At 66.0% G+C, this 113,331-nt stretch carries 95 protein-coding genes and 3 pseudogenes (2 of these 98 only partly in view); 51 read left to right on the top strand and 47 right to left on the bottom strand.

From position 1 onward, the window contains the following. Nucleotides 1-253, bottom strand: the 5' portion of a protein-coding gene (locus PSTAB_RS14960) for an undecaprenyl-diphosphate phosphatase (RefSeq protein WP_011914076.1). The gene continues 560 nt to the left of window position 1, outside the view; only the first 253 of its 813 coding nucleotides appear in the window; it begins with the start codon at nt 251-253; its stop codon lies off the left edge, out of view. 261 nt (nt 254-514) lie between these two features. Here PSTAB_RS14960 and PSTAB_RS14955 point away from each other — a divergent pair, with 261 nt between their 5' ends. The 6 genes and pseudogenes from PSTAB_RS14955 to PSTAB_RS14930 all read left to right on the top strand — a co-directional run bounded on the left by PSTAB_RS14955 (nt 515) and on the right by PSTAB_RS14930 (nt 7,412). After that, entirely contained in the window at nt 515-1,402 is an 888-nt protein-coding gene (locus tag PSTAB_RS14955) for an NAD(P)-dependent oxidoreductase (RefSeq protein ID WP_013983590.1), read from the top strand. Beyond that, nucleotides 1,399-2,180: pseudogene (locus PSTAB_RS14950) on the top strand (hydroxypyruvate isomerase family protein). Before PSTAB_RS14955 ends, PSTAB_RS14950 begins: the two are co-directional and overlap by 4 nt. 120 nt (nt 2,181-2,300) lie before the next feature. Beyond that, nucleotides 2,301-3,647, top strand: coding sequence for a spinster family MFS transporter (locus PSTAB_RS14945; RefSeq protein ID WP_013983588.1), 1,347 nt, complete (start codon nt 2,301-2,303; stop codon nt 3,645-3,647). Nucleotides 3,648-3,803: 156 nt separating this feature from the next. Next, nucleotides 3,804-5,006, top strand: coding sequence for an ISL3 family transposase (locus PSTAB_RS14940; protein WP_013982218.1), 1,203 nt, complete (start codon nt 3,804-3,806; stop codon nt 5,004-5,006). Nucleotides 5,007-5,118: 112 nt separating this feature from the next. After that, nucleotides 5,119-6,384 (top strand): Hsp70 family protein, encoded by a 1,266-nt coding sequence (locus PSTAB_RS14935; protein ID WP_013983587.1) that lies wholly within the window; start codon nt 5,119-5,121, stop codon nt 6,382-6,384. Nucleotides 6,385-6,488: 104 nt separating this feature from the next. Beyond that, entirely contained in the window at nt 6,489-7,412 is a 924-nt protein-coding gene (locus PSTAB_RS14930) for a CHAD domain-containing protein (RefSeq protein WP_011914071.1), read from the top strand. 60 nt (nt 7,413-7,472) lie between these two features. Here the strand turns inward: PSTAB_RS14930 and rapA are convergent, their stop codons facing one another. Continuing rightward, nucleotides 7,473-10,322: an RNA polymerase-associated protein RapA gene (gene rapA / locus PSTAB_RS14925; RefSeq protein ID WP_013983586.1), complete on the bottom strand. Its 2,850-nt coding sequence runs from the start codon at nt 10,320-10,322 to the stop codon at nt 7,473-7,475. A 149-nt stretch (nt 10,323-10,471) separates the two neighbouring features. On the opposite strand from rapA, the gene PSTAB_RS14920 reads away from it, so the two are divergent. The 4 genes from PSTAB_RS14920 to ccoM all read left to right on the top strand — a co-directional run bounded on the left by PSTAB_RS14920 (nt 10,472) and on the right by ccoM (nt 11,913). Next, nucleotides 10,472-10,768, top strand: a complete 297-nt coding sequence (locus PSTAB_RS14920) for a hypothetical protein (protein ID WP_013983585.1) — start codon at nt 10,472-10,474, stop codon at nt 10,766-10,768. Between the two features lies 1 nt (nt 10,769). Continuing rightward, nucleotides 10,770-11,393 carry an alpha-ketoglutarate-dependent dioxygenase AlkB family protein gene (locus PSTAB_RS14915; protein ID WP_013983584.1) on the top strand — a complete coding sequence of 208 codons (624 nt, stop codon included), beginning with the start codon at nt 10,770-10,772 and terminating at the stop codon, nt 11,391-11,393. Beyond that, nucleotides 11,383-11,544 carry a hypothetical protein gene (locus PSTAB_RS21810; protein ID WP_011914067.1) on the top strand — a complete coding sequence of 54 codons (162 nt, stop codon included), beginning with the start codon at nt 11,383-11,385 and terminating at the stop codon, nt 11,542-11,544. The genes PSTAB_RS14915 and PSTAB_RS21810 overlap by 11 nt, the downstream gene beginning before the upstream one ends. Nucleotides 11,545-11,802: 258 nt before the next feature. After that, a complete protein-coding gene (ccoM, locus tag PSTAB_RS22110; protein ID WP_011914065.1) occupies nt 11,803-11,913 on the top strand; it encodes a cytochrome c oxidase subunit CcoM in 111 nt (36 codons plus the stop codon). 68 nt (nt 11,914-11,981) lie between these two features. Here the strand turns inward: ccoM and pulA are convergent, their stop codons facing one another. Together pulA and PSTAB_RS14900 are read right to left on the bottom strand one after the other, a co-directional pair. Beyond that, entirely contained in the window at nt 11,982-15,101 is a 3,120-nt protein-coding gene (pulA, locus tag PSTAB_RS14905; protein WP_013983583.1) for a pullulanase-type alpha-1,6-glucosidase, read from the bottom strand. 238 nt (nt 15,102-15,339) lie between these two features. Continuing rightward, complete coding sequence (locus PSTAB_RS14900) at nt 15,340-15,810, bottom strand: MaoC family dehydratase (protein WP_011914063.1); 471 nt, start codon at nt 15,808-15,810, stop codon at nt 15,340-15,342. Nucleotides 15,811-16,083: 273 nt separating this feature from the next. On the opposite strand from PSTAB_RS14900, the gene fadD2 reads away from it, so the two are divergent. The 6 genes from fadD2 (at nt 16,084) to rarD (ending at nt 28,503) form a co-directional block, all read left to right on the top strand. Further along, nucleotides 16,084-17,772 carry a long-chain-fatty-acid--CoA ligase FadD2 gene (gene fadD2, locus PSTAB_RS14895; protein ID WP_013983581.1) on the top strand — a complete coding sequence of 563 codons (1,689 nt, stop codon included), beginning with the start codon at nt 16,084-16,086 and terminating at the stop codon, nt 17,770-17,772. A 223-nt stretch (nt 17,773-17,995) separates the two neighbouring features. Then, complete coding sequence (fadD1, locus tag PSTAB_RS14890; RefSeq protein WP_013983580.1) at nt 17,996-19,687, top strand: long-chain-fatty-acid--CoA ligase FadD1; 1,692 nt, start codon at nt 17,996-17,998, stop codon at nt 19,685-19,687. 176 nt (nt 19,688-19,863) lie between these two features. Continuing rightward, a complete protein-coding gene (locus PSTAB_RS14885; protein ID WP_013983579.1) occupies nt 19,864-21,549 on the top strand; it encodes a methyl-accepting chemotaxis protein in 1,686 nt (561 codons plus the stop codon). A 241-nt stretch (nt 21,550-21,790) separates the two neighbouring features. Beyond that, nucleotides 21,791-23,395: a M28 family metallopeptidase gene (locus PSTAB_RS14880; protein ID WP_013983578.1), complete on the top strand. Its 1,605-nt coding sequence runs from the start codon at nt 21,791-21,793 to the stop codon at nt 23,393-23,395. 106 nt (nt 23,396-23,501) lie between these two features. After that, a complete protein-coding gene (hrpA, locus tag PSTAB_RS14875; protein WP_013983577.1) occupies nt 23,502-27,578 on the top strand; it encodes an ATP-dependent RNA helicase HrpA in 4,077 nt (1,358 codons plus the stop codon). 31 nt (nt 27,579-27,609) lie between these two features. Continuing rightward, the gene (rarD, locus tag PSTAB_RS14870; protein ID WP_013983576.1) at nt 27,610-28,503 is read left to right on the top strand and encodes an EamA family transporter RarD; all 894 of its coding nucleotides are present in this window, start codon (nt 27,610-27,612) and stop codon (nt 28,501-28,503) included. Between the two features lie 105 nt (nt 28,504-28,608). Here the strand turns inward: rarD and PSTAB_RS14865 are convergent, their stop codons facing one another. The 5 genes from PSTAB_RS14865 to PSTAB_RS14845 form a co-directional block, all read right to left on the bottom strand. Beyond that, nucleotides 28,609-29,448, bottom strand: a complete 840-nt coding sequence (locus PSTAB_RS14865; RefSeq protein WP_011914054.1) for an FHA domain-containing protein — start codon at nt 29,446-29,448, stop codon at nt 28,609-28,611. Nucleotides 29,449-29,505: 57 nt separating this feature from the next. Further along, on the bottom strand, nt 29,506-31,062 hold the full coding sequence (locus PSTAB_RS14860) for a serine/threonine-protein kinase (protein WP_041771802.1): 1,557 nt from the start codon (nt 31,060-31,062) through the stop codon (nt 29,506-29,508). 18 nt (nt 31,063-31,080) lie between these two features. Continuing rightward, complete coding sequence (locus tag PSTAB_RS14855) at nt 31,081-31,857, bottom strand: PP2C family protein-serine/threonine phosphatase (RefSeq protein WP_013983574.1); 777 nt, start codon at nt 31,855-31,857, stop codon at nt 31,081-31,083. 205 nt (nt 31,858-32,062) lie between these two features. Continuing rightward, the gene (locus PSTAB_RS14850) at nt 32,063-32,788 is read right to left on the bottom strand and encodes a TrmH family RNA methyltransferase (protein ID WP_013983573.1); all 726 of its coding nucleotides are present in this window, start codon (nt 32,786-32,788) and stop codon (nt 32,063-32,065) included. An 11-nt stretch (nt 32,789-32,799) separates the two neighbouring features. Then, complete coding sequence (locus PSTAB_RS14845; RefSeq protein ID WP_013983572.1) at nt 32,800-34,437, bottom strand: NAD(P)/FAD-dependent oxidoreductase; 1,638 nt, start codon at nt 34,435-34,437, stop codon at nt 32,800-32,802. 245 nt (nt 34,438-34,682) lie between these two features. Between PSTAB_RS14845 and rlmE the strand changes: the two genes are divergently transcribed. Both rlmE and PSTAB_RS14835 read left to right on the top strand, forming a co-directional pair. Next, on the top strand, nt 34,683-35,303 hold the full coding sequence (gene rlmE / locus PSTAB_RS14840; protein ID WP_013983571.1) for a 23S rRNA (uridine(2552)-2'-O)-methyltransferase RlmE: 621 nt from the start codon (nt 34,683-34,685) through the stop codon (nt 35,301-35,303). 431 nt (nt 35,304-35,734) lie between these two features. After that, a complete protein-coding gene (locus PSTAB_RS14835; RefSeq protein ID WP_013983570.1) occupies nt 35,735-36,574 on the top strand; it encodes a bifunctional allantoicase/(S)-ureidoglycine aminohydrolase in 840 nt (279 codons plus the stop codon). An 81-nt stretch (nt 36,575-36,655) separates the two neighbouring features. Here the strand turns inward: PSTAB_RS14835 and PSTAB_RS14830 are convergent, their stop codons facing one another. The 4 genes from PSTAB_RS14830 to PSTAB_RS14815 all read right to left on the bottom strand — a co-directional run bounded on the left by PSTAB_RS14830 (nt 36,656) and on the right by PSTAB_RS14815 (nt 41,234). Further along, nucleotides 36,656-37,471: an alpha/beta fold hydrolase gene (locus tag PSTAB_RS14830; protein ID WP_013983569.1), complete on the bottom strand. Its 816-nt coding sequence runs from the start codon at nt 37,469-37,471 to the stop codon at nt 36,656-36,658. A gap of 153 nt (nt 37,472-37,624) precedes the next feature. Next, nucleotides 37,625-38,512: a YghX family hydrolase gene (gene yghX / locus PSTAB_RS14825; protein ID WP_013983568.1), complete on the bottom strand. Its 888-nt coding sequence runs from the start codon at nt 38,510-38,512 to the stop codon at nt 37,625-37,627. 109 nt (nt 38,513-38,621) lie between these two features. Then, nucleotides 38,622-39,629 carry a ribonuclease Z gene (locus PSTAB_RS14820; protein WP_013983567.1) on the bottom strand — a complete coding sequence of 336 codons (1,008 nt, stop codon included), beginning with the start codon at nt 39,627-39,629 and terminating at the stop codon, nt 38,622-38,624. Between the two features lie 69 nt (nt 39,630-39,698). Then, the gene (locus PSTAB_RS14815; protein WP_013983566.1) at nt 39,699-41,234 is read right to left on the bottom strand and encodes a type IV pilus assembly protein FimV; all 1,536 of its coding nucleotides are present in this window, start codon (nt 41,232-41,234) and stop codon (nt 39,699-39,701) included. Between the two features lie 305 nt (nt 41,235-41,539). Here PSTAB_RS14815 and PSTAB_RS14810 point away from each other — a divergent pair, with 305 nt between their 5' ends. Beyond that, nucleotides 41,540-42,853, top strand: a complete 1,314-nt coding sequence (locus tag PSTAB_RS14810) for a CitMHS family transporter (RefSeq protein WP_013983565.1) — start codon at nt 41,540-41,542, stop codon at nt 42,851-42,853. Nucleotides 42,854-42,935: 82 nt separating this feature from the next. Here the strand turns inward: PSTAB_RS14810 and PSTAB_RS14805 are convergent, their stop codons facing one another. From PSTAB_RS14805 to PSTAB_RS14775, 7 genes are all read right to left on the bottom strand, one after another. Then, on the bottom strand, nt 42,936-44,099 hold the full coding sequence (locus tag PSTAB_RS14805; protein WP_011914042.1) for an acetyltransferase domain-containing protein: 1,164 nt from the start codon (nt 44,097-44,099) through the stop codon (nt 42,936-42,938). A 195-nt stretch (nt 44,100-44,294) separates the two neighbouring features. Then, nucleotides 44,295-44,711, bottom strand: a complete 417-nt coding sequence (locus PSTAB_RS14800; RefSeq protein WP_011914041.1) for a VOC family protein — start codon at nt 44,709-44,711, stop codon at nt 44,295-44,297. Nucleotides 44,712-44,728: 17 nt separating this feature from the next. Further along, nucleotides 44,729-45,148: a YciI family protein gene (locus PSTAB_RS14795; RefSeq protein ID WP_011914040.1), complete on the bottom strand. Its 420-nt coding sequence runs from the start codon at nt 45,146-45,148 to the stop codon at nt 44,729-44,731. Nucleotides 45,149-45,268: 120 nt separating this feature from the next. Then, complete coding sequence (locus PSTAB_RS14790) at nt 45,269-46,048, bottom strand: CPBP family intramembrane glutamic endopeptidase (RefSeq protein WP_049790853.1); 780 nt, start codon at nt 46,046-46,048, stop codon at nt 45,269-45,271. Continuing rightward, nucleotides 46,020-46,574 carry a COG3904 family protein gene (locus tag PSTAB_RS14785; RefSeq protein ID WP_013983563.1) on the bottom strand — a complete coding sequence of 185 codons (555 nt, stop codon included), beginning with the start codon at nt 46,572-46,574 and terminating at the stop codon, nt 46,020-46,022. Before PSTAB_RS14785 ends, PSTAB_RS14790 begins: the two co-directional genes overlap by 29 nt. A 77-nt stretch (nt 46,575-46,651) precedes the next feature. Beyond that, nucleotides 46,652-47,359: an MOSC domain-containing protein gene (locus tag PSTAB_RS14780; protein WP_013983562.1), complete on the bottom strand. Its 708-nt coding sequence runs from the start codon at nt 47,357-47,359 to the stop codon at nt 46,652-46,654. A 118-nt stretch (nt 47,360-47,477) separates the two neighbouring features. After that, on the bottom strand, nt 47,478-48,722 hold the full coding sequence (locus tag PSTAB_RS14775; RefSeq protein ID WP_013983561.1) for a M20/M25/M40 family metallo-hydrolase: 1,245 nt from the start codon (nt 48,720-48,722) through the stop codon (nt 47,478-47,480). Nucleotides 48,723-48,846: 124 nt separating this feature from the next. On the opposite strand from PSTAB_RS14775, the gene PSTAB_RS14770 reads away from it, so the two are divergent. The 4 genes from PSTAB_RS14770 (at nt 48,847) to PSTAB_RS14755 (ending at nt 51,801) form a co-directional block, all read left to right on the top strand. Beyond that, nucleotides 48,847-49,290: an HIT family protein gene (locus PSTAB_RS14770; RefSeq protein WP_013983560.1), complete on the top strand. Its 444-nt coding sequence runs from the start codon at nt 48,847-48,849 to the stop codon at nt 49,288-49,290. Nucleotides 49,291-49,398: 108 nt separating this feature from the next. Beyond that, a complete protein-coding gene (locus PSTAB_RS14765; RefSeq protein ID WP_013983559.1) occupies nt 49,399-50,406 on the top strand; it encodes an ABC transporter substrate-binding protein in 1,008 nt (335 codons plus the stop codon). Then, a complete protein-coding gene (locus PSTAB_RS14760; RefSeq protein WP_013983558.1) occupies nt 50,403-51,164 on the top strand; it encodes an ABC transporter permease in 762 nt (253 codons plus the stop codon). Before PSTAB_RS14765 ends, PSTAB_RS14760 begins: the two co-directional genes overlap by 4 nt. Beyond that, entirely contained in the window at nt 51,157-51,801 is a 645-nt protein-coding gene (locus tag PSTAB_RS14755; protein WP_013983557.1) for an ABC transporter ATP-binding protein, read from the top strand. Before PSTAB_RS14760 ends, PSTAB_RS14755 begins: the two co-directional genes overlap by 8 nt. Before the next feature lie 5 nt (nt 51,802-51,806). Here PSTAB_RS14755 and PSTAB_RS14750 read toward each other — a convergent pair whose 3' ends face one another. The 3 genes from PSTAB_RS14750 to PSTAB_RS14740 all read right to left on the bottom strand — a co-directional run bounded on the left by PSTAB_RS14750 (nt 51,807) and on the right by PSTAB_RS14740 (nt 55,784). Next, on the bottom strand, nt 51,807-53,072 hold the full coding sequence (locus PSTAB_RS14750; RefSeq protein ID WP_013983556.1) for a DUF445 domain-containing protein: 1,266 nt from the start codon (nt 53,070-53,072) through the stop codon (nt 51,807-51,809). Nucleotides 53,073-53,242: 170 nt separating this feature from the next. After that, nucleotides 53,243-53,641: a hypothetical protein gene (locus PSTAB_RS14745; protein WP_011914030.1), complete on the bottom strand. Its 399-nt coding sequence runs from the start codon at nt 53,639-53,641 to the stop codon at nt 53,243-53,245. A 127-nt stretch (nt 53,642-53,768) separates the two neighbouring features. Beyond that, nucleotides 53,769-55,784, bottom strand: a complete 2,016-nt coding sequence (locus PSTAB_RS14740) for a methyl-accepting chemotaxis protein (RefSeq protein ID WP_418080426.1) — start codon at nt 55,782-55,784, stop codon at nt 53,769-53,771. 183 nt (nt 55,785-55,967) lie between these two features. On the opposite strand from PSTAB_RS14740, the gene PSTAB_RS14735 reads away from it, so the two are divergent. The 3 genes from PSTAB_RS14735 to PSTAB_RS14725 all read left to right on the top strand — a co-directional run bounded on the left by PSTAB_RS14735 (nt 55,968) and on the right by PSTAB_RS14725 (nt 57,116). After that, complete coding sequence (locus tag PSTAB_RS14735; protein ID WP_013983554.1) at nt 55,968-56,177, top strand: hypothetical protein; 210 nt, start codon at nt 55,968-55,970, stop codon at nt 56,175-56,177. Between the two features lie 55 nt (nt 56,178-56,232). Next, nucleotides 56,233-56,442: a hypothetical protein gene (locus PSTAB_RS14730; RefSeq protein ID WP_013983553.1), complete on the top strand. Its 210-nt coding sequence runs from the start codon at nt 56,233-56,235 to the stop codon at nt 56,440-56,442. An 86-nt stretch (nt 56,443-56,528) separates the two neighbouring features. Further along, nucleotides 56,529-57,116 carry a LysE family translocator gene (locus PSTAB_RS14725; protein WP_013983552.1) on the top strand — a complete coding sequence of 196 codons (588 nt, stop codon included), beginning with the start codon at nt 56,529-56,531 and terminating at the stop codon, nt 57,114-57,116. Here the strand turns inward: PSTAB_RS14725 and PSTAB_RS14720 are convergent. Next, nucleotides 57,113-57,961, bottom strand: a complete 849-nt coding sequence (locus tag PSTAB_RS14720) for an AraC family transcriptional regulator (RefSeq protein WP_041771973.1) — start codon at nt 57,959-57,961, stop codon at nt 57,113-57,115. The two genes, PSTAB_RS14725 and PSTAB_RS14720, sit on opposite strands and share 4 nt — an antisense overlap. 111 nt (nt 57,962-58,072) lie before the next feature. On the opposite strand from PSTAB_RS14720, the gene PSTAB_RS14715 reads away from it, so the two are divergent. Further along, the gene (locus tag PSTAB_RS14715) at nt 58,073-58,498 is read left to right on the top strand and encodes a hypothetical protein (protein WP_011914025.1); all 426 of its coding nucleotides are present in this window, start codon (nt 58,073-58,075) and stop codon (nt 58,496-58,498) included. A gap of 9 nt (nt 58,499-58,507) precedes the next feature. Here PSTAB_RS14715 and PSTAB_RS14710 read toward each other — a convergent pair whose 3' ends face one another. Continuing rightward, on the bottom strand, nt 58,508-58,858 hold the full coding sequence (locus PSTAB_RS14710) for a DUF6746 family protein (RefSeq protein WP_013983550.1): 351 nt from the start codon (nt 58,856-58,858) through the stop codon (nt 58,508-58,510). A gap of 450 nt (nt 58,859-59,308) precedes the next feature. On the opposite strand from PSTAB_RS14710, the gene PSTAB_RS14705 reads away from it, so the two are divergent. Continuing rightward, a complete protein-coding gene (locus PSTAB_RS14705; protein ID WP_013983549.1) occupies nt 59,309-60,928 on the top strand; it encodes a methyl-accepting chemotaxis protein in 1,620 nt (539 codons plus the stop codon). Between the two features lie 115 nt (nt 60,929-61,043). After that, a complete protein-coding gene (locus tag PSTAB_RS14700; RefSeq protein WP_013983548.1) occupies nt 61,044-62,051 on the top strand; it encodes an alpha/beta fold hydrolase in 1,008 nt (335 codons plus the stop codon). 48 nt (nt 62,052-62,099) lie between these two features. Here PSTAB_RS14700 and PSTAB_RS14695 read toward each other — a convergent pair whose 3' ends face one another. Both PSTAB_RS14695 and PSTAB_RS14690 read right to left on the bottom strand, forming a co-directional pair. Beyond that, complete coding sequence (locus tag PSTAB_RS14695) at nt 62,100-63,026, bottom strand: alpha/beta hydrolase (protein WP_013983547.1); 927 nt, start codon at nt 63,024-63,026, stop codon at nt 62,100-62,102. Nucleotides 63,027-63,161: 135 nt separating this feature from the next. Then, nucleotides 63,162-64,388 (bottom strand): MFS transporter, encoded by a 1,227-nt coding sequence (locus PSTAB_RS14690; protein WP_011914019.1) that lies wholly within the window; start codon nt 64,386-64,388, stop codon nt 63,162-63,164. Between the two features lie 351 nt (nt 64,389-64,739). Here PSTAB_RS14690 and PSTAB_RS14685 point away from each other — a divergent pair, with 351 nt between their 5' ends. Beyond that, entirely contained in the window at nt 64,740-66,761 is a 2,022-nt protein-coding gene (locus PSTAB_RS14685; protein WP_013983546.1) for a methyl-accepting chemotaxis protein, read from the top strand. Nucleotides 66,762-66,803: 42 nt separating this feature from the next. On the opposite strand, the gene PSTAB_RS14680 is transcribed toward PSTAB_RS14685, so the two are convergent. Continuing rightward, a complete protein-coding gene (locus PSTAB_RS14680; RefSeq protein ID WP_013983545.1) occupies nt 66,804-68,651 on the bottom strand; it encodes an SLC13 family permease in 1,848 nt (615 codons plus the stop codon). A gap of 241 nt (nt 68,652-68,892) precedes the next feature. Here PSTAB_RS14680 and PSTAB_RS14675 point away from each other — a divergent pair, with 241 nt between their 5' ends. Further along, entirely contained in the window at nt 68,893-69,849 is a 957-nt protein-coding gene (locus tag PSTAB_RS14675) for an alpha/beta hydrolase family protein (protein ID WP_013983543.1), read from the top strand. Beyond that, nucleotides 69,846-70,322 (top strand): GreA/GreB family elongation factor, encoded by a 477-nt coding sequence (locus PSTAB_RS14670; RefSeq protein ID WP_013983542.1) that lies wholly within the window; start codon nt 69,846-69,848, stop codon nt 70,320-70,322. Before PSTAB_RS14675 ends, PSTAB_RS14670 begins: the two co-directional genes overlap by 4 nt. Before the next feature lie 103 nt (nt 70,323-70,425). On the opposite strand, the gene PSTAB_RS14665 is transcribed toward PSTAB_RS14670, so the two are convergent. Then, the gene (locus PSTAB_RS14665) at nt 70,426-72,366 is read right to left on the bottom strand and encodes a DNA topoisomerase III (RefSeq protein WP_013983541.1); all 1,941 of its coding nucleotides are present in this window, start codon (nt 72,364-72,366) and stop codon (nt 70,426-70,428) included. 187 nt (nt 72,367-72,553) lie between these two features. On the opposite strand from PSTAB_RS14665, the gene PSTAB_RS14660 reads away from it, so the two are divergent. Continuing rightward, complete coding sequence (locus PSTAB_RS14660) at nt 72,554-72,766, top strand: DUF3079 domain-containing protein (RefSeq protein ID WP_003300856.1); 213 nt, start codon at nt 72,554-72,556, stop codon at nt 72,764-72,766. A gap of 76 nt (nt 72,767-72,842) precedes the next feature. Here the strand turns inward: PSTAB_RS14660 and PSTAB_RS14655 are convergent, their stop codons facing one another. After that, on the bottom strand, nt 72,843-74,072 hold the full coding sequence (locus PSTAB_RS14655) for a dicarboxylate/amino acid:cation symporter (RefSeq protein WP_013983538.1): 1,230 nt from the start codon (nt 74,070-74,072) through the stop codon (nt 72,843-72,845). 197 nt (nt 74,073-74,269) lie between these two features. Between PSTAB_RS14655 and PSTAB_RS14650 the strand changes: the two genes are divergently transcribed. Then, the gene (locus tag PSTAB_RS14650) at nt 74,270-74,593 is read left to right on the top strand and encodes a hypothetical protein (protein WP_013983536.1); all 324 of its coding nucleotides are present in this window, start codon (nt 74,270-74,272) and stop codon (nt 74,591-74,593) included. A 73-nt stretch (nt 74,594-74,666) separates the two neighbouring features. Beyond that, complete coding sequence (locus PSTAB_RS14645) at nt 74,667-75,392, top strand: SIMPL domain-containing protein (protein WP_013983535.1); 726 nt, start codon at nt 74,667-74,669, stop codon at nt 75,390-75,392. Between the two features lie 689 nt (nt 75,393-76,081). Here the strand turns inward: PSTAB_RS14645 and PSTAB_RS14640 are convergent. The 3 genes from PSTAB_RS14640 to PSTAB_RS14630 form a co-directional block, all read right to left on the bottom strand. Beyond that, on the bottom strand, nt 76,082-77,008 hold the full coding sequence (locus PSTAB_RS14640) for an ABC transporter permease (protein ID WP_011914010.1): 927 nt from the start codon (nt 77,006-77,008) through the stop codon (nt 76,082-76,084). Nucleotides 77,009-77,073: 65 nt separating this feature from the next. Then, nucleotides 77,074-78,180 (bottom strand): ABC transporter permease, encoded by a 1,107-nt coding sequence (locus PSTAB_RS14635; protein WP_013983534.1) that lies wholly within the window; start codon nt 78,178-78,180, stop codon nt 77,074-77,076. 12 nt (nt 78,181-78,192) lie between these two features. Further along, on the bottom strand, nt 78,193-79,749 hold the full coding sequence (locus tag PSTAB_RS14630; RefSeq protein WP_013983533.1) for an ABC transporter ATP-binding protein: 1,557 nt from the start codon (nt 79,747-79,749) through the stop codon (nt 78,193-78,195). A gap of 250 nt (nt 79,750-79,999) precedes the next feature. Here PSTAB_RS14630 and PSTAB_RS14625 point away from each other — a divergent pair, with 250 nt between their 5' ends. Then, nucleotides 80,000-80,920 (top strand): AraC family transcriptional regulator, encoded by a 921-nt coding sequence (locus PSTAB_RS14625; RefSeq protein ID WP_013983532.1) that lies wholly within the window; start codon nt 80,000-80,002, stop codon nt 80,918-80,920. A 1-nt stretch (nt 80,921) separates the two neighbouring features. On the opposite strand, the gene PSTAB_RS14620 is transcribed toward PSTAB_RS14625, so the two are convergent. The 10 genes from PSTAB_RS14620 to trpB all read right to left on the bottom strand — a co-directional run bounded on the left by PSTAB_RS14620 (nt 80,922) and on the right by trpB (nt 89,496). Then, entirely contained in the window at nt 80,922-81,377 is a 456-nt protein-coding gene (locus PSTAB_RS14620) for a carboxymuconolactone decarboxylase family protein (protein WP_013983531.1), read from the bottom strand. Between the two features lie 10 nt (nt 81,378-81,387). Then, the gene (locus PSTAB_RS14615; RefSeq protein WP_013983530.1) at nt 81,388-82,125 is read right to left on the bottom strand and encodes an SDR family oxidoreductase; all 738 of its coding nucleotides are present in this window, start codon (nt 82,123-82,125) and stop codon (nt 81,388-81,390) included. Nucleotides 82,126-82,247: 122 nt separating this feature from the next. Then, complete coding sequence (locus PSTAB_RS14610) at nt 82,248-82,718, bottom strand: nucleoside deaminase (RefSeq protein ID WP_003280143.1); 471 nt, start codon at nt 82,716-82,718, stop codon at nt 82,248-82,250. A gap of 36 nt (nt 82,719-82,754) precedes the next feature. Further along, nucleotides 82,755-83,549, bottom strand: a complete 795-nt coding sequence (locus PSTAB_RS14605) for an ABC transporter permease (RefSeq protein ID WP_013983529.1) — start codon at nt 83,547-83,549, stop codon at nt 82,755-82,757. Next, nucleotides 83,536-84,339 (bottom strand): ABC transporter ATP-binding protein, encoded by an 804-nt coding sequence (locus tag PSTAB_RS14600; RefSeq protein ID WP_013983528.1) that lies wholly within the window; start codon nt 84,337-84,339, stop codon nt 83,536-83,538. Before PSTAB_RS14600 ends, PSTAB_RS14605 begins: the two co-directional genes overlap by 14 nt. Nucleotides 84,340-84,343: 4 nt before the next feature. After that, a complete protein-coding gene (locus PSTAB_RS14595) occupies nt 84,344-85,321 on the bottom strand; it encodes an ABC transporter substrate-binding protein (RefSeq protein ID WP_013983527.1) in 978 nt (325 codons plus the stop codon). 50 nt (nt 85,322-85,371) lie between these two features. Next, nucleotides 85,372-86,121, bottom strand: coding sequence for an alpha/beta fold hydrolase (locus PSTAB_RS14590; RefSeq protein WP_013983526.1), 750 nt, complete (start codon nt 86,119-86,121; stop codon nt 85,372-85,374). Further along, on the bottom strand, nt 86,114-87,094 hold the full coding sequence (locus tag PSTAB_RS14585; protein ID WP_013983525.1) for an isopenicillin N synthase family dioxygenase: 981 nt from the start codon (nt 87,092-87,094) through the stop codon (nt 86,114-86,116). Before PSTAB_RS14585 ends, PSTAB_RS14590 begins: the two co-directional genes overlap by 8 nt. Nucleotides 87,095-87,478: 384 nt before the next feature. After that, the gene (gene trpA / locus PSTAB_RS14580; RefSeq protein WP_013983524.1) at nt 87,479-88,288 is read right to left on the bottom strand and encodes a tryptophan synthase subunit alpha; all 810 of its coding nucleotides are present in this window, start codon (nt 88,286-88,288) and stop codon (nt 87,479-87,481) included. Further along, nucleotides 88,285-89,496: a tryptophan synthase subunit beta gene (gene trpB / locus PSTAB_RS14575; RefSeq protein ID WP_013983523.1), complete on the bottom strand. Its 1,212-nt coding sequence runs from the start codon at nt 89,494-89,496 to the stop codon at nt 88,285-88,287. The genes trpA and trpB overlap by 4 nt, the downstream gene beginning before the upstream one ends. Before the next feature lie 125 nt (nt 89,497-89,621). Here trpB and PSTAB_RS14570 point away from each other — a divergent pair, with 125 nt between their 5' ends. After that, nucleotides 89,622-90,512: a LysR family transcriptional regulator gene (locus PSTAB_RS14570; protein WP_013983522.1), complete on the top strand. Its 891-nt coding sequence runs from the start codon at nt 89,622-89,624 to the stop codon at nt 90,510-90,512. Between the two features lie 177 nt (nt 90,513-90,689). After that, nucleotides 90,690-91,187, top strand: coding sequence for a DUF3060 domain-containing protein (locus tag PSTAB_RS14565; RefSeq protein ID WP_013983521.1), 498 nt, complete (start codon nt 90,690-90,692; stop codon nt 91,185-91,187). A gap of 76 nt (nt 91,188-91,263) precedes the next feature. On the opposite strand, the gene galE is transcribed toward PSTAB_RS14565, so the two are convergent. Further along, on the bottom strand, nt 91,264-92,328 hold the full coding sequence (gene galE, locus PSTAB_RS14560) for a UDP-glucose 4-epimerase GalE (RefSeq protein ID WP_011913994.1): 1,065 nt from the start codon (nt 92,326-92,328) through the stop codon (nt 91,264-91,266). 424 nt (nt 92,329-92,752) lie between these two features. Here galE and PSTAB_RS14555 point away from each other — a divergent pair, with 424 nt between their 5' ends. The 5 genes from PSTAB_RS14555 (at nt 92,753) to PSTAB_RS14535 (ending at nt 98,412) form a co-directional block, all read left to right on the top strand. Further along, complete coding sequence (locus PSTAB_RS14555) at nt 92,753-93,937, top strand: glycosyltransferase family 1 protein (protein ID WP_013983520.1); 1,185 nt, start codon at nt 92,753-92,755, stop codon at nt 93,935-93,937. Next, on the top strand, nt 93,925-95,145 hold the full coding sequence (glf, locus tag PSTAB_RS14550; protein ID WP_013983519.1) for a UDP-galactopyranose mutase: 1,221 nt from the start codon (nt 93,925-93,927) through the stop codon (nt 95,143-95,145). Before PSTAB_RS14555 ends, glf begins: the two co-directional genes overlap by 13 nt. A 98-nt stretch (nt 95,146-95,243) precedes the next feature. After that, on the top strand, nt 95,244-96,398 hold the full coding sequence (locus PSTAB_RS14545; protein WP_013983518.1) for a glycoside hydrolase family 1 protein: 1,155 nt from the start codon (nt 95,244-95,246) through the stop codon (nt 96,396-96,398). Next, nucleotides 96,395-98,200, top strand: coding sequence for an ABC transporter ATP-binding protein (locus PSTAB_RS14540; protein WP_013983517.1), 1,806 nt, complete (start codon nt 96,395-96,397; stop codon nt 98,198-98,200). The genes PSTAB_RS14545 and PSTAB_RS14540 overlap by 4 nt, the downstream gene beginning before the upstream one ends. Then, on the top strand, nt 98,197-98,412 hold the full coding sequence (locus tag PSTAB_RS14535; protein ID WP_013983516.1) for a KTSC domain-containing protein: 216 nt from the start codon (nt 98,197-98,199) through the stop codon (nt 98,410-98,412). Before PSTAB_RS14540 ends, PSTAB_RS14535 begins: the two co-directional genes overlap by 4 nt. Before the next feature lie 36 nt (nt 98,413-98,448). On the opposite strand, the pseudogene PSTAB_RS22105 reads toward PSTAB_RS14535, so the two are convergent. Then, nucleotides 98,449-100,022 (bottom strand): annotated as a pseudogene (locus tag PSTAB_RS22105) (ATP-binding protein). Nucleotides 100,023-100,104: 82 nt separating this feature from the next. Continuing rightward, nucleotides 100,105-101,631, bottom strand: coding sequence for an ATPase domain-containing protein (locus PSTAB_RS14525; RefSeq protein ID WP_013983515.1), 1,527 nt, complete (start codon nt 101,629-101,631; stop codon nt 100,105-100,107). 410 nt (nt 101,632-102,041) lie between these two features. Between PSTAB_RS14525 and PSTAB_RS14520 the strand changes: the two genes are divergently transcribed. Both PSTAB_RS14520 and PSTAB_RS14515 read left to right on the top strand, forming a co-directional pair. After that, nucleotides 102,042-103,343, top strand: a complete 1,302-nt coding sequence (locus PSTAB_RS14520; RefSeq protein ID WP_013983514.1) for an ABC1 kinase family protein — start codon at nt 102,042-102,044, stop codon at nt 103,341-103,343. 16 nt (nt 103,344-103,359) lie between these two features. After that, the gene (locus PSTAB_RS14515; RefSeq protein ID WP_013983513.1) at nt 103,360-104,061 is read left to right on the top strand and encodes an SDR family NAD(P)-dependent oxidoreductase; all 702 of its coding nucleotides are present in this window, start codon (nt 103,360-103,362) and stop codon (nt 104,059-104,061) included. A 6-nt stretch (nt 104,062-104,067) separates the two neighbouring features. On the opposite strand, the gene PSTAB_RS14510 is transcribed toward PSTAB_RS14515, so the two are convergent. Further along, on the bottom strand, nt 104,068-106,155 hold the full coding sequence (locus PSTAB_RS14510) for a hybrid sensor histidine kinase/response regulator (protein WP_013983512.1): 2,088 nt from the start codon (nt 106,153-106,155) through the stop codon (nt 104,068-104,070). A gap of 398 nt (nt 106,156-106,553) precedes the next feature. On the opposite strand from PSTAB_RS14510, the gene PSTAB_RS14505 reads away from it, so the two are divergent. The 6 genes and pseudogenes from PSTAB_RS14505 to PSTAB_RS14480 all read left to right on the top strand — a co-directional run. Continuing rightward, entirely contained in the window at nt 106,554-107,183 is a 630-nt protein-coding gene (locus PSTAB_RS14505) for a LysE family translocator (RefSeq protein WP_013983511.1), read from the top strand. A 487-nt stretch (nt 107,184-107,670) separates the two neighbouring features. Then, nucleotides 107,671-108,578: pseudogene (rfbD, locus tag PSTAB_RS14500) on the top strand (dTDP-4-dehydrorhamnose reductase). Between the two features lie 263 nt (nt 108,579-108,841). After that, nucleotides 108,842-110,380: an MBOAT family O-acyltransferase gene (locus PSTAB_RS14495; RefSeq protein WP_013983509.1), complete on the top strand. Its 1,539-nt coding sequence runs from the start codon at nt 108,842-108,844 to the stop codon at nt 110,378-110,380. 20 nt (nt 110,381-110,400) lie between these two features. Then, nucleotides 110,401-112,302, top strand: a complete 1,902-nt coding sequence (locus tag PSTAB_RS14490) for an HAD-IIIC family phosphatase (protein ID WP_013983508.1) — start codon at nt 110,401-110,403, stop codon at nt 112,300-112,302. After that, the gene (locus PSTAB_RS14485) at nt 112,299-112,547 is read left to right on the top strand and encodes an acyl carrier protein (protein WP_011913978.1); all 249 of its coding nucleotides are present in this window, start codon (nt 112,299-112,301) and stop codon (nt 112,545-112,547) included. The genes PSTAB_RS14490 and PSTAB_RS14485 overlap by 4 nt, the downstream gene beginning before the upstream one ends. A gap of 66 nt (nt 112,548-112,613) precedes the next feature. Then, nucleotides 112,614-113,331 carry the 5' portion of a hypothetical protein gene (locus PSTAB_RS14480; protein ID WP_013983507.1) on the top strand. It continues 281 nt past the right edge of the window, so 718 of the gene's 999 nt are visible here — the first part of the coding sequence; the start codon lies at nt 112,614-112,616; its stop codon lies beyond the right edge, outside the window.

The following is a 113,331-nucleotide window of genomic DNA, read 5'->3' as shown; positions in this document are numbered from 1 at the left end:
GCCGGCTGTCACCGACACGCTCGCGGCGGGCAAGGGATGCGAACCAGTCGCGGGTCATGCCGAACACTTCCTGGCGGAAGTACCAGACCACGGCGGCGAGCGTGCCCAGGTGCACGGCTACGTCGAATGCCAGCCCCTGGTCGTCCCAGCCCACCAGGTGCGGGAAGAGGATCAGGTGAGCGGAGCTCGATACCGGCAAGAACTCGGTAAGCCCCTGCACGATGGCCAGGACGATGATCTGAATTAAATCCATTGCGTGTTTCCTGCGATGTCTTCTGATGCACGACGAGCACGTGCGATGAGCGGATGGTCTGCGCGAGGCGATGCCTCGGGGCCTCCTTCAGAGGCGCTTGAAGACGGATCGTTCCGGTTGGTCGGGCAAAATGCTGGATTGCGTTTGATGACATTGTGACATTGCACGGTCGCATGGGGCAGCGCTGCTGCGCCTCGCGCCATGGCCGGATACGCCGGGGCGGGGCTAGAATCGGCCATTCGTTCACCAAGGAGCCGTCTCATGTCCGATCTGCCAACCATTGCCTTCGCCGGGATCGGCCTGATGGGCCTGCCGATGTGTCGACGCCTGCTGGCGGCCGGGTATCGTCTGGTGGTGTGGAATCGCTCATCGGCGAAATGCCAGCCACTGGTCGATCTGGGCGCCAGGGCCGTGGCGACCCCCGCCGAGCTGTGCGCCGAGGCCGATGTCGTGCTGCTTTGCCTGGCCGACACCGCCGCCGTGCGCGAGGTGCTGTTCGGCAAGGGGGGGGTCGCCGAGGGCGGCAAGGCGGGCAAGCTGCTGGTCGACCATTCCAGCCTGGAACCCACCGCGACCCGGGATATGGCGGCAGAGCTGGAGTTTCGCTGTGGCATGCGCTGGGTCGATGCACCGGTCTCCGGCGGCACTGCCGGCGCGGAAGCCGGCACGCTGGCGATCATGGCCGGCGGCCGTGCCGAGGATGTCGAGCGGGTGCGGCCGATTCTGATGAACCTCGGCCAGCGTCTGACCCACATGGGCGAGGTCGGCGCCGGGCAAGTGACCAAGGTGTGCAACCAGATGATCGTCGCCTGCAACGCCCTGGTGATCGCCGAGGTGGTGGCGCTGGCCGAGCGCGCCGGGGTCGATGCCAGCCTGCTGGCGCCGGCACTGGCGGGCGGTTTCGCTGACTCCAGACCGCTGCAGATCCTCGCTCCGCAGATGGCAGCGAGTGAGTTCGAGCCGGTGAAATGGCACGTGCGCACCTTGCTCAAGGATCTCGACACCGCAGTGAAACTGTCCCGTGAGCAGGGGGCGGCGACGCCCTTGAGCGGTCTGGCCGCGCAGTTGATGCGCCTGCACGGCAGCCAGGGCAACCTGGAACGCGATCCGGCAACGCTGGTGCAGATGTACCGGGAGGGCGACCAGTGAAGATCGCGGCCAATCTTTCGCTGCTGTTCACCGAGCTGCCGCTGGTCGAGCGCATCCTCGCCGCCCGCATCGCCGGCTTCGATGGTGTGGAGATCCAGTTCCCCTACGAAGTCCCGGCCATCCGGCTGAAGGACCAGCTCGAGCGCGCCGGCCTGCCGCTGGTGCTGATCAACCTGCCGGCCGGCGACCTGATGCAGGGCGGCCCCGGGCTGGCGGCGGTACCGGAGCGGCAGGAAGCCTTTGATGCCGCCCTGCAGGAGGCGCTGAACTACGCGCTCATGGTGCGCCCGGCCTGCGTCAACGTGCTGCCGGGGCGCCTGGCCGAGGGTGTCGAACGCGAACTGGCGCTGGAGACCCTGGAGCGCAACCTGTGGAAGACCGCCGATGCCTTCGATCTGCTCGGCATCCGCGTGCTCTGCGAGGCGATCAATCCGCTGGACATGCCGGGATTTCTGATCAACAGCGCGGCCGACCTGCGTGCGCTGCTGGAGCGGGTCGAGCACCCAACTGCATGGCGCAGCTGGACTTCTACCATATGGCCCGTCAGGGGCTGGACCTGCCGGACTGCATCGCCCGGCTGGCCGGGCGCATCGGTCATGTGCAGTTTGCCGATTGCCCCGGGCGCGGCGTGCCCGGTACCGGCGAGGTGGACTTCCCGGCGGCGCTGCAGGCGCTGCAGGCCAGCGGCTACCAGGGCTGGCTGGGCGCCGAATACAAGCCGGGCGAGCAGGGCCGCGAGGCCAGCCTCGGCTGGCTCGCCGAATGGCGCGCCCGCTGAACCATCGCGCGGCATAAGCGAGGCTGATGTTCGGAGACAGGAGCAGGCACAGACTCTAGAGTCATTGTCGAGTCCCGGCTGGTCTGCGGCCGGAATATAAGAACAATCGAGATTGACGTCATGCAGCCTTCCACCCAAGCTTCCAACGCCTGGCGCGTGCTGTTTCTGCTGTTTCTGGCGAATCTGTTCAACTTCTTCGATCGCACCATCCCGGCCATCATCGCCGAGCCGATCCGGCTGGAGTGGAGCCTCAACGACTTCCAACTCGGCCTGATCGGCACCGCCTTCACCATCGTCTACGCCATTGCCGGCCTGCCGCTGGGGCGCATGGCCGACCTCGGCTCGCGGCGCAAGATCATGGGCTGGGGGCTCACCGCCTGGAGCGGCCTGACGGCTATCAACGGGCTGGCCTGGAACTTCTGGAGCTTCCTGTTGATTCGCATGGGCATCGGTATCGGCGAGGCCAGCTACGCGCCGGCGGCCAACTCGCTGATCGGCGACCTGTTTCCGGCGCACAAGCGGGCCCGGGCCATGGGCATCTTCATGCTGGGCCTGCCGCTGGGGCTGCTGCTGGCCTTCTTCACCATCGGTTCCATGGTCGAGTTCTTCGGCAGCTGGCGTGCGCCCTTTTTCATCGCCGCGGTGCCCGGGCTGGTGCTGGCAGTGTTCATCTTCCTGATCCGCGAGCCCACGCGCGGCGCGGCCGAGACCGTCAAGGTCTCGCAGGAACCCGTGCAGCAGCCGATCCGCAAGGTGCTGTCGATCCGCACCTTCTGGTGGCTGGTAATGGCCGGGCTGGCATTCAACTTCGCCACCTACGCCTGCAACGCTTTCATGGTGCCGTTGCTGATGCGCTATCACGGGGTTTCGCTGGTCAATGCCTCGGTCGCCACCGGTGTGATCGTCGGCCTGACCGGCCTGATCGGACTCACCCTGGGCGGTTGGGTCGCCGATCGCATCCATCAGCGCTTCGCCCGCGGCCGGCTGATGTTCGCCGCGGTGAGCATGCTGATCGCCACGCTCGCGACCGGTTACGCGCTGCTCGCCGGGCGGATCGACGTGGGCCTGTTCGTTGCGGTCTTCAGCATCGGCTGGCTGTTCTCCTACAACTTCTATACCTGCGTCTACACCGCGATCCAGGACGTGGTCGAGCCGCGCCTGCGGGCCACGGCCATGGCGCTGTTCTTCGCCGGCTTGTACCTGCTCGGTGGTGGCATGGGCACGGTGGTGGTGGGGCTGCTCTCGGACCATTTCGCCGAAGCGGCGATGCTGGCGGCAGGGGCTGGCGAAATGGCCGAGGCGTTCCGCGCCGAAGGGCTGCACGGCGCGATGTACCTGATTCCGGCGTCCCTGCTGCTGACCATGGTGTTCCTGTTCCAGGCCTCACGGACCTTCTGTGCCGATGCCAAGCGCATGACGGCCGGAATGACTGCCGGGGCGCCTGGTGCGGAGGCGGTGCCTGCCTGACAGGGCGTTGCGTCATGGGGTTTGTGCCCGGACCAGTGATGGCCGGGCATTTTTTTTGGTTCTTCGCGGACTCTGGGGGAAGAGCGAGTTGACAGTCAGGGAAGCAGGTAAATTGGCAGTCGCCAAACACACCCTTCACCTGTCCCTGCTGTCGCCGTGCATCCTATTGATCTTGCCTCGTTCTGGCCAGGCTATGACGCCGTTGCCTGCCGTTCATCCGCCAACAACTCCCTTCTGATTGAGCTCGAGCCTCAAGCCGGTTCAGTGCCCAGGTGCGGGCGTTGTGGTCAGCTCAGTCCGTTGATTCACGAGCGCCGAATTCGTCTGGTGCGCGATCGTGATCTGTTCGATCAGCGCGTCTTGCTTCAACTACCCGTGCGCCGAGTCGATTGCCTGAACTGTGGTCGGGTGACCGAGCGGATCGACTGGCTGGAGCCTGCATCTCGCCTGACCCGGCGGTTACAGGTCTGGCTCGAAAGCTTGCTGCGGCTGCTGCCGATCAGCCACGTCAGCCAGCTCACCGGCCTGCACTGGCACACCCTCAAGACGCTCGACAAGCGCCGCCTGCAAGCCGAGGTAGGCACCTTCTATTCAAGCGGTGTCCGCCGCCTGGTGATGGACGAGTTCGCCCTGCACAAGGGGCATCGCTATGCCACGGTCATCATGGACGCCGAGCGAACACGGGTGCTGTGGGTCGGCCACGGCAACAGCCGTGAGGCGATCCGCCCGTTCTTTGAATTGCTCGGCGAGCACTGCCAGCAGATTGAGGCGGTGGCCATGGACATGAACACGGCTTTCGACCTGGAGGTGAAGAAGCATTGCCCGCAGGCCGAAGTGGTGTACGACCTGTTTCACGTCGTCGCGCGCTACGGTCGGGATGTGATCGACCGAATCCGGGTCGACCAGGCCAACCTTCTGCGCGAAGACAAGCCGGCACGAAAGGCGGTCAAGCAGAGTCGTTGGCTGCTGCTGCGCAACCGCGACAACCTGAAGGACGGACAGGCCGTGCAGTTACAGGAGCTGCTTGCTGCCAACCAGCCGTTGGCTACGGTCTATGTGCTCAAGGATGCGCTGAAGGATGTTTGGTACGCCCCCAGCGTACGAGAGGGTTGGCGACGCTGGCGAACCTGGCTGCGACATGCTCGCGAGAGCGACCTCGCGCCGCTGCAACGCTTCGCTCGCAACCTGCGCAAATACGCGCGAGGCATCCTTGCCAGTGCTCACTTCCACATGCATACCAGCGTCCTTGAGGGTGTTAACAACCGCATCAAGGTAATCAAGCGCATGGCCTATGGATTCCGGGACTCGGAGTACTTCTTCCTGAAAATCAAGGCCGCCTTCCCCGGGAAAGCGCGATGAACCTTTTTTTTGCGGGTAGAACGCTGGCTGCGGCAGCCGACGATAGGCCTGCAAGCGGGTGCTACCTCCATTACACTGCGCGGCCGTTTTTTCTGTACCCGCGGACCACACCATGTTCAACGCTTCACCTGCCCGCGCTTGCGGCATCGATTTCGGCACCTCCAATTCCACGGTCGGCTGGTGGCGGCCGGATGTCGATCCGCTTATCGCACTGGAAGGTGACCAGCCGACGCTGCCCTCGGTGGTGTTCCTCAATCTGGAAGAGCGCCGCCCGGTCTACGGTCGCCAGGCGCTGGACGAGTACCTCGAAGGCTACGAGGGCCGACTGATGCGCTCGCTCAAGAGCCTGCTTGGCTCCAAGCTGCTGAAGAGCGAAACCACCGTGCTGGGCAGCGCCATGCCGTTCAAGGATATCCTCGGGCTGTTTCTCGGCACCCTCAAACAGCGGGCAGAAGCCGCGGCGGGCCGACCTTTCGAGGAGGTCGTGCTGGGCCGGCCGGTGTTCTTCGTCGACGATGATCCGCAGGCCGACCGCGAGGCGTCCGAGACCCTGGCGGGGGCTGCGCGCAAGATCGGCTTCGGCGAGGTGTCCTTCCAGTACGAGCCGATCGCCGCGGCCTTCGACTACGAGTCGCGTATCGAGCGCGAGGAGCGCGTGCTGATCGTGGATATCGGCGGCGGTACCTCCGACTTCTCGCTGGTGCGCCTGTCGCCCGAGCGCCGTGCGGTGGACGACCGGCAGGCGGACATCCTCGCGACAGGCGGCGTGCATATCGGCGGCACCGACTTCGACAAGCAGCTCAGCCTGCACGGGGTGATGCCGCTGTTCGGCTATGGCAGCCGGATGAAAAGCGATGCACCGATGCCTACCAGCACCCACCTCAACCTCGCCACCTGGCACACCATCAACGCGGTCTACGCCCCGGCGTCGCAGCGCGCGCTGCAGAGCATGCGCTACGACATCGTCGATCCCACCGGCATCGATCGGCTGTTCCGCCTGATCGAGCAGCGCGCCGGCCACTGGCTGGCGATGCAGGTGGAGCAGGGCAAGATCGAGCTCACCGAGCAGCAGCGCTTCGCCATCGATTTTCAGCGCATCGAGCCGGATCTGCGGGTCGAGCTGAGCCGGCAGGGCTTCGAGAGCGCCATCGCCGCGCTGCTCGAACGCATCGGTGCCAGCATCAAGCAGCTGCTGGCCGATGCCGGGGTGCGTGCCGAGGAGGTCGACACGGTGTTTTTCACCGGCGGTTCCAGCGCCATTCCCGCGTTGCGCGACAGCGTCGCCGGGTTGCTGCCGCGGGCGCGCCATGTCGAGGGCAACCGCTTCGGCAGCATCGGCAGCGGGTTGGCCATCGAGGCGCGCAAGCGCTACGGTTGAGCCGGGCCGCAACGTCATTCGCTGACACAAAAACTTCACACTGACGGGTCAACGTCGGGTGCAGGCTGCGGGTCCCATTAACGGTGCTCAAGCGGAGCGTCTTCATGGAGAGCAATTCGATGGCCTATCGCATCCGACCTACTCGCAACGCCGCCAAGGAAGTGCGCAAGGCCGCCCTGCAGCGCATCGACAAGGCGATCCAGGCGCTTACGGTCGAGGCGGATGAGCGCGCGGAAGGGGTGCATCAGGCGCGCAAGCGCTTCAAGGAACTGCGAGCCCTGTTGCGGCTGGTACGCGAGCCGCTCGGTGCACGTTTCAAGCTCGACAACCGGCGGCTGCGCGACGTGGGGCGGCGCCTGGCCGAGTCCCGCGATGCCGCGGCGATGCTGGAAAGCTGGGACGCCCTGGCACGGGCCAACCAGCCACTGTTCGTCAGCGACGCGTTCCGCCAGATTCGCCTGCAACTGCAGCAGCGCGCCGCGCCGGATGGCGAGGTGCACGCGGATTTCGACGCGGAGCTGGCCGAAGTGCTGGGTGAGTTGCGTGCGCTGACCCAGGAAATGCAGCACTGGAAGCTGTCCGGCAAGGGCTTCGGGCTGCTCGCCAACGGGTTGCGCCGCACCTACAGCGACGGCGTGCGGGATCTGGCGCGGGCGGAACGGGATGCTTCGGACGAGCTGCTGCACGAGTGGCGCAAGCGGGTGAAGGATCATTGGTATCACTGCCAGCTGCTTTCGCCGTGCTGGCCGGACGCGCTGGAAAGCCGCGCCGATCAGCTCAAGCAGGTCGCCGATGCCCTGGGCGATGACCATGACCTGGCGATGATGGCCCAGCTGATGGAGCGCGAGCCCGATCTGTTCGGCGCGCCGGAGACTCGAGAACAGTTGCAGCGTTGTATCCAGCAGCGCCGCGAGCAGCTGCAGCAACGAGCGCTGCGCCTTGGCCGGCGGCTCTACGCCGAGGGGCCGAAGGCGCTGGTCACCCGAATGGCGGCCTACTGGTGCATCGCCCGGGCGGAGCGCGGTTAGCTTCGCACGTGGCCCTGGGGGCGGGCCTCAGCCCGCCGGTCAGGGCCGGAACGCGCCAGCTTATCCGGCAACCAGTACGCGTATCGCTTCCAGGCGCAGGGCGGCCTTTTCCAGTGCCGCCAGACCGTCCTCGCGTTGCTGGCGCAGCGCTTCGATTTCGCTGTCACGCACGCTCGGATTGACGGCCTGCAGGGCCACCAGTCGGGCAAGCTCTTCGTCCAGCCCGGCCTTGAGCTTGCGCTGGGCTTCGGCGACGCGTTCGACATGGCGCGGCTTGATCTTGGCCTCGGCGGCGGCGATCTGCGTGGCCAGCACGTCGCGCTGGGCCTGGACGAACTTGTTGGCGCTGGCGCGTGGCACGCTTTCCAGCTGATCGTTGAGCGTGTCGAAGGCCACCTTGGCCGCCAGGTCGTTGCCGTTGCCGTCGAGCAGGCAGCGCAGCGCCAGCGGCGGCAGGAAGCGGCTCAGCTGCAGGGCGCGCGGCGCCACCACCTCGCTGACGAACAACAGTTCGAGCAGCACGGTACCCGGCTTGAGCGCCTTGTTCTTGATCAGCGCCACCGCGGTGTTGCCCATGGATCCGGACAGCACCAGGTCCATGCCGCCCTGCACCATGGGATGTTCCCAGGTGAGGAATTGCATGTCTTCGCGGGCCAGCGCCTGCTCGCGGTCGTAGGTGATGGTCACGGCCTCGTCGTCGCCCAGCGGGAAGCTGGCGTCCAGCATCTTTTCGCTGGGGCGCAGCACCAGGGCATTTTCCGAGTGGTCTTCACTGTCGATGCCGAACGCATCGAACAGCTGCTCCATGTAGATCGGCAGCGCGAACTGGTCGTCCTGCTCCTCGATGGCGTCCACCAGCGCCGTGCCCTGCTCGCCACCGCCGGAGTTGAGTTCCAGCAAACGGTCACGGCCGGCATGCAGCTCGGCTTCCAGGCGCTCACGCTCGGCGCGGGCTTCGTCGATCAGGCCCTGGAAGGTGTCGTCATCGCCATCTTCCAGCAGCGGCAGCAGGCGCGGGCCGAACTGATGTTGCAGGGCATTGCCGGTCGGGCAGGTGGCCAGGAAGGCGTTCAGCGCTTCGTGGTACCACTTGAACAGGCGCTCCTGCGGGCTGGTTTCCAGATAGGGCACGTGCAGCTGGATAGTGTGCTGCTGGCCGATACGGTCGAGGCGGCCGATGCGCTGCTCGAGCAGGTCAGGATGAGCCGGCAGATCGAACAGCACCAAATGGTGGCTGAACTGGAAGTTGCGGCCTTCGCTGCCGATTTCCGAGCAGATCAGCACCTGCGCGCCGAACTCCTCGTCGGCGAAGTAGGCCGCGGCGCGGTCGCGTTCGAGGATGCTCATGCCTTCGTGGAATACCGTGGCCGGGATGCCGGAGCGCACGCGCAGCGCGTCCTCCAGATCCAGCGCAGTCTCGGCATGGGCGCAGATGACCAGCACCTTGTACTTCTTCAGCATCTTCAGGGTGTCGATCAGCCACTCGACACGCGGGTCGAACTGCCACCAGCGATTCTGCTCGTCGGCCGGTTCCTGCTGACTCTGGAAGGCGACTTCCGGATACAGCTCGGCGTGCTCGCCCAGCGGCAGCTCCATGTATTCGGCGGGGCAGGGCAGCGGGTAGGGGTGCAGCTGGCGCTCGGGAAAGCCCTGCACGGCGGCGCGCGTATTGCGGAACAGCAGGCGGCCGGTGCCGTGACGGTCGAGCAGCTCGCGGATCAGCCGACTGCTGGCCTCGATATCGCCATCAGTGGCGGCGGCGAGCAGGGCTTCGCCTTCGGCGCCGAGGAAATCATGGATGGTCTGATGAGCCTGCTGCGAGAGACGACCCTCGTCGAGCAGTTCCTGCACGGCTTCGGCCACTGGCTGGTAGCTGGAGCTCTCGGCGCGGAAGGCGTCGAGGTCGTGAAAGCGATTCGGGTCGAGCAGGCGCAGACGGGCGAAGTGGCTGTCCAGGCCCAGCTGTTCCGGGGTCGCGGTCAGCAGCAGCACGCCGGGGATCACTTCCGCCAGCTGTTCGACCAGCCGGTATTCGGCGCTGGCACTTTCCGGGTGCCAGACCAGATGGTGCGCCTCGTCCACCACCAGCAGGTCCCAGCCGGCGGCGAAGGCGGCATCCTGGGCGCGCTCGTCTTCCTTCAGCCACTCCAGCGACACCAGCGCCAGTTGGGTGTCTTCGAACGGGTTGCTGGCATCGCTCTCGATGAAGCGCTCGGCATCGAACAGCGCAACTTCCAGATTGAAGCGGCGACGCATTTCCACCAGCCATTGGTGCTGGAGGTTTTCCGGAACCAGGATCAGCACCCGGCTGGCGCGGCCGGAGAGCAGCTGGCGATGGATGATCAGGCCGGCTTCGATGGTCTTGCCCAGGCCCACCTCGTCTGCCAGCAGCACGCGCGGGGCGATGCGGTCGGCGACCTCCTTGGCAATGTGCAGCTGGTGCGCGATGGGCTGTGCACGCACGCCACCCAGGCCCCACAGCGAGGACTGCAGCTGGGCACTCTGGTGCTGCAGGGTGTGATAGCGCAGGCTGAACCAGGCCAGCGGGTCGATCTGGCCGGCGAAGAGGCGGTCGCTGGCCAGGCGGAACTGGATGAAGTTCGACAGCTGGGTTTCCGGCAGGGTGCGGGCTTCGTTCTGCGCGGTCAGGCCGTGATAGACCAGCAGGCCTTCGACGTCATCGACCTCGCGCACGGTCATCTTCCAACCTTCGAAGTGGGTGATCTCGTCTCCCGGGACGAAGCGTACGCGGGTCAGTGGCGCACTGCGCGTCGCATACTGGCGGGTTTCGCCGGTCGCTGGGTAAAGCACGGTGAGCATCCGTCCATCCTGAGTGAGGATGGTTCCGAGGCCGAGTTCCGCCTCGCTGTCGCTGATCCAGCGTTGCCCCGGTAGATACTGCTGCGCCATGCTGCCTCCCGCTGTGAAAAAGCCGGCTATGGTAACGGAACGTCGCCGGGAGAGCGACGCCGATGGCGACTGCTCGACGCATGAAGTGTAGCGGTCCTGTTAAAGTTGACCGGTGCCGCGCCGACTCACAGGTAAGGAGGGCCATCAGCATGCTGCCACCCATTCCAACCGGCGTGATTCCGGTTGCCGCTCAGCAGGACGTGGTCAAGCCACGCCCCGAGGTGGCGCCGGTGACACCCGTACAGGCGAGCTCCGACGAAAGCGCCGTCACGCTCGACCGCCGGCATCCGCAGGAGAGCGCGGAAATGCTGCGCGACGAGCAACGGCGGCGGCAGCGTCGTGGCTATACCCCGGAGGAGCTGGCCAAGGGCGAGACCGACGAGCAGGATCAGGCCGCGCTCGAAGAACTGCCGCGCCAAGGGCTCTGGGTCAATGTCGAGGTCTGATGTGCCTGCGAGCGGCCCGCGCCATGTTCCATCGATCGAGCTGCCCGATGCAGCGCTGGACTACTCGGCGGACTGGCTCGACAGCGATACCGCCGATGCCTGGCTGCAGGAGCTGATCCTCGCCACGCCCTGGACGCAGCCGGAGATACGCCTCTACGGCCGCCAGGTCGCGGTACCGCGCCTGGTGGCCTGGTACGGTGATTCGCAGGCAGCGTATCGCTATTCCGGCCTGCAGCATGAGCCGCTGGCCTGGACGCCGCTGTTGCAGGGGGTCCGTCAGCGTCTGGAGCGCGAAACGGGGCACCGCTTCAATGGCGTGTTGCTCAACCTGTATCGCGACGGCGGCGATGCCATGGGCTGGCACAGTGACGACGAAGTCGAGCTGGGCCGCAATCCGGTCGTGGCATCGTTGAGCCTGGGAGCCGAGCGGCGCTTCGACCTGCGGCGCAAGGGCAGTGGACGGATTCAGCATTCGCTGCTTCTGGGACATGGTTCGTTGCTGGTCATGAGTGGCGCCACGCAGCATCATTGGCAACATCAGATCGCGCGGACCAGCAAGGTATCGCAGCCGCGTCTCAACCTGACCTTTCGCCTGATCCACCGAGACCAACCACATGAGCAGTGACGAGAACCTGATCGATTTCAGCGCCGAACGTGCCCGCCGCATTCACGACCTGAACGACAAGCGACTCGAGGAGATGCGCAAGACCTTCGAGCAGGTCCTGCCGCTTGGCAAGCCGAAGAAGAAGGGCAAGAAGCCCTCGAAGAAACGCTGAACGGCACCCACTCCCGCCTATCTCCGTTTCATACCGTTTCGTTATGAGTACCCAATGCCGCTATTCGCGCTTCATGCGCTCGGCGGCGGAATCGCCCCCGTTTCCTTCCTGATACCCCCGTTTTCTTGACCTGGATCAGTCGTTGCGCGCGACTGGGATCGGCATCTTGCGGCCATTGACGCGGGTCAATTTTTTCCCGGTCGCCCGGGTTTACCTTGAACCCATCGAACAGCGAATCAGGTTTCGGAGGTAGGTCTCATGTTTGTCGATAATGTGGTGCTCGCAGGGGTGGTCACGGTCGGCCTGATGGTCGCCTTCCTCGGAGGCTTCGGATATTTCATCTGGAAGGACGCGCACAAGAAGCGCTGAGTTCTTCCAGATTCAAAGAGCACGCAAGGCATTTAGGCGACCTATGGTCGCCTTTTTTTGCCCACGATTTATCGACGGGTCTGAGGTTGGCTGAACACGACTGTGGTGAACGCCGGTATCTCGAACTTCCCACCGGCTACCTCGGCCTGGCGGATGATCGGGTCGACGGAGTTCTTCAGTAGTGGATGCAACGCGTAGCCGTCCGCGCCCGGCAGGCGAACCCGCTTGTCCGAAGCATTGATTACCACCATCAGCGAGCTGTAGCGGCGGTCCAGGTCGCGGCCGTCACGCGGGCCATCGGCCAGGCTGAAAGCGATCACGCCAGGCTTCTGTTCGGGACCGGTGTTGTGAAACCGCAGACGCCGTTGCACCTCGCGGGCGCTGTCGAGCTGGAATAGCGCACTGTCGCTGCGAATTTTCAGCAGCTCCAGAAAGCGCCGCTTTGCGGTGACGATGTCGGCAGCGCCCGGTTCGGCCTGTGGGTCGACGATGATCCTGCGAATCAGCGGCCAGTTGTCGCCGTCCTTGTCGGCACGCGGCAAGCCCTTGTTCCAGTTGTTGTCCTGGTAGCCGAAATCCACCGCGTTGAACCAATCCCCCGAGTCGTAGCTGTCGCGCTGCATGGACTTTGAACGCAGGATGTCCGAGCCGAGATGGATGAACGGCACGCCCTGGCTGAACAGCGGCACCGACAGCGCCACCAGGTGCAGGCGGACCCGGTCGGCAACCGACAGGCTGCTGGCGAACTTGTACTGGTTGTTGTCCCACAGCGTCTGGTTATCGTGCTTGGAGACGTAATTGATCGTTTCCTGCGGGTCCAGCGTATAGCCGGCGGGCTGGCCGTTGTAGTCGATCTCGCTGCCCTTGCGTGTGCTGCCGTCGGCAGTGACGAACTGGAAATCACGCAGCCCGCCGGCGATGCCGACGCGGATCAGATCGGCGGCGTGCAGCAGCTGCGCTTTTTCCTGAGCCCCGGCGCCGCTCAGCTCGTTGGGTCTCAGGTAGAGCCCGTTGGCGAAGCCCTGGTTGCGGCGGATGCTGTCGCCACCATCGAAGGGGCTGCCGCCACGTACCGCATCCCGCTGCCGATCGTTGAAAGTACCGACACCGGTACCAGCCATGTTCAGCTGGTTGGCATTGATGCCGCGCGCATTGCCGGCGACCTCGCCGAATTCCCAGCCTTCACCGTAGAAATAGGTCTCGCGATCGATGCGGCGGACCGCGCGATACGCATCGACGATCTGCTCGCGCATGTGGTGACCCATGAGATCGAAGCGAAAACCGGCGATCTTATAGTCGCGGGCCCAGACCTTCAGCGAGTCGATCATCAGCTTGGCCATCATGCGGTGCTCGCTGGCGGTGTTCTCGCAGCAGGTCGAGGTTTCGACCGCGCCGGTGGTGGGGTTGCGGCGGTGGTAGTAACCGGGCACGACCTTGTCCAGAACCGATTTGTCAGCCAGGCCGGAGGCGTTGGTGTGGTTGTAGACCACGTCCATCACCGTGGCCAGGCCGTTGCCGGCCAAGGCCTGCACCATCTGGCGGAACTCGATGATGCGCTGCACGCCTTCGGCATCGCTGGCGTAGCTGCCCTCGGGCGCCGTGAAGTGGAAGGGGTCGTAGCCCCAGTTGAAGTCATCCAGCCCGCGCAGGTCGTTGTACAGTGACTGCGCCTGGCCGCTGGCCGGGTCGAAGCCCTGCAGCACCTGGCGGATGCTTGCCGCGCTGCAGTATTGCGCCCAGCGCTGGCGCGCCTGGTCCGAGAGGTCGCAGAGCTTGGCGAAGGGATCGTCGAGGTTGATTCGCCGCGCGGGGTCTTCGTCGATGGTCGCGATGTCGAACACCGGCAGCAGCTGGACGTGGGTGAGCCCGGCCTTCTGCAGGTCGCGCAGGTGCCGCATGCCGTTGCTCTCAGGTCGGGTAAACGCGGCGTAGGTGCCGCGTAGCGCGGCCGGCAGGCTGGCGTCGCTGGCGCTGAAATCGCGCAGGTGGGTTTCGTAGATCACGCTCGCTTCAGGGCGCTCCGGGCGTGGCGGACGCACCGCATCCCAGCCGGCGGGCTTGAGATCATCGGCATTCAGGTCGACCACCTGGGCGTACTGGCTGTTGCGTGACAGGCTCAGGGCGTAGGGGTCGCTGACCAGCGTCGTCTCGATCCTGCCGGTGCTGGGGCGGTAGGCGGTGACTTCGTACTGGTAGTACTGCCGATCCAGCGAACGCGGACCTTCCAGGCTCCAGACGCCGAGCCGCTCCCGCATAGGCTTGGGGTATCCCGGTAGCAGCCGTTTGGACGCATCGAACACATGCAGGCGAACCCGCTGTGCGGTCGGTGCCCAGAGCTTGAAGGACACACCTCTGCCATCGAGCGTTGCACCCAGCTCGCCGTTGTAGGCGAACAGCATGTCGAGGATGCCGGCGGTCTGCACTTCGGTGGCATCGATAACCCGGTCGTCCGCGTCATAGGCGACCACCACCAGTTGGCTCATCACGGCGCGACGCAGGGCATGTGCGCTGGCCTTGATCCGGTACGCCGGGGCATCGGCCAGATGCGGGTGCTGGCGCTTGAGGCCGTTGCGCAGGCTGGCCGTTTGCATCGCCAGCGCCTGCCCGCCGCTGACGGTACGCGCCTCGCTGTCGATGCGAATGCTGGCATCGTGGGCATAGCGCAGCTCGACGCGGCTGGCGCCCGGTGCGCCGCCCACCAGCGCAAGCGTGAACGGATCGAGCCAGTGCGCACGGGCGCCCTTGATCGCCACGGCGCTGCCGCTTATTGGCGTGCTGGACAATTGCGGGTTGCCGCTGACCGTGAAGACGCGACGGCCGAGTTCGTCGAAGCGCCAGACCAGGTCGGTACCGCCCAGATCCTTCTCGTCGCCCTTGTGCATGATCAGGTTCAGGCAGCTGGCGTCGGCGCTAAGTGGGATGCGGTAGAGCGCGCCATGCTCCGGGTCGGTCTCCGCCGCCGCGAGCGGTTGCGTCCAGCTGGTTTCGGTCGCACTGCCGCTGCAGTCGGCGGTGTTCCACAGGTGCGGGCCCCAGCCGTTGTAGTCGCCGTCGGCGCGTTGGTAGTAGAGCAGGGCCTCGTCCGCGCCAGGGTCGAGCGGAACAGCCGAAGCGGATGGCACGGCCAGCGGCAAGCCGCCGAGGAGCAGCGCCGCCAGGCGCCAGTGAGCGATCGAGCGAATGAGCATGGGTGAGGGTCCCGTTGTTGTTCTTTTTGTACTGCTCGCTGGATGGTCGACGCGCGTGATCGGATCGGCATCCTTCCGGCGGGAAGTGCACGGGGCGTAGCCAACGGCCGTAATAGCCTTGTGCCTGTCCCCCGTCTGGGGCCGGTTCCCTGCCGACAGGCGTGGTAGAAATGAAGAGGGCGCCGCTCGGGCGCCCTCTTCATTTGCCGTCGCCAACCGGTGGCGAACCTGGAAATGCTCAGCCGATGGAAATCGGCGGCAGCTCCTTCAGTTCGACGGTTTCCTGCTTGCGCGGGGCGAGCACTTCGGCTTCGCCGTCGACCACCAGTTCGTCGTTCTGGTTGAACACCCGGGTGGCGATGCGCACGCGGTTCTTTGGCAGCTTCTCGAGAATTTCCAGGCGCACGGTCAGCGTGTCGTTGATCTTCACCGGACGGGTGAACTTCATGGTCTGGCCCAGGTAGATGGTGCCTGGGCCAGGCATGGTGCAGGCGACCGCGGCGCTGATCAGCGCGCCGCTGAACATGCCATGGGCGATGCGCTCCTTGAACAGGGTACCGGCAGCGAACTCGGCATCCAGGTGCACCGGGTTGCGATCACCGGACATCGCGGCGAACAGCTGGATGTCCTTTTCCTCGACGTGTTTTTCGTAGCTCGCCTGCTGACCGACCTCCAGGTCGGCGTAAGGCGTGTTGCTGATCGTGCTCATGGATTGTCCTCAGGCTGGTCGGCGCACCGGATGCTGCGCCCGATGGATCGAAGCGGCTCGCGCGATCCGAACTGGCCGGTGCCGCGCGCTGGGGCTGCATTCTAGAGGCATGGGCTGCGCTTGTCCCGGCGCCGGACCGCGTGATGCCGTGATGAAAGATTCACAGCGGTGATTAATGCGGCTCGGGCTGTTGCGCCGCGACACCGACCTGCTAAGTTCGCCAGAGCCCGCTGTGCGTGGGCCAGACACTCTCAGGTAAAGAGGCCAATAACAATGCAGCCTGAATTCTGGAATGACAAACGCCCTGCCGGCGTGCCCAACGACATCGATCTCGCTGCCTATCGCTCGGTCGTGGAGGTGTTCGAGCGCGCCTGCAAGGCGCACGCCGACCGCCCGGCGTTCAGCAACATGGGCGTGACCCTCAGCTATTCCGATCTGGAACGTTACTCCGCCGCGTTCGCCGCCTGGCTGCAGCACCACACCGATCTGCAGCCCGGTGATCGCATCGCCATCCAGATGCCCAACCTGCTGCAGTACCCGGTCGCGGTGTTCGGCGCGCTGCGTGCGGGGCTCATCGTGGTCAACACCAACCCGTTGTATACCGCGCGGGAGATGCGCCACCAGTTTCAGGATTCCGGCGCGCGGGCGCTGGTGTACCTCAATACGTTCGGCAACCACGTGCAGGAGGTGCTGGCCGACACCGTCATCGAGCACCTGATCGAGGTGCAGATCGGCGACATGCTGCCGACGTTGCGCGGGGCGCTGGTCAATGCGGCGGTCAAGCATCTGAAGAAAATGGTGCCCGACTACAGCCTGCCGCAGGCCGTCGCCTTCAAGAACCTGCTGCGCGACGGCGCGCGCCACAGCCTGAAGCCGACGCCGCTCAGCCTGGATGACATCGCTGTGCTGCAGTACACCGGCGGCACCACGGGGGTGGCCAAGGGCGCCATGCTGACCCACGGCAACCTGGTGGCCAACATGCAGCAGGTGCGGGCCAACATGCAGCAGCTCGACGCCCAGGGTCACCCGGTTATCCGCGAAGGCCAGGAAGTGATGATCGCGCCACTGCCGCTGTATCACATCTATGCCTTCACGGTTAATTGCATGTGCATGATGGTCACCGGCAACCACAACGTGCTGATCACCAACCCGCGAGATATCAATGGCTTCGTCAAGGAGCTGCAGCGCTGGCAGTTCTCCGCCTTCCTCGGCCTCAACACCTTGTTCGTCGCGCTGATGGCCCATCCGCAGTTCAAGAAGGTCGATTTCTCCCGCCTCAAGGGCACCAATTCGGGCGGCACCGCGCTGGTTTCGGCGGTGGCCGAGCGCTGGAAGAACATGACCGGCTGCACCGTCGTCGAGGGCTACGGCCTGACCGAGACGTCGCCGGTGGTCTGCGCCAATCCTCACGGCGAGCATTCGCGGCTGGGTACCGTCGGCCTGCCGGTGCCCGGCACCACACTGAAAGTCATCGACGACGAGGGCAATGCCCTGCCGCTGGGCGAGCGCGGCGAGTTGTGCGTGAAGGGACCGCAGGTGATGAAGGGCTACTGGCAGCGCCCCGAGGCGACGGCGGAAGTGCTCGACGAAGAGGGCTGGCTGCGAACCGGTGACATCGCCGTGATCGACCAGGACGGTTTCGTCAGCATCGTCGACCGCAAGAAGGACCTGATCATCGTCTCGGGCTTCAATGTCTATCCCAACGAGATCGAGGACGTGGTGATGGCTCATCCCAAGGTAGCAGCCTGCGCCGCCATCGGCGTGGCGGACGAGAAATCCGGCGAGGCGGTCAAGTTGTTCGTCGTGCCGAGCGACCCGACGTTGACCCAGGACGAACTGCACGCCTACTGCCGGGAGAATTTCACCGGATACAAGATGCCGCGCCATTACGTGTTCCGCGATGCATTGCCCATGACACCGGTAGGCAAGATCCTGCGCCGGGAGCTGCGCGAAAGCGCCTGATGGCGCGAGCAGGGCGCCTGTCGCAGACAAGGAATGAAGTGACCGGGATATTTGTTCCGGTCACTTTATGTCGAAAGCCTCCTTCGCGGACCCTATTCGCTCCCCGGCAAAGCTGCTAACCTCGGGAACGCTTTTTGCCCGATCAGCGGTACAAAAGTTAACAAATCACAACAAAACAGCTGCCATCGCGCAGTGATAAAGCGGTTGCTTAGGAGTGGGGTTCATGACCGATAACTTCTGGAAGGATAAGTATCCTGTTGGGGTCGCCAGCGAGATCAATCCCGACGAGTACCAGAACATCCAGGCTGTGCTCAAACAGTCGTGCGAGCGCTTCGCGGACAAGCCGGCGTTCAGCAATCTCGGCAAGACCCTGACCTACGGTGAGCTGTACAAGCTGTCCGGCGATTTCGCCGCCTACCTGCAGCAGAACACCGATCTCCAGCCTGGCGACCGCATCGCGGTGCAGCTGCCCAACCTCATCCAGTATCCCATCGTGGTGTTCGGCGCCATGCGCGCCGGGCTCATCGTGGTCAACACCAACCCGCTGTACACCGCGCGGGAGATGGAACACCAGTTCAACGACGCCGGCGCCAAGGCGCTGGTCTGCCTGGCCAACATGGCGCACCTGGCCGAGGAAGTGCTGCCCAAGACCGGCATCAAGCACGTCGTCATCACCGAAGTCGCCGACATGCTGCCGCCGCTCAAGCGCATGCTGATCAACGCGGTGGTCAAGCACGTGAAGAAGATGGTGCCGGCCTACAGCTTGCCGAAAGCGGTGAAGCTCAACGATGCCCTGGCGCTGGGCCGCGGCAAGGCGGTGCGCGAAGCGTCGCCCATGAGCGAAGACGTGGCCGTGCTGCAGTACACCGGCGGCACCACCGGGGTGGCCAAGGGCGCCATGCTCACGCACCGCAACCTCGTCGCCAACATGTTGCAGTGCAAGGCGCTGATGGGTTCGAACCTCAATGACGGCAGCGAAGTGCTGATCGCGCCGTTGCCGCTCTACCACATCTACGCCTTCACCTTTCACTGCATGGCGATGATGCTCAGCGGCAACCACAACATCCTGATCTCCAATCCGCGCGACCTGCCGGCGATGATCAAGGACCTGTCGAAGTATCGCTTCAGCGGCTTCGTCGGCCTCAACACGCTGTTCGTGGCGCTGTGCAACAGCGAAGACTTCCGCAAGCTGGATTTCTCCGCGCTCAAGGTCACCCTGTCGGGCGGCATGGCGCTGCAGCTGGCCACGGCCGAGCGCTGGAAGCAGGTGACGGGTTGCCCCATCTGCGAAGGCTACGGCCTGACCGAAACCAGCCCGGTGGCCTCGGTCAATCCGATCGAGCACATCCAGATCGGCACCATCGGCATTCCGGTTCCTTCGACGCAGTTCAAGGTCATCAATGACGATGGCCAGGATCTGGCGCAAGGCGAGATCGGCGAGCTGTGCATCAAGGGCCCGCAGGTGATGAAGGGTTACTGGCAACGGCCGGAAGCCACCGCCGAGGTGATGGATGCCGAAGGCTTCTTCAAGACCGGTGATATCGGCGTGATTCAGGAAGACGGCTACATCCGCATCGTCGACCGCAAGAAGGACATGATCCTGGTGTCCGGCTTCAACGTGTATCCCAACGAGCTGGAAGATGTGCTGGCCAGCCTGCCGGGCGTGTTGCAGTGCGCCGCCATCGGCGTGCCGGACGAGAAGTCCGGTGAGGCGATCAAGCTGTTCGTGGTGGTCAAGCCGGGCGAGAGCCTGACCAAGGAGCAGGTCATGCAGCACATGCACGACAACCTGACCGGCTACAAGCGGCCGCGCTATGTGGAGTTCCGCGAAAGCCTGCCGACCACCAACGTCGGCAAGATCCTGCGTCGCGAGCTGCGCGACGAGGAGCTGCGCAAGCTGGGCCACAAGAAGTAAGCGCGCAGCGCCTACAAGAAACCCCGCCTCGGCGGGGTTTTTTTCGTTTATGCGAACGGCGTTCGTCGGCAGCAGCGGCCGTTCCCTTGAATTGGCATTTAGTCGCGTTCTTCTAGGCATGTAGTCGGTGGCACAATGGCACTACTTAACCGTGCTTTTTATATGGGTTTGCCGTCATGCTGTCCTCCTTACGTCTGCGGGCGAAGCTGCTCCTGCTTGCGCTTGGCCCGATTCTGTTGCTGACCCTGATACTCAGCGGGGTCTCGGTGCTACAGCTGCAGGATCTGGCCGACCAGCAGGAAGCGCAGACCCGCGCCAATCTGATTCGCGACCGCCGTGCCGAGCTCAAGCACTACGTCGAGCTGGCGCGCAACGCCATCGGGCCGATCTACGAACGCTCTGCCGAGGGCGACCTGCAGGCGCGCGACCAGGCGGTCGCCGTGTTTGAGCGGCTGAGCTATGGCAGCGAAGGCTATTTCTGGGGCTACGATGGTCAGTCACGCCGAGTGTTCCAGGGGGCCACGCGCGAGCGCATCGGCGAAAGCTTCGCGGATTACCGTGACCCGAACGGCGTCTACGCCATTCGCGAGCTCGTCAAGGCCGGGCAGGACGGCAGCCATTTCGTCGACTACAGCTTCGCCGTGCCGGGCAGCGATGCGCTGGTACCCAAGGTGGGCTATGCGGAGCATCTGCCCAAGTGGAACCTGGTGTTCGGTACCTCGCTGAACCTGGATGACGTCGAGCGTGACGTGGTCGAAGCCCGCGCTGTGTTTCAGGCGCGTATCGACGGCCTGACCATGATCATGCTCGTCGCAGCGGCGCTGCTGCTGATCCTGATGGCCGGCCTCGCCGTACTGATGAGCAACGCCCTGCTCAGCCCGCTGCTGCTGATCAAGCGCAACCTGGATGACATGGCCCAGGGTGACGGCGACCTGACCCAGCGCCTGCCGATCACCAGTCAGGACGAGCTGGGCGAGCTGGCCACCTCGTTCAATCGTTTCGTCGAGAAGATCCATTCGCTGGTACAGCAGGTCGCCGGCACCACCACCCAGCTGACCGGTCTGGTCGGTGCAGTGGCCAGCCAGGCGCAGCGCTCGGAGCAGGCCATGGCCGACCAGCGCAGCGAAACCGATCAGGTCGCCACGGCGATCAACGAGATGTCCGCCGCCGCCCACGAAGTGGCGATGAGCGCCCAGCGTGCGGCCGAGGCGGCGCGCGAGACCGATCAGCAGGGGGTTGCCGCCAAGCAGGTGGTGGACCAGAGCATTCGCCAGATCCACGAGCTGGTGGGCGAGCTGCGCGGCAGCGGCGAGTCCCTGGAAGGTCTGCAGCAGGACGTGAAAGGCATCGTCGGCGTGCTCGACGTGATCCGCGCCATTGCCGAGCAGACCAACCTGCTAGCGCTCAATGCGGCCATCGAGGCGGCCCGTGCAGGCGAGGCCGGGCGCGGCTTCGCCGTGGTCGCCGACGAAGTTCGCGCGCTGGCCAGCCGCACCCAGCAGAGTACCGGCGAGATTCAGGGCATGATCGATCGGCTGCGCAACGCCACGTCCCACACCGTAGGCACCATGCTGCGTGCCGGCGAGAAAGGCGAGAGCACGCGCGAGCATGCCAATCACGCCGGTGAGTCGCTGGATGCGATCTCCGCGCTGATCGGCACCATCAATTCGATGAACGCACAGATCGCCGCCGCCGCCGAGGAGCAGACCGCAGTGGCCGAGGAGATCAACCGCAGCGTGCACCACATCGCCGATGCGGTGGACGGTGTGGCCAGCGACGCCGCTCAGGGCGCGCAGACCTCCCGCGAGCTCAACGGCCTGGCTGAGCGCCTGCAAAAGCTGGTGGGTCAGTTCCGCATCTGACCCAGCCAGGCGGCAGGCGCAATGCCTGCCGCCAAGGCGCGGCGTTCGTTGCCGAACGCCTTGGATCTTCAGCGAAGTTCCTTCATCCCGATCAGCGGTAGTACCGGCGGGCGGTTGCGCCAGAACGAGACGGTGGCCGTCCGGTCTAGCTCCCTATGGCCGCGTCCGCTGATTGCCGTAGGGGACGATGGCGCAAGCCATGCGGCCTGCCCATCAATCTCGTTGCAAGGATGAGTTACCCATGCACAAGAAAAACAATGCTGTTCGGGTAGTTGCTTCTCTCGCATTGATCGTCAGCAGCGCCGCATTTGCCGCGCCGAAGGCCGATACCGCTCAATTCAACGACTTCTGGACGCCGGCCAAGCCGAATGCGGCGCTGTGCCGATCGCCCTTGCTGGTTGGCACGCCGATCGGCCTGCCGCGCTGCATGCAGGCGAGCAACGTCATGAAGCACCTGGAAGCGCTGCAGGATATCGCCACGCTCAATGGAGGCAATCGCGCCTCCGGCCAGCCGGGCTACCAGGCCTCCCTCGACTATGTGCGCAGCCGGCTGCAGCGCGCCGGCTATCGCGTCGAGGTGCAAACCTTTCCCTTCCTCGCGTTCTATCCGGCCAATCCCGGCACGCTGAGCGCCGTGGCGCCACAGACGGTGCAGTACGTCTGGGAGGAAGATTTCACCTATGCCGACCAGACCGATCCGGGTAACGTCACCGCACCGGTGGTGCCGGTGGACCTGGCGCTCGGTGCCGGCAACACCTCTACCAGCGGCTGTGAACCGGAGGACTTCGCCGGCTTCCCGGCCGGTGCCATCGCGCTGATGCAGCGCGGCAGCTGTGCGTTCGGGCAGAAGGCGACGAATGCCGCGGCTGCCGGTGCGGCCGGGGCCATCATCTTCAACCAGGGCGACACCGAGGACCGCAAGGGCCTGCTGGTCGCCACCCTGGGCGAGGACTATGCGGGCGGCATTCCGGTGCTGTTCTCGACCTACGACAACGGCGTGGCCTGGTCGCAGACCGCGGGTCTGCAGCTGAGCATGAACGTCGATGTGGTGCGCGAACAGACCGAGACCTACAACCTGCTGGCCGAAACACGGCGGGGTGATCCGAGCAATGTGGTGATGGTCGGTGCGCATCTGGATTCGGTGTTCGAAGGCGCGGGCATCAACGACAACGGTTCCGGCAGTGCGGCGCTGCTAGAGATGGCGCTGCTGATGAGCAAGGCGCGGCCGGAGAACAAGGTTCGCTTCGCCTGGTGGGGCGCGGAGGAGTCTGGGCTGGTGGGCTCGACCTACTACGTCAACCAGCTGCCGGACGAACAGAAGCAGCGCATCAAGGCCTACCTGAACGTCGACATGATCGGCTCGCCGAACTACGCCAACTTCATCTATGACGGCGACGGCTCGGATTTCGGCCTGCAGGGCCCGCCCGGCTCGGCCGCCATCGAACGCCTGCTGCGCACCTACTTCCAGCTGCGCAACGCGCCGTCGGAAGGCACCGAGATCGACTTCCGCTCCGACTACGCACAGTTCTTCGAGGACGGCATTGCCTTCGGCGGGCTGTTCACCGGCGCCGAGGACATCAAGACCGAGGAGCAGGCGCAGCGTTACGGAGGCGCAGCCGGCCAGTCGTTCGATCCGTGCTATCACAACGAGTGCGACGACCTCGGCAACATCTCGATTGAGGCGCTGGAGTTGCACGGCGATGCGCTGGCCTTCGCCACCAGCTGGCTGTCGCTGTCGACCAAGATGATCGATGACGAGATCGCCGCAGCGGCCGAGCAGAGCATCGGCACCATGCGCATCCAGCAGGTGCAGGAGAAGTCGCGCTGGGGTCACTGGATCCGTTGATCGCCTGAATACCGCGCCGGTTCGCCGGCGCGGTCCCCCTTTTCCTACGGTCGGCCCGGCAAATCTGCGACAATCGCGCCCTTCACGAAATTGCCCACGGCTGTCCATGACCGACGCAACGCCCGCTATCGATACCCTGCTGAAGAACCTTGACCAGGCCCTGTTCGCGGATCGCCACCGCCTGCGTCGTCAGCTGCACGAGCTGAGAAAGCAACCGGACGAGGCCAGGCTCGCCCAGTGGCTGGAGCGCTTCCAGGCGTCCGCCGCCAAGGTCGAGGCGCGCCGGCAAAGCGTGCCGCGCATCCGCTACGACGACAGCCTGCCGATCGCCGCCAAGCGCGACGAGATCAAGGCCGCGCTGGAAAAGCATCAGGTGCTGGTGATCGCCGGTGAGACCGGCTCGGGGAAGACCACCCAGCTGCCGAAGATCTGTCTGGAGATCGGCCGGGGCGTACACGGGCTGATCGGCCATACCCAACCGCGGCGCCTGGCCGCGCGCAGCGTCGCCACCCGCGTCGCCGAGGAGCTCGGCGCGCCGCTGGGCGAGTTGGTGGGCTATCAGGTGCGCTTCGAGGACCAGAGTACCGAGCGCACGCTGATCAAGCTGATGACCGACGGCATCCTGCTGGCGGAGACGCAGCACGATCGCTTTCTGGAGAAGTACGACACGATCATCGTCGACGAGGCCCATGAGCGTTCGCTGAATATCGACTTCCTGCTGGGCTTCCTCAAGACGCTGCTGCCGCGGCGGCCGGATCTGAAGGTGATCATCACCTCGGCGACCATCGACCTGGAGCGCTTTTCCGAGCACTTCGACGGTGCACCCATCGTCGAGGTGTCCGGGCGTACCTACCCGGTGGAAACCTGGTATCGCCCGCTGGCTGCCGAGATCGACGAGGACGGCAACCGCGTCGAGGACGACCTCACCGTCGACCAGGGCATCCTCGCTGCACTGGACGAGATTGCCGCTCACGAGCGCAGCGTTGGCCAGCGCCCCGGCGACGTGCTGGTGTTCCTGCCCGGCGAACGCGAGATTCGCGACGCCGCCGAGGTGTTGCGCAAGGCCAATCTGAAGTTCACCGAGGTGCTGCCGCTGTATGCGCGCCTGACGCCGGCCGAGCAGCAGAAAATCTTCCAGCCGCGCCCGGGGCGCAAGATCGTGCTGGCCACCAACGTCGCCGAGACTTCGCTGACCGTACCGGGCATCCGCTACGTGATCGATTCCGGCACCGCCCGCATCAGCCGCTACAGTTACCGCGCCAAGGTTCAGCGCCTGCCGATCGAGGCGGTGTCACAGGCCAGCGCCAACCAGCGCAAGGGGCGCTGCGGACGGGTCGAGCCGGGTATCTGCATTCGGCTTTACAGCGAGGAAGACTTCCTCGGCCGGCCGGAATTCACCGATCCGGAGATCCTGCGCACCAACCTCGCCGCGGTGATCCTGCAGATGCTGCATCTGCGCCTGGGCGACATCCAGGATTTCCCCTTTATCGAGCCGCCGGATGGCAAGGCCATCAGCGACGGCTTCAACCTGTTGCAGGAACTCTCGGCGGTCAATCGCGAAAACCAGCTGACCCCAATGGGTCGCCAGCTGGCGCGCCTGCCGATTGACCCGCGCTTGGGCCGCATGCTGCTCGAGGCCGCACAGCAGGGCAGCCTCGCCGAGGTGCTGATCGTCGCCAGCGCGCTGTCGGTGCAGGATGTGCGCGAGCGCCCGGCCGACCGTCAGCAGGCAGCCGACCAGGCTCATGCGCAGTGGAAGGACCCGGATTCGGACTTCGCCGCGCTGATCAATCTCTGGCGCGGTTTCGAGGAGAAGCGCCAGGAGCTGGGCTCCAACCCATTGCGCAGCTGGTGCCGGAAGAACTTCCTCAACTATCTGCGTCTTCGCGAGTGGCGCGATGCCCATCGCCAGCTGACGCTGATCGCCCGCGAACTCAAGCTCGGTGCCCCGGCGGACAGTCGCGGCCAAGGTCGTCCCCAGAAGGGCGAACCCCGTGGCAGCGCTCTCGACCGCGGAAAGACCGCAGCAGCGCCATCGGCCGAGGCCCCCGCACCGACCAAGGACAACAAGGTCAACGCCATCGTCCGCCAGCAGGTCGAAGCCAGCGAGGCCGCGCAGAAGGCCAAGAGCTATGCCGCCGTGCACAAGGCCATCCTCGCCGGCCTGCTCAGCCAGATCGGCAACAAGACCGAGGAGGGTGACTTCCTCGGCGCGCGCCAGCGGCGCTTCTGGGTGCATCCCGGAAGCAGCATCGGACGCAAGAAGCCCAACTGGCTGATGGCCGCGGAACTCGTGGAAACCACCAAGCTGTTCGCGCGCATGGTCGCCAAGATCGAACCGGAGTGGATCGAGCCGCTGGCCGGCCACCTGGTCAAGAAGAACCACTTCGAGCCGCACTGGGAGAAGAAGCGCGGCCAGGTGGTGGCCTACGAACAGGTGACGCTCTACGGGCTGATCGTGGTCGGCCGCCGCCCGGTGCACTACGGGCCCATCGACCCTCCGGCGGCGCGCGAGCTGTTCATCCGCGAAGGCCTGGTGCGTGGCGAGATCAACAGCCGTGCCCGCGCGTTGACAGCCAACCGCGAGCTGCTCGAGCGCATGGACGAGCTGGAGGCCAAGGTGCGGCGCCGCGACATCCTCGCCGACGAGGAAACCCTGTTCGGTTACTACGATGCGCGCCTGCCAGCGGACATCTACCAGACCGCCAGCTTCGAGAACTGGTACAAGCGCGAGAGCCAGAAGAACCCACACCTCCTGATCATGCGCGAGGAGGACGTGCTCGCCCGGGAGGCCAGCGAGGTCACCGCCGCGCAGTATCCGGACCACCTGCGCATCGGCGAGCTGCAGTTGCCGCTGGAATACCACTTCGAACCCAACCACCCGCGCGACGGCGTAACCCTGCGCGTGCCGGCGCCGCTGTTGCCGCAATTGCGGCGCGAACGGCTCGATTGGCTCGTGCCCGGGCTGATCGAGGCGAAGGCGGTCGCACTGGTGCGCGGCCTGCCCAAGGCGATCCGCAAGAACTTCGTGCCGGTGCCGGACTTCGTCGGCGCGGCGCTGGCCAAGATCACCTTCGGCGAGGGGGCGCTATCCGAGGCGCTGGGTCGTGAACTCACCCGCATGACCGGCGCCCGAGTGCCGGATGAGGCATGGGCCGAGGCCGCCGCCGGGCTGGAGAACCACCTGAAGATGAACATCGAGGTGGTCGATGCGCGCGGCAAGTTTCTCGGTGAAGGACGTGACCTGGCTGAACTCACGGCACGCTTCGCCGAGGCCAGCCAGGCGGCCCTGGCGCCGCCCCAGCAGAAGGCCGAGCAGAAGCCGGTCGAGGCCAAGGGTTTTGCCCAGGTCGCGGAAAAGGCTCAGGCAAAGATGGCCGGCTTGTCGATGACGGTCTATCCGGCGCTGGTGGAAGAGGCTGGGGTGGTCAAGGAAGGGCGCTTCTCGATCCAGGCCGAGGCCGAGTGGCAGCACCGTCGCGCCCTGCAGCGCCTCTTGCTGCAGCAGCTGGCGGAGCCAGCCAAGTACCTGCGCAACAGGCTGCCGGGTCTTACCGAGCTCGGCCTGCTCTACCGTGACATGGGCAAGGTCGATGCGCTGGTCGAGGACATCCTGCTGGCCAGCCTGGACAGCTGCATTCTCGACGGCGAGGCCGCGCTGCCGCGTGACGGTGCGGCGCTGGCGTCACTGGCCGAGCGCAAGCGTGGCGACTGGACCGCCCACGCCGAGCGCCTGGCGCGGCTGACGCTGGAAATCCTCAAGCACTGGCACGGCCTGCAGAAGCGCTTCAAGGGCAAGATCGATCTGGCCCAGGCGGTGGCGCTCAACGACATCAAGGCGCAGCTCGCCCATCTGGTCTATCCGGGCTTCGTCCGTGAGACGCCGGCCGAGTGGCTGAAGGAGTACCCCCGTTACCTCAAGGCCGTCGAGCAGCGCTTCGACAAGATTGGCGCGCAGTTGCAGCGCGACCGGGTCTGGTCCGGCGAACTGGGCGGCTACTGGGAGCAATACCAGGCGCGGCTGAACAAGCACCAGCAGGAAGGCAAGCGCGATCCGCAGCTGGCGCTCTATCGCTGGATGCTCGAGGAATATCGCGTCTCGCTCTGGGCACAGCAGCTGGGCACGAAGGTGCCGGTATCCGACAAGCGCCTGAACAAGCAATGGAGCCAGGTCGAGCCCTGAGTTCGGGGTGGCCTTTCATCTGGATCGAGCCATGTACAGCCACAACAGCCTGCCGGGCGTGGCCAGTTCGCTCGGCGCCTCGGCGCTGTTCGCCACGCTGTACTACTACACCACGCTGCTCGAGCCGCTGGACGGCCAGCAGGTCTACGGCTGGCGGATCCTGCTGACCGCACCCTGTCTGGCACTGCTGCTGATCGCCATCGGTCGCTGGGGCGAGGTACGGCAGATTCTTGCGCGCTTGCCCGCCGAGCCGCGGCTGTGGCTGGCGCTGCCATTGTCTTCCGCGCTGGTCGGGCTGCAGCTGTGGCTGTTCATGTGGGCGCCCATCAACGGTCACGGGCTGGATGTCTCGCTGGGCTACTTCCTGCTACCGCTGACCCTGGTGCTCACCGGGCGGCTGCTGTTCGGCGAGGCCATCAGCCGGCTGCAGGGCCTGGCCTGCCTGCTCGCCGCGATCGGAGTCGGCAACGAAATGCTGGGCGCCGCGTCGCTGTCCTGGCCGGTACTGGCGGTCGCTCTCGGCTATCCGTGCTACTTCGCGCTGCGCCGCAGGATGGGCACCGCCAATCTTGGCGGTCTCTGGCTGGACCTGGTGATCAGCCTGCCCGTCGCCGCATTGTTCGCCGTCTCCGACCGCGACACCTTGCAGCTGCTGACGGCCAGCCCGCGGCTGCTGGTGCTGATCGCCGGCCTCGGTGCGCTCAGCGCCTTGGCCCTGGCGCTGATGATTGTCGCCGGCAAACACCTGAACCTGACCCTGTTCGGCCTGCTCAGCTATGTCGAGCCAGTATTGCTGGTGGTGGTGGCCCTGCTGCTCGGAGAAAGCATCGCTGCGTCGCAATGGCTGACCTACGGCGCAATCTGGTCGGCCATCGCCGTGCTGGTGCTGGAAGGCGCGCGGGCATTGCGGCGTGCCCGCAGGTAGCGCCGGTGCGCTACGCCAAGCCGGGAGCAGTGGCTGCGAGCTGACCGGGCGCAGGGCGGAAAAGCTGCGTAGCGGTTTGCACCGGGCCTGGCTTGCGGGCGGTCGTTAGACGAGCTGCTGCACCGCCAGCCCGGCGACCACTGCCAGCGCCAGCGCGCCTACCAGCCAGATCAGGCGGTTCGATCTGCGAGGGCTTTCGGCGGCTGTGGTCGTGGTCGCCGCCGCGACATGCAGCGGGTTCGGCGTAGCCGGACGCGGGCGCGCGGGCTTGGGCTGAGGCGCGGGCAGATCGGCGGCGCGAACGAACACCGTGGCGTCCTCGTCGACGACTTCCGGCGCACTGACTTTGGGCCCGATCACCAGCAGGGTGGTGTTGCCCAGCTGAATCTGATCGCCCGGCTGCAGCACCGCGGTGCTGACCTTCTGCCGGTTGACCAGCACGCCGTTGGCCGAGGCGAGGTCCTTCACCTCCAGCACGTCGCCCTTGAGAAAGAATTCGGCATGGCGGCGCGACAGCTCGGCATCGCTGAAGCAGAGCTCGCACTTCACCGAGCGGCCGAAGGTCATGGAACCGGTGATGTGATACTTGTGCCCCTGGTTCTCGCCCTTCACCACCTGCAACAGCCAGCGCGGTGCCGCGGCCACCTTGGCGCCGACCTTGGCCGGATCGACGATCTGCAGCTCGAGCGTGCCCAGCCGGAGGCGGTCGCCGGAGCGGATCTGGTAGCGCTCGCCGACCTTCTCGTCGTTGACATAGGTGCCGCCGGCAGTTCCCAGGTCGGTGAGGTAGTAGAAGCGGTTTTCCAGCAGCAGTTCGGCATGGAACGGTTCTATCCCGGCATCGCTCACGACCAGTTTGTTGCTGCGGTCGGAGCCGAGGGTGAAACGTTCATCGGCCAGCCAGACGGGGCTCTGGCGATTGTCAACGAAATGAATCCTGAGCATGTCTGAACAACCCTGAGCAGAGTGGCGATCGGGCCCGGACCGGGCAATCGCCTGTGTTTATTGGTTGAAGATCCGGTTCCACAGGCGCTTGACCGGGTTGGCCGGCGCCTGGGACGTCTGGGTGGTGGCTGGCGTGGTGCGTGGCGCGCTGGCTGCGGTGCGCGCTACCGGACGCGGTGCGCGGGCCTTGGCGACCCGTCGCGCATGGGCGTCGTGCAGCGCGAGCAGCGGCGCGTATTGCGGCGCGGCCTCCAGACCCTGCTGGATGTATTCCAGTGCCAGGGCGTACTCGCGCCGGTCATAGGCCGCTTCGGCAAGCTCGACATAGCGTTCGCTGACGCGCGTCAGCCCGTCCAGCGCGGCCTGGTTGTCCGGCAGCCAGCCCAGCACGCGCTGGTAGTAATGCACGGCGCTGTCTTCGGCCGGCTCCAGCAGCTGATCGCTGGCCAGCCGCTGCGCCGCCAGCTCCAGGGCTTCGGCGATGCGTGCATCGAGCACGCGGCGCAGGCCATCGAGTGCTTCGGTGTTGTCGGCATCCAGGCGCAGGGCCTGACGGAAATAGAAGTCGGCGTTATCGAGCGCCGGCGTGGTCAGCTGACCGGCGGCCAGCCGCGTCTCGGCGCGGCCGAGCAGGTCGCTGATACGGTTGTACTGCCACCACTGGTAACCGCCGAACCCCAGAACGGCCACCGTGGCCACCATGGCGGCGCCGATCGCCGCCCAGCGGCCGAGGCCGCGCCCGCGACGCCGGCGACGGCGGCTGGGCTTGGCTTCGAGGGTGATCGCCGGCGCGATGCGCGTCTGGTCCATGTCCGGCTCGGTGAGGGTGTCGATAGCGGCCAGCAGTTCGCGACAGCTGGCGAAGCGCTCGTCCGGTTGCTTGGCCAGCATGCGGTCGAGCAGAGGCTGGTAGGGCGCCAGCGCCGGTGGCAACTGCGGCAGTGGCATCTGCACGTGGTTGAGCACGGTTTGCGGATAGCTGCTGGCGCGAAACGGGTTGGTCCCGGTGAGCATCTCGGCAAGGATAACGCCGAGGCTGTAAATGTCGCTGCGGGCGTCCAGTGGCTGGCACTGGGCCTGTTCCGGGCTGCTGTAGGCCGGGCTGCCGACGGCGATACCGAAATGCGTGAGCTCGTTGTCCAGTTCCACCGCCTTGGCCACACCGAAGTCGGTGAGCACCACGCTGCCATCGTCGCGAAAGAGGATGTTGGCCGGCTTCACGTCGCGGTGGACCAGCCCGCCGTCATGCACCACCGCGAGGCCGCCGGCCAGCTGGCGAATGATGTCCAGAGCCCGCGACGGCGAGAAAACGATGCCGCGATGCTGCGCCAGGTCGCCGCCGCCGAGGTATTCCATGGCCAGGTAATGGCGGCCATCGGCGATCTGGCCGATGTCGTGGATGGTGATGATGGCCGGATGGCGCAGCGAGGCGACGATGTGGCCTTCCTGGATGAAGCGTTCGGTAAAGGCCGCATCCTCGGTGCGCAGCAGCACCTTGACTGCCACCTCGCGATCCAGGGACAGCTGGGTGGCGAGGTAGACCTCCGCCATGCCGCCCTTGCCGAGTCGTTTGTGCAGGCGATAGCCGGGAATTTCTAGCATCCGATGCGTCATGGATAAGCTCGTGCCTGGTTACGACTTGAGGGGTTTCAACAGCATGTTGATGAAGCGGCGGCCGCGCGATTCGGTCGCCTGGGGTTGCGCGGTACGGCCGATCACGATGCAGGAAATGTTATCGCGACCGCCATGCGCATTGGCCTGCTCGATCAACTGTTCCACCAGGTTTTCGAGCGTGTCGGCAAAGGTGCAGCTGGCCTGGATCTGCGCATCGGTCAGCTCGTTGGTCAAACCGTCGCTGCACAGCAGCAGCAGCTCGTCAGGCTTCAGGCTGCCAGCGGCGATGCCCACCTCCAACGGTGTCTCGCGGCCCAGGCAGCGCAGGATGATATTGCGCCAGGCGTGGCCCTGGGCAGCGGCGGGTTCGAGCTCGCCGGCGTCGATCATCATCTGCACCCAGCTGTGGTCGCGGGTGAGCTGTGCGATGCCGTCGGCGCTGACCAGATAGGCGCGGCTGTCACCGACCCAGGCCAGCTCGAAATCGCTGCCGTTGAAATGCGCCGCCACCAACGTGGTGCCCATGCCGTCATCGGTGGCGGCTTCCAGCACCGCCTGATTGGCCAGACGGACCGCCGATTCCAGCGGTTCGCCATCCTCCACGGCCTGACGCAAGGCCACCAGCGCCAGGCTGCTGGCCACCTCGCCGCACTGGTGCCCACCCATACCGTCGGCGATCGCCCAGAGTCCCAGCGTCGGCGCGCAGAGCAGCGCGTCTTCGTTATGGCTGCGCCTGCGCCCGGGCGAACTGTTTCCGGCGTAGTCCAGCAAGGAGTCGGAGAGGGTAGGTTGCATGCGTGGGCCCGCTGCGGCATGACATCGAGCAAGCATGATGCGTTGGGCCCGGGAGGCTGTCATCGGCTGGCAGCGGGGCAAGCGCAAAACTGTTAACTCGCGCAAAGGAGGGCAATGTCCCGCTGGCTGTGTTCCGGCTTTCGCGGCCCGCTGATCGGGCGGCTTTGCCTGATCGACGGAACGCGAAGGAGGCGTTTCGAAAGCGCTATCGGCTGAGCTCGTACGCACACATGTTGACCGTGGCGGCCAGATTCAGCGATTCGATGGCGCCGCAACCGGGGATGGTGAATGGCCGGGCGCCGAGTGCATTCAGCTGGTCGCGGGGCACGCCGCGGGCTTCATTGCCGAACAGGTAGCATTCGAAGGTTGTGAAAGCCGTCGATTGCACAGGCTCACCCTGCATATCTAGGCAGGCGATGCGGGCAAAGCGCGTGCGCAACGAATCCAGTGCCACATCCAGTTCCATCGGCGCATGGAAGATGGCGCCCATGCTCGAGCGCACGACCTTGGGGTTGTACGGGTCGACGCTGCCGGGGCTGAGCAGGCAGCGGAAGTTGCCGAACCAGGCCAGCGTGCGCAGGATGGTGCCGAGGTTGCCCGGGTCCTGGATTTCATGCAGGTAGATGGCGCGTTCGCCTGCGACAGGTGCCGAGACAGGCGCATCCGGCATCGGCACCAGTGCCACGATGCCTTGCGGGGTCTTGGTATCGGCGATCTGCGCCATCTGGCGGTCACTGATCAAGTGGGTCTTGAACGGGCTCTGCCATTGTTCGTAGGCATTGGTCACATACAGCTCGCTGCCCTGCAGCAGCGGGTTGAGCGGGGCCGCTTTCTGCAGCTCCAGCACCAGATGCTCGCCCTCCACCAGAAAACGCCCGAACTCGGCCCGGTACTTTTTCTGGTGCAGCTTTTTGATGTCGTCGAATTTCATCAAGGCGGCGCTCAGTGGCTCTGCACGGCGGTCTGCTCCGCTTCCGCCAGCATCGCCTTGGCCAGGGCCTCGGCGACCTTGATGCCGTCCACGCCTGCCGAGAGGATGCCACCGGCGTAGCCCGCGCCTTCGCCGGCCGGATACAGGCCGCGCAGGTTGAGGCTCTGCAGTGTTTCGCTGTCGCGGGTGATGCGTACCGGCGAGGAGGTGCGGGTCTCGATGCCGGTGAGCACCGCGTCAGCGCGATCGAACCCACGGATCTGCTTGCCGAAGGCCGGCAGCGCTTCGCGGATCGCCTCGATGGCATATTCCGGCAGCGAGGGCGCCAGATCGCCCAGGCGCACGCCCGGCTTGTAGGACGGCTCGACCTCGCCGAACTCGGTCGACGGCACGCCGCGAATGAAGTCGCCCACCAGTTGCCCGGGCGCGCAGTAGTCGCTGCCGCCCAGCTCGTAGGCGCGCGATTCCAGACGCTCCTGCAGCTCCACGCCGGCCAGCGCATCACCGGGGTAATCCTGCTCTGGGTTGATGCCGACGACGATGCCAGCGTTGGCATTGCGCTCGTTGCGCGAGTACTGGCTCATGCCGTTGGTCACCACGCGTCCCGGCTCCGACGTGGCGGCCACCACGGTGCCGCCCGGGCACATGCAGAAGCTGTAGACCGCTCGGCCGTTCTTGGCGTGGTACACCAGTTTGTAGTCCGCGGCGCCCAGCTCCGGATGGCCGGCGTACTTGCCCAGACGGGCCTGGTCGATCATGCCCTGCGGATGCTCGATGCGGAAACCGATGGCAAACGGCTTGGCTTCGATATGCACGCCCTGGCGATGCAGCATACGGAAGGTGTCGCGGGAGCTGTGACCCAGGGCCAGCACCACATGGCGGCTGCGAAGTGTCTCGCCATTGGCCAGCACCACGCCTTCGAGCTGGCCATCGTCGATCACCAGATCGGTGACCCTGGTCTCGAAGCGTACCTCGCCGCCGAGGGCGATGATTTCCTCGCGCATCGCGGCAACCACGCCGGTAAGGCGGAAGGTGCCGATATGCGGCTTGCTGACGTACATGATCTCTTCCGGCGCGCCGGCGCGGACGAATTCGTGCATCACCTTGCGGGCGTAGAACTTCGGATCCTTGATCTGGCTGTAGAGCTTGCCGTCGGAGAACAGGCCGGCACCGCCTTCGCCGAATTGCACGTTGGATTCCGGCGTCAGGGTCTTCTTGCGCCATAGCGCCCAGGTGTCCTTGGTGCGGCGGCGCACATCCTTGCCGCGCTCCAGCACGATGGGCTTGAAGCCCATCTGTGCCAGCAGCAGCGCGGCGAACAGCCCGCAAGGGCCGAAACCCACCACCAGTGGCCGCTCGGTCAGATTGGCCGGTGCCTGGCCGACCGGGTAGTAGCGCGTGTCGGGCGCCGGACGCACGTGGTTGTCGTCGGCGAAGCGCGCCAGGATCGCCGCCTCGTCACGGGCCTCCAGATCGATGATGTAGATGAACAGGATGACGCTGTTCTTCTTGCGCGCATCGTAGCTGCGCTTGAACACGGTGAAATTCAGCAGATCGGCGTCGCTGATGTTCAGGCGTTTGACGATGGCCTGGCGCAACTCATCGGCGGAATGATCGAGGGGCAAGGACAGTTCGGTGATGCGAATCATGGCGGTAATCCTGGCCGGTGACTCCGGCAGAGGAAGCAACGAGAGGGGGCGTGAGGCGCGGATTGTACCGGCGGCAAGCACGCCTGTCAGGCGGCGCCTACGCGGTTCCCCCGGGGCAGGTGCTGCGCCCGGCGCCCGCGGCCCGGCATTATCGGCTTATAATCGCCGCCAATTTGCCCGACAGTTGCGCAGGGTCCTGCCTGTTGGCGCGCGTCTTACCTTGATTCTCCGTGGTTGGCTCTATCATGAAACGATCCAAAAGCAGCCGTCGTTGGCTGGATGAACACGTCAACGATCCCTTCGTCAAACGCGCGCAGAAGGATGGCTTGCGCTCGCGCTCCAGCTACAAGCTGATCGAGTTGAACGAGAAGGACAAACTGATACGCCCCGGCATGCTGGTCATGGATCTCGGTTCCGCGCCTGGCGGCTGGTCGCAGGTGGCCGGCGGAATCGTCGGCGAGAAGGGCAGGGTGCTGGCCACCGACATCCTGCCGATGGGCGGGCTGGATAACGTCGATTTCGTTCAGGGCGACTTCACCGAGGACGCCGTGTTCCAGCAGATTCTCGACATGCTCGACGGCCGGCAGCCCGACCTGATCGTGTCTGACATCGCGCCGAACATCAGCGGCGTCGCCGCTGCCGACCAGGCTGCCTCGATGTACTTGGTGGAACTTACCCTCGACATGGTTCGCCAGGTGCTCAAGCCCGGCGGCAATTACGTGGTCAAGGTGTTCCAGGGCGAAGGCTCCGACGAGTTTCTCAAGGACGTGCGCAGCTCGTTCGAGAAGGTGGTGATCCGCAAGCCGGAGGCGTCGCGCCCGCGTTCGCGGGAGGTCTATCTGGTGGCCAAAGGCTTCAAGGGCTAGCGATTCGGCGTGACGCAAAGGCGGGTCCGAAGGCCGGCTGCCGCTGTTGAGCGTTCTGGCGGTGCGGTCTTGAGGAATGCGGATGCGCTTGTCGATCCCTTCTCATCCATGATTTTTCAGTTCCTCGCGTCTCCGCGCCATAGTCGATGGCGTCGAGTCGCGTAGGTAGGCGGCGTAGCCCTTCTTCCCTGGCCATCGGCGGCAACTTCGAAGCTGCCCGGTTGGCCATTCCATCCAGCCAGATGACCTCCCCACCAGCGCCGCGGCGAGCTCAGCGCGCCATATGCCATGCCGCGCTACTCGTGGGTATCGGGCGCAGAAAAGATTGTATACAATCTTTGACCATTCACATCTTCCTTGTATACAGTTGGCTTTCCATCCACCCGGCTTGCGGTTGAGTATCGGCAAGCCCTCCATGCACCTGGAGAACCATGGCAAGCACAACGTACTACGTCCCCAAGGGCGGACATCCCGAGCAGACTCAACTGCTGACCGATCGTGCAATGTTCACCGAAGCCTATGCAGTCATTCCCAAGGGCGTGCTGCGCGACATCGTCACCAGCCACTTGCCCTTCTGGGACAACATGCGCATGTGGGTGCTGTCCCGTCCGCTTTCCGGCTTCGCCGAAACCTTTTCCCAGTACATCGTGGAGCTTGGCGCCGGCGGCGGCAGTGACCGGCCGGAGCATGACCCGAACGCCGAGGGCGTGCTGTTCGTCGTGGACGGAGAGTTCTCTCTGACGATCGAGGGAACCCTCTACGACATGCGTCCCGGCAGCTATGCGTTCATACCGCCTGCTGCGAAATGGAGCGTGCGCAATACCGGAGCGGCGCCGGTACGTTTCCACTGGATCCGCAAGGGCTATCAGGCCGTCGAAGGCTTGCCCTACCCGGAGGCCTTCGTGACCAACGAGAACGATATCGAGCCGATCCCCATGCCGGGTACCGATGGCAAATGGGTGACCACGCGCTTCGTCGACATGAGCGACATGCGTCACGACATGCACGTCAACATCGTCACGTTCGAGCCGGGTGCGGTTATCCCCTTCGCTGAAACCCACGTGATGGAACATGGCCTCTACGTCCTGGAAGGCAAGGCGGTGTATCGCTTGAATCAGGATTGGGTCGAGGTCGAGGCGGGCGACTACATGTGGCTGCGCGCGTTCTGTCCGCAGGCCTGCTATTCCGGGGGGCCGGGCAAGTTCCGCTACCTGCTGTACAAGGATGTGAACCGACACATGGACCTGGGTCGTTTCAACCAGCGGGCCTGACCTCCAGTGCCTTCGCAGCGGCGAAGGCACCCTGCCTACCCTCGCGCGCAAACGCTCTGCTGCGCCTTTGCGCGCAGCGAGCTAGCCGATCCGCTGCAGGAACCGTTCGATCCGCTCCAGCACCAGTTCCGGTTGCTCTCGATGCGGAACATGGCCCACCCCCGAAAGCAGCGCCTGTTCGACCTGACCGCTGGCGTGGTCGGCGATCAGCTGCGGGTGGCGTTCTGAGCCGAACTCATCGTCATCGCCATGGATGGCAAGGCTCGGACAGCCGACTGCAGGCAGCGCGTGGGCCAGCGTCCATGTGGCGAAATCCGGCGCCAGCCAGGTATCGATCCATGCGCTCAGGACCCAGTCACTGCGCTCGCCGTGATAGCGGCGCAGACGTTCGCGTTGCGCGGGGTCGGCGAACCAGGCCCTGGCCTGGCGGATGCCTGAGAGCGTGCGCTGTTCGACGAAGGTAACCGCCGACATCGTGATCATCGCCTGGCAGGCTTCGGGATACCGCGCGGCGCAATGCACGGCCATGCTGCCACCGACGCTGTGTCCGAGCACCACGAAGCGCTCGATACCCAGATGTTCCAGCACGCAGGCGAAGCCATGCGCGGCTTCATCTTCGACGAAAGTTGGCGCGGGTGGGGCAGTCAAGCGGTCGGAGCGGCCGAAGCCCAGCCGGTCATAGGCGACCACTGTTCGACCGGTTGCCTGGGCGAGGGCGGATGGGAAGTCTTTCCATTGTTCGATACAGCCGAGCGACTCGTGCAACAGCAGGATCGGGGCGTGGTTCGGGCGCAGCGCGTCGCGCTCCGGGAACCAGCTGCGGACGAACATCCGGCCGTGGCTGCCGTCGATCCAAAGATCGGTCGGGCCGTCGCCGAGCAGGGTGCTGATGGTCATGGCGCTTTCCTGGAGCGGGGCGGAAGGCATAGCTGTACTGTTCTTTTACGTAAACGTCAACATGCGCGGATGAATGTATCGGCCATGGCGCATCGGCTCGAATGCACCGGGTGTGGCACAGACCGGAAAGCGGCGACGAAAAGGGCGTCGCGGTCAGTTCAGATGGCGCTGGAACCAGGCAATGGTGCGTTGCCACGCCAGCTCGGCTGCCGGCTCGTCGTAACGCGGCGTGCTGTCGTTGTGAAAGCCGTGGTGGGTGCCGGGGTAGATATAGGCCTCGTAGGGCTTGCCGGCGGCCTTGAGTGCGGCTTCGTAGGCGGGCCAGGTTTCGTTGACGCGCTCGTCCTGTTCGGCGAAGTGGAACAGCAGCGGCGCGCGGATCTTCTCCACATCCGCCGGGTCCGCCTGGCGGCCATAGAACGGCACGGCGGCGCCGAGTTCGGGGTAGGCCACCGATGCGGCGTTCGCCACCCCGCCGCCGTAGCAGAAGCCGGTGATGCCGACCTTGTCGCTGGTGGTCTCGTGGGCCATCAGCCATTCGATGGCGGCGAAGAAGTCGTTCATCAGCTTCTGCGGATCGGCCTGAGTCTGCAGTTCGCGGCCCTTGTCGTCGTTGCCGGGGTAGCCGCCGACCGAACTCAGGCCGTCGGGCGCCAGGGCGACGAACCCGGCCTTGGCCACGCGCCGGGCCACGTCTTCGATATAGGGATTGAGGCCACGGTTCTCGTGCACGACGACGATGCCCGGCACCTTGCCCTCGGCCTTGGCCGCGCGCACCAGATAGGCACGGACCTCGCCGTGGCCTCTGGGCGAGGGATAGCGGACATACTCGGCGACGATGTCGGGGTCGGTAAAGGCGATCTGTTGCGCCAGCGCATAGTTGGGCGTGAGCGCGTCGAGCACGGCGACCGCCGTCATGCTGCACAGGGTGAAGGCGGCGGCGCGGTCGAGGAATTCGCGGCGGTTGAGTTTGCCGTGCACGTAGAAATCGTAGAGCTCGAGCAGTTCGGGGGCGAAGTCTCTGGCAGTCAGACGTTCCATCGGCGGCTCCTTCGGTGGGGCGAAAGATGGCAGGGCGGTTGCGCTGGGTGGCAGCAGCCAGTGTAGACAGCCATGTCAGCACCGGTGCGGTTGCTGACGATTTACCGGTTCAGGCCCTGGATTCGCCGTCGCGGCGCGGCGGGCGCGAAGTGGACGGCGGTTCGACGACCGTCAGTAGACCATCCTTGCCTAGATGCAGGCGCAGGTAATCCTCGGCGAGCAGCAGCTGGCCGGCGTAGAGCGCAGCGGCTTCGGCGCGCAGGTCCTCGATCGAATGGCCGCGGCCGACGTGCTTCTGATAGCGCGCGCTGAAGTGGGTCAGCACCAGGTTGGGCAAACCGACCGCCTGGGCGAAGCGCGCCACGGTGGCGGCCGTGCTGTGGCCGAAGTCGTTGCGGGCGTCGTTGGCCACGGCCTCGGTGTAGGTCGCCTCGTGCACCAGCAGCTGGGCATCGCGGCAGGTTTCGGCCAGCAGGTCGGGGCGGTCGTTGTCGCCCCCGACGACGATGCGCCGCGGGCTGCGGCTGAAGCTCAGGTAGTCGTGGCTGCGCAGCACGCGCCCCTCGTGCTCGATGTCGAAGCCGCGCGCCAGCTGGCCCCAGAGCGGGCCGCGCGGCACACCGTCATGTTCCAGACGATCGATGTCCAGCCGCGGATCGGGGCGCGCCTCGCTGAAGCTGTAGCCGTAGCAGGGCACGCGATGGGACAGCTCGGTCGCCTCGATGCGCATGTTCGGGCTGCGCCATTCGTCCAATGTCTCGACCGCATGGAAGTCCAGCTCGTAGCTCAGCCAGCTCTGACTCATGCTCAGGGTGGCGCGTACCCAGGTCTCGATGCCCTGCGGGGCGATGATCGTCAGCGGCGCCTTGCGCCCCATCATGCCTGCGCTGGCCAGCAGGCCGGGCAGGCCGTAGCAGTGGTCGCCATGCACATGGGTGATGCAGATCGCGCGCAGGTCGTGCAGCGACAGCGGCGTGCGCAGCAGACGATGCTGGGTGCCCTCGCCGCAGTCGATCAGGTACCAGGCCTTGCCGGTCTCTTCCAGCAGTGCCAGCGCGCTGACGTTGCGCGCGCGGGTCGGGGTGCCGGACGAGGTACCGAGAAAGAGCAGGTCCACGGGCATGTTCTCCAGAGGGGGCTGGCTAGTATGCCGTACGACCGGGGGAGCGGTCCCGGGGTTGCGTCCTCAGGCGCTGCGGGCGAGCTGCTCGTCGATGAAGCGGCCATCGTCGGAGCGATCCAGCAGGGCAGTCAGCAGACCGCTGGCGCGGTTGACCTCACCACGGTCGATGCAGCCGATGGCCTCGTTGAGCCGCTCGCGCCATTGGGCGTCGGTTGCCGGCGCCGGGGCCGGCGCGATGCCGATCAGCTCGTCCAGGTCCGTGGGCAGGCTGACGATCATGTCATCCAGCGACGGCATTGGTTGTACCGGTGCCGCAACGGGGGCCGGTATGTGGTCAGGGCCGTGGCCGAGGTATTCGTCCATGGTCATCTCCGTCACGACTGGCACCTGGCGCTGGAACGGGTTGATGTCAGGGAAGGACGCTTCCGCCCGCTTCACGCCGGCCGGTCGGGCCTCGACCATGATTGCCGCCGTGGCGGCTGCGCTGGCGCGCCGGCGCTGTAGCAGCAGGCCGCCCAGCAGAAACAGCACGGGAAGGGCGAGCAGCCAGGGGCTGGCGAGGCTGTCCGGCTGGTCCGTCATAGCGGGCGCGGCAGGCGCGGGAACCGGGGATGCGGGTGCCTGGCGCTCCACGCTGACTTCACGGGGCCCCGGCGCCGTGACGACGGCAGATTCCGCGGCGAGCGGGCTGGTCTCGCGTTGCGCCAGGCTCCGCTGTGCTTCGGCGAGCAGGCGATTCTGCGCATCCATCTGCGCCTGCAGGCTCAGCACCTGGGCTTCGAGTTGGCTGAGCACATCCACCAGGCCGCGATCAGCTGTCACTGGCGTCTGCCGCGCGGTGTGCTCGGGAGGAGGTATCGCTGCGTCGGCGGCCACCTCGGTCGTCGGCCTGGGCGTGGCAGGTTGCAGTCCGTCCGGCAGCAGCAGATCGGCGCCGACCCGCAGGCGGTTGCGGTCACCGCCGATGAAGGCGTCCGGGTTGAGTGCGTAGAGGTCGGCCATCAACGCTTCGTGCGAGCCGACAGCACGGCCTGCAAGCCGCTGGGTGATGGCCCAGAGGCTGTCGCCGGGCTGGATGCGATACCGCGTGCCCTGTTCGACCGCAGGCAGCACGCGAGCGTGCGGCGGTTCCACGGGTGGTGCGCTGACGATGGCCGGTGCTTGCGGCTGGGCACGCGGCAGCGCCGGCAGGTCGGGCTGGTACAGTGGCGGGTCGAGCAGCAGGGTGTACTCGCGCAGCAGCTGGCCGCCCGGCAGGCTGAGCTCGACGATGAAGTTCAGGTACGGCTCGTTCACCGGTGCGGTGGAGCTCACGCGGATCCGCTGGCCGCTGCCGTCGAGCGCCGGCACGAAGCTCAGCTTGGCGAGGAAGTCGGGCCGCTCGACTCCGGCGCGGGCAAACACATCGCTCGGTGCCAGGCGCACCTTGATGTCATCGGCACCCAGTCCGCGCGCGTCAATCAGCTCGATGTCAGCCGTGAGCGGCTCGGCCAGCGCCGAATGCAGACGGATCTCGCCCAGCCCGATGGCGCTGGCCAGGGGCGTGTAGCAGGCGGCGAGCAGGAGCAGGGGCCAAACGGCAAGACGAAAGGACGACATAAACATTCCGGGTGCCAGCAGGGCTGTGGCCGACGGCGCCGTGCAAGGCAGCCGGGCCGTGCGGGGGCTTATGGCAATTCGGCCGGCCCGCAGCGGGCGCTGCAGTCATCATGGCTCGTATGATGGCATTTTGCTAGCCACTTCACAGTTTTCGGATCGGTGGCGGCTGATTCACGCGCGCGACACATCAGCTCACAGATGCCGAGGGCACCCCCGGCACGACTAAAGGTTGCTGAAAGCTTTGTTTCGTAGCCTCCCGCTCCCCCTGCTGCTTCGGCCGGACAAGAATAAAGAGGAGGTAAGCTGTGTTGACCCTGATTGGTCTGTTGACCATCTGCAGCCTGGTGGTGCTGCTGCTCGTAGGACGGATGGCGCCCATTCTGCCGCTGATTCTGGTACCGCTGGCGGGCGCTTTGCTGGCCGGCTTCGGGCTGGAGGCCATCACCGGGTTCTTCACCGACGGCCTGGGCAAGGTGATCTCCATTGCCACGATGTTCGTCTTCGCCATCACCTTCTTCGGCGTGTTGCAGGACACCGGACTGTTCCGCCCGATCATCGGAACCATGGTGAGGCTGACCCGCGGTAATGTCATCGCCGTAACGGTGGCCACCGCGTTGATCGGCATGCTGGCGCACCTGGACGGCGCGGGCGCGACCACCTTCCTGCTGACCATTCCGGCACTGCTGCCGCTCTATCGCAAGTTGGGCATGAGCCCTTATCTGATGTTGCTGCTGCTGGCGCTCGGTGCAGGCATCTTCAACATGGTTCCCTGGGCCGGCCCGCTGGGGCGGGCCGCGGCGGTGACCGGTATCGAGGTCACCGAACTGTGGCGGCCGCTGATCGCCATTCAGGGCGTCGGCGTGGTTCTGCTGGTGGCGCTCGCCGTCCTGCTTGGTCGGCGGGAGCAGCGGCGTATCGCCTCAGGGGCTGGCGGTGCGGATGCCGGCGTACTGGTCGAAAGCCACCACAGCCTTCACGAACCCACCGAAGAAGAGCGCGCCCTGGAGCGGCCGGGCCGACTCTGGATCAACGGCGGGTTGTTCCTGCTGGTGCTGATTTCGCTGTTCGCCGGCGTGCTGCCGGCCGGCTACATCTTCATGATCGGTCTGTCGCTGGTGCTGCTGATCAACTACCCCGGCGGCAAGGCTCAGATGCAACGCATCGCGGCCCATGCGCCCGCCGCCCTGAGCATGGGCATGATCATTCTGGCAGCGGGCTCCATGCTGGGGATATTCACCGGTACGGGCATGCTGACCTCCATCGCCCAGGACCTGGTGCAGATCCTGCCCGCCTCGGTCGTGCCCAGCCTGCACATCATCCTTGGCGTCTTCGGCCTGCCGATGGAGCTGATGCTGAGCACCGATGCCTATTACTTCGGTCTGCTGCCGGTGACGCTGGAAGTGGTGGCGAACCATGGCGTGGAGCCTGCCAGCGTGGTGTACGCGATGACCATCGGCAACATCATCGGCACCTTCATCAGCCCGTTCTCGCCCGCGCTCTGGCTTGCGCTTGGCCTGGCCGGTCTGGATCTTGGCCGGCACATCCGCTACTCGCTGTGGTGGATGTGGGGCTTCTCGCTGGTGCTGTTCGCCGTGGCCTGGGCTCTGGGGATGTTCTGAGCCCGTTCGCCAGCCGCGCACCGCACTGCAGCCGTCGACTTGCGTCTGAAGGCTGCCGATGCGGCGCGCATGAGACCCGAGCTTACAGGTACTTGAGCCAGGCGATGTCCCGGCGCCGGGCCTTGAGCTCGGCAAACCAGCGCACGGCCGGGTACAGCGCCACGGCCAGCACAACGGTCCACAACCACAGCGGCCAGACCGCCTCGAAGCCGAAGTGGCTGCCACGGTTCAGGCCCCAGATCGCCACCGCGGCGAGGTAGAGCAGCTTCAGCACGTAAAGGTGCAGCAGATAGAAGAACATCGGCGCTGCGCCGAACACCGTCAGCGGGCGCAGCCAGGCGCGATCCTGGCGGCGCTCGAAGTGGCGCAGCAGAAGCAGGCCGGTGCCCAGGGTCAGGCAGAGGAACAGCAGTGACGGCGGATATTTGGTGATGTTCAGCAGGCTCATCAGAGTCCGCAGTCCATCCTCGCCAACCACCCAGGGCTGCTCGCCGTAACCGTTGATCAGGCGTAGCAGAACGAACAGCAGCAGCGCGGCCCTGCCCCAGTTGGCGAGGTTGTGCTGACGGCGTTCGGCATCGGCGTTGCGTCCGAACCAGGGGCCGGCGGCGTAGCCCAAGGCGATCACGCCGATCCAGGGCAACAGCGGGTAGGAGGTGCGCAGCCGCAGGCTGTCCGAGACCTCAAGCCAGCCGCGATCATGCAGGATGGCCCACGGCAGGTGCATGGGTGATCCGACGGGGAAGTGCAGCGGATCGAGCAGGTTGTGCCCGCCGATGATCAGCAGTCCGAGCAGCACCAGCCACGGGCGTGGCAGCCAGAGCAGCGCCGAGAGGGCGAGCATGCTCAGGCCGATGGCCCAGATCACCTGGAGGTAGATGACTTGCGGCGGGAACTGGAAGGTCCAGGCGAAGTTGACCAGGGTGAACTCGAGCGCCACCAGAAACAGCCCGCGCTTGAGCAGAAAGCTCGACACCGCGTGGCGGTCCTGATGCTTTTCGCCATAGAGGAACGCTGATAACCCGGTCAGGAAGATGAATACCGGTGCGCACAGGTGCGCCAGGGTGCGGCTGAAGAACAGTGCCGGCTCGGTGACCGCCACGTCCATCGGATCCGGCACCTGCATGTGCAGCAGAAAGGTTTCGCGGACATGGTCCAACAGCATGAACAGAATCACCAGGCCGCGCAGCGCGTCGATGGATTGAAGGCGCGCCGCAACGGGCGAGGTCAGGTCGGGGGCGGGCATGCACGGCTCATGGCAGAAGTTCGCGGACAACGGGCGCGGAGGCCTTGAGGACGTGATGCCTCTCGGCCTGGGTACGGCGGCGCCCGGCAAGGTGCGATACGTTATAACAAAAGTGCCGTGCATCCAAACGCCTGTCCGTCCCGCGCGCCGCTGTGCTGCTTCGGGGGCGACAGCGGCGCGGGGGCGAGGCTGGCGTCACTCGCAGTTGACCATCCAGGACAGACCGAAGCGGTCGGTCAGCATGCCGAAACGCTCGGCCCAGAAGGTCTTCTCCAGCGGCATGATCACCGTACCGCCTTCGCCCAGGGCAGCGAACAGCTGCTCGGCCTCGGCCACGCGGGTCGGGTGCAGGGAAATCGAGCAGCCCTTGATGCCTTCGTACGGTCCTCCGCCACAGGTGTCTCCGGGCAGCGTGTCGGAGGCCATCAGCGTGCTGTCGCCGAGGTTGAGGCAGGCATGCATGATTCGCTCGCGGTACTCGGCGGGGAACTGCTCGGCATCCGGCGCCTGGGCGAAGGTCATCAGCTCCAGGGTCCCGCCCAGTACCTGCTGGTAGAAGGTGAAGGCCTCGCGGGCATTGCCGTCATAGGTGAGGTAGGTGGAAAGCTTCATCTTCGTGCTCCTTGCTGTCAGTGGTTGAGTTGCGCACGCAGGCGTTCTTCCTGCTCGCGCAGTTCGGGGGTGAACTCGGCGCCGAAGTCCTCCGCTTCGAAGACCTGGCGGATCTCGATCTCCGCCTCGCCGATGGCGGACGGCGGGCAGCGCCTGACCCAATCGATCGCCTCCTGCAGCGAAGCGGTCTGGAACAGCCAGAAGCCGGCGATCAGCTCGCGGGTCTCGGCGAACGGGCCGTCGATGACGCTGCAGCGCTCGCCCTCGAAGCGCACCCGCGCGCCCTTGCTGCTGGGCTGCAGGCCCTCGCCGCCGAGCAGCACGCCAGCGTTGGCCAGTTCTTCGTTGTAGCGGCCCATGGCCGCAAGCACGTCCTCGCCGGGCATCTGGCCGGCTTCGGTTTGCGGCGTGGCCTTGATCATCACCATGAAACGCATCGGTCGACTCCTTCGTTGGATGGAAAGGAGCCTAGACGGGGATGTCGGGATTTCCGCTGGCTCCGATCATTGGTCGAACGGGCGCGGGACAAATCGACAGGGCGGTGGAAACTTTCCGAATCAGCGCAGCGGATAGCTCAGCAGGAGCAGATGCAGGCAGTTGAGGAGGCCATGCAGTGACACCGCCACCCATAGCCGGTCGCCGGCACAGTGAAACGCCAGGCCGTAGCCCAAACCGGCCAGGCCGGCGAGCAGGGCGAAACCGGTCCCGAAGGGCAGATGAGCCGCGCCGAACAGGATCGCTGCGAGGCCGATGCCACTGGCCGCGCCGAAGCGACGGACCAGTTCACGCTGCAGCAGAGCGCGAAAGATCAGCTCCTCGGCGAGACAGGTGACGGCCAGATTGACGGCCAGCCAGGCGAGGAACTGCTCCGGCCACTTCGGCTGCCAGGCGAGGACGCCGCCGGCCACCGCCAGCAGCGGCACGGATGCCAGGCACGCGACCGAGACCAGCCATGTGCATCGCTTCGAGCGCCAGGCTGCGCGCGGCTGGCCCAGCCACCAGGCGAGCAGCAGCGCGGCGACCATGGCCTTGTCCGGGCTGAGCCGCAGTTGCCAGGGTGCCGCACCGCCCAGGTCCTGGGGCGGCCCCAGCGGCAAGGGGTCGAAGCCGGGCAGCAGATGCGCGGCCAGCACAATGGCGCCGATCAAGGTGGCTGCCAGCCACGGTAGCCGTGGCAGGTACGGCTCGGCCAGTAGCCAGCCGGCGAATGCCAGCACGAGCAGCGCCCCGATCGGCTCGATCAGGCCGAGTGCCAGGCCGCTCAGCAGTGTGGCGAGAGGGAGGCCCAAGGGCAGCGCGGCGCGCACGTCACTGCAGCCGGTAGCGCGCCAGTTCACGGGGCGTCAGCAGGCGCATGCGCCAGGGATCGATCTGCTGCATGTCATCGGCCAGTCGCGGGTTCACGCCCATGTCGCGCAGGTAGGCCTGCGGCGTGCGTCGCGGCCGCTGGCCGATGGACAGCGCCGACTCGCCGTTGGCGAGATAGGGCCGATGCAGGCCGACATAGCCACGTATCGTGCGCTGTCGGCCGGCCGCCAGCAGGTAGATGCAGCTGCCCTGGCAGACCGCGCTTGCCGGCACCAGCGCATCGAAGCCGGTTTCGCGCAGCACGTAGCCCATGCGCATGGCCTCCGCGGTGCTGCCGCCGATGTTGTCGAGGATCAGCAGCTTGCGCGCATATTTGCCGGGGTGGGCCATGATGCCCTTGAGCAATGCCTCGTAGTCTCCCGGCGCGATCTGCTCGGTAACCCGAGCCACCAGTACCAGCCCCTGGTCCTCGTGCTCCAGCGGCAGTACCTCGACCTTGGCGTGGGCGGTGCAGGCGAACAGCGCCAGGGCGCAGAGGGTGGCGAGGCGGAGCATCGAGCAGGCGGTCCTGTTGTGGGAGGTGGCGAAGATACCTGCCGCGCCGGCTTTCGCCTACTGCCTTTGCATGTTGCTCAGCCGGCCGGCTGCTCGGGGTTCGCCAGGCCGTCGAGGCGCTTGCTCCAGTCTTCCACCGCGTTGTTCTGCAGCCTGCGTTCGACGAGCGTGCGCCAGTTCGGCACCAGCGGCAGTTCGGCCAGTTCGAGCAGGTCGGCGCGCTCCAGTGGTCGGCGGTAGAGCACGTCCATCACCCGCGTCAGAGGCCAGCGCGGGTAGGCGCGCTGCTCCAGCAGCAGTGCCTGGCCGACCTGCAGCTCGCCGGGCTCGAGCACCTGGTAATACCAACCGCACAGGCCGCTTCGCTGGACGCGCAGCGACATGTCCTTCACGCCGAAGCGGTCGTTGAGCTTCCAGCAGGGCTGGCGGGTCTGCGCCACCTGCAGCAGCACGTTGCCACAGCGCAGCACGTCGCCCAGGCAGAGGTCGGCCTCGCCGAGGCCGGTGGTGCTGATGTTCTCGCCGAAGGCTCCGGGCCGCTCGAGCAGCGGTGAATGGCCGAGCTGAGCACGCCAGTGGTGATAGTGCTCGAACGGGTAGTGATGCAGCGCCTTGTAGACGCCGCCATGCACACGGCGATCGCCCTGTTCGTCGCCGGCGAGCCCTTCGCTGCCGACCGCCACCGGCCCGGCAGTGGGCTGCTTGGCGATGGCGCTGTGGCTGCCGGGGCGGGTGAAGGGCACGGCTGTGCCGACGAGCAGCTGTTCGATCCTGGCCAGTTGCATGCGGGGCTCCTTGCTGAAGGCGGCTGGCGAAGCGCCGATTGTGCCGCAGCGCAGGCCGTCTGGCCCGCGCTTCGTGACGCCATCCCGGCAAGGGGAACCGCCAGCCGCTCGCCGCCTGCTAGGGCGCGTCGGTGGACAGCGCGCGGATCATCGCCGTGGTCAGGTAGAGCCGCGGCGCGATGCTGGCCAGTTCGATGTACTCGTCCTCCGAATGCAGCCCGGCACCGACCACGCCCATGGTTTCCAGCACGGCCGGCTTTTCGCTGCCGGGTACATAGGCATAGCCGGCATCGGTGCCGAATCGCATGGCGATGGGTTCGATGCGCTGGTCGATCTCGCTGTACAGGCGCTGGGCGGTCTCGGCCAGGCGCTTGGACGCGGAATTCTCCGCCAGCGGCGGGCGACCCTTGTCGATGCGCAGTTCGACCTGGGTGTCATCGATCAGCCGGTTCTGAATGATGCGCTGGCCGTCGGCGAGCACCCGCTCGGTCTCGGTGAGGTCCGAGTAACGCATGTCCGCCTCCGCGCTGGCCTTGTTGGGAATGATGTTGCGCTTCTCGCCGCCGTCGATCATGGTCCAGCTGACCGTGGTGCCCTTGTCCGCATCTCCCAGATCCTTGAGCTGCACCAGCTGGTGCGCCAGCTCCAGGATGGCGTTGCGTCCATCTTCCGGTGCGGAGCCTGCGTGGGACGATTTGCCCTTGACCTCCAGCATCACGGCGTTGATGCCGTTGGTGGCGGTGGTTACCGCGTCGCGATCCGGCGGTTCGTAGGAGAAAACGTAATCATGCTTGCGGGCGAGTTCGGCGATCAGTGCCTTCGAGCCCGCCGAGCCCATCTCCTCGTCCGGATTGAACAGCACGGTGATCGTGCCGTAGTCGTCGAACTGCTGGTCGCGCAGCAGCTTGAGCGCATGCAGGATCATCGCCACGCCGCCCTTGGCATCGGCGACACCCGGCCCGTAGGCGCGCTGCCCGTCCATGCGGAACGGGCGTTCGGCGGCGCTGCCTTCGGCGAACACGGTGTCGTAGTGGATCATCAGCAGGAAGTTCTTGCTGCCCTTGCCCTGCAAGGTGGCGACGATATTGTCCCCTACCGAGGGCGTGGCCGGTCGGGTGCTCACCTCGGCCCCCAGTGCCTGCAGGCGCTCGACCAGCATCTGGCTGACCGTGGCCAGACCCTTTTCCTGGCCGGTGCCGGTATCCACGGCTACCAGCTGCTCGACGGTTTCGAGATAGGCCGGCTGTTCGGCTTTCGCCTGTTTCAACAATTCGGCGGGTTCGATTTCGGCAGCCACGGCGGTCACAGACGACAGGCAGAGTGCGACTGCGGCGGCAAGCGGGGCGATGGCGCGGACGTGCATCGGGAAGACCTCGGATCGCGGGGGGTGGTTAAGCTCAGAGCCTCGCCGTTGGCACAACGTTCAGCGTTTCACCTCGCCTGGAGAGTGCTAAGGTCTGCCTTTTCCACTTGTCGGAGAACTCCCGGTGTCCCTGACCACGACCTACGATCCGCAGAACATCTTCGCCCAGATCATTCGCGGCGACGCCCCCTGCTACAAGCTCTACGAGGACGACGACGTGCTCGCCTTTCTCGATCTCTTCCCGCAGTCCTTCGGCCACACGCTGGTGATCCCCAAGCGCTCGGCGGCCTGCAACATCCTCGACGTGGACAGCGAGGCGCTCGCGAAGGTGATCAAGGTGGTGCAGAAGCTGACCCGGGCCATCGTCGCCGAGCTCGAGCCCGACGGCGTGCAGGTCGCCCAGTTCAATGGCGCGCCGGCCGGGCAGACGGTGTTCCATATCCACATGCACATCGTGCCGCGCTACGCCGGTGAAGGGCTGGGCATCCACGCGGCGGGCAAGGCCGATCCGGCGGAGCTGGAGAAGCTGCAGGCGCGCCTGCTGCAACGCATCGCCACCCAGGCCTGATCACGGCGCCGGCCATGTCGGCGGCCGGCGCGCTTCGCGACCATCGCAGCAGCAAACAGGCACCAAAGTACAATTCGTGCCCGCCGGGGGGCTTCGTACCCTGCGGGCATGATGCCTCCCACGCTCGTCCTCGTTCGCCGTATACAGCATGCCTTCAGCGCCTGCAGCAGGTGGCTGCGGTTCGGCGTTCTGCTGAGCATCGCCGTGCTGCCCTGGTGCGCCCGCGCCGAGGCGTTGCCGGTGCTCACCCTGAGCGTGCTGCAGTTCGGCACGCCGCACTGGGAGCTGGAACACCTCAAACGACGTCAGCTGGACCACGCCAACGGCTTCGAACTGAAGGTGCGCCTGGCAGCCGACGTGCCGGCGTCGCGCCTGGCATTGTCCAGCGGCAGTGTCGATGGTGCGGTGAGCGACCTGCCCTGGGCGCAGACGCGGCATGCGGCGGGCAGCAGCTATCGCTACCTGCCGTTCTCCTCGCAGCTCGGTGAAGTGCTGGTGCCGGCCGGCAGCACGATCCGCACGCTGGCCGATCTGCGCGGCAAGCGCATCGGCGTCGCCGGCGGGCCGGACGGCATCGGCTGGCTGCTGCTGCAACGCGCCGCGGCGGAGCAGGGCATCGATCTCGCCAGGGAGGCCCGCGTGCAGTACGCCGCGCCGCCGCTGCTGGGCCAGGCGCTGCGCCGCGGCCAGCTGGATGCGCTGCTGACGTTCTGGCATTTCTCCGCGCGCCTGCGTGGCGAGGGTGGGGTGCAGACTGCCTTCGGCCTGGCCGACCTGCTGGGCGATCTGCAGCTCGACGCGCAGTTGCCGGTACTCGGCTATCTGTTTCCCGAACCCTGGGCGCAGGCCAACGAAGCGTTGCTGCAACGCTTCGCCAGCGCACTGCGTCAGAGCAAGCACGAGCTCGCCAGCGAACCGGCGTACTGGCAGGCGATCCGTCCGCTCATGCGCGCCGAGGATGAGGCGGTGTTCGCCGCGCTGCGCGACAGCTTCGTCGCGGGCATTCCGCAGCCAATGGATGCCGCACGTGTCGCCGACCTGCAGCGGCTGCTGGTGCTGACCGGCAGCGATCCGGCGCGGCTGATGCCGGCCGCGCTGTTCCAGAGCGCACCATGAGCGGCTCGCGCTGGGCCTGCTGGGTGGCGCTGCCTTTGGCGCTGCTGCTCTGGGCCGGCATCGCACTGGTGGTGCAGACACCGTTGCTGCCCACGCCCGCCGCTGTGCTCGATACCTTCTGGCAAGCGCTGCAGAGCGGCGAGCTGCCCGAGCACCTGCTGGTGACCCTGCGCCGAGTGCTGATCGCGTTCGCCCTGGCCATGGCGCTGGGCACGCTGCTCGGTGTGTGGATGGGCCGCTCGCGGCTGGCCAATGCGCTGCTCGATCCGCTGCTGGTGCTGTTTCTCAACCTGCCGGCGCTGGTCACCATCATCCTGCTCTACGTCTGGTTCGGCCTGGTGGAAGCGGCGGCGGTGCTGGCGGTGGTGGTCAACAAGGTGCCGAACGTGGCGGTGACGGTGCGCGAAGGCGCCCGCAGCCTAGACCCCAAGCTCGAACAGATGGCGCGGGTCTACGGCTTCGGCCGCTGGCAGCGCCTCGCCCACGTCTGGCTGCCGCAGCTGTTCCCCTACCTGATGGCGGCCACCCGCGGTGGGTTGGCGCTGATCTGGAAGATCGTGCTGGTGGTGGAGCTGCTCGGTCGTTCCGACGGCATCGGCTTCCAGCTGCACATGGCCTTCCAGGTGTTTGACGTGGCCAGCATCCTCGCCTACAGCCTGGCGTTCATCGCCGTGGTGCAGCTGATCGAGCTGGCCCTGCTGCAACCGCTCGAACGCCGCGCCTCCGCCTGGCGCGAAGCGGGCGTGCGCCATGCTTGAGCTGCGCCTGAATGGCCCCGCCGCCGGCCACCCGGTGCTCGGTGTGATCGAGGGCCGGGTGTGTGCCGGCGATCGCATCTGCCTGCTCGGGCCTTCCGGTGTCGGCAAGACTACGCTGCTCAACGCCATCGCCGGCCTCGAGCCGCGGTTGAGCCCAGGCGTGCAGCAGCGTGCCGGGTTGCGCATCGGCTATCTGTTCCAGGAACACCGGCTGCTGCCCTGGCGCACGGTGCGGCAGAACCTGGCACTGGTCGGCGCCAGCCCGGCCGACATCGAGCGGCTATTGGCCGAGGTGGGGCTGGGTGGCGCGGCCGACAGCCTGCCGGATCAGCTCTCGCTGGGCATGGCGCGCAGGGCGGCACTGGCGCGCTGTCTGGCGATCAAGCCGGATCTGTTGCTGCTCGACGAACCCTTCGCCTCGCTGGATGCCGAGCGCGCCGCCGAACTGCGCGACCTGATAGCGCGGCTGCTCGTTCGGCACCCCGGGATGGCGATGATCTGCGTGACCCATGACCCGCGCGATGCCGACTACCTGGCCAACCGCCTGTGGTACCTGGTCGGCCGCCCGGCAACGCTGCGCTGCGATGAGCCGCTGGCGGCTGGTAGCCAGAGCGGCGCGCCGCTGCGTCGGGCCTGAACCCTTCAGCCTGCCACCAGCTGCGTCAGCGCATGCAGCACCAGTCCGACCAGGCCACCGACCAGGGTGCCGTTGATGCGGATGTACTGCAGGTCCTTGCCGACGCTCTGTTCCAGCTGCTCGACCAGTTCGCGGCTTTCCCAGTTCTCCACGCGCTGAGCGATATAGGCGCCGATCTGCCCGCGGTAGCGTTCCAACAGGCCGGGGGTGGCCGCCAGCAGTTGCTCGTTGATCCAGTTGCGCATGGACTCGTCCGCCGCCAGGCCGTCGCCGAGACCGCGGCAGAGCGCGACGATACGCCGACCGATGCGCGAATCGTCGCGGGCCAGGTCGCTTTCCAGCCAGGCTGTGAGTTCCTGCCAGAGGTTGCCGAAATAGGCGCTGGTGGCCGGGTGTTCCAGCAGTTGGGCGAGGATGCGCTCGACCTCCAGGGCGTAGTGCGGGTCCTGTTCCAGGCGTTCGATGTATTCGCCGACGTGCTCGTCGAAGCGCTGGCGGATCAGGTGTTCGGGGTCGGCAGCGATCTCGGCGATCAGCGCGGACAGGCCGTCGACGAACTTGTTGGCCGACCAGCCGCTCACCGGCCGGCTCAGGCCGAGATAGCGCAGGGTGCGGATTTCCCGGCTGATGGCGTCGGCGACCAGCGCGCGGGTCTGTTCGTCCTGCATGATCGAGTCGAGGCGCAGCAGCAGTTCGTCGAGCATCGCCTGATGGCGCCCCTGGCTGGTCAGCACGCGCAGTGCCTGGGCCAGCGGCGGGGCGAGGTCGAACTTGCGCAGGCGGCCGATCACCTTGGCTTCGACAAAGGCGCGCACGCGCTCGTCATGCAGCGCGGCGATGCCGAAATGCGCGACCCCGGTGAGCCGGCGGCCGACCGCTTCGGCATTGCGTGGATGGCGCAGCCAGCCAGCCAGGCGCGAGGCGAGGTCCAGCTCCTGCAACTTGGCGAGCACCAGCGGCGTGGCGAGGAAATGGGTGGTGATGAAGCTCGACAGGTTGCGGCCGATGCGCGCCTTGCTGCGCGGGATGATCGCCGTATGGGGAATCGGCAGGCCGAGCGGGTGACGGAACAGGGCGGTGACGGCGAACCAGTCGGCGATGGCGCCGACCATGGCGGCTTCGGCGAAGGAGGCCACATAGCCCCAGGCCGGGTGGACGGTCTCGAAACGGGTCGCGACGATGTACAGCAGGGCGGCCAGCAACAGCAGCAGGCCGGCGACCAGCTTCATCCGCGAAACCGGTGACTGCCAGGCGCTGATCAGCGAACGCATGCGGTTCCTCGTGTCGATGGTGAGCGTGTGTGCAGTAGACAGCAAAGCAGGGATGGCGGTCGGTACGCGCTGCAGCTCTGCAGGGGAGGTTCAGCAGTTGGCTGCGATGCATCGGCGGGCTGAGCCCACCTCTGGGGCATGAAGCCGTGAGGTGGGCGTCGCCTCGTGGATCAGACCTCGTCTTCTTCCTCGCGGATCAGCACGTACTGGCCTTCGGCGTCGTTCAGGCAGTCCCAGACGTAGAACATCGAGATCTTGCCCGGGCTTTCGGTGACCGCGGCATAGTCGCCGGGCACGGCGGTGAAATAGACCCCGGAATCGGGTGCCGCCTGACAGGCGATGCGGGCGACGACGAAGGCTTCCGGCGCGGTGCCGTCGAAGTAGTCGTCGCGATCCTTGGCATCCCATTCGGCCGGCGCCTGGAAGGGGCCGGTGATGACGATGCGTGCGTCTCCTAGGTCCTGCTCTTCCGCTTCCTCGTCATATTCGTCGGGGCGGTAGAGGGTGCATTCCAGAGCGTCCGGGTTTTCGAGAATGGCCGCGCGGGATTGTGGGGTGAGTGTCTGCATGGAATCTCCGACTGCGGTTGGGTGAGCTGGCAGTGTGGTGGAGCGCAGCGGGTAGCGCAATCGGTTGGATGGTCGCGCCTGCCTGCGACGCCGTCCCGCGCGGCGTCACAAGCGCTGCCTGCCAGGGCTAGGCGCGAAAGCGCTCGACCTGGGTGCGCAGTTCGGCTGCCAGCTTGTCCAGCTCGCCGGCGGTGCCGGCCAGGTTGGCGACCACCTCGCGCTGCTCCTGGTTGGTCAGTGCGATGCTCTGCAGGTTGCTGCTGAGCAGTGTGGCGGTACTGCTCTGCTCCTGGGTGGCGGTGCTGATGGCGCTGAACTGCTCGTCGGCACTGCGGCTCTGGTCGTCGATCAGGGCGAGCACCTCGGCCACCTTGGCGTTGCGCTGCAGGCCGTCGTCCATCAACCGCTGGCCCCGCTCCATGGTGCTCATGGCGTTGCCGGTTTCGGCCTGGATCTGGCTGATCATGCCGGTGATGCGGTCGGTGGCTTCGCGGGTGCGCGAGGCCAGGCTGCGCACCTCGTCGGCGACCACGGCGAACCCGCGACCCTGTTCGCCCGCCCGTGCGGCTTCGATGGCCGCGTTCAGGGCGAGCAGGTTGGTCTGTTCGGCGATGGCGGTGATTACCCCGACGATGCTGCCGATCTCCTGCGAGCGCTTGTCCAGGCTCTCCACCACGCGGGCGGTACCGCTCAATGCCGTGGCGATCTGCGCCAGGGCCTCGGATGCCTCGTCCATGGCGGCACGGCCGACACGGGTCTGCTCGGCATTGGCGCGCGCCACGCGCTGGGTGTCGCGCATGTTGTCGGCGATGTTCAGCGAGGTGGCGCTGAATTCCTCCACCGCACCGGCCATGCTGGTGATCTCGCCGGACTGCTGCTCCATGCCTTCATTGGCGCCGCCGGAAAGCCCGGCCAGCAGTTGCGCACGCTGGCTGACCTCGCCCGAGGCGCCGCGGATACGCGACACCATGCCCGACAGCGCGTCACCCATGCGGTTGAAGCTGTCCGCCAGCTGGCCGATCTCGTCGCGGCTGTGCACGTCCAGGCGGACGCTGAGATCGCCCGCACCCAATGCCTGCGCCTGCTGCACCACGGCAGCCAGCGGCTTGAGCTTGTGCCGCAGCAGCCAGATGGTCGCGGCAACCGCGAGGATCATCGCCAGCAGGTTGCCAATGGCCAGCCGGGCGCCGATGCTCCAGGTCACGTGCTGTATCTCGGCCGCCGGCATGCTCGCCAGCACGGTCCAGGGGCCGCCTTCGAAGAGGGTCGCGACGCTGTAGATTTCCTGGTCGGCATCGCTCCAGTAGCCGCCCGTGCCGTTCTGGCTGATCAGCTCGGCTACCGTTGCAGCGGCCTGGTCGGCCTGCCGCAGATTGGCCGGCGCGACCAGCCATTGGCGTTTTTCGTCGAGCAGCGCGAGCGAGCCGGTTTCGCCGATGCGAAAGCGCGCCAGGTTGTCGAACTGGATCCGTTGTGCGTCGGTGTAGTCGAAGCCGACGAACAGCACGGCGATCACCTGGCCGGCAGGGTCCTTCACCGGCGTGTACTGGGTCATGTAGTGCCGGTCGAAGAGGAACGCGCGGCCGATGTACTGCTTTCCACTGAGTAGCAGCGGATACGCCGGGTGCTGGCGGTCCAGCAGGGTGCCGATCGCGCGGCTGCCGTCCTGCTTGGTGACCGAGGTGCTGACCCGCACAAAGTCGTCGCCCGTGCGCGCGAACACGGTGGCGACACCGGCGGTCATTTCGCGGAAGTCGTCGACCACGCTGAAATCGTTGTTCAGTGGCGCGCCTTCATGCATGAGCGCTGGCGTCATGACGCCGCCGACGTCGATACGCTGGTCGGTGGCGAGCTGCAAGCCATCGCTGAAGCGCTTTTCGAACAGCCCGCTCAAGCGCTGGGTGTTCTCGCGCAGGGTGCCGTGGAAGGTCGCCAACTGATCGGACAGCAGCCGTGCTTCGCTGGCCAGATGCTGCTCCCGGGTGTTGAGGTTGGATGCGCTCAGCGAGCGAAGCGCGAAGACGGTGCTGCCGGTGATGACCACGGCAAGAATGAGCGCAAGCGCCAAGCCGAGTTGCGAGGCGATTCGAGCACGAGGCTGCTGCAAGGGATCTCCTGACCGAGCAGAAAGGATGGAGGGCATATGCTCGATACATTCCGGAGTATCGGCGAACTGCCCTGGAGCTTTAGTAGTCAGCGCCACGTGAAGCGTTGCCGAATGGCCTTTTCGCAACCTTCGGACCGCCGGTGCAGCGCGATTCGAACGCCGTGTGGATTGTCGCCTCCAATCGATATCAGTCACCCACCCGCGACAGCCGAGGCGACCATGAAGCCAGATGATCAGCAGGCAGGCGATGAGCCTGATGTAACCATGACCGATGGCGGCGAAAAGAACGCCGGTGAAGCTCCCGACTTCGACGATCAGACCGCCGGTGGTGACGATCAGTCATCGCCGCTGGATGACCCCGACGAGCCAGAAGTGCTGCCAAACGACCCGGATATTCAGGGCCGCGACGGCTCAAGCCAGCCGGGCTAGCCATCCTCCAATCCATCCGCGCCGTCAGCGGATTACTCGCGCCACAGGAATCACCATGAACATCTATCAAGTCAGGCCCACCGAAATGGGCTGGGAGCTGGAAGATCAGCAATCGCAGGAAACCGTGCTGCGCACCCTCACCAAGGACGAGATGTACAGCGCGCTCGACGCCTTCATGGAGGGGCGTACGGCATCGGTCGAAGTCATCGGCCGCGACGGTGAGCTGGAGGAAGAGCGGCCGTACCCAGGCAGTCAGCATCTGTAGCGCAGGCAGGGCAATTTCCTTCAATAAGGCGATCTCCCGCGCCGGGTAGCCTGCGGCCTTCCTAATCCAGGCAGGCACCGCTTCTCATGGAACTCTATCTCTCGATGGCCGCCTTCGCCCTGGCGTCCTCCATCACGCCCGGGCCGGTCAATCTGGTAGCGCTGAACTGCGGTGCGCGGTTCGGCTTGCGTGCCAGCGGCCGACACATCGCCGGCGCCACCCTCGGTTTCACCCTGCTGTTGCTGCTGATCGGACTCGGCCTGTACGAGTTGCTGGAACGCGCCCCGGTATTGCTGCGCGGCATTCAGTGGGGCGGTGTGGCCTTTCTGCTCTACATGGCCTGGCGCCTGGCCGCCGATGACGGACGACTGCAACCTCAGAGTGCCACAAGTGGGCCCTCGCTCTTGCAGGGTGCGCTGATGCAATGGCTCAACCCCAAGGCCTGGCTGGCGTCGGTGGCTGGCATGGGGCTGTTCGCGGCGAACGGTGATGTGCTGCGGATATGGCTGTTCGCCGGCCTCTACTTCCTGATCTGCTACGCCTCCATCGCCTGCTGGGCGGGCGCCGGTGCCTTGCTTGGTCGCTATCTGCAGGAACCGGCACGGGTTCGCTGGTTGAATCGCAGCATGGCATTGCTGCTGGCCGCCAGCGCGCTCTATCTGCTGCTGGGCTAGTGCCGCGCGGCCCTGGCGACACGGTCGCGGTACTGCCCGGGAGTCGCCGCCAGCTGGCGCTTGAAGGTGCGCTGGAAGTGCGCCTGATCGGCGAAACCCGCGGCCAGGGCCACCTCTGCCAGCTCACGCCCCTGGCGCAGCCAGTGCTGGCTGCGCTGGATGCGGCGGTTGAGCAGATAGGCGTGCGGGGTCATGCCGTAGTGCTGCTTGAAGGCGCGGATCAGGTAGGACGGCGACAATCCGGCGGCCTGGCAGATGTCCTCCAGGCGCAGGGCTTGGGTGCAATGCTCGGCGATATATTCGGCGGCGAGCCGCAGCTGTCGCAGCGGCTCGCTGGTCGCCCCGTGCGGAGCCGGGGCCAGCGTCTGTTGCAGCTGGGTGAAGAACTCGACCGCGAGACTCTGCTTGTGCAGCGTCTCGCCCTGCGGATCGGTCAGGCAGGCATGAAGCTGCGTCAGCGCACCGAACAGCCGCGGATCGACGCTTTGAATGGCGGCATAGGGCACGAAGCGGCCATCGCTGCTCGCCCCCAGCTCGTGCTGCAGCGCCCCCAGCCAGTGCGCATCGACATAGAACATCAGGTACGACCAAGGCTGGCCGTCGATGGGGTTGCAGGCATGCACGGTCTGCGGATTGATCAGCACCAGGGTGCCGCGGCTGATCCGTGCGCGGGCGTCACCGTTGAAGTAGGTGCTGGCGCCGGCAGTGATCGCACCGATGGAAAATGTCTCGTGACAGTGCGCGGCATAGCAGACCTTGCGACCATCGGCGACGGCGCGCGCCTCCAGAAAGGGCAGGGCGTCGTCGCGCCAGAAGCGGGGTTGGTCGTCGTCCGGGTTGTTCACGTTGCCTGCCGTCATCGATACGAAACTAGGGTCTGACTCTAGCAATCATCCGCCGCTCTGGCATGCTCGATCGTCCGGCTCGCCGCTTCGTCTTCCGCACAAGGAGTTCCCATGCGCCCGTTGCTTGTCTTCACCGCACTGCTTTCGCTGGCCGGCTGCTCGTCGTGGCAGCCCGATGCCGAAGACATCGAGCCGGTGCCGGCCGAGCGGGTGCTGGCCTATCAGCAGCCGCTGGAAAACGGCGGCGAAGTGGTGGTGACGCGGGATTTCGGCCTGCGCGGCGGCGGCTGCTACATCGCCGTGCTGATCGATCGCCAGCTGGCGGCACGCATCCATGTCGGCGAGGTGGTGCGTTTCCAAGTGCCGGCTGGCGCGCGGATCGTCAGCATCGGCACCGATCCGCTGGATGACACCCTGTGCGGCAAGCTCAGCCTGCGCCGCGAGAAGCTGGCGCAGGTGCAGGCGGGCCAGACGCTGGAGTATCGCGTCATCAGTGACAACCGCATCGGCTTCGACATCATTGCGGTCGAGCCGTAGCCCGCAGGGTTACTTGATCACCTTGCGCGCGGTCTCGAGGTATTCGTTGCCGTAGCGCTTAACCTCGGCGGCGTTCTGTGCCTCGGAGGCGATATGGATTTCCTCGAGGGTGTCGGTCAGGCCATCCATCTCCTCGTTGATCTTCTCCAGCGCGTCCTTGAGCGTGTAGGTCAGCTCGTGGATCTGCGCGAGGCTCTCCGGCGTCAGGCCCTGGGCCATGGCCTGTTCCAGCCGGCTGTTGTACTCGGAGAAGTTCTTCACCGCCTCGGCCAGGTTGCGTGACGGTTGCGCGTCGGCGATGGCGTGGCTGGCGATCAGGCTGGACAGCGCCAGCACGGCAGTCTGGATGAGTGTTTTCACGACAGGTCCCATGGGTCGAAAGATGGGGCGCGAAGGTATCATTTGGCCATCTGCGCGACGTGCAGCAGCGCACAGTCTGCGCTGCGCCATTAGTCGCATGCCGGCGATGCGCCGGGCTCGTCCTGACCATGCCGAAGCGTTCGGAGGGTGATGCTGCCGACTACCCGTCAGGCCTCTGCAACGCCTCTGGCACGCCCGTTGCGAGAGTTTTTTCCCTAAAGCGCAGAGGCGATCGGCCGATAGCGATTTGCTGCTGGCCGTTCGCCGCTATCGGTGCCAGCGCTCGGGGATTCAACAACAACTACCTCGTCCCGTCTCCAGGATTGCAGGGTTCCGCAAGGGAACCGCAGGCCGGCACTGCCTCATGTCGGCATGAACCAGTCGAACCCGTTGCCTTACTTGCCAATTTGCCACGCCTTCGGCGCCGGCATGCCATATGGAAAAGAACGAATGATGCAGCAACTGACTATCCGAGCCCGTCTGTTGATCCTGATCGGGGCAATGCTGAGCGCCTGTCTGGTCATCGGCCTGACCGGGCTGAACGCGCAGCAGCGCAGCGTCGCCGGCCTGAACACCGTTTATCTGGACCGCGTGGTGCCATTGCGCGACCTCAAGCTGATCGCCGACCTCTATGCGGTGAAGATCGTCGACGCCACGCACAAGACGCGCAGCGGGATGCTCAGCTACCAGCAGGCGCGTGATGACGTGCGGACCGCGCGGGCCGAGATCCGGCGGCTCTGGGGCGAGTACATGAACACCAGCCTGATCGACGCCGAGCGGCAGGCGTCCGCCCGCATCGAAGTGCTGATGCAGAAGGCCGACGCACCGCTGGACGACCTTGAACGCATTCTCGACCGCCACAGCGAAAAGCGCCTGGCCGCATTCGTCATCAACGATCTGTACCCGCTGATCGACCCGATTTCCGAGGGCTTCAGCGAGCTGATCGGCTTGCAACTGGGCGAAGCCAAGGGCGAGTACGAGCGCGCTCTGGCGCTCTATCAGCGCAATCGGGTGCTGAACATCGGTTTGCTGCTGGTCATGCTGATCGGCGGCGGGATTCTCGCCATGGGCCTGCTGCGCAGCATCAGCCGGCCGCTGGAAGCGCTGAAGCAGGCGGCAGCCTCGGTCGCCGCCGGTGACCTGAGTCGTACCATCGAGTGCCGCGGGCGTGACGAGATCACCGAGGTGCAGCAGTCGATCCGGCAGATGCAGCAGACCCTGCGCGACACCCTGCAGGACATCCAGGGCTCGGCCACGCAACTGGCATCAGCCGCCGAGGAGCTGCACGCGGTCACCCAGCACACCGCCCAGGGCATCCATCAGCAGAACGAGGAAGTGCAGATGGCTGCCACCGCGGTCACCGAGATATCCGCGGCGGTCGACGAAGTGGCCGGCAACGCCAATCGCACCTCCGATGCCTCGCGCGATGCCGAGACGGTCGCCGATGCGGGCCGCCGGCAGGTCACGGCGACGCGCCAGACCATTCACCAGCTCAGCGATCGGCTGCAGGAAAGCGTCGGCACCGTGACGCGGCTGGCCGAGGAAGCGGCGAGCATTGGCAAGGTCGTCGACGTGATCCGTTCCATCGCCGAGCAGACCAACCTGCTGGCACTCAACGCGGCCATCGAGGCGGCGCGCGCCGGTGAGGCCGGGCGAGGTTTCGCGGTGGTGGCTGACGAGGTGCGCAACCTGGCGCAGCGCACTCAGAGTTCGACCCAGGAAATCGAGCGCATGATCGGCGCGATCCAGAGCGCCACCGAGCAGTCGGTGCACGATATGCAGCAAAGCAGCGAATTCGCCGCGCACAGCCAGGCCATGGCCGACGAGGCGGATCAGGCGCTGGGGCTGATCGCCGAGCGGGTCGGGCAGATCAACGAGATGAACCTGGTCATCGCCAGTGCCGCCGAGGAACAGGCACAGGTGGCCCGAGAGGTGGACCGCAACCTGGTAGCCATTCGCGACATTTCCGAGCAGAGCGCCACCGGCGCGCAGCAGACTTCGGTGGCCAGCGACGAGCTGGCGCGGCTGGCCACGCAGCTCAACCGGCTGGTGGGGCGCTTCCGCCTCTGAAGCAATTCGCTGCGGACGCGGCCGGGACATGCGCTGTCGCAATCCGGTCGCGAACCCGGCAGCACGAATGCATTCCTATGTACGGAGCTGTCTCACCGAACAGAGGAGTCGCCCCGTGAAAACTGCCTTGTCCGCTCTGGCGCTTGCCGCCGGCCTAACCCTGAGCCTGCCAGTACTGGCCGAAAGCCGGACCAGCTATGGCCCGCAGCTGGAAGGCTTCAGCTATCCGCATCCGCTCAAGCACTATCGTTTCGAGTCCCAGGGCAAGCCGATGCAGATGGCCTACATGGACGTTGCGCCGACCGGCAAGGCGAACGGCCGCACGGCGCTCCTGCTGCATGGCAAGAATTTCTGTGGCGCGACCTGGGAGCGCACCATCGAGGTGCTCAGCGAGGCCGGCTACCGCGTAATCGCCCCTGATCAGGTCGGTTTCTGCAGTTCGAGCAAGCCCGAGGGCTACCAGTTCAGCTTCGCCCAGCTGGCGCACAACACCCAGGCCCTGTTGCAGCAGGAGGGCATCGACCAGGTCAGCGTCATCGGTCATTCCATGGGCGGCATGCTGGCCGCGCGGCTGGCGCTGAGCTATCCGCAGCTGGCCGAGCAGCTGGTGCTGGTGAACCCCATCGGACTGGAGGACTGGCAGGCCGAAGGCGTGCCCTATGCACCCATCGATCAGCTTTACCAGGCCGAGCTGAAGACCGATTTCGACAGCATCAAGGCCTACCAGCAGAAGTTCTACTACAACGGCAACTGGAAGCCGGAGTACGACCGCTGGGTCGCCATGTTGGCCGGCATGTACGCCGGCGAGGGCAAGGAGCGGGTGGCCTGGAACCAGGCGCAGACTTCAGAAATGGTCTTCACCCAGCCGGTGATCCACGAGTTTCCCCGCATCAGCACACCGACACTGCTGCTGATCGGCGGCCTGGACCGCACCGCGCCTGGCGCCAACCGGGCGCCGGACGAGGTCGCCAAACGCCTGGGCAACTACCCCGAACTGGGCCGACAGGCTGCCGCCATGATTCCCCAGGCCAGGCTGGTGGCCTTCCCGGACCTGGGGCATTCACCCCAAGTCGAGGCGCCGGAAGAATTTCACCGTGCCTTGCTCGAAGGATTGCAGCGTTGAGGGGCTTGTCGGTGAGGTAGGGGGGATGCCGGGCGGCCAACCTGCAACCTAACCGCGGCTGGCATCTTCCGCGGACGTCTGCTCACGCGCTTCCAGCAACGCCTGAAGTGCCCTGGCGTAGGCGCTGGGTGCTACGCGCAGGCTGTTGTTGTGCGTGGCGCCCTCTACCAGCAGCAGCTCCTTGGGCGGGCGTGCGGCTTGGTAGAGCTGTTCGCTGAAGCGTGCCGGCACGTAGCGGTCATCGGTGCCGTGTACCACCAGCAGCGGCATGCCGATGCGGTCGATCTTGTCGATCGAGTCGAATTTCTGCGACAGCAGCCAGCGCACCGGCAGCGTGGTGTCGGAAACCACCGTCGCCACGTCGGCCAGCGAGGTGAAGGTCGATTCGATGATCAGCGCCCGCGCTTGCGGCGGGCTGTCGCCGCGCTCGGCCTGTTCGCCAAGCTCGGCAGCGAGGTCCACGGCCACCGCGCCGCCAAGGGAGTGGCCGTAGATGAAGCGTTTGTCCGGGTCCGGTTGCAGCGCCTTCAGACGTTCCCAGCCGACCCGTGCGTCGGCGTAGACACTGCGTTCGGATGGCAGCTCGCCCAGGCTCTGGCCGAAGCCGCGGTAGTCGATGGCCAGCACCGAGAACCCCAGGTTGCGCAGCTGCTCGAGACGGAACAGATGGCCGGTGAGGTTCCAGCGCACACCGTGCAGGTAGAGCAGCGCGGGAGCATCGGCATCGGCCGCCGGCCACCACCAGGCGTGGATGTTCTGCTGGTTGCCGAAGGTCGAGTGCGTCAGCTGCAGTTCTTCGACGCCGCGGGGCAGGCCGCTGAACCAGGACGCGTTGCCCGGCTCGATGCGAAATACCAGTTCGCGTTCCTTCTGCGCGAGCACCGAACAGCCGACCGGCAGGCCAACGGCGATCATGGCAACCAGCAACAGGCAGAGCCGGCGGGCCTTGCTGCGGAACAGGAAGAAACGCTGCAAGGGCGTTCACCTCGACGATCAGAAAGCCATAGATGGGACCCGCTTGCCGGACGATCTGCAAGACGGGTCGTCGCAGCACTGATTACTGCATGTTGCGCGCCAGGCTGGAGGCCGCTCGCCAGGCGAAATTCGGCATCAGGAACAGCAGGCGGCGCTGCGGGCGTCGGCCTCCTGCTCGCTGCGTTGCACCTTCCAGGCCCAGGCGAACACCAGCAGGCCGCCTACGGCCGTCGCGGCGCCGATATAACCGGTGGAGGTCCAGCCGAGTCCGGCGGTGATCGCCAGACCGCCGAGCCAGGGTCCCAAGGCGTTGGCGATGTTGAAGGCGGCATGGTTGGAGGCTGCCGCCAGAGTCTGGGCATCCGCCGCGACGTCCATCAGATGGGTCTGCAGGGCCGGTGACAGCGAGACCATGGTGCCCACGGCGAATACCGCCGGAAAGATGGTCCACACCGAGTGCGCGGCCAGCGGAAACACCAGCAGCACCAGGGCGCTCCACAGCAGGAGCCAGGCGACCGCCTGGAAACGCAGGCGATCGAACAGCCAGCCGCCGAACACGTTGCCGACGATGCCGCCGAGGCCGAAGGCGGCCAGGGCGAAGGGAATCCATCCGGCATTGACGCCGGTGACTTCCAGCAGGGTCGGCGCCATGTAGCTGAACACGCAGAACATGCCGGCGAAGCCGATGGAGCTGATCGCCAGGGCCAGCCAGACCTGCGGCCGATTGAAGGCGCGGATCTCGTGCAGCGGGCTGTTTCGCGGCTCGTCGCGGTTGAGCGGAAGGAACAGCGCCACCAGCAGCACCGTCAGCAGGGCGATGGCACCGACCAGGGCGAACGCGTAGCGCCAGCTCAGCCACTGCCCGAGCCAGGTGGCCAGCGGGTTGCCGATCAGGATCGCCACAGTCAGGCCCATCAGCACCCGCGCCACGGCCTGGGCGCGCTTGTCCGGCGGCACCATGGAGGCGGCCACCAGCATTGCCACACCGAAATAGGCACCGTGGGGCAGGCCGGTGACGAAGCGGGCGATCATCAGGGTCGGGTAGTCGGGCGCCAGGGCACTGGCGAAGTTGCCCAGGGCGAAGAAGCCCATCAGCAACAGCAGCAGGTGCAGGCGGTGCAGCCGCGAGCCGAGGATCGCCAGCAGCGGCGCACCCACCACCACGCCCAGCGCGTAGGTACTGATCACGTTGCCCACCTGGGGTTCGCTGATGCCAAGGCCCTCGGCCACATTGGGCATCAGGCCCATGATGGCGAACTCGCCGGTGCCGATGGCAAAACCGCCCATGGCCAGGGCCAGTTCGATCAGCAGCACGGCTCGGGCGGACAGGGGCGGAGTCGCTGCGGTGGCTGGCGCGGTCATGGATACCTCGTCACGTCGAAAGGGGCGGCATTATTCACGCTTGCGGGCTCAGGTAAAGCCCGACTGCCAAAGAAGGAGATCACAGGGTGGTGGGATTGCATCGGCGCGCCGGAGTTCGACCCGGGGAAGGGCGGCGTGCGGGTCCGAGGCGCGGAATCGGATAATTGGATGGACGGTCGGCTGGCGCCGGTTTTTTAACCCTCGATCTTGACTTTGGTCAGGGTGACCGAGAGGTCGCCTCCGTATTTTGCGCGCCAAGTCTCATCTCGTTCCGATCATACAGTTAGCCCTGCCTCGAGCGGGCGACTCGGCCGGCTTCGAGAGGCATCTCGTATCGACCAGGACAACCCCATGAAACTCGTGTTTTCCCCCGCCGAACTGCTGATGAACCGGCTCAATTATCCGAGCAAGTTCGCCCTGATCGGGCTCTTGGTGTTCCTCGCCTTTGCCAGCCTGATGTGGACCATCGCCAGCCAGCTCAACCGCACCATCGAGCGCGCCGAGAACGAACTGGTGGCTTCCGCTCTGGCGCGACCGTTATCCAAACTGGTGGAACTGACCCAGCAGCACCGCGGCGTGTCTGCGATGCTGCTGGGCGGTAACCTGGGCATGGCCGATCGCCGAAGCGCGCTGCAGGCCAATGTCGATGGCGCGACGGCGGAGCTGAACCGTGTGCTGGCCGACGACAAGCGCAGCATGCGCGAATGGCAGGACATCGGTCGCGGCTGGGACGAGATCAAGCGGGACGTACAGGGCTGGTCGCAGGCACAGAGCTACCAGGCGCACACCGCGCTGATCGGCCAGTTGCTGAACTTCCAGACGCTGCTGTCGGACGCCTACGGCCTGACCTTCGATCCGGAGCCGCAGACCTACTACCTGATGACCACGGCGGTCAGCCGCCTGCCGTTTCTGATCGAGCGGCTCGGCCGCCTGCGCGGCAGCGCCTCGGCGATGCTGGCCAAGGGCGCGATCAGCGACGAGCAGCGTACCGCGCTGATCGTCATCACCGAGGAAATCCGCTCGGCCACGGTGGAGATGGAACGCAGCATGGAGAAGGTCATCGCTCAGCGTCCGGAGCTGCAAGTACAGCTCCAGCGGGCAATGGCGACGCTGCGCGAGCGTGGCGAGGCGGTCGACCGGGTGGTGCAGGGCATGGTGCTGCGCGGCGATTTCACCAGCACCTCATCCGCGCAGTTCTTCGACATGACCACCGAGGCGATCGGCATTGCCTACACGCAGATGTACGACGTGCTGCTGCCGAACCTGGATCAGCTGCTGCAACAGCGCATCGATGACGCCCGGCAAATGCTGCACGGCAACCTCGCCGTGCTGCTGGTGGTGCTGGCGGTGATCGGCTACCTGTCGGTGGGCGCCTACCTGTCGGTAATGACCAGCATCCGCAGCCTGCGCGAGGGCAGCGAACGCCTCGCCGCCGGCGATCTCACCGCCACAATCGAGCTGGCGGCACGCGACGAGCTGCGTTACGTGGCCGGCAGTTTCAACGACATGGCCGGCGCCATGCGCGCGCTGATCGGCAGCATCAAGAGCAACTCCGACCATGTGGCCGATTCCGCGCGCAGCCTGGCGACCGCCTCGGGGCAGATTCATGTGGCATCCCAGTGCCAGAGCGATGCGGCATCGAGCATGGCCGCGGCGGTGGAGCAGATGACGGTCGGCATCGAGAGTATCGCGCGCAATGCCGGCGAGGCCGACGCGCTGGCGCATCGTTCCGGCGAGCTGTCGCGCCAGGGCGGCGAGATCGTTGCCGCAGTGGTCGAGGAGATCAGCCAGATCGCCGTCTCGGTGAGTGATTCGGCGCGTACGGTCGCGGAGCTCGGCGAGCGCTCCGGGCAGATTTCCGCGATCGTCGGGGTGATCGGCGACATCGCCGCGCAGACCAACCTGCTGGCGCTCAATGCGGCGATCGAAGCTGCCCGTGCCGGCGACCAGGGCCGAGGTTTCGCCGTGGTGGCCGATGAGGTGCGCAAGCTGGCCGAACGCACCGCCAACTCCACCAAGGAGATCGCACAGATGGTCGCGGCCATTCAGGAAGGCACCGAAGGGGCGGTGCAGGGCATGGAGCAGGGCGTGGCCAAGGTCAACGAGGGCGTCGCCCGGGCCCAGCGCGCCGGCGAAGCCATGGGCGGCATCCGCGAGGCGGCCAATCAGGTCCTGTTCACCGTGGCGGAGATTTCCAACGCGTTGCGCGAGCAGAGCGCGGCTTCCGCCGAGATTGCCCAGAAGGTGACCACCATCGCCCGCATGGCCGAGGAAAACGGCGAGGCGGTGGGCAGCAACCACCACACCGCCAGCCGCCTGAGCGAACTGGCCGGCACCCTGCTGGACAACGTCAGCCGCTTCAAGGCCGGCTGACCCGCGAGCTGCAACGGCACCGTCCGGTGCCGCCATTGCGGTTCAGAGTGGCCAGATCCAGAGAATCGCCGGCACCGCGCAAAGCACCACCAGAATCGACAATGGCAGTCCCAGCCGCCAGTAGTCGCCGAAACGGTAGCCGCCGGGCGCCATCACCAGGGTGTTGGACTGGTGGCCGATGGGGGTCAGGAAGGCGCAGGAGGCACCGATCGCCACCGCCATCAGGAAGGGGTCGACCGAGGCGTCCATGCCGCGCGCCAGGCTGATCGCCACCGGCGCCGCGAGCACCGCAGCGGCGGCATTGTTGACCACGTTGGAGATCAGCATCACCGCCACCATCAGCTGCGCCAGGGTTGCCGCCGCCGGCAACGACTGCCCCAGCTCCAGCAGGGCATCGGCGATCAGTTGCGAGCCGCCCGTGGTTTCCAGCGCCTGGCCCACCGGCAGCATCGCTGCCACCAGCACGATCACCGGCATGTCGATGCTCTCGTAGATGCGCCCCAGCGGAATCAGCCCGACCAGGATCATCACCAGCGCGCCGGTAACCAGTGCGGTGGCGGCCGGCAGCAGGCCGAAGGCGATGCTGGCCAGGGTGATGGCGAAGATGGCACTGGCGAGCATCACGTTGCGCGGGGTGGTGATGCTCAGTCCGCGCGACGCCAGCGGCAGGCAGCCCAGGCTGTTCAGGCTCGACTGCAGGGCATCCTCGCGGGCCTGCAGCAGGAGGATGTCACCGGCGGCGAAGCGAATCTCGCCCAGGCGCTGACGCAAGCGCTGGCCCTGGCGGGCCACGGCCAGCACGTTGACGCCGTGGCGCTCGCGCAGGTCGAGGCCGCTGGCGCTGGTGCCCACCAGCATGGAACCCGGCGAGACGATGGCCTCGGCCAGGGTCAGTTCGCCGTGCCGGCTCTTGTGGTTCTTCTCGGCCTTCTCTTGCTCGACGGCCTGCTCAGCGGCCTCCTGCTCGTCATGGGCCTTGTTCTCCTGCTCCTCGACATCGGCCGCCAGCTCGACGCCGGTGACATCCAGCAGCGCCTTCAGACTGTCGGAGTCGGCCTCCACCAGCAGGATGTCGCCTTCGCGCAGCACCTCGTAGGTCGACGGCATGCGCTGGCGCTCGTCGCCGCGAATCAGCGCGATGACCTGCACATCGGCTTCATCCTGCACCGCGCCGATCAGCGCGTGCAGCGTGCGCCCGGCGTACTTGCAGTCCTCCGGCACGCGAACTTCGGTGAGGTAGGCGCTGATCTCGAACAGATCACCGTTGCCTTCCTGCTCCTGGCGCCGGGGCACCAGTCGCCAGCCGAGCAGGGCGATGAACAGCACGCCGGCCACCGTCACCGCCGCGCCCACCGGCAAAAAGGCGAACATGCCGAACGGCGCCTCGCCGGCTTCGGCGCGATAGCCGGCGATGATCAGGTTGGGCGGCGTGCCGATCAGCGTCAGGGTGCCGCCGAGCAGCGAGCCGAATGCCAGCGGCATCAACAGGTAGGATGGCGAACGGCCGCTCTGACGCGACATCCAGATCGCCACCGGCATGAACAGCGCCAGCGCGCCGACGTTGTTCATGAAGCCCGAGCTCAGCGCGACGATCCCGGTGAGCGCCGCCACGTGCGCCCAGGGCCGCTCGCCGACCTGCATCAGCCGGCGCGCCACACTGTCCACCACGCCGGCATTGAGCAGGCCGCGGCTGAGCACCAGTACCGCGGCCACGGAAATCACCGCCGGATGCCCCAGGCCGGCGAATACCTCCTCTGCCGGCACCACGCCGGTCAGCGCGCAGGCCAGCAATGCCGCGAGGGCGACCAGGTCGTAGCGCCAGCGATTCCAGACAAACAGCACCAGCGTCGCCGCCAGCACACCAAAGACGATCAGCTGTTCGCCGGTCATGTACTTCTTCTCCGATCCGCCAGGACGCCACGGCGCATCGGCGCCGGCGTCGGCGTCGGGGCAGCAAAAATCATGGGAACAGTCATCGCGAGTGCCCGTGCGAGGCGGGCGGCCGTGCCGTCACAGGGGGGCTGCGGCCGTAATAACAGACTGCCAGCCCGGTACAAGGTGCCGGCAGGTTATGGCAAAAATCCGCGGCGCCGGGCAAGGTGGCTGCACAACAATTCGAAAGGTCCTTGCCATGCCTGAATCCGTTGCCCTGCACTGCACGGACGGCTTCACCCTCGCGGCACAGCTCTGGCGGCCTGCCGGTGCCGAGCGCGGCGCGGTGATCATCAGTTGCGCCACCGGTGTGCTGTCGCGCTATTACGTACGCTACGCGAACTTTCTTACCGAGCACGGTTTTGCCGCACTGACCTACGACTTTCGCGGCATCGGCGGGTCGAGGCCGCAGCGCCTGCGCAGCATGAAGATGCGCTGGCGCGACTGGGGCGAGTACGACTTCGATGCTGCGGTGCGCTTCATGCGTGAGCGCGAGCCGCACGGACTGCTGGTGGCCGTGGGGCACAGCGCCGGCGGCTTCATGCCGGGCTTCGCCGAGACGGCCAGCGAGGTGGACCGTTACCTCAACGTCGCCGGGCAGTACGCCTACTGGCGCGACTACGCCGCCAAGCGGCGCCTGCAGATGTACGCGAAGTGGCACCTGTTGATGCCGGCGATGACCCGCCTGGTCGGCTACTTTCCCGGTCGCCGCCTTGGCTGGCTGGAAGACCTGCCGGCCGGTGTCGCGCTGGAGTGGTCCCAGCGCGGTGCGCGACTGGAAGACAGCTATCCCCGGGAAGAACATCCGCTGCTGTTCAGCCGTTTCGGTGCGGTTCGAGCGCCAATCCTGGCGGTAAGCACCAGCGACGATGAATTCGCGACCCCGGCGGCCATGCGCCGCGGGCTCGGCTATTTCCGCAACAGCCCGCGCCAGCTGGTGCAGCTCAATCCTCGCGCGATGGGCTTCGAGCACATCGGTCATTTCGGCCTGTTCCACGACCGGCATCGCAATGGCTTCTGGCGCGAGTCGCTGGAATGGATCGCCGAGGGCCGCAATCCCTGGCTCGCCGACGAAGTGATCGAGCCCGGCGCGGTTCCGGCGGTTGACGGAGCCATTCCCTTCGGCGCGTCGGCGGGCTATAAGCCTCGCCCATGAACAAGAGCGCCCTTCAACAGCAGATCATCGCCACCCTTGAAGCCGACCGCGAGGTGGCCAAGGCGGTACTGGCCGCGACCCACGAGGCCGCCACCCATGCCGAGAGCAAGGCCGAGAACAAGTACGACACCCGCGGCCTGGAGGCGGCCTATCTTGCCGACGGGCAACGACGACGCCTGCACGAGATCGAGACGGCGCTTGCCGCTTATCGCAACCTGCTGCCAGGCGTCAGCTCCGATGGCAGGGTGCGGGTCGGTGCGCTGCTCTGCCTGGATCACGACGGCGCCGAGCGCTGGTTCTTTCTCGGTCCGGATGCGGCGGGGTTGAAGCTGCAGCATGACGGGCGGGAGATCCTGGTGATCTCGCCGCGATCACCGCTCGGCCAAGGCCTGCTTGGGCGTCAGGTGGGCGATGAGGTGCAATTGCAGGTCAATGGGCAGCCGCAGTGCTACGACGTGCTGGAGGTTCACTAGCGCGGCTGCTTGTATCGGTCTGGCTTGGCGAAGGCACTCCCGATCTAAACCGCTCCAGCGTCACCCCAACTGCACAAGGACTGAATGACGCGCTAGCAGCTGCTCAGTCTGCGGTGGCCGGCTTGCGTCGCCACGCCGTTTTGCGCGGCGAGGCGCTGCGTTTCTTCTTCCACGGTTTGCCGCCTCGGCCGGCGGCCACCGGTGGGCCACTGATGGTCATGCGCAGCCCGGCGCAGCGTTCGACCAGCTTGCTCATCCATGCCGATTGCTTGGCGACGAATTCCTCCAACGGCATTTCGCCGCTCTGCACCATGTCCAGCGCCTGCTCCCAGATCGCCGTGGTACCTGGGTCGGCGATCGGCCGCGGCACGGCGTCGATTAGGCTGAACGCCGCCGGTGTCGCCGCCAGCGCCTTGCCCTGGCGAACCAGATAGCCGCGGTCGAGCAGGCCCTGGATGATCCCGGCGCGGGTCGCCTCGGTGCCGATGCCGGTGGTGTCCTTGAGTTTCTGCTTCAGCCGCGGGTCGTCCACCAGCTTGGCGACGTTCTTCATTGCCTTGATCAGGTCGCCTTCGGTGAAGGGCTTCGGCGGTTGTGTCTGCTGGTCCTTGAGTGTGATCTCGCCCACCGCGTAATCCCCGCCCTGTTGCAGGGCTGGCAGGCTTTGCGGCGCATGTTCCTCGCGATTGCCCCGTGCCGGCGCCAGTGCTTCGGGCATGGCGCGTTTCCAGCCCGGTTCGACGACGCGCTTGCCCACCGCGCGCAGCGCCTGGCCGGCGCAGTCGAAGTCGGCCTGGGTGCGGTCGTACTCATGGTTGGGCAGGAACTGCGCCAGGTAGCGCGCGCGGATCAGCTCATACACCGCACGCGGGCGCCCGGCCAGGCGTTCCAGACCACGCGCGGCGGCGGTTGGGATGATGCCGTGGTGGGCGCCGACCTTGGCGTCGTTCCAGGCCCGCGAGCGGCGCGACAGGTCCAGATGCGGCTGCAGCGCCGCGAGCGTCGGGTCGGCTTGAGTCAGCGCAGCGACAATCGCGCGCGCTTCGCCGTGCTGGCTCAGCGGCAGGTAGCCGCAATCGCTGCGCGGGTAGGTGATCAGCTTGTGGGTTTCGTACAGCGCCTGGGCGATGTCGAGGGTTTCCTGGGCGCCGAGGCCGAGCTTCTTCGAGCAGACTTCCTGCAGCGTGCCGAGATCGAACGGCAAGGGTGCCGCCTCGCGCTGCCGCTCGGTCTTGAGCTTCAGCAGGCGAGCGCTGGCGGCGTTGCGCATGGCGTCCGCAGCCTGCTGCGCACGAGCCTGATCGAGGCAGCGGCCCTGGTCATCGCAAAGGTCGTCCGGCGCCTGCCACTGCGCGGTGAACGCGGCGCCATCGGCGAGCAGCTGCACGTCGATGGCCCAGAACGGCACCGGGATGAAATCGGCGATGCTGCGGTCGCGGTCCACCACCAGACGCAGCGTCGGCGTCTGCACGCGGCCCACCGGCAGCACGCCGCGGTAGCCGGACTGGCGGCCGAGCAGGGTGAACAGCCGGCTCATGTTCATGCCGATCAGCCAGTCGGCGCGCGAGCGTCCAAGGGCGGCGTGGTAGAGGTTGAAAGTCTCGGCGCCGGGTTTGAGCGCGGCCAGCGCCTTGCGGATCGAGGCATCGTCCAGTGCCGACAGCCACAGCCGGCGGATCGGCCCGCGATAGCGGCAGTGCTCGACCAGCTCGCGGGCGATCATTTCGCCTTCGCGGTCGGCGTCGGTGGCGATCACCAGCTCGCTGCATTCACCGAGCAGGCGCTTGACCGCCTTGAACTGGCTGGCGGTCTTTGGCTTGACCAGCATCTTCCAGCGCTCCGGCACGATCGGCAGGTCGGCCAGCACCCAGCGCTTGTAGCGCGGGTCATAGGCGTCCGGCGGGGCGGTCTCCAGCAGATGGCCGATGCACCAGGTCACCGTCACCCCGGCACCCTGCAGGCAGCCGTCGCCGCGCCGGTTGGCGCCGAGCACCTTGGCGATGTCGCGGGCCTGGGAAGGCTTTTCGCAGAGATAGAGTTGCATGGAGGCTGTGACGGCAGCGGTCGATGGCGCGAAGCATGTGCACAAACGGCGCTTCAGGCAATCACTATCTGTATGGACATACAGTTGTTGTGCGCCGATACCGGTCGTTCTTGAGCATGATCAAGTCTGGCGGCGGCGAGGAGGCTTAGCCTGTGGCCACTGCAACAACGCCCGAAAGGCACGCGCAATGGCCAAGAAATTTCCCCTCGAACCATCCCACCCCGAACGTGTGTGCTGGGGTTGCGACCGCTATTGCCCGGCAACTTCGATGGCCTGTGGCAACGGCGCGGGCCGCACCCAGCATCCGGCGGAAATGTTCGGTGAGGACTGGTATCTGGACGAATGCTGGGGCATCGACCCGGAGCTGATCGCCAAGACCCGCAAGGAGTCGTCGTCCTGATGTTGCGCGGGGTTCTTCTTCGGGAGGTTCTTGAACAACGTAGGCGATGCAACGCAGGTAGTTTTTCAACAGCCTGCTAGCCGCGGTCGGCGAAACGCTGCACCACCACACTGCCAATGATGTCGCCCTCGACGTTGACCGCCGTGCGCACGGTATCCAGCAGGCGGTCGATCGGCAGCAGGATCGCCACGGCCTCGGCCGGCAGGCCGACCGCCTGCAACACCATCACCATGGTCACCATGCCGGCGCTGGGAATTCCCGGCGCGCCGGTCGAGGCGATCATCGCGGTGAAGAACACCACCGCCTGTTGCGCCAAGCTCAGCTCGATACCCATCAGATTGGCGACGAACAGCGCAGCCGCCGCTTCGTAGAGTGCGGTGCCGTCCATGTTCATGGTTGCGCCCAGCGGCAGCACGAAGCCGGCGATGCCGGGTCGCACCTTGAGGTTGTCCTCCGCGCAGCGCAGGGAGATCGGCAACGTCGCCGCGCTGGAGCTGGTGGCGAACGCCGTGATCAGCGCCTCGCGGGTGCCGCGGAAGAACCACAGCGGCGACTTGCCGGTCGTGAGAAAGAGAATGCCCGGCAGCACCACGATGCCGTGGAACAGCGTGGTGGCGAACACCAGCACGATAAAGCCGCCCACCGCACTGAGCAGCGCCACATCCTGCTCGGCCACCAGCTTGATCAGCAGGGCGAGGATGCCCAGCGGCGCCAGGCGCATGATCCAGCCGATGATACGCATCATCAGCTCGAGAAATTCCTGCAGCACCACGAGGATATTGCGGTAGCGGTCGCCCCCGGCCACCAGGGCGATGCCGATGAACATGGCGAACACCACGACGGCCAGGATGCTGCCGTTGGCCAGCGCGGCGAAGGGATTCTGGAACAGGTTGGCGAAGAAGTGCAGGAAGAACTCGGGCAGCGTCAGCTGGCGCGCCTCGAAGTCGTTCATCGCCTCGGCGAACAGGTCCAGCGACAGCCCCGCGCCCGGCTTGAACAGGTTCGCCGCGACCAGCGCCACCAGCATCGCCGCACTGGTGGTGAGGGTGAAGTAGACCAGCGCGCCGCCCCACACCCGATGCACCTGGTGATGCGCCTGCAGGTTGGCCACACCGACGACGATGGAGGTGAAGATCAGCGGAATCAGCACCATCTTCAGCAGGCCGATGAAGATGCTCCCGGCCAGGGTGCTGGCATAGAGCACGCCCTCGCGTACGGGCGCATCGGCCGGCAGCGTACCGGTCAGCCAGCCGATGGCCACACCCAGGCAGGCCGCGATGAGAATCTGCAGGTTCAGGCTGGGCAAGGCGGGCGGCTCCTCGGGTCGATGGCGGTGACGTCAAGCAAGAGAATAGAAAGGTGCGGCGAAAGTTCGCAGCAGCACGGCAGCATCATACAGGCCGAGCCGCCCGGCAGAAGCCGTCTCCTGGCGCTGGCCGGTAGCAGACAAACGCCGGCCGGCGGGTTTTCATGGTCGGGCTGGGACAAGAGAGGCAAGCGAACATGAGCGATCAGGACATCGAGCGACGCATCGCCCGCGACATCGCCAAATGGCAGCGCGGCGTGCGCGACAAGGGCGAGCCGTTGCAGATCGACGAGGGCTGGCTGCATACCCCGCAGGGGTTGCGGTTGCCGTTCAGCGTGCTGAAGAGTGCCGGCGTGCCGCCGCGCGAGGTGGAACTGCTGGCCCGGCGCGCCGCCTTGCGTGAGCAGCTCGAGGCCTGCAGCGATGCGCAGCAGCGCGAGCGCCTGACGCGCGAGCTGAGCGAGCTGGAGCAGAACATCGCCTTTCGCCTGGAGGCGCTGCAGCGCCTGGGGCGGGCTTGAGCAGTCGGTCGCTGGCGTTCGCGCGGCGCTGGAGTAGCATGGGCGTCCGGTTGTTTTCTATAGGGAGAAGCGTGTGGCTACAGCACGAATCGGATTTCTGCCGGCGGCGTTGATCGCCGCGGCGGTGGCCTTCGCCGGCTGGTCGGTGGGGCAGGGCGTGGAGCGTTTCCGCATGGCCGACCGTACGGTGACGGTCAAGGGACTGGCGGAGATGGACGTGAAGAGCGACTTCGCGGTGTGGACGCTGGGCTTTCGCCGTGGTGGCGATCGGTTCGCCGAGGTGCAACAGGGGCTCAGCGAGGACCGCCAGCGGGTGCTGGACTTCCTCCGCGAGCAGGGCTTCAGCGACGAGGAGCTGGAAGTGCGGCCGTTGCAGGTGCAGGATCTGCTGGCCCGCGAATGGGCGTCGCGCGATGTGGCGCTGCGCTTCAACGGCCAGGGGCAGGTGCTGGTCAAGTCCGAGCGCGTCGATGCCGTGGCCAAGGCAGCCAATGCAGTCGATCCGCTGATCCAGGCCGGCGTGCAGCTGGATACCGAGGTCAATGGCTTCGCCGGGCCGCGCTATCAGCTGCGTGGGTTCAACGAGCTCAAGCCGCAGCTGCTCGAGGCCGCCACCGGCAACGCCCGTGAGCAGGCGACGCGCTTTGCCGAGGATGCCGGCGCCACGCTGGGACGGTTGAAGAACGCCAACCAGGGGGTGATTCGGGTGATCGATGACGATGGCAGTGATATGGACAGTGGCCGGACCATCGGGAAGCGGTTGCGGGTGGTGAGTACGTTTGAGTACACCTTGGATTGATATAGGGCGTTTAAGCGGGCGGCGGAGGGTTTCGCTTGATGGCGGTTGGCGATTTCCGAGTCGCTTGAAGGCTTGGTTTCGCCCTGCTGGGCGAGTCACTTTTTCCAGGCGCTGAAAAAGTAACCAAAAACGCTTTGCCCCTGCATCCGGCCCCGGCTTTGCCGGGGTTCGTTCTCTCCGCCGCCGCTCCGAGGGTCGCCGTAAAGGGCCATCCATGGCCCTTTACGGCTCTCGCCGCATCCCTGCGGCTCGCCCCTCTCCGCGACGGCTCCGCTCACCCTCCTGAAGGGGCGTTTGGAGTTGCCTGAGGGTTCTTTAGTCAATTACAGACACAAACCAGGTTCTCCTCGATCTGTCAGGCAACTCGGACTCGTTCCCCCGTCAGGAGGCCGAGCGTAGGCGTTGCGTAGGGGGACGCGAGGCAGGACGCCGAGCGAGGAGTGAAGGGACAGGGACGTCCCTTCGCGACGGCCCCCGGAGCAACGCCGGAGGGAGGGAAGTTTTGCGAAGCAAAACCCGGATGTCGGGGTGGCCTTCTCTTTGGTTACTTTCTCTTGGCCAGACAAGAGAAAGTGACTCGGCCGGAGGGCCGAAACCAGCCGTGTCGGCTTACTCAGTAATCGCCTGATGCAAGTGCCAGCCCAATAGCGCCAGCAACGATCCCCGTTCGTTCCAACCGGCCCGACAAATCAATGCCCCGGCTGCCATGGCTGCCCCAACGACACCGGCGCGTACAACCGCGTACGGATCGCATCCCGCGACAGCAGCACCAGCACCAGAATGGTCGCCACATACGGCAGCATCGCCAGCAGGTTGCCGGGGATCGCCAGGCCGAGACCCTGGGCCACCAGATGGAGGATGCTGGCCAGGCCGAACAGGTAGGCGCCGAGCAGGACGCGGCTCACCCGCCAGCTGGCGAACACCACCAGGGCCAGGGCGATCCAGCCGCGGCCGGCGGTCATGTTTTCCGCCCACATCGGCGTGTACGCCAGCGACATGTAGCCGCCGGCAAGCCCGGCCATGGCGCCGCCGAACATTACCGCCAGGGTGCGCACGCGCAGCACCGGCAGGCCCATGGCGCTGGCGGCGTTGGGGTTTTCGCCGACGGCCTGGATGATCAGGCCGATGCGGCTTTTCAGCAGCACCCAGGCCACCAGGGCGAACAGTGCGAAGGACAGGTACACCAGCAGGTCCTGGGCGAACAGCATGCGGCCGATCACGGGGATCTCGCTGAGCAGCGGAATGGCGATCGGCTCGAAGCCGGCCAGCGGCTTGCCGACCCAGCTGGCGCCGACGAAGGACGACAGGCCGACGCCGAAGATGGTCAGTGCCAGACCGGTGGCAACCTGATTGGCGTTGAAGCCCAGCGCCACCATGGCGAATAGCAGCGAGAGCAGCACACCGGCCAGGCAGGCGAACAGCACGCCGAGCCAGAGGTTGCCGCTGGCGAAGGCGACGATGAAGCCGATCACCGCGCCGAACAGCATCATGCCCTCCTGGCCGAGGTTGAGTACGCCGGTCTTTTCGCACACCAGCTCACCGAGGGCGACCAGCAGCAGCGGCGTACCGGTGCGGATCATGGCGTAGAAAATATTGGTCAGCAGATCCATATCCATCGGTCAGGCCTCGGACTTCAAGCGGCAGGCAGCGGGTAAAAAGGGCAGTAGCGCAGCGCGGGCGATCATGTGGCCGGCTCCTCTTTGGCGCTGACGAGCGCTGGTTTGCGTGCCCACAGCTTCAGGCGCGGGCGGTAGAGGATCAGCACGTCGCAGGCGAGCAGGAAGAACAGCACCATGCCCTGGAACAGCTGGGTGATGGACTGCGGCAGGTTGGCGGCCATCTGCGCGTTCTCGCCACCGAGGTAGAGCAGCGCCATCAGTAGGCTGGCGAAAACGATACCGATGGGGTTTAGGCGACCGAGGAAGGCCACGGTGATTGCCGCGTAGCCGTAGCCCGGCGACACCTGTGGCACCAGCTGGCCGATCGGCCCGGTGACTTCGGCGACACCGGCCAGCCCGGCCAGGCCGCCGCTGATCAGCAGGGCGATCCACACCAGCTTCTTGTCGCGGAAGCCGACAAAGCCGGCGGCGCGCTTGTCCAGGCCGAGCACCTTGATCTGGAAGCCGAGAAAGCTCTTCTGCAGCAGTACCCAGACCACCACCAGTGCCAGCAGGGCGAAGTAGAAACCGCCATGCACCCGCAGCCCTTCGATCAGCTCGGGCAGCCGGTTGGTGTCGCCGAACATCGCCGACTCGGGGAAATTGAAGCCTTCCGGGTCTTTCAGCGGGCCGTGCACGGCGAACAGCAGCAGGTTCAGCGCGATGTAGTTGAGCATGATGCTGGTGAGGATTTCGTTGGCGTTGAACGCGGTCTTCAGCCAGGCGCAGAGCCCGGCCCAGGCGGCGCCGCCCAGCGTGCCGAGCAGCAGCGTCAGCGCCAGCGCCCAGCGCGAGTCCCAGTCGATGATGTTGACCGCCAGTGCGCTGCCGGCCAGGGCACCGATGAGCAGCTGGCCTTCGGCGCCGATGTTCCAGATGCGTGCGTTGTAGACCACCGCCAGGCCCAGCGCGCAGAGCAGGATCGGCAGCGCCTTGACCAGCAGTTCGGAGACGCCGTAGAGATCGCCGAGCGGGTCGACCAGCAGCACCTTGAGGGTCTCCAGCGGCGGATGGCCGAGCAGGGCGAACAGCAGGGCGCCACTCAGCAGCGTCAGCAGTGCCGCCAGCAATGGCGAAAACCAGAGCATGGCCCGTGAGGCCTCGCCGCGGGGTTGCAGGGATAACAGCATGATGGATTCTCGTCAGGCGGCAGAGGTGGAAACAGGGGTGTCGCTGGTATCGAACTGGCCGGCCATCCAGCGGCCGACTTCGACCGGGCAGGTGCTGGCAGTAGCGCGCTGTGGCGACAGCCGGCCGTCGCTCAGGGCGGCGATGCGGTCGCTGATCTGGAACAGCTCCTCGAGGTCTTCGGAGATCACCAGAATCGCCGCGCCGGCATCGCGCAGTTCGATCAGCTCGCGGTGGATCGCTGCTGCCGCGCCGACATCCACGCCCCAGGTCGGGTGCGCGGCGATCAGCAGCTTCGGCTGCTGCAGGATCTCGCGACCCAGGATGAATTTCTGCAGGTTGCCCCCGGACAGGCTCGCCGCCGGGGCCTGTGCGTCCGGTGTCTTCACGGCGAAACGCTGGATGACCTGCTCGGCGAAGGCGCGCACCTTGCCGCGTCGGATCATGCCCTGCTCGACCATTCCGGTCTGTTGATAGGCGGTGAGCAGGCCGTTGTCGGCCAGGCTCATGCTCGGCACCGCGCCGTGACCGAGACGTTCGGCCGGCACGAAGGCCATGCCGTGGCGACGGCGGGCGTCGGGGCGCAGGTGGGCGACATCGTCACCGAGAAAACGAATGCGCATGGCCTGTGCGGCGGACAATCGCTGTTCGCCACTGAGCAGAGCGAGCAGTTCGTCCTGGCCGTTGCCGGCGACCCCGGCGATGCCGACAATCTCGCCGGCGCGTACTTCCAGGTCCACCTCTTCGAGGGATACGCCGAACGGATCGGCGTTGTGCCAGGACAGCCGCTCCACCCGCAGGAACGGCGCGCGGCCCTCGCTCTTCGGGTATTCGGCTTCCAGCCCCTCGGCATCGCCGACCATCAGCCGCGCCAGTTCCAGGTCCGAGCATTCGGCCGGCACGCACTCGCCGGATACGCGACCGCCGCGCAGCACCGTGGCGCTCTGGCACAGCGCGCGCACTTCATTGAGCTTGTGGCTGATGAACAGGATGCTGCAGCCCTCGGCCGCTAGCCGGCGCAGGGTGACGAATAGCTCGTCGGCCTCCTGCGGGGTGAGCACCGAGGTTGGTTCGTCGAGGATCAGCAGGCGGATGTCCTGCATCAGGCAACGGATGATCTCCACCCGCTGGCGCTCGCCGATGGACAGGCTGTGCACCAGCCGTTGCGGCTCCAGCGGCATGCCGTAGCGCTGCGAGACCTCGCGGATCTTCGGCTCCAGCTGCTTCGGCGTACCGGCCCTGGGGCCCAGCGCCAGGGCGATGTTCTCCGCCACCGAGAGCGTCTCGAACAGCGAGAAGTGTTGGAACACCATGCCGATGCCGCGTTCACGGGCCTGAGCCGGATCGCGCATCGTCACCCGTTCGCCCTGCCAGTGGATTTCGCCGGCGTCGGGCTGGGTCACGCCGTAGATGATCTTCATCAGGGTGCTCTTGCCGGCGCCGTTCTCGCCGAGCAGGGCGTGGATTTCGCCCGGCTGGATCGACAGGTCGATACGGTCGTTGGCCAGGCAGCCTGGGTACTGTTTGGTGATGCCGCAGAGCTGGAGGCGTGCGGTCTGGGATTCGGGCATGGGGGCGTCCGCTGGGTTTTTCATGACCAGGGTGTAGCAAAAAGCTGGCCAGGCAGTCAGGAAATGAGGTGCGGCGTGACTGCGGGCGTTGTGTTGCCCGGCGTTCACAGGACGATGGTAGCCGTTGCATCGCTTTGGTGCCTCACTCCGCGAGGTGGACGAGTCGCTGCACCGCCATGGGGCGTAACGACCGCGCCGTAATTGGCCTGCTAAGCTGAACGCCTCTCTGCCTCCCCAGGGTCTCCTGCAAATGAACCAACTGGACCTTCATTCCGCCGAGGAAACGATTGCCCAGCGTGCCGCCCTGGCGCGGCTGATCGATGGCCTCGTGCGCGACGACGGCATGCATCCCACCGCCATCGACGATCTCTTCCTGATCCGCTGCAGCGCACCGAGCGAACTGGTACACGGGCTGCACAAGCCGGCGCTGTGCATCATCGTGCAGGGCAGCAAGGAGGTGCGCCTGGGCGATGAGCTCTACACCTACGATGCGCTGCATTACCTGGTGGTCTCGGTCACCGTGCCGGTGGCCGGTCGCGTGCTGGAGGCCTCGTCCGGCGAGCCATACCTCTGTATCCGCCTGGATATCGACCCGGCGATGGTCGCCACCCTGGTGGCCGAAAGCGCGCCGTTGAGCCAGCCCGTGGAAGGGGCTGCGCGCGGGGTCTATCTGGACCGCATCGATGCGCCGTTGCTAGACGCCACGCTGCGCCTGGTGCGGCTCTTGGCCAGCCCGCAGGACATCCCGGTGCTGGCACCGCTGGCCATGCGCGAGATCTTCTACCGCCTGCTCTGCGGTCGCCAGGGGCGCCACCTGCACGAGATCGCGGTGCGCGACAGCCAGGGCCATCGCGTCACCCGCGCGATCGAATGGCTGAACCGCAATTACGTCGAGCCGCTGCGCATCGAGGAACTGGCGCAGCGGGTCAACCTCAGCAGCTCGACGCTGCATCACCGTTTCAAGGCGCTCACCTCGATGAGCCCGCTGCAGTACCAGAAGCAGCTGCGCCTGCAGGAGGCGCGGCGGCTGCTGATCGCCGAGGGGCTCGATGTGTCCAGCGCCGGCTACCGGGTCGGCTACGAAAGCCCCTCGCAGTTCAGCCGCGAGTACAGTCGGCTGTTCGGCGCCTCGCCGGTGAAGGATTTGGCCCGGCTGCGCAGCACCGCTTAATTCAGCGCGACGCCGGGTCCGGCACCTCGCGCAATGCCTGGGCGGCATCGATGGCGCGGGGAAAGCCGGCCGTCACGGTGGTCAGGTAGACCACCTCCTTCAGCTCCTCACGGCTGACGCCCAGGCGCAGCGCGTAGCCGGCGTGGATCTTCATGTAGGGCAGATTGCCCTGGGCGGCGAAGGCAGCGACCGCGGCCAGCTGGCGGGTGCGGTCATCCAGCTCGCTGCGCCCCCAGACATCGCCCAAGGCGTACTGGGTGATGCCCTCGGCGAGAAAGGGATAGTCCTTGCGCAACGCTTCGAGCACGGGTTGCCCGGCGCCGCCGGACAGGTGATCCATCACTTGGACGCCACGTTCGTGGCGCTCGTTGCTGGCGGCTTCCAGCGAGGCGAAGGTCAGTGATCCGAATACGGCCAGGCAGGCCGCGGCCAGTGTGGTGCTGGTACGAAGGGTCATGGTGGCGTCCTCAGTAGGGGCTGGCGGTGGGGCGCACCACCAGTTCGCTGACGTCGACATCGGCCGGCTGGTCGATGGCATAGGCGATGGCGCGTGCGATGGCGTCGGCCGGAATGGCGATGCGGCGGAAGTCGTCCATGGCCGAGCGGGCGCTGTCATCGGAAATGCTCTCGGCGAGTTCCGATTCGGTGACGCCCGGGGACACCAGGGTCACGCGGATATCGCCGCCGACCTCCTGGCGCAAGCCCTCGGAGATGGCGCGCACCGCATACTTGGTGGCGCAGTACACCGCCGCGGTCGGGCTCACCGCATAGGCGCCGATGGAGGCGATGTTGACGAACTGACCGGCGCGCTGGCGCTGCATCAGCGGCAGGCCGGCAGCGATGCCGTGCAGCACGCCGCGGATGTTCACGTCGATCATGCGGTTCCACTCGTCGACCTTCAGCGCATCCAGCGGCGAAAGCGGCATGACCCCGGCGTTGTTGATGATCACGTCGACGCGGCCGAAGCGCTGTTCGGCGAAGTCGACGAAGGCCTGGGTGTCCTCGCGGCTGATCACGTCCAGCGCGCGGCAGGCGGCGATGCCACCGCGTTCGCCGATCTCGGCGGCCAGCTTTTCCAGCCGTTCGAGACGCCGCGCGCCCAGCACGACGGTTGCGCCCTGGGCCGCCAGCAGGCGAGCCGTGGCTTCACCGATGCCGCTGCTGGCGCCGGTGATGAGTACGATTTTGCCGGTGATGTTCGACATGGGGTTGTCCTCCGCAGGTGGATTCGGGCGACGTCGGTGACGCCGTGGTTCGAATACTGCGATGGAGGACGGTGCCGGCGTTATGGCGATCCTGCCGGGCGCTTGCCTGATTCTGGCGCTGCCTACCAGATGCCTTCGTGCAGGGCGGCCGCCTCGTCCTCCAGCAGCGGGCCGAGCACCTCGACCTTGCGCTGGCCGGCGTCGAAGACGATGCGGCACGGCAAATCCAGCGTCGGGTTTTCCGGATGGTTGCCGGTGAGGTCCTTCAGGCTGCGCTCGGAAAGGCCGTAGACCACGCGCCCAAGACCGACCCAGTAGGCGGCACCCGCGCACATGGCGCAGGGTTCGGCGGACGTGTACATGGTGCAGCGCGAGAGGAATTCCGGCGTATAGCGGGTCGAGGCTCGGGTCATCAGCACCCGCTCGGCATGGCCGGTCATGTCGTGGTCGGGCATGTAGGCGTTGCCCTGTTCGAGCAGCACCTCACCGTCAGGCCCGACCAGGATGGCGCCGAACGGATGGGTGCCGTTTTCCAGCGCGCGGCGGGCGACGTCGAAGCTTTTGCGCAGCAGGGCGAGATCGTCGAGAGGCATGGCGATATCCAGACTGAGATGAAGAGGTGGTGGGCTTCAGTGCCCCGCCTTGGGCAGGCTCCAGGGAAAGCAGACCTTCTGCAGCAGCCCGATCAGGTGGAACAGCAGCAGGCTGATCACCACCAACATCATCAACGCGGCGAAGGCTTGCGGCACCTGGAACATCGAGGTGGAGAAGTTGATGAAGTAGCCCAGGCCTTTTTCCGCCGCGACGAACTCGGCGACCACCGCGCCGATCACCGCCAGGGTGATGGAGATGCGCAGCGCCGAGAACAGGTGTGGAATCGCATAGGGCAGGCGGATGTTGCGGTACTCGCGGGCCTTCGACGCGCCCAGCGAGCGCGACAGTTCCACCAGCTCCTCCGGCGTCGCCAGGAGGCCGGTGACGCAGGACACCACGATGGGGAAGAAGGCGATCAGGAAGGTGATGAACACCCGCGGCAGGTCGCCGGCGCCCATCACCACCACGATGATCGGCGCTACCGCGACGATGGGCGTGGACTGCACGATCACCAACAGCGGATAGAGCGTGCGCGACATCAGTCGCGAGGACGCCAGGGCGATGGCCAGCGGGATGCCGATCAGGATCGACAGGCCGTAGCCCATCAGCGTCACCCGCAGGGTGGCGAAGATGTGCTCGGCCCAGGCACCGAGGCCGACCTTCTGCGTCGCCGCGAGAATGGCGCTGGGCGAGGGCAGCACGAAGCTTGGCAGCTTGAGCAGGCGGCAGGCCGCCTCCCAGACCAGCAGCAGGACGATGAAGGCGAGCCAGGGCGCGAGGCGATCGGCCTGCGTCTTCAGGCGATGTGTCCTGGGCTTAATGGTCGGCATGGCGCGAGAAGACCTTGCGGCGGATATGGTTGGCGAGCTCATTGAAACGGGGCTCCGTGAGGGTCTGCATGGACCGCGGACGCGGCAGGTCGACATCGATGATTTCCTGAACGCGGCCGGGGCGTGCCGACATCACCAGGATGCGGTCGGCCAGCAGCAGCGCTTCGGGAATCGAGTGGGTGATGAACAGCACCGTCTTCGGACGCTGGGTCCAGATATTCAGCAGCTCCAGGCTCAACTCGTCGCGGGTCAGGGCGTCGAGTGCCGAGAACGGCTCGTCCATCAGCAGGATTTCCGGGTCGTGCAGCAATGCCCGGGCAATCGCCGCGCGCTGCTGCATGCCGCCGGAGAGTTCGTCTGGGCGCTTGTTGCCGAATTCCTTGAGCCCCACCAGTTCCAGCAGCTCCTCGCCGCGGGTGATCTCCTGGGCGGTGACACGGCCGTACTTGTGGCGCATGGGAAAGGTCAGGTTGTCGCGGATGTTCAGCCACGGCAGCAGCGTCGGCTTCTGGAAGACGATGCCGATCTCGTCGCGCGGGCCGTCCACCGGGCTGCCGTAGATGCTGACCTGGCCGTGGGTCGGTCGCACCAGCCCGGCGAGGATGCGCAGCAGCGTGGACTTGCCGCAGCCCGAGGGGCCGAGCACGGCGATGAACTCGTGGCGGCCGATGTCGAAACTGGCGTTGTCCAGCGCCACCACCTCGCTGCCATCGGAGGAGGTGAAGACCTGGCTGACCCGATCGAAGCTGATGTTGGGGCGCGGTGTGGCGGGCAGGACGGCAGCGTTCATGGCTTCACTCGCTCAGGCTGGTGTCGATGGCGCTGGCCGGGTCGAGGGCATCAATCTGCATGCCCTGCGCCTTGGCGACCCATTCCCAGGTGGTGGCCAGCCGCTTGGCGTCGAAGCCCGGGCCCTCGGCATCGCTGATCTCGTTCTGCATCAGCGGCACCGAGGCGACGAATTGCTCTTCGGCCTGCTGCTGGTCGACTTCGGCAACCTTCTTTTTCAGCGCCGCCGCCGCTGCAGCCGGGTCGGCGATGGCGTTCTTCTGTGCCTGCCGGTAGGCCTTGACGAACTTCTTGGCGACCTCGGGATGGCTCTGCACGAAGCGCTGCGACGCTACCAGCGACAGGCCGTAGCCCTCGAAGCCGTATTCCGACCAGGGGATGGTCTTCAGCGTCTTGTCCGCTTCGCCGAGGGCACGGACGAAGCCGGGCGCGACGGTCAGCCAGTTGATGGTGGCGTCCACCTTGCCAGTGGCGAGCATCGGTGCCAGCGCGCCGGGGTCGAGCTTGAGCAGCTTGACGCTGGCCGGGTCGATGCCGTTGCGCTGCAGCAGCAGCGGCCAAACCACGTTGGAGGCGGAGAAGGTCGGGGTGGCGACCGTCTTGCCGACGATGTCCTTGAAGCTCTCGATGCCCGAGCCTTCGGTAGTGAAGAAGGCGTCCGGCTGCTTGTTGTAGATCGGTGCCACCGCCACCACCGGCACCTCGCCCTGGGCCTTGGCCTGCAGCAGCGAGGCCAGGCCGGCCGAGCCGAAGTCGGCGCTGTTGGTGGCCAGCTTGGTCACCACGTCGCTGCCACCGCGGGCACTGGCGATCTCCACTTCGATGCCTTCGGCGGCGAACAGGCCCTGTTCGACACCGAGGTAGATCGCCGCCTTGTCGCCGGCCGGCAGCCAGTCGTTGAGCCAGCGGACCTTGTCGGCGGCCAGGGCGGATTGGCTGAACAGCGCGAGCAGGGCGCTGGCGAGCAGGGTTCTGTTGAACATGGTGAAGCTCCTTGAAGGTTCGGCGTGTTTAGCGCGATGCAATAAACGGGTCAGCGCACGGGATGTGGTTGGCGCGCGAAGAAATCCAGCAGGGCGGCGAGCAGCGCGTCGGGCATGGCCAGTTGCGGCGCATGGCCACAATCGAGGCGCACGCGCTCGGCACCCGGCACCAGTTGCTGCATGCGCTGCTGCACCCGTGGCAGCACGGAGCGGTCCTTCGTGGCTTCGATATACAGCCGCGGCAGACGACCGAAACGCGCGGCCGTCCACTGTGCGGCGATATCGCGGCCGCCGTCGGGCTGCACCGTCAGGCGGCGCGCGGCAGTGATCGCGGCCTGTGCCGGTGCATCGTGAAAGAACAGGGCGCAGGCGGCATCGCCCGGTACGCGGCTGCCGCCGGGCGCGGCCTCGAGATAGGGGCCGATGCCGCCGACCTCGGGAAAGTCGCGGGCGAGCTCGGCACAGAGTTCGCCAAAGCCCATGCCGCTGGGCAGCATCATGCCGGCGACATAGGTGACCCCGGCGATGCGCTCGGCATAACGTTCGGCCACGGCAGTGGCGGTGATGCCGCCGCCGGAATGCGCGACCAGATGGATCGGGCCGGGCAGCGTCTCGATCAGCGCGCCGACGTGTTCGACGTAGCGCTGCAGCGAGACCTCGGCGAGCGGCGTGGCGTCGCTGCCGTTGCCCGGCAGGTCGACCGCATGCGGTCGGTGGCCGGCATCGCGCAGGCCATCCTGCAGCGAATCCCAGACCCAGCTACCGGCCCAGGCCCCGTGGATGAGGACGACATCAGCCATAGGTCCTCCGGTACATCTCGCGGTGGTGCTCTTCCACCGTCACCGCGGGGTAGCGCGGCGCCTCGCCGGGCGCGAGGCAGGTCGGCAGGCACTCGACCACATGGTCCGGGTTGCCGCTGAAGAAGAACGGCACGCTGTAGCGCTCGCGTCCGGACATGTTGACCACCCGGTGCAGCGTCGAACGGTACTGGTCGTTGGTCCAGCGGGCGATCATGTCGCCCAAATTGACCACATAGGTGCCGGGCACGGGCACTGCGTGAATCCAGCTCTTGCTGTGGCGATCCCAGACCTGCAGGCCGGGGTTCTCGTCCTGCAGAAGCAGCGTCAGCCCGCCGAAATCGGTATGCGCGCCACAGCCCTTTTCGCCGGGCGCGGCATTGGCCGGCTGCGGCGGGTAATGCAGCAGGCGCAGGGTGCTCATGGAGTCGCGGCAGAAGCCGGCGAAATGATCCTCCGGCAGTTGCAGCGACAGCGCGATGGCCGCCATCAGCCGATTCGCCAGCGCATTCATCGCGTCGCGATAGCGCTCCATCGTCGGGCGAAACTCCGCGAGCTCGCTCGGCCACTGGTTGGCGCCGTGGTTGAAACGCCCGGCCAGTACCCGCGGGTCGTCCTCGGCCAGCTCCTCGCCGATGTAGAAGCCTTCCTTGAGATCGGCCGGCGCACCGGCTTCCAGCACCTGCCCGCGCAACGGCTCATAGCCGCGATTGGCCTTCGAGAACACCTTGTCCAGGGCGCGCTTGCCGGGTTCCGGCAGGGCAAAGAAGGCCCGCGCCTGCTCGAACACCGCCTGCTGCAGCGCCGCGTCGACGCCGTGGTTGGCGATACAGAAGAAACCGACCTCGCGACAGGCCGCACCGATGCGTTTGGCCACGGCGGCGCGCTCGTCGAGATCGGGAGAAAACAGCCCGGCGATGTCGATCAGCGGCAGCGCGGCGGCTTCGAGATGGCGGGCGCAAAGGGATTCGTTCATGACTCGATCCTGCTCTGCCGACCGCGGAATGGCGACCGGCGAGCGCAGTATCCGGCGCGTCGCTTGTACTCAAAAGCAGAGAATATCGAGCACGCCGATGCCGTTTCGGCAACAGCGGTGGGTGCCTTTTCTCGAGGCAACCGCTGCTTCGCTGTGGTGCGTAAGCCGGCCTGCGCCATGTCTGGCAAAGGGACGCAGAGCGCGGAAATCCCACGTCCTTGCGCACCGTTCAGGTGCATCGAGGGCAGCGCAGGCGGGGCTGATTTTTTTAGAAGGGTAAAGCGCTGTGCACGGCAGCCGAGTCGACCTTGCCCAAGAACACAGGCAAAAAAAACCGCCGCCCGGATCGGCCGGGCGGCGGTGCTTTTTAGGGCGACGGTGCGGTCAGGCGCGGGCGCTGCGCACGCCGGTACTGATCTGGCGGCACAGTTCCAGCACGCCTTCGACGGCCTGTGCGTTGCTCTTGGCATTGGCGATCTGATCGATCAGCGCCGAGCCCACTACCACCCCTTCGGTCAGCCGGGCGATGGCGGCGGCCTGTTCCGGCGTGCGGATGCCGAAGCCGACGCAAACCGGCAGCTCGGTATGGCGCTTGAGGCGCGCCACGGCTTCCTCGACATGCTCGAGCGTCGCCGAACCGGCACCGGTCACGCCGGCCACCGAGACGTAATAGACGAAGCCGGAGCTGCCGTTGAGTACCACCGGCAGGCGCTTGTCATCAGTGGTCGGGGTGGTCAGGCGGATGAAGTCGATGCCCGCGGCCTGGGCCGGGTCGCAGAGGTCTTCGTTGTGCTCCGGCGGCAGGTCGACCACGATCAGGCCGTCGACGCCGGCTTCCACCGCCTCGGCGATGAAGCGCTCCACGCCCATCTTGTGGATGGGGTTGAAGTAGCCCATCAGCACGATCGGGGTGGTCTGGTCGTCCTGGCGGAATTCACGAACCATCTGCAGCGTCTTGGCCAGGTCCTGCTTGGCGGCCAGGGCGCGGATGTTGGCCAGCTGGATCGCCGGGCCGTCGGCCATCGGGTCGGTGAAGGGCATGCCCAGTTCGATGACGTCGGCACCCGCGGCCGGCAGGCCCTTGAGGATCTGCAGCGAGGTGGCGTAGTCCGGATCGCCGGCGGTGATGAAGGTCACCAGTGCGGCGCGGTTCTGTTGTTTCAGCTCGTCGAAGCGCGTCTGCAGGCGGCTCATATATGTTCTTCCTGTTCGTCGTAGTGGTGCATGACGGTCTGCATGTCCTTGTCGCCGCGGCCGGAGAGGTTGACCACCATCAGGTGATCCTTCGGCAGACCAGGCGCGCGCTTGAATACTTCAGCCAGCGCGTGGGAGGACTCCAGCGCCGGGATGATGCCTTCCAGGCGGCAGCAGGTGTGGAAAGCCTTGAGCGCTTCCTTGTCGGTGATCGAGGTGTACTCGACGCGGCCGATGTCGTGCAGCCAGGCGTGTTCCGGGCCGATGCCGGGGTAGTCCAGGCCGGCGGAGATCGAGTGGGCGTCGATGATCTGGCCATCCTCGTTCTGCAGGAGGAAGGTGCGGTTGCCGTGCAGTACGCCGGGTACGCCACCGTTCAGGCTCGCCGCGTGCTGGCCGGTCTCGATACCGTGCCCGGCCGCCTCGACGCCGATGATCTTCACACTGGCGTCATCCAGGAACGGATGGAACAGGCCCATGGCATTGGAGCCGCCACCGATACAGGCCACCAGCGAGTCGGGCAGGCGACCTTCCTTTTCCATCATCTGCTCGCGGGTTTCCTTGCCGATCACGGCCTGGAAGTCGCGGACCATGGCGGGGTAGGGGTGCGGCCCGGCGACGGTGCCGATCAGGTAGAAGGTGTTGTGGACGTTGGTCACCCAGTCGCGCAGGGCTTCGTTCATCGCGTCCTTCAGGGTGCCGGTGCCGGCGGTGACCGGAATCACTTCGGCGCCCAGGAGCTTCATGCGGAAGACGTTGGCCTGCTGGCGGTCGATGTCGGTGGTGCCCATGTAGATCACGCACTGCATGCCGAAGCGCGCGGCCACGGAGGCAGTGGCCACGCCGTGCATGCCGGCGCCGGTCTCGGCGATGATGCGCTGCTTGCCCATGCGCTTGGCCAGCAGGATCTGGCCGATGCAGTTGTTGATCTTGTGCGCGCCGGTGTGGTTGAGCTCTTCGCGCTTGAGGTAGATCTTCGCGCCGCCGCAGTGTTCGGTCAGGCGCTCGGCGAAGTACAGCGGCGAGGGGCGGCCCACGTAGTCGCGCTGGAAGTAGGCGAGCTCCTTGGCGAACTCGGGGTCGGCCTTGGCTTTTTCGTACTCGGCGGCCAGCTCGTGGATGAGCGGCATCAGCGTTTCGGCGACGTACTGACCACCGAAGTGGCCGAACAGGCCCTTGGCATCAGGGCCGTTGCGGTATGAGGTCATGTCGGACTCCTGTGTAGGCGGGCTGCCGAGCGCGGGCCGGCAGATGCGATGGCGTCAGGGTACGGCTATGGCCGCCCGGATAAAAGCGATAAGATCGACGCAACCTGTCAGGAAAACTCACGGATATGGCGCGCGATCTACCTCCTCTCAACGCATTGCGAGCCTTCGAGGCTGCCGCCCGGCTGGGCAGTCTGAGCGAAGCGGCGCGCGAGCTGCACGTGACCCACGGCGCGATCAGTCGGCAGGTCAAGCAGCTCGAAGAGCAGCTTGGCGTCGGCCTGTTCGTCAAGGAAGGGCGCGGCGTAAAACTCACCGATGCCGGTGCGCGGCTGCGTGATGCCGCCAGCGAAGCCTTCGAGCGTCTGCGCAGCACCTGCGCCGAGCTGCAGCGCCAGACCGCCGAGGCGCCGTTCGTGCTCGGTTGCCCGGGCAGTCTGCTGGCGCGCTGGTTCATTCCGCGGCTGGATCGGCTCAATCGCGACCTGCCGGAATTGCGCCTGCAACTGTCGGCCAGCGAAGGTGAGCTGGACCCGCGCAAGCCGGGGCTGGATGCCACGCTGTGGTACGCCGAACCGCCCTGGCCGGCGGACATGCAGGTGTTCGAGCTGGCCGCCGAGCGCATCGGCCCGGTGCTCAGCCCCTATCATCCACGCTGTACCGACCTTCGCGGCGCGCCGCCGTCGGCTGTGCTCGACGAGACGCTGCTGCACACCGCCTCGCGGCCGCAGGCCTGGCCGAACTGGGCACGTCAGCAGGGGCTGGATCCGGCGCGGCTGCGTCTGGGGCAGAGCTTCGAACACCTGTATTTCCTGCTGGAAGCGGCGCTGGCCGGCCTCGGCGTGGCCATCGCGCCACAGCAGCTGGTGGCCGACGACCTGCGCCAGAGACGTCTGCTGGCGCCCTGGGGCTTCGTCGAGACCCGCGCCAGACTGGCGCTCTGGGTACCGGCACGGCGAGTGGACAGGCGTGCCGAGCGTCTGGCGGAGTGGTTGCGCAACGAGCTGGAGCGGCAGTGAGCTACGCATAACCGACACGGCTAATGCCACCACGGTGGCCTTGCTGTCGACGTGCAGCTTCCGGCGTCGCGCGCTGGCCATGCCGGCGTTGAACTCGGCATCGGCCATCGAGTCCTAGCCGCACGGCAGCGGAGCGGTTCCGATGCCTTCTGTTTCGGCTCAAAAGGAACTTTGCGAATGAATCGTTGCGCATGTGCTGCACTGGTGGCTGGTCTGCTGCTGGCCGTTACCGCTCAGGCCCAGCCACTTGAGTTCGATGGAATCGAACTGTCCAGGGACATCCGCTGTGGCGGACGGGACGTGAACATCTCCGGCAACGCCAACACCATCAGCCTGACCGGCGATTGCGGCGTGGTGCAGGTATATGGCACGGATCACAAGGTCAGCCTTGGTACCGCGACCGCGCTGGAGATTTCCGGCATGGACATCAGCGTATCGGCGACGTCCGTAGCCCGGCTCATGGTCGACACCGCCAAGAATCGTGTGCGTGGCGCAGTGGTCGGTGATGGACAGACGGCGATCGTCGAGATCGATGGTGCCGAGCACGAGCTGGACCTGCGGTTCGACGGGCCCGTTCAGATCACCCTCAATGGCGTCGACAACCAGCTGAACTGGAGCGGCGACGAGCCGGCGATCTCCTCGTCCGGCGTTGGCCACCGGATCGTCCGCCAATAGCAATTGGCGATACGCTGGGAGCGATGGTCGCTCGCGGGCGGCTTGCGCAGCCCGAGGCGGGCCGCGCGGGGGCCGTTCAGCTGGCCAGAGCGGTCTGCGTGGTTTCCGCGTCCGCCGCGGCGACCTTGTCGGCGGCATAACCGCGAGGGTTGCGGCTCTGCCAGCGCCAGGCGTCGGCGAGCATGGTGATCAGGTCCTTTTCGGCGCGCCAGCCAAGCTCGCGCTCGGCCTTGCTCGGGTCGGACCAGCACTGGGCGATGTCGCCGGCACGGCGTGGCTTGATCACGTGGGGCAACGGGCGCCCGGTGACTTCCTCGAAGGCTGTGATCATTTCGCGCACCGAATGGCCCTTGCCGGCGCCGAGGTTCCACACCTGCGCGCCGTGCACGAGATTAAGACGCTCCAGCGCCTTCAAATGGCCTTTGACCAGGTCCACCACATGGATGTAATCGCGGATGCCGGTGCCATCTGGCGTCGGATAGTCGTCGCCGTAGACGCTGAGCTGCTTTCGCCGACCCACCGCCACCTGCAGCATGTACGGCAGCAGGTTGTTCGGCACGCCGTTGGGGTCTTCGCCGATCAGCCCCGACTCATGGGCGCCGATAGGGTTGAAGTAGCGCAGCAGCGCGATGGACCAGCGCGGGTCGGAGTCGGCCAGGCCCTTAAGCACGTTCTCGGCCATCAGTTTGGACTGGCCGTAGGGGTTGGTCGGCACGCCAGTGGGACGATCCTCGGTGATGGGCATCACCGGCGACTCGCCATAGACGGTGGCCGAGGAGCTGAACACCAGCTTGAACACTCCGGCTTCGGCCATGGCTTGGCACAGCGCGATGCTGCCGCCGACATTGGTTTCGTAGTAGCGCAGCGGCTCGCGCACGCTCTCGCCAACCGCCTTCAGGCCGGCGAAGTGCATCACCGCAGTGATCGGGTAGGCAGCGAAGAGCGCCTTGAGCAGCGAGCGATTGCGCACGTCGCCCTTGACGAAGTGCAGTGGCCGGCCGGCCAGTTGCTCCACACGGTCCAGAGCCAGCTGCGAGCTGTTGCACAGGTTGTCCAGTACCAGCACCTCATGCCCGGCCTGCAGCAGTTCGAGCACCGCGTGTGAGCCGATGTAACCGGCCCCTCCTGTCACCAGAATCATCTGTCTACCTCCGAAGTTCGCAGTCTTTCGACACGCTCGGGACACTGCGGGTGGCCATGGCTGGCGCTGCATGAGTCTCCGTAATTTGGGTTCGGCGAAGCGGAACGGGACGGCGACGGCGAGCTGCGCGCGAGGGTTCCGATGCCGGTTTAAATCAGGCGTCCTGCTGATAGGGACGGGGCAACGTCCGAGCGAGTTCAATTCACCCGCCAGCCGGTCGACGGCCTGTGCAATCGGATGATTGGCGGGAACCCGTACCGCTGATTGCCGTCCACTACCCGGCAGGCGGCGCGGGTTGCAGGGTTTTGCGAGCCTCGCTGTCGCCTCGAATCGATACGCCTTACGCAGGGCAGCGCTGGCTTTTCAAGTGACGGTTGAACGGGCATGGGAGGCCTGGCCGCCGCCACCGAAAACGAGGTGCTAGATGAGCTGGGCCGGCCCGTTCCAATACGACATCCGCAAATCCCGCAACGCGCAACAGGTACCGGCCGAAGTGGTCTTCGACGATCAGGTTCCGACCCTGCTGTGTCTGTCGCATCTGCGCTGGAGCTTCGTCTACCAGCGCCCGCAACACCTGATGTCGCGTTTTGCCCGCGACTACAACGTGCTCTTCCATGAGGAACCGATCCCCACCGAGGATGCCGAGCCCTGGCTTGAAGTGCGTCCCGAGGAGAATGGCGTGCAGGTGCTGATCCCGCGCCTGCCGGCCGGCTGCGAGGGGGAGGATGCGACCCGCGTGCAGCGCCAGTTGCTCGATGGCTACCTGGAAAAACTCGGCGTCAGCGACCTGCTGCTCTGGTACTACACGCCGATGAGCCTGGCGTTCTCCGATCACCTGGCGCCCGGCCTGATCGTCTACGACTGCATGGACGAGCTCTCGGCGTTCCGCGGCGCGCCGCCGGAACTGGTGGAGCGCGAGGTGGAACTGATGTGCCGGGCCAACCTGGTGTTCACCGGCGGCTACAGCCTCTATGAAGCCAAGCGCCAGCGCCACGACAACGCTCACCCGTTCCCCAGCAGCGTCGATGTCGAGCACTTCGCCGCCGCGCGCCGCCCGCAGCACGATCCGGACGATCAGGCAGAGATCCCGCATCCGCGCCTGGGCTTCTACGGCGTGATCGACGAGCGTCTGGACATCGCCCTGATCGAGCAGGTCGCGCGCATGCGGCCGGACTGGCAGATCGTGCTGGTCGGCCCGGTGGTGAAGATCGACCCGGCCGAGCTGCCGCAGCGCGACAACATCCACTACCTGGGCGGCAAGACCTACGACGAGCTGCCGCAATACCTGTCCGGCTGGGACGTGGCGATCATGCCGTTCGCACTGAACGAGTCGACCCGTTTCATCAGCCCGACCAAAACCCCCGAATACCTCGCCGGCGGCTGCCCGGTGGTGTCCACGCCGATCACCGATGTGGTGCGCACCTACGGTGACACCGGGATCGTGCGCATCGCCGACAGCGCCGAGGCGTTCGTCGCTGCCACCGAAGCCGCCCTGGCCAATGCCGAAGACCGCGACGGTCTCTTGGCCAAGGCCGACGAGATCCTGGGCGACATGTCCTGGGATCACACCTGGAGCCTGATGAAGGAGAAGATGCAATGCGCGATATGAGCCCGCAGGACAGCAACCCGGAACGTCTCGGCGCAGGCGCGGGCGACCAGCCACAGGCGCGCAGACGCGGCTTCGACTACCTGATCGTCGGCGCCGGCTTCGCCGGCAGCGTGCTCGCCGAGCGCCTTGCCGCGGGGCTGAACAAGCGCGTGCTGGTGGTCGACCGGCGCCCGCATATCGCCGGCAACGCCTACGACTACCACGACGAGTCCGGCGTGCTGATCCACCGCTACGGCCCGCACATCTTCCACACCAACGCCCAGCGCATCGTCGATTACCTCTCGCAGTTCACCGAGTGGCGCCCGTACGAACATCGCGTGCTGGCGCAGGTGGATGGCCAGGAAGTGCCGATCCCGATCAACATGACCACGCTGAACAGGCTCTATGGCCTGAACATGACCACCGAACAGGAAGCGGCCGACTTTCTCGCCAGCCGCGCCGAGCCGGTGGAGAACATCCAGACCAGCGAGGACGTGGTGATCAACGGCATCGGCCGTGAGCTGTACCGGAAGTTCTTCCGCGGCTACACCCGCAAGCAGTGGGGCCTGGATCCGTCGCAGCTGGACAAGTCGGTGACCTCGCGCATCCCCACGCGCACCAACACCGACGACCGCTACTTCACCGACACCTTCCAGCAGATGCCCAAGCATGGCTACACGAAGATGTTCGAGAAGATGCTGGCGCACCCCAACATCAAGGTCGTGCTCAACACCGACTACCGCGAGATCCGCGACGAGGTGCAGTACGACCACCTGATCTTCTGCGGCCCGATCGACGAATACTTCGACTACCGCTTCGGCAAGCTGCCGTACCGCTCGCTGAAGTTCGAGCACAAGCAACTCGACCAGGAACAGTTCCAGGCCGTGGGGACGGTCAACTACCCCAGCGAGGATGTGCCCTACACACGCATCAGCGAGTACAAGCACCTCACCGGGCAGGTCCACCCGAAGACCAGCATCACTTACGAGTACCCCTCCGCCGAGGGCGATCCCTACTACCCGATCCCGCGGCCGGAGAACGCCGAGCTGTACAAGCGCTATCAGCAGCTGGCGGACGAAACGCCGAACGTGACCTTTGTCGGCCGCCTCGGCACCTACAAGTACTACAACATGGATCAGGTGGTAGGGCAGGCGCTGGCGCTGTACAAGCGCATCGAGGAAGCCGAGCACGCCAGCCAGCCGCAGGCGGTCGCCGGGCAACTTGGTTGAAGCGCAACGGTCGTTATGCAAGAGCCCGAGGCGCGTGCGCTCGGGCACGGGCCGCGCGGTTAACGCTGCGGTCGCTGGCGTCATCCAAGAGGTAAACGATGCACCACCCCTCTGTATTCAAGAGTTTCTTTCTCGGTGGTTTCGAGTGCTCGAACCATCGCCGCAGCGACGGCCGCCGGCTCGACCTGCTCGCCGCGACCGGCCATGACCGCTGGGCCGCGCACGACTACGCCGAACTGCACCGCCATGGTCTGCATGCCGTGCGCGACGGCCTGCGCTGGCATCTGATCGAGCGCCAGCCGGGGCAGTACGACTGGTCGAGCTTCCTGCCCATGCTGCAGGCCGCCCAGCGCCAGGGTACCCAGGTGATCTGGGACCTGTGTCATTACGGCTGGCCGGATGACATCGACATCTGGCGGCCGCAGTTCGTCGAGCGCTTCGCCCGTTATGCCGCGGCGGTGGCGCAACTGGTCAAGGACGAGACCCACGATGTGCCGTTCTATGCACCGCTCAACGAGATTTCCTTCTGGGCCTGGGCCGGCGGCGACGAGGCCTACTTCAACCCCATGGCGCGCGGCCGCGGCTTCGAACTCAAGCACCAGCTGGTGCGGGCCACCATCGCCGCGATGCAGGCGATTCGCGCGGTCGATCCGCGGGCGCGTTTCGTTCAGGTCGATCCGGCCATTCATGTGGTTGCTGGCAACGACCGGCCAGGCCCGCAGCGCGACGCCGAGCGCTTTCGCCAGGCGCAGTTCGAGGCCTGGGACATGCTCTGCGGCGAACAATGGCCGGGGCTCGGCGGTGCGCCGGAGTACCTCGACATCATCGGCGTCAACTACTACTCGGATAACCAGTGGTACCACGGCGATGGCCGCACCATCGAGCGGGACAGCCCGGATTACCGGCCGTTCAAGGGCATCCTGCGCGAGATCCACCAGCGCTACAAGCGCCCCCTGCTGATTGCCGAGACCGGCGCCGAGGGCGACCTGCGCGGCGATTGGCTGCGCTATGTCAGCGAGCAGGCGGGCCTGGCGATGCAGGCCGGTGTGCCGGTGGAGGGCATCTGCCTGTATCCGGTGCTGGATTATCCGGGCTGGGCGGACGAGCGACACTGTCCGGTTGGCCTGCTCGGTTTTGCCGACGAAAGCGGCCGGCGCTGCGTACACCAGGGGTTGGCCGATGAGCTGAGCCTGCAGCAGGCGCGCTTCAGCCAGTCGAATCCGGCCCCGCAACTCGCCGCAGTGATGTCATGAACCAGGCGGCCGCCGTGCCCCAGGCAAAGGCCGACGAGCTGCCGTTGCCCAGCCGTCCGGTGGCGTTTCTCTGGCATTACATCTGCGCGCGGCCCTGGCATTTCGGCGGCCTGCTGGCACTGATCATCGGCGCGGCGAGCTGCGCGGTGGCCGTGCAGTACGGCATGAAGCTGCTGGTCGATGCGATGGCGCAGGGCACCTCGGATCGCGGTTCGGCCAACGTCTGGTGGCCGTTGGGGCTGTTCATCGGCCTGATCGTCACCGAGAACGTGTTCTGGCGCCTGGGCGGCTGGCTTGGTTGCCGTACCGTGGTGGCCAGCGTGGTGGACATCCGCGTCGACCTGTTCAAGCACCTGACGGGCCACCCGATGCGCTATTTCACCGAGCATTTCGCCGGCTCGCTGGGCAATCGCATCTCCGCCCTCGGGGCCGCGGCCGGTTCGATCTATGGCGGGCTGGCGTGGAAGATCGTGCCGCCGATCGTCGACTTCCTTGGCGCCGTGGTGGTGCTGTTCACCGTCGGCTGGCAGATGGCGGTGGCGCTGATCGTCTTCGTCGCCATCGTCGCGGCGCTGATCACCGGCTTCGGTATCCGCGGGCGCAGCAAGCATCAGCGTTTCGCGGCGCAGTCGGCGCGGGTCGGCGGCGAGCTGGTGGACGCGGTGTCGAATGTCTGGACGATCAAGGCCTTTTCCGCCCGGGATCGCGAGGCCGAACGCCTGGCCCACGAGATCGGCTACGAGGCCCGTGCCCAGCGACGCAGCTGGATGTACCTGGAAAAGGCCCGTGTGATGCATGACATCTGCCTGTCGGTGATGGCCGGCGGCATGCTGATCTGGGCAATCCAGCTGTGGATCGGCGGTTCGGTGACCGCCGGTGACGTCGTGCTGGTCAGCGCGCTGACCTTCCGTATCCTGCACGGCTCGCGCGACCTGGCGCTGGCTTTGGTGGATGCCACCCAGCAGCTCGGCGCCATCGACGACACCCTGCGCATCATCGTCCAGCCCCACGGTCTGGAGGACACCGATACCCAGCTGATGCTCGCCGAAGGCGACATCACCTTCGAGGGGGTCGGCTTCGGTTATCCCGAGCGCGGCATGGTGTTCGAGCAGCTCGATCTGCATATCCCGGCCGGGCAGAAGGTAGGCGTGGTGGGCTCCTCGGGGGCGGGCAAATCGACCCTGATCCATCTCATCCAGCGGCTGGACGATGTGCAGCACGGCCGCATCCTGCTCGACGGCCAGGACATCCGCAGCGTCAGCCAGGACAGCCTGCGCGAGAAGATCGCCGTGGTGCCGCAGGAAACCGCGCTGTTCAATCGCAGCATCCGCGAGAACATCCGCTACGGCCGCCCTGACGCCTCGGACGAAGAAGTGGTCCAGGCCGCCCGCCGGGCGTTCTGCGACAGCTTCATCCGTGAGCTGCCGCAGGGTTACGACACCCTGGTCGGCGAGCGTGGGGTGATGCTCTCGGGCGGCCAGCGCCAGCGCTTGGGTATCGCTCGGGCCTTCCTCAAGGATGCGCCGATTCTCATCCTCGACGAGGCCACTTCGGCGCTCGATACTCAGTCCGAGGCCGAGATCCAGGCCGCGCTGGACAACCTGGTGCACAACCGGACGGTGGTGGCCGTGGCACATCGCCTGTCAACGCTGTCGAGCTTCGACCGCATCATCGTGCTGCGCGACGGTCGCATCGTCGAGGACGGCCCGCCACAGGAGCTGCGCCGCCGCGGCGGCGAGTTCGATGGGCTCTGGCGCATGCAGGCCGAGGGCTTCAACCGTGATACCGCAAGCGGGCCATGAAGCGCGTCGCCTTACAATCGAGCAGCCTGCGCTCGCTGGGTTACGACCCCGAGCAGCAGATACTGGAGGTGGAATTCAGCAGCGGTGCGCTGTATCGCTACGAGGCGGTTCCGCCCGAGGTGGTGCAGGCGTTGCTGGAGGCCGACTCGCTGGGCCGGCATTTCAATCAGGTATTCAAGCCGCAGCACTATCGCTATCGGCGAATCGACTGAGCCACCGCCCGCTTCAGTCAGGGTCGGAAGGGCAATCTAGACGTCCTTCGCGCCCTCGATCGCGTCGTGCAGCGAGGCGGCCAGGTCTTCGAGCCGATAGGGCTTGGCCAGCACGTGCACCCCCTCGGCCGCAGCCGATTGCTGAGCGGCCTCGGCATAGCCGCTGGTGAGCAGCACCGGAACGCCCAGGGCGCGCACACGAATCTCCCTGGCCAGCTCAACGCCATTCATGCCACCTGGCATCATCACGTCGGAGAACACGACGTCTACCTTGCAGCCGTTGGCCAGCGCATTCAGCGCAGCGGTGGCACTGTCGGCGTGGCTGACGCGGTACCCCAGGTGCTCGAGCATCTCGCCCACCAGCGCGGCCACTTCCTCGTCGTCATCCACCAGCAGCACGCTGCCGAGGGAAGGGTCGGCGGCATCGTCGGCGGCGCGTTCATCCTCGGCGGGCTGCTCGGGTACACGCGCCGAACGCGGCAGCAGCATGATCACGCTGGTGCCGCGTCCGCATTCGCTTTCGATCCAGACGGTGCCGCCCGATTGCCGGGCGAAGCCGTAGACCTGGGCCAGGCCGAGCCCCGAGCCCTTGCCGATTTCCTTGGTGGTGAAGAAGGGATCGAACACCCGCGCGCGGACGTCCTCCGGGATACCGGTGCCGTCGTCGATGACCGCGAGGCGGACGAAGTCGCCGCGCAGGCCCATGACCGGTTCATCCGGCGCATTGCGTGCCTCGATCAGGATCGAGCCGCCATCGGGCATGGCGTCGCGGGCGTTGACCGCGAGGTTGAGAATCACCAGTTCCAGCTCGCCCGGATCGACTTCCACAGGCCACAGGTCCGGGGCGCACTGCACCTGCACGTGCACGTTGCGGTCGAGCAGCTCGCGCATCCGCCCGATGCGCAGCACCAGGTCGACGGATTCCGGCGCCAGCGACTGGCGCCGGGAGAAGGCCAACAGCTGGCGGGTGAGCGATGTGCCGCGCTGGGCCGCCTGGCGCATGCCGGCATCAGGCGTTCGCGGCGTGCGGGATCGGCGCGGCGGTCGAGCATGTCGAGCCCGCCGGAAATCACCATCAGCAGGTTGTTGAAGTCATGGGCGATGCCGCCGGTGAGCTGGCCGATGGCCTCGATTTTCTGCGCCTGGCGCAGGGTCTCCTCGATACGGGTACGTTCGGCCATCTGCGTGCGCAGTTCCTGGTTGGCCTTTTCCAGCTCGCTGGTCCGTTCGACCACCAGCGCTTCGAGCTCGTGCGAGGCACGTTCGCGCGCTTCGAGCAGTGCGCGCACCTCGTACTGGCGATGCCGCCCGCGCAGCGCCGCCTTCATGGCACTGGTGAGGGTAATGCTCTGCACCGGACGTTCCAGCAGCGAGACGTTGCGCAGCGCGGCGACCATGCGCTGGCGCCAGGCGGCCACGGCCGGTTGCTGATGCTTGCTGGTGAGCACCACGAAGGGAAAATCGGACCAGGCCGGCTGTCGGTCGACCCAGGCGGCCAGAGCCGCGAGGTCATGGCCGAACAGGCCTTCCTCGGCGATGAATACGGCGTCGGCTTCCGTTTCCGCGCGCTGGAGCACTTCCTCGAGGCTGTGGCAGACCACGGCTTCCATGCCGCTGCGGTTGAGCAGCTCGGCCGAGGCGGGGCCGTCCCGACCGATGGGGGCAAAGACGACTACGGTGGGGCTGTCACGTTTAGTAGGTGTCGTCATGCTCGTCTTTCAGTAGCTGAGCCGCATCGCCGGTGTATTCCGGTGTGCCCGAAAGGATGCCGTTGAAGTGACTCAGGGGCGGCCCGACCTGGATGCCGGTGGGACTGAAGCGGTATTCGCGGATGGTGTTCTCGTGGCGCCCGCTGCGCTTCTTCACCACCGACAGGGCCCGGCGGATGATGCCGGCATGCTCGAAATAGCGCTGCATGATGACGGCATCGCTCAGGTAGCTGATGTCGATTGGGGTATCCATTACGCCAACCAGCCCATGCTGGGCCAATACCATGATGGTGACCACCCCTTTCTGCCCCAGGTAACTCAGCAGCTCGTGCATCTGGAGGACCAGGAACTTGCCGTCCGGCATGGCGTGCAGGTAGCCGTTGAGGCTATCGAGCACCACCAGCCCGGCGCCTTGCACTTCGACGCTGTGGCGCACCGCGGCGGTGAACTCGCCGGGCGACAGTTCGGCCGGGTCGACCTGTTGCAGGTGCAGCAGGCCTCGTTCGATCCAAGGCTCGATATCCATTCCCAGTGCGCGGCCGCGGGTCAGCAGGGTGCCGATGTTCTCGTCGAAAACGAAGAAGGCCACCTGCTCGCCGCGTTGGCAGGCGGCGTACGCATAGGTCAGCGCCAGCGAGGACTTGCCGACCCCGGCCGCGCCGACCAGCAGCGCGTTGGTGCCGCGTTCCAGCCCGCCACCGAGCATCCGGTCCAGCATCTCGTTGCCGGAGGAGGCCACCTCGCCGACAAAGCAGGAGCGATGCTCGGCCGCGATCAGGCGCGGATAGATCTGCAGCCCGCCCTTGCGGATGACGAAGTCGTGGTAGCCCCCGCGGAACTGGATGCCGCGCATCTTGATGACCCGCAGACGCCTGCGTTCGGCGCCATAGTCGATGGCCAGCTGCTCCAGCAGGACGACCCCATGGGAAATCGAGTGCAGCTGCAGGTCGCCCATTTCCGAGGTCTGGTCATCGAGCAGGATCACCGTGCAGCGGCGGGTGGTGAAGAAGTGCTTGAGTGCCAGCACCTGCCGGCGATAGCGCAGCGGGCTTTGGGCCAGCAGACGCATTTCCGAAAGGCTGTCGAAGATCACCCGCGTCGGGTTGGTTTCGCTGACGCGGTCGAACACCTGCTGGGTGGTTTCGCTGAGCTCCATTTCCGCCGGGTGCAGCACGGTCAGCTCCAGCTCCGGATCGAGGCTGGTTTCCGGGCTGACCAGTTCGAACACATCAATGCCATCCAGGCTCCAGCCGTGCCGCTTGGCCACCAGCTCCAGCTCTGCCTTGGTTTCCGACAGCGTCACGTAGAGCACGCGCTCGCCCCTGCGCACGCCCTCAAGCAGGAACTGCAGCGCAATGGTGGTCTTGCCCGAGCCCGGGCTGCCCTCGTAGAGATACATGCGGTTGGGGTCCAGGCCACCGCCGAGGATGTTGTCCAGCCCTTCGCTGCCCGTCGAAATACGCTGGGCTTCGTCATCCATGGGGAAATCAAGATCGTGGGTATCGGTCATTTCCATGCTCCTTACGCAGGCAGCCTCATGGAGACTGCGTGTCCTGGTTCCTGACCTCGCGCTTCGAGCGCCGCGAGGCAATGGAACGCGCCCGTCAAAGCCGCACAAGCGGTCGGGCAAGAAGCCCCGTGCCGGTTCGCCATGACCGTGTGGCAGGCGTGTTCGGCAAGCGAAAACCGAGGGGCGTAGTCATCTATTCCGACTGGGCTTTTGCCGCGCCGTTCCGCATATCGGAATTTGACCGGGCTCGTTGCAGGCGTCATCGCGTCCTCAGGCGGCGCACCATCAGGCGCCCCGAGAAGCCTTCGCAGGGAGGTTCGCTGCGGGTGCGCAACAGGCTGCAACCATTGCACCTTGGATCGACATCGCGGCTGTTCCATGATCAGCCTTTGCCTTCCCAGGTAGCCGCCATGTCTCGATTCTCGCGCCCCTCGGCTTCGGCGCTCGGCCGCTTTCTGCAGCTGGGCGGCACCGGTGCGCGGATCGCCGGCAATCTGCTGGTGCAACGCATCACGCCGGGCAAGGCGCGCATCGACTGGCAGCCGGTGGGCGAGCTACTGGGCGATGCCCTTGGCCAGATGAAAGGCCCGGTGCTCAAGCTGGGCCAGCAGGCTTCGCAATGGCAGGACCTGTTGCCCGAACCCATCAGCGCGGCGCTGGCGCGCCTGCAGAATCAGGTGCCCTCGCTGCCGTTCGCCGCACTGGAAGCCAACCTGCAGCGGCTGTATGACGGCCGTCTCTACGACCTGTTCGAATCCATCGAACCGACGCCTGCCGCGGCCGCTTCGCTGGGCCAGGTGCACCGCGCCCGCGATCGCCAGGGCAGGGCGTTGATCATGAAGGCCCAGTACCCCGGCATTCACGCGATCTGCGAAGCGGACCTGCGCCAGTTGCGCCGCCTGATGCCACTGGGGCGTCTGTTCGGTACGCCACCGGCGCGGCTGGAGGCGGTCTACACCGAGCTGCAGCGAGCTATCGGCGAGGAACTGGACTATGCCGCCGAACGCGAAAACCTCGAAGCCTTCCGCGCACACTTCAGCGGCTGGCCCGGCATCGGCATTCCCTTCGCTGCCAGCGAACTCTGTCGGCCCGGCGTGCTGGTGCTGGAGGACCGCCCCGGGCGTTCCATGGCCGAGGTCGAACAGGCGCCCGCCGATGTCCGCCAGCGCCTGGCCGAAAGCCTCTGCCAGTGGCTCGCCGAGCAGGCGTTCGGTCTGCAGCGGCTGCACACCGATCCGCATCCGGGCAACCTGGCCTGGACCGAGCGCGGCGAACTGGTGGTCTACGATTTCGGCAGCGTGCTGCGCCTGGAACCGCGTCTGCTGGCCGGTTACGTACAGATCTTCGAGGCGCTGCGCGGCACGTCCAGCGAGGCGCTCGAGGCGGGCTTCCAGATGCTCGGCGGACGTCAGCCTGGCAGCATGCCGCCGCACGGGCTGTATCGGCGCATCTACCTGATGCTGCACCCGTTGTTGCAACCGGGCGCGCAGTGGGACTTCCGCGAAGCAGCCTTGCATCAGCAACTGTCCGAACTCTTTCCGTTGCTGATGTCCGCCCTCGGCAGCCTGCAACCGGCCTCCGGCACCTTGCTGATCAATCGCACCCTTGAAGGTCACTACTGGAACCTTTACCGCCTTGGCGCCCGCCTGCCCATCGCCGACCTGCTCGCCGGGCATATCGAGCGCTGGCGAAGCGGTGCCCCGCGCCCCTGAACCGCCGGAGATCGCCATGCCGTTGCAGTCATTTCCCCCAGGATTTCGCGCGCTGGTCATCGGCGCTTCCGGCAGCATCGGCGCGGCGCTGGTCGCTGCCTTGCAGGCCGACCCGCGCTGCGCGACGGTGATCGCGCTCGGTCGTGGGTCCGAACCGGCGCTGGACCTCGCCGATCCGGTCAGCATCGAGCGGGCCGCGAACGCGGTGGCGGGGCAGGGGCCATTCCACCTGATCATCAACGCTGCCGGCGTGCTGCACGGCGCGGATTTCATGCCGGAAAAGCGCCTTGCCGATCTCTCCCAGGCCCAGCTGCTCGCGACTTTTCAGATCAACACCTTCGGGCCGGCGCTGCTGCTGCGTCACTTCTGCGGGCTGCTGGACCGTCAGCGCGGCGTGCTCGCCATGCTCTCTGCCAAGGTGGGCAGCATCGGCGACAACCGTCTTGGCGGCTGGTACAGCTACCGCGCCTCGAAGGCCGCACTGAACATGCTGATCAAGACGGCGTCCATCGAGGTGCGCCGCAGCCAGCCCAATGCCGTGCTGCTGGCGTTGCACCCGGGCACGGTGAACTCGGACCTGTCCCGACCCTTCCGTGGCGCCGAAATCGGCCGTCCGCCCGCGGATGCCGCGCGGGATCTGCTCAGGGTCATCGACAGCCTGGGGCCCGAGGCGAGTGGCGGGTTCCATGCATACAGCGCAGAAGTGCTGCCGTGGTAGGGCCTCTCAGCCAACCGGGGTGGCGATTGCGCGGGCTACGGTTTCGGCCAGCAGTTCGAGCGAGAAGGGTTTGGTCATGAGTTGCATGCCGGGGGCCAGGCAGTCGAGGCGGGTCGCGGCCTGTTCGGCGTAGCCGGTGATCAGCACCACCGGCAGGCCAGGGCGCCGTTGCTGAAGCATTTCGGCGAGCTGGCGGCCGTTGAGCCCCGGCAGGCCGACATCGGTCAGCAGCAGGTCGAGCGAATCGAGCTGTGCGGCGACTTCCAGGGCGCTCTGACTGTCGGCGGCCAGGTGCACACGGTAGCCGAAATCCTCGAGCGCGCTCTGCAGCAGCGGCCGCACGGTGTCGTCGTCCTCGACCAACAGTACCGTGCGCCCGCCCCCTGCACCGGGAACGCGGCTCGTTGCCGCGGCCGATTCTTCCCGCGCGTCGGCAGGCGCCGCTGGCATGTGCAGGGCGACGCGGGTCCCCTTGCCCTGGCAGCTGTCGATGGTGATGAAGCCGCCGCTCTGGCGGACGAAGCCGTAGACCATCGACAAGCCGAGCCCGGTACCTTCGCCGAGGGGCTTGGTCGTGAAGAAAGGCTCGAACACCTTGTCCACCAGGGCCGCTGGGATGCCAATTCCGGTGTCGATGACGCGCACGCACAGGTATTCGCCGGCCTGCACGCCGTGGCGGGTGGCCTGCTCCGCTGGCAATTCCAGGCGCTGCGTCTCGATGCGCAATGTGCCGCCGTCCGGCATGGCATCCTGGGCATTGAACGTCAGGTTGAGCAGGGCGTTTTCCATCTGGCTGGGGTCGACCAGGGCGAGCCCGGCGGCCTCGTCGATGGCCAGCTCGAAGCGGATGGTTTCGCCCAGGCTGCGCTGCAACAGCTCGGCAAGCGAGCGGATCAGCGGATTGACCGCGGTCGGCCGGGTCTGCAAAGGCTGGCGGTGGGAGAAGGCCAGCAGGCGCTGGGTCAGGGAGGCGGCGCGCTGCGCCGAGCCATGTGCCGCATCGAGATACCGCGGCAGGTCGTCATGGCGACCGGTATCCAGGCGCAGGCGAATCAGATCCAGCGCACCGATGATGCCAGTCAGCATGTTGTTGAAGTCGTGTGCGATGCCGCCGGTAAGCTGGCCGACGGCGTCCATCTTCTGAGAGTGGCGCAGTTGTTCCTCTGCTCGGCTGCGCTCCTGGACTTCGACGGTCAGTTGGTCGAGCGCCTGCTGCAGTGCCTGGGTTCGCAGCTCGACCTCCTGCTCGAGCTGCTGATTGAACTCGCGCAGCATCTCCTCGCTGCGCCTCTCGGCATCGACGTCGATGATCACTACCGCCGCGCCCATCGGCTGCTCGGTGTTGTCATAGAGGGGCACGCCGCTCAGGCGCAGCCAGCGTTCGCCGCCGTTTTCGGGGTAGTACCGGTAGTCCTGGTCATTTACCTGCTCGCCGCGCAGGGCACGGGCACCGACGTACTGGCTCGGCGGTATGACCTGCCCCTGGCTGTCCAGGCCTACCCAGCGCCGCGCTCGCTCGGGCGCCGTCGAGGGAATCTTTCGATTGGGCACGTACTCGTCGTACTTGGGGTTGCTGAGCAGCGTATTGCCGTCGGCATCGATGAAGCAGACGCCGATCGGAAGGTTCTCGATCAGTCGCTCGAAGCGGGTTCGCTCATCGACTTGGGCGGACTTCTGTCGCTGCCGGGCGAGCCGCTCCCGATGCAGCTGTATGCAGGTGGCGAGGCAGCTGAGCAGCGTGGCGGGCCCGACCGGTTCTTCGAGTACCACGAAGTCGCTGATCGCCGACGGCAGGCGGGCACGGAGCACAGCATGGGGCTCGGTGCCGGAGCCCAGCAGGATGAACGGAATGGCTCCGCCGGCCGGCAGTTGCCCGAGCGCGGCGCTGAGGTTATCCAACGGCCCCGCCGCCAGCTCGTCGGCGAGCAACACGACGTCGACCGTCTCGTCGATGCGCTGTGCCAGGCTCGTCTGGTCAGTGCAAAGGCCGACGCTGTAGCCCTCGGCGGCCAGCAGCGCGGCGAGCTCGCGCCGTTTGTCGCTGTCGCGCATGCCGAGAACGATTCGCTTTGCTTCCGCAGTTTCGCCTGCCATCTGTAACGTGCGCCTTGTCTGGTTGGTGGTCCGATCAGGGCTCCCGATCGATCGGACATAGCTCGACGCGGCTGCCGGTGTCGGGCAGTGCGAAAACAGGTCCGTCCTTGGGCGGACTGCCGACAAGCGAGAGTGTTCCCAGGAGCTGCATGGTCACCCGCTTGAGCACGGCATGGTATTGGTGAACGCCGGTGGGAGATAGGAGCCTGCGCCAAAGGGCCGCTAGACGGCCCGAACGTGTTCTGGACGTCTGCGGGTCTGTCGATCCGGTGCAGCGTGCCACGCGCGACCACGTCGAATTGGCTGCGGACTCGCCTGTCTGCTACAACGCACGTCAGCCCGGCGACCCGCGGCATCTGGCCGGTCAGATGGGCTACGAGACGACAGGAGCGCTTCCGATGATCGATCTGCCGCTGATGCTTGCCTTTATCGCAGCCGCGTCCCTGCTGACCGTCACGCCGGGTGTGGACACGGCCATCGTGCTGCGGACGGCCACGCTGGAAGGGCGGCGGCAGGCGGTATTGGCCGCGGCGGGTATCTGTCTGGGTTGCCTGGCATGGGGGGTGGCGGTCTCGCTCGGGCTCGGCGCGCTGCTGCAGGCCTCGGAACTTGGCTATACCCTGGTCAAGTTCGCTGGCGCCGCCTACCTGATCTGGCTCGGCTCGCATCTGCTGTTCAAACCTCGCGCCTCGTTCGACGCGGGCACGCTCGAGGCGCCTTCTGCAGCGAGGGGTCAGGCCTTCTGGCGCGGCCTGCTGACCAACCTGCTCAACCCCAAGGTGGGCGTGTTCTACGTCACCTTCCTGCCCCAGTTCGTCCCGCTCGGCGCGGATGTGGCCGCCTATTCGTTCTTCCTGGCCGGCCTGCATGTACTGCTGACCCTGGCCTGGTTCGCCATCCTGATCGCGGCAACGATCCCGCTCGGCAGACTGCTGCGCCGTCCCGCGCTGACCCGGGCGCTGGACCGGCTGACCGGTGGAGTGCTGGTGGGGTTCGGGGTGAGGCTGGCGGCTTCGAGCGGACCGTAGGGAGCGCGAAAAGCTCCGCTTCCGCGCTCTGGGGCTGGAGAACGGTTTAGGAAACGCAACGTCACGCTGCACAGCGCCATCGAACTGGTGCGTCTAGGAAGAACGCTGCTAGGTGGCACGCCTTTGCTTTCGTTGATCAGGCTTGGGTGGCGGCCTGGACCAGGGAACCAGGCATGTAGAACGAAAGTCTTACAGCCCATGCGCCGGCGCCTCGAGGCCAATTCCGAGCGTCGGTACGGAGCTGCCTTTCGCGAGTACATGGAGGTGAATCGTGAACCAGACCAGTTGCCCGGCTCCCAACGGTGCAGCCTCGAATATCGCCACAGGTCGATCCCATCGATTGGGTGCGCGGTGCCACACGGTATCGTGGTCCAGTCGTTTCTACGCTGGAAGTTGGCCATTTCCCTTGAATCACTGTTCCGCGATTTGTTCGTCGGGATGAATCGCCAATGCTCGCTAGACGCCGACTCGCTTAAGGATATGGCTAATGAAGATGTTAATTACCGGAAGTAATGGTCAGGTGGGGCGCAGTTTGGTCGAGGAGGGGGCCAAGAGGGGATTGGACCTAATAGGCCTCGGTAAAGCGGAACTTGATGTCAGCTGTCCTCGATCCGTTGCGAATGCAGTGAAATTGGCGAATCCGAACCTGATCATCAACGCCGCCGCGTACACCGCCTAGATGCCGCGGAGGAACAGGTCGAGGCGGCATATCGCGTAAACCGAGACGGTGCCCATCAGTTGGCCAAGGAAGCGCAGCGCCACGGTATTCCACTCTTTCATCTTTCGACAGACTACGTTTTCGACGGAGCACTGGCGCGACCCTATGTCGAGAGCGATCAAACGAACCCTATTAGCGTTTATGGTGCGAGCAAACGGGCCGGGGAACTCCAGGTTCAGCAGTTTGAAAAGCACTTGATCTTAAGAACCAGCTGGGTGTTCGGCAGGCATGGAAGCAACTTCGTGAAAACGATGCTGCGCCTGGCAGGTGAAACGGAACTACGCGTCGTCGACGATCAGGTTGGCTGTCCGACCAGTGCGGATCGGATCGCGTCGGTTTTGCTCGACCTCGCATTGCGTTATCAGGCAGACGGCAAGCTTCCGTGGGGGCTTTATCACTACAGCAGCCAGCCTGCCTGCTCATGGTTCGAATTTGCCCAAGCCATTTTTGAGCAAGCGGTCCGCGCGGGGATCGTCCGGCACCCACCTCGATTGACGCCTATCGCTACCGAAGCCTATCCAACCCCAGCGAAACGTCCGGCTTGGTCCGTGCTGGATTGCAGTCGTTTTACGGAGGCTTTCGGCATCCCCCCTGCGCTGTGGTCCGTGGATCTGGAGGCAGTCATCGACGCTTTGAAAAGCCCGTGTGGCCTGTTCGATGAGGCAGTTTCGGCATAGTGAGTGACCGCTCAGATCGCGCCGCTGAACGGTCATGATTTCCTGGAACTTTTTCTTACACGTTCAAGTCGGACTCATAAGGAGCTCATGGGGGACGGGTAATGCCGTCGCCGGGCGAGCATCCGCTGATGGACCGAGGATGCCGCGACACCTGATGGATGCTAGTGCCGCGACCGAAGTGCACGGACCCTTGGCGATGATCCGCCTCCGCCGAATGGCGGCCTGAGCAGCGATGCACGAACGCTGAGCGGGGAATAGGGAAGATGCTTTTCAATTCAATGGAATTCATTGCCGGCTTTCTTCCGGTGGTGCTGATTGGATTCTTCGTGCTGACCGGGTCGGGCCGACAGCGGCTCGCGGTGATCTGGCTGACCGTCGTCTCGTTGGTGTTCTACGGCTGGTGGAACCCGGTCTACGTACCGCTGCTGGTCGGCAGCATGCTGGTCAACTATCTGCTCGGTGGCTACCTGCGCCGGCACCCGTCGCGCCGTATCCTGGCATTGGCAGTGGCTGCCAATGCGCTGCTGCTTGTCTATTACAAGTACACCGGCTTTCTCTTCAGCACCCTGGATGCCGCGCTGGAACTGGGCTGGCGCGTCGAGGACATCATCCTGCCGCTGGCCATTTCGTTCTTCACCTTCCAGCAGATTGCCTACCTGGTCGACGCCCATGATGGCGTAGTGGAAGAACACGACTTCGCCAACTATTGCCTATTCATCAGCTTCTTCCCGCAGCTGATCGCCGGACCGATCACCCACCACGGTGAGATGCTTGCGCAGTTCAACGACCGCGACAGCTTCCGCGCGCGCATCGACAACCTGTCGCTGGGCGCCACGGTGTTTTTGCTCGGCCTGTTCAAGAAGGTGGTGATCGCCGATACCCTCGCGCTGAAAGCCACGCCGGTCTTCAGCCTGGCCGCCGACGGCACCGTCCCGGCGTTCTACGACGCATGGACCGGCGCGCTGACCTACACGCTGCAGATCTATTTCGACTTCTCTGGCTACAGCGACATGGCCATCGGGCTGGCGCTGCTGTTCGGCATCAGCCTGCCGGCCAACTTCAACAGCCCGTTCAAGGCGCGCAACGTCATCGACTACTGGTCGCGCTGGCATATGACGCTGACGCGCTTTCTCACCGCCTACCTCTACAACCCCATTGTGCTGCGCGTGACCCGTGCCCGTATGGCAGCCGGCAAGCCGCAGCCGCGCCGCGGCAAGATGACACTTGGCACCTTCCTCGCGCTGGTCGCCTATCCGACAGTATTCACCATGTTCATCTCCGGCGTCTGGCACGGCGCCGGCTGGCAATTCGTGGTGTTCGGCCTGCTACATGGCTTCTACCTGGTGGTCGCCCATGGCTGGCGCGCCTGGAAAGTACGCCAGGGCTGGAAGCTGGACAGCGAGGTCTGGTGGCATCAGGCGCTGGCCGTGCTGGTGACCTTCCAGTGCGTGGTGGTGGCGATGGTGTTCTTCCGCGCCGCCGACGTGCCGGCCGCGCTGGCGGTCCTCCAAGGCATGCTCGGTTTGAGCCCGGACAGCGTGCACATGGACCGATCGGACTTCGCCTATATCGCCGCGCTGCTGGCGTTCGTCTGGGGCATGCCCAACGTGCAGCAGTGGATGGGCCACTTCCGCACAGCACTCAACTATCAGGCCCAGCTTCATTGGACTGAACGGCTGCTGCCAGTCAGCGCCTGGCGTCCATCGGCAATCCACGGCATGGCGGTAGGTGTGCTCGGTTTCTTCGCCCTGGCGATCGCCTTTTCCATGGCGCCGACCGAATTTCTCTACTTCCAGTTCTGACCACGACAAGGAGTCCCGGCATGCAACAACTCTCCTGGCTACCGCCGCACCCTGACCTGGCCAGCGCAATCGGCCAGGCCAAGCGCATCGACGACCCACTGCAGCGGCTAAACGAAGCCGCTCGGCTGGCGGCATACCAGCGTGACTTCACGCTGACCGCACGGCTGGACAAGCTGGCCACCGCCGGCATCGAGCAGCATGCAGCGGCGGCACGACTGACGCCGCTGCGCGTGGCGCTGCTCGCTTCGCATACGGTGGACCACCTGCTGCCGACCATTCGCATGGCCGGCCTGCAGCGGCGCCTGGCGCTGTCGCTGCACGTTGCGCCTTACGGCATGTACCGCCAGGCGCTGCTGGCCGATGACCCGGCGCTGAACGCCTTCTCCCCCCAACTGCTGGTACTGGCGCTGGACGCCCATGACGCGCCGCTGCAACTGCCCTTGCACGCAGGCCAGGCGGAGGTGGATGCCGCCGTCGCAGAGCGCGTCGACGAGCTGCGCCTCCTTTGGCGCCGGGCCCGCGAGCGCTACGCCGCGCAGGTGGTGCAGCAAACCCTGGTGCCGGTCGCGCCGCCATTGTTCGGCTCTTACGAAGCACTGGTGCCGGCTTCGCCGCGGGCAGTCATCGAACGCTTGAATGCGGCTATCCGCGGCGCTGCCCGCGAGGATGGCGTGCTGCTGCTCGATTTGGCGTGGCACGCAGCCGCTTATGGCGACGGCCTGGCCGACCCGGTGCGCTGGTACCAGGCCAAGCAGCTGGTCAGCCCGGCCTTGGCCCCGCTTTACGGCGATCATCTGGCACGGATAGCGGCCGCCACGGCGGGGCTGTCGCACAAGTGCCTCGTGCTCGATCTGGACAACACCCTGTGGGGCGGTGTGATCGGTGATGACGGTATCGACGGTATCCAGCTCGGCCAGGGCAGCCCCAGCGGCGAGGCGTTTCTCGCCTTCCAGCGCTACGCCGCGCAGCTGGCACGCCGTGGGGTGATCCTCGCGGTGTGCAGCAAGAACGACCTGCACGTCGCCGAGGCGGCATTCGCACACTCGGAAATGGCGCTCAAACGCAGCGATATCGCAGCTTTCGTCGCTAACTGGGAAGACAAGGCCGGCAACCTGCGGCGCATCGCGAGCATGCTCGATATCGGTCTGGATAGCCTGGTGTTCGTCGACGACAACCCCGCCGAGCGCGACATCGTGCGCCGCGAGCTGCCGGAAGTCGCCGTACCGGAACTGCCCGACGATGTCGCCGATTACCCCGCACGAATCGCCGCCGCAGGTTATTTCGAGGCCGTGTCCTTTACCTCCGATGACGCCGAGCGCGGCCGCAGCTATGCGCTGAATGCCGAACGCAAGGCCGCGCTGAACCAGGCCACGGACATGGAAGGCTACCTGCGCGGGCTGCAGATGGTGCTGCGCGTCAGCCGCATCGGCAGTGCAGAGCTGGCCCGCGCCACGCAGCTGATCAACAAGACCAACCAGTTCAATCTCACCACCCGCCGTTATACCGAAGCCGAAGTCGAGCGCATGGCCAGCGATCGGCAAGCCATTGCGCTGGCCCTGCGGCTGGAGGACAAGTTCGGCGATAGCGGCCTGATCAGCGTAGTGCTGGCGCGACCGGATGCAGCCATCGAGGCTGACGAACTGCTGATCGACAGCTGGCTGATGAGCTGTCGCGTGCTGGGCCGCCAAGTCGAGTCGGCGGTGCTGGACGTGCTGGCCGATGCAGCCGCGGCTGCCGGCTGGCGTGCCCTGGTTGGCGAATACCGCCCCACCGAACGCAACGGCATGGTCGCCGAGCACTATCCGCGACTGGGCTTCGAGCAGCGCTCAGCCCCCGATAACGCAACCCCCGATGCCAGTTTCTGGCGCTGCGAGCTGGCGTCACGCCTATCCATAAACCACCACATCCAGGTGCAAGCATGAACGAAAAGGAAATTCTCCAGGCGCTGACCCAGGTTTTTCACGACGTGTTCGACGATGACGACATCGTCCTCACGGCCGAAACCACGGCCGACGACATCGATGGCTGGGACAGCCAGGCCCATGTCCTGCTGATCGTGGCCGCCGAGCAACGCTTCGGCATCAAGTTCCGCACTGCTGAGCTGGAGTCGCTGAAGAACGTCGGCCATTTCGTGCAACTGATCCAGAGCAAGCTCGGGGGGCGTTGAGCCATGAGCGCAACTGTCGATAGCGGCCGGGGCGGCTCCGCCCGGACCGGAGCTGAACGGCAACAGGTGCGAGCCAGCTATCTGCTGGGGGTGTTCGCTGGGCTGTTCGGAATGCTCGGCGCCTTTGCCGCACTGCTCGCATGGCTGCACCACAGTGACAACCTGCCACCGCCGGCTTTCTCCAACAGCCTGTGCGTGGATGAAAAGCTGCGTTTCCTCCGGCACAACCCGATCGATCAGCCCAACCTGCTGGTCATCGGTTCATCAGTCGCCTGGCGTCATGTCGACGGTGACGTGCTCAGGTCGAGCGCCCCGGAGCTGCGTCCGTTCAACGGCGCCTTCTGTGGCCTGCATGCAAACCAGTCTGCCTATGTCGCCGACTGGTTGCTGGATCGCCAACCGAGCATTCGTCAGGTGGTGATGATCGTCGACCCGCTGGACTTCGCCGGCTGCTGGAAGGTGCCGGACGCGGTCTTCGACCGGGAAGATGCCGACCACTATGTCTATCAGCAGGCCTCGCGCTGGGGCTATTACATGCGCTATTTCTCGCCGCGTTCGCTGTTGCGCAACGCCCGGACAATCAAGGCTCAACGCGCCAACGAGATCGAATGGGACCCGCTGGTATTCACGCGACACGGCGACGGTCCATTGGAGCCGCGCGCCGATCGAGGCCTTTTCTATGGCGAGCCCGACCCGCTGGACAATAGCTGCTTCGCAGCGCTTGGACGGCTGTCCGAGCGGCTTCGACAGGAGCAGCGGCAGCTGCTGGTGGTGTCCACGCCGC

Origin of the sequence: Stutzerimonas stutzeri, from assembly GCF_000219605.1 — a bacterium.
GTDB lineage: Bacteria > Pseudomonadota > Gammaproteobacteria > Pseudomonadales > Pseudomonadaceae > Stutzerimonas > Stutzerimonas stutzeri.
This window is presented reverse-complemented; position numbering and strand designations above follow the sequence as displayed.

Bases quoted from the DNA above. Each gene is read 5' to 3' on its own strand.
- PSTAB_RS14955 (WP_013983590.1), top strand. From the start codon at position 515: ATGTCCGATCTGCCAACCATTGCCTTCGCCGGGATCGGCCTGATGGGC.
- PSTAB_RS14945 (WP_013983588.1), top strand. From the start codon at position 2,301: ATGCAGCCTTCCACCCAAGCTTCCAACGCCTGGCGCGTGCTGTTTCTG.
- PSTAB_RS14935 (WP_013983587.1), top strand. From the start codon at position 5,119: ATGTTCAACGCTTCACCTGCCCGCGCTTGCGGCATCGATTTCGGCACC.
- PSTAB_RS14930 (WP_011914071.1), top strand. From the start codon at position 6,489: ATGGAGAGCAATTCGATGGCCTATCGCATCCGACCTACTCGCAACGCC.
- rapA (WP_013983586.1), bottom strand. From the start codon at position 10,322: ATGGCGCAGCAGTATCTACCGGGGCAACGCTGGATCAGCGACAGCGAG.
- PSTAB_RS14920 (WP_013983585.1), top strand. From the start codon at position 10,472: ATGCTGCCACCCATTCCAACCGGCGTGATTCCGGTTGCCGCTCAGCAG.
- PSTAB_RS21810 (WP_011914067.1), top strand. From the start codon at position 11,383: ATGAGCAGTGACGAGAACCTGATCGATTTCAGCGCCGAACGTGCCCGC.
- ccoM (WP_011914065.1), top strand. From the start codon at position 11,803: ATGTTTGTCGATAATGTGGTGCTCGCAGGGGTGGTCACGGTCGGCCTG.
- pulA (WP_013983583.1), bottom strand. From the start codon at position 15,101: ATGCTCATTCGCTCGATCGCTCACTGGCGCCTGGCGGCGCTGCTCCTC.
- PSTAB_RS14900 (WP_011914063.1), bottom strand. From the start codon at position 15,810: ATGAGCACGATCAGCAACACGCCTTACGCCGACCTGGAGGTCGGTCAG.
- fadD2 (WP_013983581.1), top strand. From the start codon at position 16,084: ATGCAGCCTGAATTCTGGAATGACAAACGCCCTGCCGGCGTGCCCAAC.
- fadD1 (WP_013983580.1), top strand. From the start codon at position 17,996: ATGACCGATAACTTCTGGAAGGATAAGTATCCTGTTGGGGTCGCCAGC.
- PSTAB_RS14885 (WP_013983579.1), top strand. From the start codon at position 19,864: ATGCTGTCCTCCTTACGTCTGCGGGCGAAGCTGCTCCTGCTTGCGCTT.
- PSTAB_RS14880 (WP_013983578.1), top strand. From the start codon at position 21,791: ATGCACAAGAAAAACAATGCTGTTCGGGTAGTTGCTTCTCTCGCATTG.
- hrpA (WP_013983577.1), top strand. From the start codon at position 23,502: ATGACCGACGCAACGCCCGCTATCGATACCCTGCTGAAGAACCTTGAC.
- rarD (WP_013983576.1), top strand. From the start codon at position 27,610: ATGTACAGCCACAACAGCCTGCCGGGCGTGGCCAGTTCGCTCGGCGCC.
- PSTAB_RS14865 (WP_011914054.1), bottom strand. From the start codon at position 29,448: ATGCTCAGGATTCATTTCGTTGACAATCGCCAGAGCCCCGTCTGGCTG.
- PSTAB_RS14860 (WP_041771802.1), bottom strand. From the start codon at position 31,062: ATGACGCATCGGATGCTAGAAATTCCCGGCTATCGCCTGCACAAACGA.
- PSTAB_RS14855 (WP_013983574.1), bottom strand. From the start codon at position 31,857: ATGCAACCTACCCTCTCCGACTCCTTGCTGGACTACGCCGGAAACAGT.
- PSTAB_RS14850 (WP_013983573.1), bottom strand. From the start codon at position 32,788: ATGAAATTCGACGACATCAAAAAGCTGCACCAGAAAAAGTACCGGGCC.
- PSTAB_RS14845 (WP_013983572.1), bottom strand. From the start codon at position 34,437: ATGATTCGCATCACCGAACTGTCCTTGCCCCTCGATCATTCCGCCGAT.
- rlmE (WP_013983571.1), top strand. From the start codon at position 34,683: ATGAAACGATCCAAAAGCAGCCGTCGTTGGCTGGATGAACACGTCAAC.
- PSTAB_RS14835 (WP_013983570.1), top strand. From the start codon at position 35,735: ATGGCAAGCACAACGTACTACGTCCCCAAGGGCGGACATCCCGAGCAG.
- PSTAB_RS14830 (WP_013983569.1), bottom strand. From the start codon at position 37,471: ATGACCATCAGCACCCTGCTCGGCGACGGCCCGACCGATCTTTGGATC.
- yghX (WP_013983568.1), bottom strand. From the start codon at position 38,512: ATGGAACGTCTGACTGCCAGAGACTTCGCCCCCGAACTGCTCGAGCTC.
- PSTAB_RS14815 (WP_013983566.1), bottom strand. From the start codon at position 41,234: ATGTCGTCCTTTCGTCTTGCCGTTTGGCCCCTGCTCCTGCTCGCCGCC.
- PSTAB_RS14805 (WP_011914042.1), bottom strand. From the start codon at position 44,099: ATGCCCGCCCCCGACCTGACCTCGCCCGTTGCGGCGCGCCTTCAATCC.
- PSTAB_RS14800 (WP_011914041.1), bottom strand. From the start codon at position 44,711: ATGAAGCTTTCCACCTACCTCACCTATGACGGCAATGCCCGCGAGGCC.
- PSTAB_RS14795 (WP_011914040.1), bottom strand. From the start codon at position 45,148: ATGCGTTTCATGGTGATGATCAAGGCCACGCCGCAAACCGAAGCCGGC.
- PSTAB_RS14785 (WP_013983563.1), bottom strand. From the start codon at position 46,574: ATGCTCCGCCTCGCCACCCTCTGCGCCCTGGCGCTGTTCGCCTGCACC.
- PSTAB_RS14780 (WP_013983562.1), bottom strand. From the start codon at position 47,359: ATGCAACTGGCCAGGATCGAACAGCTGCTCGTCGGCACAGCCGTGCCC.
- PSTAB_RS14775 (WP_013983561.1), bottom strand. From the start codon at position 48,722: ATGCACGTCCGCGCCATCGCCCCGCTTGCCGCCGCAGTCGCACTCTGC.
- PSTAB_RS14765 (WP_013983559.1), top strand. From the start codon at position 49,399: ATGATGCCTCCCACGCTCGTCCTCGTTCGCCGTATACAGCATGCCTTC.
- PSTAB_RS14760 (WP_013983558.1), top strand. From the start codon at position 50,403: ATGAGCGGCTCGCGCTGGGCCTGCTGGGTGGCGCTGCCTTTGGCGCTG.
- PSTAB_RS14755 (WP_013983557.1), top strand. From the start codon at position 51,157: ATGCTTGAGCTGCGCCTGAATGGCCCCGCCGCCGGCCACCCGGTGCTC.
- PSTAB_RS14750 (WP_013983556.1), bottom strand. From the start codon at position 53,072: ATGCGTTCGCTGATCAGCGCCTGGCAGTCACCGGTTTCGCGGATGAAG.
- PSTAB_RS14745 (WP_011914030.1), bottom strand. From the start codon at position 53,641: ATGCAGACACTCACCCCACAATCCCGCGCGGCCATTCTCGAAAACCCG.
- PSTAB_RS14740 (WP_418080426.1), bottom strand. From the start codon at position 55,784: ATGCCCTCCATCCTTTCTGCTCGGTCAGGAGATCCCTTGCAGCAGCCT.
- PSTAB_RS14735 (WP_013983554.1), top strand. From the start codon at position 55,968: ATGAAGCCAGATGATCAGCAGGCAGGCGATGAGCCTGATGTAACCATG.
- PSTAB_RS14730 (WP_013983553.1), top strand. From the start codon at position 56,233: ATGAACATCTATCAAGTCAGGCCCACCGAAATGGGCTGGGAGCTGGAA.
- PSTAB_RS14725 (WP_013983552.1), top strand. From the start codon at position 56,529: ATGGAACTCTATCTCTCGATGGCCGCCTTCGCCCTGGCGTCCTCCATC.
- PSTAB_RS14715 (WP_011914025.1), top strand. From the start codon at position 58,073: ATGCGCCCGTTGCTTGTCTTCACCGCACTGCTTTCGCTGGCCGGCTGC.
- PSTAB_RS14705 (WP_013983549.1), top strand. From the start codon at position 59,309: ATGATGCAGCAACTGACTATCCGAGCCCGTCTGTTGATCCTGATCGGG.
- PSTAB_RS14690 (WP_011914019.1), bottom strand. From the start codon at position 64,388: ATGACCGCGCCAGCCACCGCAGCGACTCCGCCCCTGTCCGCCCGAGCC.
- PSTAB_RS14685 (WP_013983546.1), top strand. From the start codon at position 64,740: ATGAAACTCGTGTTTTCCCCCGCCGAACTGCTGATGAACCGGCTCAAT.
- PSTAB_RS14680 (WP_013983545.1), bottom strand. From the start codon at position 68,651: ATGACCGGCGAACAGCTGATCGTCTTTGGTGTGCTGGCGGCGACGCTG.
- PSTAB_RS14675 (WP_013983543.1), top strand. From the start codon at position 68,893: ATGCCTGAATCCGTTGCCCTGCACTGCACGGACGGCTTCACCCTCGCG.
- PSTAB_RS14670 (WP_013983542.1), top strand. From the start codon at position 69,846: ATGAACAAGAGCGCCCTTCAACAGCAGATCATCGCCACCCTTGAAGCC.
- PSTAB_RS14665 (WP_013983541.1), bottom strand. From the start codon at position 72,366: ATGCAACTCTATCTCTGCGAAAAGCCTTCCCAGGCCCGCGACATCGCC.
- PSTAB_RS14660 (WP_003300856.1), top strand. From the start codon at position 72,554: ATGGCCAAGAAATTTCCCCTCGAACCATCCCACCCCGAACGTGTGTGC.
- PSTAB_RS14650 (WP_013983536.1), top strand. From the start codon at position 74,270: ATGAGCGATCAGGACATCGAGCGACGCATCGCCCGCGACATCGCCAAA.
- PSTAB_RS14640 (WP_011914010.1), bottom strand. From the start codon at position 77,008: ATGGATATGGATCTGCTGACCAATATTTTCTACGCCATGATCCGCACC.
- PSTAB_RS14635 (WP_013983534.1), bottom strand. From the start codon at position 78,180: ATGCTGTTATCCCTGCAACCCCGCGGCGAGGCCTCACGGGCCATGCTC.
- PSTAB_RS14630 (WP_013983533.1), bottom strand. From the start codon at position 79,749: ATGCCCGAATCCCAGACCGCACGCCTCCAGCTCTGCGGCATCACCAAA.
- PSTAB_RS14625 (WP_013983532.1), top strand. From the start codon at position 80,000: ATGAACCAACTGGACCTTCATTCCGCCGAGGAAACGATTGCCCAGCGT.
- PSTAB_RS14620 (WP_013983531.1), bottom strand. From the start codon at position 81,377: ATGACCCTTCGTACCAGCACCACACTGGCCGCGGCCTGCCTGGCCGTA.
- PSTAB_RS14615 (WP_013983530.1), bottom strand. From the start codon at position 82,125: ATGTCGAACATCACCGGCAAAATCGTACTCATCACCGGCGCCAGCAGC.
- PSTAB_RS14610 (WP_003280143.1), bottom strand. From the start codon at position 82,718: ATGCCTCTCGACGATCTCGCCCTGCTGCGCAAAAGCTTCGACGTCGCC.
- PSTAB_RS14605 (WP_013983529.1), bottom strand. From the start codon at position 83,549: ATGCCGACCATTAAGCCCAGGACACATCGCCTGAAGACGCAGGCCGAT.
- PSTAB_RS14600 (WP_013983528.1), bottom strand. From the start codon at position 84,339: ATGAACGCTGCCGTCCTGCCCGCCACACCGCGCCCCAACATCAGCTTC.
- PSTAB_RS14595 (WP_013983527.1), bottom strand. From the start codon at position 85,321: ATGTTCAACAGAACCCTGCTCGCCAGCGCCCTGCTCGCGCTGTTCAGC.
- PSTAB_RS14590 (WP_013983526.1), bottom strand. From the start codon at position 86,121: ATGGCTGATGTCGTCCTCATCCACGGGGCCTGGGCCGGTAGCTGGGTC.
- PSTAB_RS14585 (WP_013983525.1), bottom strand. From the start codon at position 87,094: ATGAACGAATCCCTTTGCGCCCGCCATCTCGAAGCCGCCGCGCTGCCG.
- trpA (WP_013983524.1), bottom strand. From the start codon at position 88,288: ATGAGCCGCCTGCAGACGCGCTTCGACGAGCTGAAACAACAGAACCGC.
- trpB (WP_013983523.1), bottom strand. From the start codon at position 89,496: ATGACCTCATACCGCAACGGCCCTGATGCCAAGGGCCTGTTCGGCCAC.
- PSTAB_RS14570 (WP_013983522.1), top strand. From the start codon at position 89,622: ATGGCGCGCGATCTACCTCCTCTCAACGCATTGCGAGCCTTCGAGGCT.
- PSTAB_RS14565 (WP_013983521.1), top strand. From the start codon at position 90,690: ATGAATCGTTGCGCATGTGCTGCACTGGTGGCTGGTCTGCTGCTGGCC.
- galE (WP_011913994.1), bottom strand. From the start codon at position 92,328: ATGATTCTGGTGACAGGAGGGGCCGGTTACATCGGCTCACACGCGGTG.
- PSTAB_RS14555 (WP_013983520.1), top strand. From the start codon at position 92,753: ATGAGCTGGGCCGGCCCGTTCCAATACGACATCCGCAAATCCCGCAAC.
- glf (WP_013983519.1), top strand. From the start codon at position 93,925: ATGCGCGATATGAGCCCGCAGGACAGCAACCCGGAACGTCTCGGCGCA.
- PSTAB_RS14545 (WP_013983518.1), top strand. From the start codon at position 95,244: ATGCACCACCCCTCTGTATTCAAGAGTTTCTTTCTCGGTGGTTTCGAG.
- PSTAB_RS14540 (WP_013983517.1), top strand. From the start codon at position 96,395: ATGAACCAGGCGGCCGCCGTGCCCCAGGCAAAGGCCGACGAGCTGCCG.
- PSTAB_RS14535 (WP_013983516.1), top strand. From the start codon at position 98,197: ATGAAGCGCGTCGCCTTACAATCGAGCAGCCTGCGCTCGCTGGGTTAC.
- PSTAB_RS14525 (WP_013983515.1), bottom strand. From the start codon at position 101,631: ATGACCGATACCCACGATCTTGATTTCCCCATGGATGACGAAGCCCAG.
- PSTAB_RS14520 (WP_013983514.1), top strand. From the start codon at position 102,042: ATGTCTCGATTCTCGCGCCCCTCGGCTTCGGCGCTCGGCCGCTTTCTG.
- PSTAB_RS14515 (WP_013983513.1), top strand. From the start codon at position 103,360: ATGCCGTTGCAGTCATTTCCCCCAGGATTTCGCGCGCTGGTCATCGGC.
- PSTAB_RS14510 (WP_013983512.1), bottom strand. From the start codon at position 106,155: ATGGCAGGCGAAACTGCGGAAGCAAAGCGAATCGTTCTCGGCATGCGC.
- PSTAB_RS14505 (WP_013983511.1), top strand. From the start codon at position 106,554: ATGATCGATCTGCCGCTGATGCTTGCCTTTATCGCAGCCGCGTCCCTG.
- PSTAB_RS14495 (WP_013983509.1), top strand. From the start codon at position 108,842: ATGCTTTTCAATTCAATGGAATTCATTGCCGGCTTTCTTCCGGTGGTG.
- PSTAB_RS14490 (WP_013983508.1), top strand. From the start codon at position 110,401: ATGCAACAACTCTCCTGGCTACCGCCGCACCCTGACCTGGCCAGCGCA.
- PSTAB_RS14485 (WP_011913978.1), top strand. From the start codon at position 112,299: ATGAACGAAAAGGAAATTCTCCAGGCGCTGACCCAGGTTTTTCACGAC.